The 114580-nt window shown below is 57.8% G+C and carries 111 protein-coding genes, 2 tRNA genes and 5 pseudogenes (1 of these 118 cut by a window edge); 32 read left to right on the forward strand and 86 right to left on the reverse strand.

Going from position 1 to position 114580, the window contains the following annotated elements; all coding sequences use genetic code 11:
* Nucleotides 1-506: 506 nt before the first annotated feature.
* From AWT75_RS01025 to AWT75_RS01040, 5 genes are all read right to left on the reverse strand, one after another.
* The gene (locus tag AWT75_RS01025; protein WP_062786302.1) at nt 507-1517 is read right to left on the reverse strand and encodes an ornithine carbamoyltransferase; all 1011 of its coding nucleotides are present in this window, start codon (nt 1515-1517) and stop codon (nt 507-509) included.
* 80 nt (nt 1518-1597) lie between these two features.
* Nucleotides 1598-2827: an arginine deiminase gene (locus AWT75_RS01030; RefSeq protein ID WP_062786305.1), complete on the reverse strand. Its 1230-nt coding sequence runs from the start codon at nt 2825-2827 to the stop codon at nt 1598-1600.
* A 69-nt stretch (nt 2828-2896) separates the two neighbouring features.
* A complete protein-coding gene (gene arcD / locus AWT75_RS01035) occupies nt 2897-4336 on the reverse strand; it encodes an arginine-ornithine antiporter (protein ID WP_062786309.1) in 1440 nt (479 codons plus the stop codon).
* Nucleotides 4337-4714: 378 nt separating this feature from the next.
* Nucleotides 4715-4852, reverse strand: a complete 138-nt coding sequence (locus tag AWT75_RS20675) for a DUF3149 domain-containing protein (RefSeq protein ID WP_082086308.1) — start codon at nt 4850-4852, stop codon at nt 4715-4717.
* Between the two features lie 244 nt (nt 4853-5096).
* A complete protein-coding gene (locus AWT75_RS01040) occupies nt 5097-6131 on the reverse strand; it encodes a CDP-6-deoxy-delta-3,4-glucoseen reductase (RefSeq protein ID WP_062786312.1) in 1035 nt (344 codons plus the stop codon).
* 41 nt (nt 6132-6172) lie between these two features.
* Between AWT75_RS01040 and AWT75_RS01045 the strand changes: the two genes are divergently transcribed.
* Together AWT75_RS01045 and trmB are read left to right on the forward strand one after the other, a co-directional pair.
* Nucleotides 6173-7090: an SDR family oxidoreductase gene (locus AWT75_RS01045; RefSeq protein ID WP_062786316.1), complete on the forward strand. Its 918-nt coding sequence runs from the start codon at nt 6173-6175 to the stop codon at nt 7088-7090.
* A 36-nt stretch (nt 7091-7126) separates the two neighbouring features.
* Nucleotides 7127-7807: a tRNA (guanosine(46)-N7)-methyltransferase TrmB gene (trmB, locus tag AWT75_RS01050; protein ID WP_045845389.1), complete on the forward strand. Its 681-nt coding sequence runs from the start codon at nt 7127-7129 to the stop codon at nt 7805-7807.
* A gap of 127 nt (nt 7808-7934) precedes the next feature.
* Here the strand turns inward: trmB and AWT75_RS01055 are convergent, their stop codons facing one another.
* Entirely contained in the window at nt 7935-8429 is a 495-nt protein-coding gene (locus AWT75_RS01055; RefSeq protein ID WP_045845390.1) for a glutathione peroxidase, read from the reverse strand.
* Nucleotides 8430-8487: 58 nt separating this feature from the next.
* Here AWT75_RS01055 and AWT75_RS01060 point away from each other — a divergent pair, with 58 nt between their 5' ends.
* Nucleotides 8488-8967: a DUF1841 family protein gene (locus tag AWT75_RS01060; protein ID WP_062786320.1), complete on the forward strand. Its 480-nt coding sequence runs from the start codon at nt 8488-8490 to the stop codon at nt 8965-8967.
* Nucleotides 8968-9036: 69 nt separating this feature from the next.
* Here the strand turns inward: AWT75_RS01060 and AWT75_RS01065 are convergent, their stop codons facing one another.
* Nucleotides 9037-9990: a D-2-hydroxyacid dehydrogenase gene (locus tag AWT75_RS01065; RefSeq protein WP_062786323.1), complete on the reverse strand. Its 954-nt coding sequence runs from the start codon at nt 9988-9990 to the stop codon at nt 9037-9039.
* Nucleotides 9991-10000: 10 nt separating this feature from the next.
* Nucleotides 10001-10783, reverse strand: coding sequence for a DUF2189 domain-containing protein (locus AWT75_RS01070; RefSeq protein WP_045845393.1), 783 nt, complete (start codon nt 10781-10783; stop codon nt 10001-10003).
* A 158-nt stretch (nt 10784-10941) separates the two neighbouring features.
* Between AWT75_RS01070 and AWT75_RS01075 the strand changes: the two genes are divergently transcribed.
* Nucleotides 10942-11268, forward strand: a complete 327-nt coding sequence (locus AWT75_RS01075; protein ID WP_045845394.1) for an FKBP-type peptidyl-prolyl cis-trans isomerase — start codon at nt 10942-10944, stop codon at nt 11266-11268.
* A 60-nt stretch (nt 11269-11328) separates the two neighbouring features.
* On the opposite strand, the gene AWT75_RS01080 is transcribed toward AWT75_RS01075, so the two are convergent.
* The gene (locus AWT75_RS01080) at nt 11329-11958 is read right to left on the reverse strand and encodes a DedA family protein (RefSeq protein WP_045845395.1); all 630 of its coding nucleotides are present in this window, start codon (nt 11956-11958) and stop codon (nt 11329-11331) included.
* Nucleotides 11959-12074: 116 nt separating this feature from the next.
* Between AWT75_RS01080 and alr the strand changes: the two genes are divergently transcribed.
* Nucleotides 12075-13145 (forward strand): alanine racemase, encoded by a 1071-nt coding sequence (alr, locus tag AWT75_RS01085; RefSeq protein ID WP_062786326.1) that lies wholly within the window; start codon nt 12075-12077, stop codon nt 13143-13145.
* A gap of 69 nt (nt 13146-13214) precedes the next feature.
* Here the strand turns inward: alr and glmM are convergent.
* The 4 genes and pseudogenes from glmM to AWT75_RS01105 form a co-directional block, all read right to left on the reverse strand.
* Nucleotides 13215-14548, reverse strand: a pseudogene (glmM, locus tag AWT75_RS01090) (phosphoglucosamine mutase).
* A 147-nt stretch (nt 14549-14695) separates the two neighbouring features.
* Nucleotides 14696-15538: a dihydropteroate synthase gene (gene folP / locus AWT75_RS01095; RefSeq protein ID WP_045845431.1), complete on the reverse strand. Its 843-nt coding sequence runs from the start codon at nt 15536-15538 to the stop codon at nt 14696-14698.
* Nucleotides 15539-15606: 68 nt separating this feature from the next.
* Entirely contained in the window at nt 15607-17517 is a 1911-nt protein-coding gene (gene ftsH / locus AWT75_RS01100) for an ATP-dependent zinc metalloprotease FtsH (protein WP_062786330.1), read from the reverse strand.
* 80 nt (nt 17518-17597) lie between these two features.
* Nucleotides 17598-18215: an RlmE family RNA methyltransferase gene (locus tag AWT75_RS01105; protein WP_045845399.1), complete on the reverse strand. Its 618-nt coding sequence runs from the start codon at nt 18213-18215 to the stop codon at nt 17598-17600.
* A 136-nt stretch (nt 18216-18351) separates the two neighbouring features.
* Between AWT75_RS01105 and AWT75_RS01110 the strand changes: the two genes are divergently transcribed.
* Entirely contained in the window at nt 18352-18684 is a 333-nt protein-coding gene (locus tag AWT75_RS01110) for a YhbY family RNA-binding protein (protein WP_045845400.1), read from the forward strand.
* Nucleotides 18685-18780: 96 nt separating this feature from the next.
* On the opposite strand, the gene AWT75_RS01115 is transcribed toward AWT75_RS01110, so the two are convergent.
* From AWT75_RS01115 to AWT75_RS01150, 8 genes and pseudogenes are all read right to left on the reverse strand, one after another.
* Nucleotides 18781-19209 (reverse strand): DUF4149 domain-containing protein, encoded by a 429-nt coding sequence (locus AWT75_RS01115; protein ID WP_045845401.1) that lies wholly within the window; start codon nt 19207-19209, stop codon nt 18781-18783.
* 58 nt (nt 19210-19267) lie between these two features.
* Nucleotides 19268-19744: a transcription elongation factor GreA gene (greA, locus tag AWT75_RS01120; RefSeq protein WP_045845402.1), complete on the reverse strand. Its 477-nt coding sequence runs from the start codon at nt 19742-19744 to the stop codon at nt 19268-19270.
* 167 nt (nt 19745-19911) lie between these two features.
* Nucleotides 19912-23121 carry a carbamoyl-phosphate synthase large subunit gene (gene carB, locus AWT75_RS01125; RefSeq protein ID WP_045845403.1) on the reverse strand — a complete coding sequence of 1070 codons (3210 nt, stop codon included), beginning with the start codon at nt 23119-23121 and terminating at the stop codon, nt 19912-19914.
* Between the two features lie 26 nt (nt 23122-23147).
* Nucleotides 23148-23804 (reverse strand): leucine efflux protein LeuE, encoded by a 657-nt coding sequence (gene leuE, locus AWT75_RS01130; RefSeq protein ID WP_062786336.1) that lies wholly within the window; start codon nt 23802-23804, stop codon nt 23148-23150.
* Nucleotides 23805-23826: 22 nt separating this feature from the next.
* Nucleotides 23827-24956: pseudogene (gene carA / locus AWT75_RS01135) on the reverse strand (glutamine-hydrolyzing carbamoyl-phosphate synthase small subunit).
* 244 nt (nt 24957-25200) lie between these two features.
* Nucleotides 25201-26981 (reverse strand): annotated as a pseudogene (locus tag AWT75_RS01140) (acyl-CoA dehydrogenase).
* A gap of 215 nt (nt 26982-27196) precedes the next feature.
* The gene (locus AWT75_RS01145) at nt 27197-28132 is read right to left on the reverse strand and encodes an electron transfer flavoprotein subunit alpha/FixB family protein (RefSeq protein ID WP_062786339.1); all 936 of its coding nucleotides are present in this window, start codon (nt 28130-28132) and stop codon (nt 27197-27199) included.
* A gap of 3 nt (nt 28133-28135) precedes the next feature.
* A complete protein-coding gene (locus AWT75_RS01150; protein WP_045845408.1) occupies nt 28136-28885 on the reverse strand; it encodes an electron transfer flavoprotein subunit beta/FixA family protein in 750 nt (249 codons plus the stop codon).
* Between the two features lie 240 nt (nt 28886-29125).
* Here AWT75_RS01150 and AWT75_RS01155 point away from each other — a divergent pair, with 240 nt between their 5' ends.
* Complete coding sequence (locus tag AWT75_RS01155; protein WP_062786343.1) at nt 29126-29545, forward strand: MaoC family dehydratase; 420 nt, start codon at nt 29126-29128, stop codon at nt 29543-29545.
* Nucleotides 29546-29547: 2 nt separating this feature from the next.
* Nucleotides 29548-30012: a GNAT family N-acetyltransferase gene (locus AWT75_RS01160; RefSeq protein ID WP_052693773.1), complete on the forward strand. Its 465-nt coding sequence runs from the start codon at nt 29548-29550 to the stop codon at nt 30010-30012.
* A gap of 56 nt (nt 30013-30068) precedes the next feature.
* On the opposite strand, the gene queG is transcribed toward AWT75_RS01160, so the two are convergent.
* A complete protein-coding gene (gene queG, locus AWT75_RS01165; RefSeq protein WP_062786346.1) occupies nt 30069-31160 on the reverse strand; it encodes a tRNA epoxyqueuosine(34) reductase QueG in 1092 nt (363 codons plus the stop codon).
* Between the two features lie 6 nt (nt 31161-31166).
* On the opposite strand from queG, the pseudogene tsaE reads away from it, so the two are divergent.
* Both tsaE and AWT75_RS01170 read left to right on the forward strand, forming a co-directional pair.
* A pseudogene (tsaE, locus tag AWT75_RS20680) lies at nt 31167-31651 on the forward strand (tRNA (adenosine(37)-N6)-threonylcarbamoyltransferase complex ATPase subunit type 1 TsaE).
* Nucleotides 31612-32853: an N-acetylmuramoyl-L-alanine amidase gene (locus AWT75_RS01170; protein WP_045845411.1), complete on the forward strand. Its 1242-nt coding sequence runs from the start codon at nt 31612-31614 to the stop codon at nt 32851-32853. The pseudogene tsaE and the gene AWT75_RS01170 overlap by 40 nt, the downstream one beginning before the upstream one ends.
* Before the next feature lie 53 nt (nt 32854-32906).
* Here the strand turns inward: AWT75_RS01170 and yacG are convergent, their stop codons facing one another.
* The 8 genes from yacG to AWT75_RS21160 form a co-directional block, all read right to left on the reverse strand.
* Nucleotides 32907-33104: a DNA gyrase inhibitor YacG gene (yacG, locus tag AWT75_RS01175; RefSeq protein WP_045845412.1), complete on the reverse strand. Its 198-nt coding sequence runs from the start codon at nt 33102-33104 to the stop codon at nt 32907-32909.
* Between the two features lie 5 nt (nt 33105-33109).
* On the reverse strand, nt 33110-33868 hold the full coding sequence (gene zapD / locus AWT75_RS01180; protein ID WP_045845413.1) for a cell division protein ZapD: 759 nt from the start codon (nt 33866-33868) through the stop codon (nt 33110-33112).
* A gap of 39 nt (nt 33869-33907) precedes the next feature.
* Nucleotides 33908-34597 (reverse strand): dephospho-CoA kinase, encoded by a 690-nt coding sequence (gene coaE, locus AWT75_RS01185; protein WP_338021282.1) that lies wholly within the window; start codon nt 34595-34597, stop codon nt 33908-33910.
* On the reverse strand, nt 34509-35378 hold the full coding sequence (locus AWT75_RS01190; protein ID WP_062786352.1) for a prepilin peptidase: 870 nt from the start codon (nt 35376-35378) through the stop codon (nt 34509-34511). Before AWT75_RS01190 ends, coaE begins: the two co-directional genes overlap by 89 nt.
* Before the next feature lie 2 nt (nt 35379-35380).
* A complete protein-coding gene (locus tag AWT75_RS01195) occupies nt 35381-36601 on the reverse strand; it encodes a type II secretion system F family protein (protein ID WP_045845416.1) in 1221 nt (406 codons plus the stop codon).
* Between the two features lie 20 nt (nt 36602-36621).
* On the reverse strand, nt 36622-38334 hold the full coding sequence (gene pilB / locus AWT75_RS01200) for a type IV-A pilus assembly ATPase PilB (protein WP_045845417.1): 1713 nt from the start codon (nt 38332-38334) through the stop codon (nt 36622-36624).
* A gap of 184 nt (nt 38335-38518) precedes the next feature.
* Nucleotides 38519-39607 (reverse strand): porin, encoded by a 1089-nt coding sequence (locus tag AWT75_RS01205; RefSeq protein WP_062786356.1) that lies wholly within the window; start codon nt 39605-39607, stop codon nt 38519-38521.
* 36 nt (nt 39608-39643) lie between these two features.
* Nucleotides 39644-39937 (reverse strand): hypothetical protein, encoded by a 294-nt coding sequence (locus AWT75_RS21160; RefSeq protein WP_153013203.1) that lies wholly within the window; start codon nt 39935-39937, stop codon nt 39644-39646.
* A 9-nt stretch (nt 39938-39946) separates the two neighbouring features.
* Between AWT75_RS21160 and AWT75_RS01210 the strand changes: the two genes are divergently transcribed.
* Entirely contained in the window at nt 39947-41344 is a 1398-nt protein-coding gene (locus AWT75_RS01210) for a cryptochrome/photolyase family protein (RefSeq protein ID WP_062786360.1), read from the forward strand.
* 56 nt (nt 41345-41400) lie between these two features.
* Here the strand turns inward: AWT75_RS01210 and AWT75_RS01215 are convergent, their stop codons facing one another.
* Both AWT75_RS01215 and AWT75_RS01220 read right to left on the reverse strand, forming a co-directional pair.
* Entirely contained in the window at nt 41401-41736 is a 336-nt protein-coding gene (locus AWT75_RS01215; protein WP_045845420.1) for a ComEA family DNA-binding protein, read from the reverse strand.
* Between the two features lie 37 nt (nt 41737-41773).
* Nucleotides 41774-42595 (reverse strand): cytochrome C assembly family protein, encoded by an 822-nt coding sequence (locus AWT75_RS01220; protein ID WP_062786365.1) that lies wholly within the window; start codon nt 42593-42595, stop codon nt 41774-41776.
* A 108-nt stretch (nt 42596-42703) separates the two neighbouring features.
* Here AWT75_RS01220 and ffh point away from each other — a divergent pair, with 108 nt between their 5' ends.
* The 3 genes from ffh to purB all read left to right on the forward strand — a co-directional run bounded on the left by ffh (nt 42704) and on the right by purB (nt 46447).
* Entirely contained in the window at nt 42704-44059 is a 1356-nt protein-coding gene (ffh, locus tag AWT75_RS01225; RefSeq protein ID WP_045845422.1) for a signal recognition particle protein, read from the forward strand.
* A 47-nt stretch (nt 44060-44106) separates the two neighbouring features.
* Nucleotides 44107-45009, forward strand: a complete 903-nt coding sequence (locus AWT75_RS01230; RefSeq protein WP_062786369.1) for an ATP-grasp domain-containing protein — start codon at nt 44107-44109, stop codon at nt 45007-45009.
* Between the two features lie 67 nt (nt 45010-45076).
* Nucleotides 45077-46447, forward strand: coding sequence for an adenylosuccinate lyase (gene purB, locus AWT75_RS01235; protein ID WP_062786374.1), 1371 nt, complete (start codon nt 45077-45079; stop codon nt 46445-46447).
* Between the two features lie 222 nt (nt 46448-46669).
* Here purB and AWT75_RS01240 read toward each other — a convergent pair.
* From AWT75_RS01240 to AWT75_RS01260, 5 genes are all read right to left on the reverse strand, one after another.
* Nucleotides 46670-46746: transfer RNA gene (locus AWT75_RS01240), tRNA-Met, on the reverse strand.
* A 99-nt stretch (nt 46747-46845) separates the two neighbouring features.
* Complete coding sequence (locus AWT75_RS01245) at nt 46846-47463, reverse strand: thiol:disulfide interchange protein DsbA/DsbL (protein ID WP_062786379.1); 618 nt, start codon at nt 47461-47463, stop codon at nt 46846-46848.
* 27 nt (nt 47464-47490) lie between these two features.
* A complete protein-coding gene (locus tag AWT75_RS01250) occupies nt 47491-48261 on the reverse strand; it encodes an SPOR domain-containing protein (RefSeq protein WP_062786382.1) in 771 nt (256 codons plus the stop codon).
* A 72-nt stretch (nt 48262-48333) separates the two neighbouring features.
* Entirely contained in the window at nt 48334-49833 is a 1500-nt protein-coding gene (locus AWT75_RS01255; RefSeq protein ID WP_062786385.1) for a YifB family Mg chelatase-like AAA ATPase, read from the reverse strand.
* Nucleotides 49834-49838: 5 nt separating this feature from the next.
* On the reverse strand, nt 49839-50126 hold the full coding sequence (locus tag AWT75_RS01260; RefSeq protein ID WP_062786388.1) for an accessory factor UbiK family protein: 288 nt from the start codon (nt 50124-50126) through the stop codon (nt 49839-49841).
* 271 nt (nt 50127-50397) lie between these two features.
* On the opposite strand from AWT75_RS01260, the gene glnK reads away from it, so the two are divergent.
* Together glnK and AWT75_RS01270 are read left to right on the forward strand one after the other, a co-directional pair.
* Nucleotides 50398-50736, forward strand: a complete 339-nt coding sequence (gene glnK / locus AWT75_RS01265; RefSeq protein WP_045845429.1) for a P-II family nitrogen regulator — start codon at nt 50398-50400, stop codon at nt 50734-50736.
* A gap of 30 nt (nt 50737-50766) precedes the next feature.
* Complete coding sequence (locus AWT75_RS01270) at nt 50767-52077, forward strand: ammonium transporter (RefSeq protein ID WP_045845430.1); 1311 nt, start codon at nt 50767-50769, stop codon at nt 52075-52077.
* Nucleotides 52078-52217: 140 nt separating this feature from the next.
* Here the strand turns inward: AWT75_RS01270 and metK are convergent, their stop codons facing one another.
* Entirely contained in the window at nt 52218-53387 is a 1170-nt protein-coding gene (gene metK / locus AWT75_RS01275; RefSeq protein WP_062786391.1) for a methionine adenosyltransferase, read from the reverse strand.
* A 77-nt stretch (nt 53388-53464) separates the two neighbouring features.
* On the opposite strand from metK, the gene AWT75_RS01280 reads away from it, so the two are divergent.
* The gene (locus AWT75_RS01280) at nt 53465-54358 is read left to right on the forward strand and encodes a lysophospholipid acyltransferase family protein (RefSeq protein WP_062786394.1); all 894 of its coding nucleotides are present in this window, start codon (nt 53465-53467) and stop codon (nt 54356-54358) included.
* Nucleotides 54355-55221: a lipid A biosynthesis lauroyl acyltransferase gene (locus tag AWT75_RS01285; RefSeq protein ID WP_062786398.1), complete on the forward strand. Its 867-nt coding sequence runs from the start codon at nt 54355-54357 to the stop codon at nt 55219-55221. The genes AWT75_RS01280 and AWT75_RS01285 overlap by 4 nt, the downstream gene beginning before the upstream one ends.
* 257 nt (nt 55222-55478) lie before the next feature.
* Here AWT75_RS01285 and AWT75_RS01290 read toward each other — a convergent pair whose 3' ends face one another.
* From AWT75_RS01290 to tpiA, 18 genes are all read right to left on the reverse strand, one after another.
* A complete protein-coding gene (locus AWT75_RS01290; protein ID WP_045847638.1) occupies nt 55479-55775 on the reverse strand; it encodes a DUF2818 family protein in 297 nt (98 codons plus the stop codon).
* Between the two features lie 15 nt (nt 55776-55790).
* Complete coding sequence (nuoN, locus tag AWT75_RS01295) at nt 55791-57245, reverse strand: NADH-quinone oxidoreductase subunit NuoN (protein ID WP_062786401.1); 1455 nt, start codon at nt 57243-57245, stop codon at nt 55791-55793.
* Between the two features lie 23 nt (nt 57246-57268).
* Nucleotides 57269-58765, reverse strand: a complete 1497-nt coding sequence (locus AWT75_RS01300) for an NADH-quinone oxidoreductase subunit M (protein WP_045847640.1) — start codon at nt 58763-58765, stop codon at nt 57269-57271.
* Nucleotides 58766-58808: 43 nt separating this feature from the next.
* Complete coding sequence (nuoL, locus tag AWT75_RS01305; protein WP_062786405.1) at nt 58809-60839, reverse strand: NADH-quinone oxidoreductase subunit L; 2031 nt, start codon at nt 60837-60839, stop codon at nt 58809-58811.
* A gap of 35 nt (nt 60840-60874) precedes the next feature.
* A complete protein-coding gene (nuoK, locus tag AWT75_RS01310) occupies nt 60875-61180 on the reverse strand; it encodes an NADH-quinone oxidoreductase subunit NuoK (RefSeq protein WP_045847642.1) in 306 nt (101 codons plus the stop codon).
* Between the two features lie 26 nt (nt 61181-61206).
* Complete coding sequence (locus AWT75_RS01315) at nt 61207-61851, reverse strand: NADH-quinone oxidoreductase subunit J (protein ID WP_062786408.1); 645 nt, start codon at nt 61849-61851, stop codon at nt 61207-61209.
* Nucleotides 61852-61860: 9 nt separating this feature from the next.
* Nucleotides 61861-62340 (reverse strand): NADH-quinone oxidoreductase subunit NuoI, encoded by a 480-nt coding sequence (gene nuoI / locus AWT75_RS01320; RefSeq protein WP_197077215.1) that lies wholly within the window; start codon nt 62338-62340, stop codon nt 61861-61863.
* Between the two features lie 26 nt (nt 62341-62366).
* The gene (gene nuoH, locus AWT75_RS01325; protein ID WP_045847645.1) at nt 62367-63413 is read right to left on the reverse strand and encodes an NADH-quinone oxidoreductase subunit NuoH; all 1047 of its coding nucleotides are present in this window, start codon (nt 63411-63413) and stop codon (nt 62367-62369) included.
* Nucleotides 63414-63416: 3 nt separating this feature from the next.
* Entirely contained in the window at nt 63417-65771 is a 2355-nt protein-coding gene (nuoG, locus tag AWT75_RS01330; protein ID WP_062786411.1) for an NADH-quinone oxidoreductase subunit NuoG, read from the reverse strand.
* A gap of 3 nt (nt 65772-65774) precedes the next feature.
* Entirely contained in the window at nt 65775-67070 is a 1296-nt protein-coding gene (gene nuoF / locus AWT75_RS01335) for an NADH-quinone oxidoreductase subunit NuoF (RefSeq protein WP_045847647.1), read from the reverse strand.
* Entirely contained in the window at nt 67070-67570 is a 501-nt protein-coding gene (gene nuoE / locus AWT75_RS01340; RefSeq protein WP_045847648.1) for an NADH-quinone oxidoreductase subunit NuoE, read from the reverse strand. Before nuoE ends, nuoF begins: the two co-directional genes overlap by 1 nt.
* A complete protein-coding gene (locus tag AWT75_RS01345) occupies nt 67570-68823 on the reverse strand; it encodes an NADH-quinone oxidoreductase subunit D (protein WP_045847649.1) in 1254 nt (417 codons plus the stop codon). The genes nuoE and AWT75_RS01345 overlap by 1 nt, the downstream gene beginning before the upstream one ends.
* Nucleotides 68816-69412: an NADH-quinone oxidoreductase subunit C gene (locus tag AWT75_RS01350; protein WP_062786415.1), complete on the reverse strand. Its 597-nt coding sequence runs from the start codon at nt 69410-69412 to the stop codon at nt 68816-68818. The genes AWT75_RS01345 and AWT75_RS01350 overlap by 8 nt, the downstream gene beginning before the upstream one ends.
* 11 nt (nt 69413-69423) lie before the next feature.
* Complete coding sequence (locus AWT75_RS01355; RefSeq protein ID WP_045847651.1) at nt 69424-69900, reverse strand: NuoB/complex I 20 kDa subunit family protein; 477 nt, start codon at nt 69898-69900, stop codon at nt 69424-69426.
* Nucleotides 69891-70247, reverse strand: a complete 357-nt coding sequence (locus AWT75_RS01360; RefSeq protein WP_045847652.1) for an NADH-quinone oxidoreductase subunit A — start codon at nt 70245-70247, stop codon at nt 69891-69893. Before AWT75_RS01360 ends, AWT75_RS01355 begins: the two co-directional genes overlap by 10 nt.
* Before the next feature lie 91 nt (nt 70248-70338).
* A tRNA-Leu gene (locus AWT75_RS01365) sits at nt 70339-70424 on the reverse strand.
* 109 nt (nt 70425-70533) lie between these two features.
* Entirely contained in the window at nt 70534-70791 is a 258-nt protein-coding gene (gene secG / locus AWT75_RS01370) for a preprotein translocase subunit SecG (RefSeq protein WP_153013204.1), read from the reverse strand.
* 1 nt (nt 70792) lies between these two features.
* Complete coding sequence (tpiA, locus tag AWT75_RS01375) at nt 70793-71539, reverse strand: triose-phosphate isomerase (protein ID WP_082695896.1); 747 nt, start codon at nt 71537-71539, stop codon at nt 70793-70795.
* Nucleotides 71540-71702: 163 nt separating this feature from the next.
* Between tpiA and pstS the strand changes: the two genes are divergently transcribed.
* The 6 genes from pstS to AWT75_RS22500 all read left to right on the forward strand — a co-directional run bounded on the left by pstS (nt 71703) and on the right by AWT75_RS22500 (nt 77242).
* The gene (gene pstS / locus AWT75_RS01380; protein ID WP_045847654.1) at nt 71703-72743 is read left to right on the forward strand and encodes a phosphate ABC transporter substrate-binding protein PstS; all 1041 of its coding nucleotides are present in this window, start codon (nt 71703-71705) and stop codon (nt 72741-72743) included.
* 117 nt (nt 72744-72860) lie between these two features.
* Nucleotides 72861-73823 carry a phosphate ABC transporter permease subunit PstC gene (gene pstC / locus AWT75_RS01385; RefSeq protein WP_045847655.1) on the forward strand — a complete coding sequence of 321 codons (963 nt, stop codon included), beginning with the start codon at nt 72861-72863 and terminating at the stop codon, nt 73821-73823.
* A 15-nt stretch (nt 73824-73838) separates the two neighbouring features.
* A complete protein-coding gene (gene pstA, locus AWT75_RS01390; RefSeq protein ID WP_062786418.1) occupies nt 73839-74750 on the forward strand; it encodes a phosphate ABC transporter permease PstA in 912 nt (303 codons plus the stop codon).
* A gap of 12 nt (nt 74751-74762) precedes the next feature.
* Complete coding sequence (gene pstB / locus AWT75_RS01395) at nt 74763-75527, forward strand: phosphate ABC transporter ATP-binding protein PstB (protein WP_045847657.1); 765 nt, start codon at nt 74763-74765, stop codon at nt 75525-75527.
* 255 nt (nt 75528-75782) lie between these two features.
* Nucleotides 75783-76697, forward strand: coding sequence for an inorganic phosphate transporter (locus tag AWT75_RS22495; RefSeq protein WP_239689415.1), 915 nt, complete (start codon nt 75783-75785; stop codon nt 76695-76697).
* A complete protein-coding gene (locus AWT75_RS22500; protein WP_239689416.1) occupies nt 76676-77242 on the forward strand; it encodes an inorganic phosphate transporter in 567 nt (188 codons plus the stop codon). Before AWT75_RS22495 ends, AWT75_RS22500 begins: the two co-directional genes overlap by 22 nt.
* Before the next feature lie 257 nt (nt 77243-77499).
* Here the strand turns inward: AWT75_RS22500 and recG are convergent, their stop codons facing one another.
* The 15 genes and pseudogenes from recG to AWT75_RS23750 form a co-directional block, all read right to left on the reverse strand.
* On the reverse strand, nt 77500-79548 hold the full coding sequence (recG, locus tag AWT75_RS01405) for an ATP-dependent DNA helicase RecG (RefSeq protein ID WP_062786422.1): 2049 nt from the start codon (nt 79546-79548) through the stop codon (nt 77500-77502).
* 78 nt (nt 79549-79626) lie between these two features.
* A complete protein-coding gene (locus AWT75_RS01410) occupies nt 79627-80061 on the reverse strand; it encodes a DUF2147 domain-containing protein (protein WP_045847659.1) in 435 nt (144 codons plus the stop codon).
* Between the two features lie 99 nt (nt 80062-80160).
* Nucleotides 80161-80997, reverse strand: a complete 837-nt coding sequence (locus tag AWT75_RS01415) for a PhzF family phenazine biosynthesis protein (protein ID WP_062786425.1) — start codon at nt 80995-80997, stop codon at nt 80161-80163.
* Nucleotides 80998-81009: 12 nt separating this feature from the next.
* Nucleotides 81010-81420 (reverse strand): DUF4124 domain-containing protein, encoded by a 411-nt coding sequence (locus AWT75_RS01420; protein ID WP_062786429.1) that lies wholly within the window; start codon nt 81418-81420, stop codon nt 81010-81012.
* A 138-nt stretch (nt 81421-81558) separates the two neighbouring features.
* Nucleotides 81559-81942, reverse strand: coding sequence for a RidA family protein (locus AWT75_RS21965; RefSeq protein WP_045847662.1), 384 nt, complete (start codon nt 81940-81942; stop codon nt 81559-81561).
* Nucleotides 81943-83184, reverse strand: a complete 1242-nt coding sequence (hemW, locus tag AWT75_RS01430; protein ID WP_062786433.1) for a radical SAM family heme chaperone HemW — start codon at nt 83182-83184, stop codon at nt 81943-81945.
* A complete protein-coding gene (rdgB, locus tag AWT75_RS01435; RefSeq protein WP_062786441.1) occupies nt 83181-83774 on the reverse strand; it encodes an RdgB/HAM1 family non-canonical purine NTP pyrophosphatase in 594 nt (197 codons plus the stop codon). Before rdgB ends, hemW begins: the two co-directional genes overlap by 4 nt.
* 82 nt (nt 83775-83856) lie before the next feature.
* Entirely contained in the window at nt 83857-84861 is a 1005-nt protein-coding gene (gene dusA / locus AWT75_RS01440; protein ID WP_062786444.1) for a tRNA dihydrouridine(20/20a) synthase DusA, read from the reverse strand.
* A gap of 216 nt (nt 84862-85077) precedes the next feature.
* Nucleotides 85078-85962, reverse strand: coding sequence for a heme o synthase (gene cyoE / locus AWT75_RS01445; protein ID WP_062786447.1), 885 nt, complete (start codon nt 85960-85962; stop codon nt 85078-85080).
* 11 nt (nt 85963-85973) lie between these two features.
* The gene (cyoD, locus tag AWT75_RS01450; protein ID WP_045847667.1) at nt 85974-86297 is read right to left on the reverse strand and encodes a cytochrome o ubiquinol oxidase subunit IV; all 324 of its coding nucleotides are present in this window, start codon (nt 86295-86297) and stop codon (nt 85974-85976) included.
* Nucleotides 86297-86908 (reverse strand): cytochrome o ubiquinol oxidase subunit III, encoded by a 612-nt coding sequence (gene cyoC, locus AWT75_RS01455; RefSeq protein ID WP_045847668.1) that lies wholly within the window; start codon nt 86906-86908, stop codon nt 86297-86299. Before cyoC ends, cyoD begins: the two co-directional genes overlap by 1 nt.
* A gap of 14 nt (nt 86909-86922) precedes the next feature.
* Entirely contained in the window at nt 86923-88965 is a 2043-nt protein-coding gene (gene cyoB / locus AWT75_RS01460; RefSeq protein ID WP_045847669.1) for a cytochrome o ubiquinol oxidase subunit I, read from the reverse strand.
* Nucleotides 88966-88971: 6 nt separating this feature from the next.
* Nucleotides 88972-89856 (reverse strand): ubiquinol oxidase subunit II, encoded by an 885-nt coding sequence (cyoA, locus tag AWT75_RS01465; RefSeq protein WP_231588899.1) that lies wholly within the window; start codon nt 89854-89856, stop codon nt 88972-88974.
* A gap of 706 nt (nt 89857-90562) precedes the next feature.
* Nucleotides 90563-91204: a methyl-accepting chemotaxis protein gene (locus AWT75_RS23745; protein WP_420835413.1), complete on the reverse strand. Its 642-nt coding sequence runs from the start codon at nt 91202-91204 to the stop codon at nt 90563-90565.
* A gap of 171 nt (nt 91205-91375) precedes the next feature.
* A pseudogene (locus tag AWT75_RS23750) lies at nt 91376-92548 on the reverse strand (FIST signal transduction protein); the annotation flags it as partial.
* A gap of 216 nt (nt 92549-92764) precedes the next feature.
* Between AWT75_RS23750 and rstA the strand changes: the two are divergent.
* From rstA to AWT75_RS01490, 4 genes are all read left to right on the forward strand, one after another.
* Complete coding sequence (gene rstA, locus AWT75_RS01475; RefSeq protein ID WP_045847672.1) at nt 92765-93481, forward strand: two-component system response regulator RstA; 717 nt, start codon at nt 92765-92767, stop codon at nt 93479-93481.
* Nucleotides 93482-93484: 3 nt separating this feature from the next.
* The gene (gene rstB / locus AWT75_RS01480) at nt 93485-94756 is read left to right on the forward strand and encodes a two-component system sensor histidine kinase RstB (protein WP_062786453.1); all 1272 of its coding nucleotides are present in this window, start codon (nt 93485-93487) and stop codon (nt 94754-94756) included.
* Between the two features lie 138 nt (nt 94757-94894).
* Complete coding sequence (locus AWT75_RS22005) at nt 94895-95089, forward strand: hypothetical protein (RefSeq protein WP_062786456.1); 195 nt, start codon at nt 94895-94897, stop codon at nt 95087-95089.
* A 351-nt stretch (nt 95090-95440) separates the two neighbouring features.
* Nucleotides 95441-96250: a trypsin-like serine peptidase gene (locus AWT75_RS01490; RefSeq protein ID WP_062786460.1), complete on the forward strand. Its 810-nt coding sequence runs from the start codon at nt 95441-95443 to the stop codon at nt 96248-96250.
* Between the two features lie 51 nt (nt 96251-96301).
* On the opposite strand, the gene rph is transcribed toward AWT75_RS01490, so the two are convergent.
* From rph to AWT75_RS01505, 3 genes are all read right to left on the reverse strand, one after another.
* On the reverse strand, nt 96302-97018 hold the full coding sequence (gene rph, locus AWT75_RS01495) for a ribonuclease PH (RefSeq protein WP_045846821.1): 717 nt from the start codon (nt 97016-97018) through the stop codon (nt 96302-96304).
* 77 nt (nt 97019-97095) lie between these two features.
* Nucleotides 97096-97968: a PP2C family protein-serine/threonine phosphatase gene (locus AWT75_RS01500; RefSeq protein ID WP_045846820.1), complete on the reverse strand. Its 873-nt coding sequence runs from the start codon at nt 97966-97968 to the stop codon at nt 97096-97098.
* Between the two features lie 10 nt (nt 97969-97978).
* On the reverse strand, nt 97979-98947 hold the full coding sequence (locus AWT75_RS01505) for a serine/threonine-protein kinase (protein WP_062786463.1): 969 nt from the start codon (nt 98945-98947) through the stop codon (nt 97979-97981).
* A 101-nt stretch (nt 98948-99048) separates the two neighbouring features.
* Here AWT75_RS01505 and AWT75_RS01510 point away from each other — a divergent pair, with 101 nt between their 5' ends.
* From AWT75_RS01510 to AWT75_RS01520, 3 genes are all read left to right on the forward strand, one after another.
* On the forward strand, nt 99049-99915 hold the full coding sequence (locus AWT75_RS01510) for a YicC/YloC family endoribonuclease (RefSeq protein WP_062786467.1): 867 nt from the start codon (nt 99049-99051) through the stop codon (nt 99913-99915).
* A gap of 168 nt (nt 99916-100083) precedes the next feature.
* On the forward strand, nt 100084-100716 hold the full coding sequence (locus tag AWT75_RS01515; protein ID WP_153013205.1) for a hypothetical protein: 633 nt from the start codon (nt 100084-100086) through the stop codon (nt 100714-100716).
* Nucleotides 100717-100843: 127 nt separating this feature from the next.
* Nucleotides 100844-101377, forward strand: coding sequence for a hypothetical protein (locus AWT75_RS01520; RefSeq protein ID WP_062786477.1), 534 nt, complete (start codon nt 100844-100846; stop codon nt 101375-101377).
* On the opposite strand, the gene AWT75_RS01525 is transcribed toward AWT75_RS01520, so the two are convergent.
* Nucleotides 101361-101600 (reverse strand): hypothetical protein, encoded by a 240-nt coding sequence (locus tag AWT75_RS01525; RefSeq protein ID WP_045846816.1) that lies wholly within the window; start codon nt 101598-101600, stop codon nt 101361-101363. The two genes, AWT75_RS01520 and AWT75_RS01525, sit on opposite strands and share 17 nt — an antisense overlap.
* A 264-nt stretch (nt 101601-101864) precedes the next feature.
* On the opposite strand from AWT75_RS01525, the gene AWT75_RS01530 reads away from it, so the two are divergent.
* Nucleotides 101865-102158 carry a DUF1272 domain-containing protein gene (locus AWT75_RS01530; RefSeq protein WP_062786481.1) on the forward strand — a complete coding sequence of 98 codons (294 nt, stop codon included), beginning with the start codon at nt 101865-101867 and terminating at the stop codon, nt 102156-102158.
* 43 nt (nt 102159-102201) lie between these two features.
* Here the strand turns inward: AWT75_RS01530 and AWT75_RS01535 are convergent, their stop codons facing one another.
* The 11 genes from AWT75_RS01535 to rffA form a co-directional block, all read right to left on the reverse strand.
* A complete protein-coding gene (locus AWT75_RS01535) occupies nt 102202-103068 on the reverse strand; it encodes an NAD(P)-dependent oxidoreductase (RefSeq protein ID WP_062786485.1) in 867 nt (288 codons plus the stop codon).
* 123 nt (nt 103069-103191) lie between these two features.
* A complete protein-coding gene (locus tag AWT75_RS01540; protein ID WP_045846814.1) occupies nt 103192-103524 on the reverse strand; it encodes an EscU/YscU/HrcU family type III secretion system export apparatus switch protein in 333 nt (110 codons plus the stop codon).
* On the reverse strand, nt 103502-104557 hold the full coding sequence (gene fliK, locus AWT75_RS01545) for a flagellar hook-length control protein FliK (RefSeq protein ID WP_045846813.1): 1056 nt from the start codon (nt 104555-104557) through the stop codon (nt 103502-103504). The genes AWT75_RS01540 and fliK overlap by 23 nt, the downstream gene beginning before the upstream one ends.
* Nucleotides 104554-104910 carry a DUF2802 domain-containing protein gene (locus tag AWT75_RS01550; RefSeq protein ID WP_062786489.1) on the reverse strand — a complete coding sequence of 119 codons (357 nt, stop codon included), beginning with the start codon at nt 104908-104910 and terminating at the stop codon, nt 104554-104556. Before AWT75_RS01550 ends, fliK begins: the two co-directional genes overlap by 4 nt.
* 67 nt (nt 104911-104977) lie before the next feature.
* Complete coding sequence (locus AWT75_RS01555) at nt 104978-105292, reverse strand: hypothetical protein (protein WP_131355929.1); 315 nt, start codon at nt 105290-105292, stop codon at nt 104978-104980.
* Between the two features lie 20 nt (nt 105293-105312).
* A complete protein-coding gene (gene fliS / locus AWT75_RS01560; RefSeq protein ID WP_062786496.1) occupies nt 105313-105741 on the reverse strand; it encodes a flagellar export chaperone FliS in 429 nt (142 codons plus the stop codon).
* Nucleotides 105742-105765: 24 nt separating this feature from the next.
* On the reverse strand, nt 105766-107124 hold the full coding sequence (gene fliD, locus AWT75_RS01565; RefSeq protein ID WP_062786499.1) for a flagellar filament capping protein FliD: 1359 nt from the start codon (nt 107122-107124) through the stop codon (nt 105766-105768).
* Nucleotides 107125-107161: 37 nt separating this feature from the next.
* Nucleotides 107162-107587 (reverse strand): flagellar protein FlaG, encoded by a 426-nt coding sequence (locus AWT75_RS01570; protein ID WP_062786502.1) that lies wholly within the window; start codon nt 107585-107587, stop codon nt 107162-107164.
* Nucleotides 107588-107665: 78 nt separating this feature from the next.
* A complete protein-coding gene (locus tag AWT75_RS01575; protein ID WP_062786505.1) occupies nt 107666-108508 on the reverse strand; it encodes a flagellin N-terminal helical domain-containing protein in 843 nt (280 codons plus the stop codon).
* 90 nt (nt 108509-108598) lie between these two features.
* On the reverse strand, nt 108599-113479 hold the full coding sequence (locus tag AWT75_RS01580) for a glycosyltransferase (RefSeq protein ID WP_062786508.1): 4881 nt from the start codon (nt 113477-113479) through the stop codon (nt 108599-108601).
* Nucleotides 113480-113511: 32 nt separating this feature from the next.
* Nucleotides 113512-114580, reverse strand: the 3' portion of a protein-coding gene (gene rffA / locus AWT75_RS01585) for a dTDP-4-amino-4,6-dideoxygalactose transaminase (RefSeq protein WP_062786512.1). Its footprint extends 80 nt past the window's final position; the window shows 1069 of its 1149 coding nt (coding positions 81-1149); the start codon falls outside the window, past its right edge; the stop codon is at nt 113512-113514.

Here is a 114580-nt window from a genome sequence, read left to right on the forward strand (position 1 = left end):
GGGTGACGGCGGCCAGTTGTTCGGCGGCCACCTTGACGTTGGCGCGTTGATTGTCAGCGGTCATGGCTTCGCCACGACGTTGCAGGGCATTGCCGCCCAGGGCTACGACGACTCGCATGATGTTTCCTTTTCTGCCCCGCCCCGCTGTGTTTGGGGTGGCGGCGTTGACGGCTTGCTTGGGCAGTCCATCTGGTTTCTGATGTGGTGGCCGGACTTCCCGTGGGAAGGCGGGGCCGGGATGGGGGTGAGATCCGGCTGAGTGAGGGGGGGCCGGATCTCGGGCCACTCCACGGCTTCAGGGGTGTGCCGTCGCGGAGGGTAAAACGGTGTTGCTGTCAGACTTCAACTTCAGGTGATTCAGCTGCTTGCACGGCGTTTTGCCTTACACGCTGGCGAGGCAGCAAAGCCAGCGCAGCGCCTGCTGCCAGGCGCGCCGCCGCAGACAGTACAAGTCGTACGGCAAGGCGGCGCAACAACGCAGCAGGGCTTTGCCACGTTGTCCAGTCTTAATCGCCCAGCGTGGCCACCAGAATTGCCTTGATGGTGTGCATGCGGTTCTCGGCTTGTTCGAAGGCAATGCAGGCTTCGCTTTCGAACACGTCTTCGGTCACTTCAATGCCATTGGCCAGGTCCGGGTACTGGGCGGCAATTTCCTTGCCCACCTTGGTTTCGCTGTTGTGGTAGGCCGGCAGGCAGTGCATGAACTTGACTTGCGGGTTCTGGGCGGCAGCCATCAGCGCAGCATTCACCTGGTAGGGCTTGAGCAGGCGGATGCGTTCGGCCCACACTTCAGCCGGTTCGCCCATCGATACCCACACGTCGGTGTGGATGAAGTCAGTACCCTTGACGGCTTCGGCAGCGTCTTCGGTCAGGGTGATGCGGGCGCCGGTCTTGGTGGCGATTGCACGGCATTCGGCGACCAGTTCGTCGCTCGGCCACAGGTGTTTCGGGGCGCCGATGCGCACGTCCATGCCCAGCTTGGCACCGATCACCAGCAGGGAGTTGCCCATATTGTTGCGGGCGTCGCCCAGGTAGGTGTAGCTGATTTGCGAGATCGGCTTGTCGCTGTTTTCCCACATGGTCAGCACGTCGGCCAGCATCTGGGTGGGATGCCATTCGTCGGTCAGGCCGTTGTACACCGGGACGCCGGCAAACTTGGCCAGTTCGTTCTCCACCATGTCCTGGTCGAAACCACGGTATTCGATGGCGTCATACATGCGACCCAGTACGCGGGCGGTATCTTTCATCGATTCCTTGATGCCGATCTGCGAGCCGGACGGTCCGAGGTAGGTGACGTTGGCGCCTTGGTCGTAGCAGGCCACTTCAAACGCACAGCGGGTGCGGGTGGAGGTTTTTTCGAAGATCAGGGCGATGTTCTTGCCCTTCAGGTGTTGCTGTTCGGTGCCGGTGTACTTGGCGCGTTTCAGGTCGCGGGCCAGGTCGAGCATGTAGCGGATTTCGCGCGGGGTGAAGTCCAGCATGCGGAGGAAGTTGCGGTTGCGCAGATTGAAAGCCATGGTAACACTCCTTGTTCCGGTGCCGGGTGGCGGGCTTGGCCGTCGCCACCGGGCGAGATTGATGCACTGTTCGAAAGGGTTTAGATCTTCACTTCGTCACGGATGATCGGGCAGGTCATGCAGTGACCACCGCCACGGCCACGGCCCAGTTCGGAGGCCGGAATCTCGATCACTTCCACCCCGTGCTGACGCATCAGCTTGTTGGTGTAGGTGTTGCGGTCGTAGGCCACCACCACGCGGCGGTCCAGCGCCACCACGTTGTTGCCGTCATCCCATTGTTCGCGTTCGCGCTGGTAGGCATCGCCGGCGGTCTGGATGATGTGCACTTCCTTCAGGCCGAGGGCCTGCCGCACCACTTCGGTAAACGGCACGCCGTCGTGGCGTTCGAAGCGGACTTCGCCTTCCTTGTCACCGGCGTAGATGCTGGTGCAGACGATTTCGTTGACCACGTCCGGGAACACCGACAGCAGGTCGATATCGAGGAAGCTGAATACGGTGTCCAGGTGCATGGCGGCACGCGACTTGGGCATCTGGCAGGCAATCACGCGGGTGGCGCCGCCTTCCTTGCCCAGCACATTGCGGGCTACTTGCACCACGGCTTGCGGGCTGGTGCGTTCGCCCATGCCGATGAGCACCACGCCGTTGCCGATCGGCATCACGTCGCCGCCTTCCAGCGTGGCCGGGCCGTGGTTCTTGTCACAGTCGCCCCACCATACCTTCACCTTGCCGGCGAAGTACGGGTGGTGCTGGTAGATGGCTTGCAGGATCAGGGTTTCCTGACGGCGGGCCGGCCAGTACATCGGGTTCAGCGTCACGCCTTCGTAGATCCAGCAGGACGGGTCGCGCTGGAACAGGCTGTTCGGAATCGGCGGAATGACGAATTCGGACTGGTCCAGATAGCCGCCGAACAGGCCTTTGGGGTCGAACGGCAGTTCGAACTTGGCGATGCCGCCGATCAGGTGTTCGGCCAGTTGGGTGGACGGCATTTCGTCCAGCCAGCTGCGCAGGTCGGTCAGCATGCCGATACCGACGTTGTCAGCCTTGACCTTACGGTCCAGCAGCCAGCTGCGGGCGCTGTCGTCCAGTACCTGGGCCAGTGCGTCGTGGGCTTCGATCACATGGATGCCGCGGGCGCGCATCTGTTCAACCATGTAGGCGTGGTCTTTCTGGGCGCGTTCTACCCAGATCACGTCATCAAACAGCAGGTCGTGGCAGTTGTCGGGGGTGAGGCGTTTGTGGGCCAGGCCCGGACGGCACACCATCACGCTGCGCAGCTTGCCGCATTCGGAATGAACACCAAATTTTGTCATGATCAAACTCCTGCAATTCGGGTAAGGGGTGGGGGAGCGCTTCACGCGCTCCTCCGTATTGTTTTCAGGTCAGAGGGTGAGCTGGCCGGTAATCAGTTCGTAGGCGGCGATGGCGCCCAGAACCACGATGATGGCGGCCAGTACGGCTTCGGCACCCTTGAACGGCTTCTCGCCATGTTCTTTCTTGGCCCACAGGTAGAACAGCAGGCCCGGGGCGTACAGCACCATCGACAGGAACAGATACTTCACACCAGCGGCGTAGATCAGCCATACACCGTACACACTGGCGATACCGGCAATACCCAGGTCACGGCCCTTGCCTTCACCAGCCTGGTAGCCTTCACCACGCCGGGCCACCATGAAGGAATACACGGCACACAGCAGGTAAGGAATCAGGATCATCGAGGTAGCCAGCGACAGCAGTGCCAGGTAACCGGCCGAGCTGAACAGGGTGATGATCAGGAACAGCTGGATCAGACCGTTGGTCAGCCACAGCGAAGCTGCCGGGGAACCGTTGGCATTGGTGGTGCCGAAGATGCGCGGCATCACACCGTCTTTGCCTGCCAGGTAAGGTGCTTCAGCAGCCAGCAGCGTCCAGGCCAGCAGTGCACCACCGACAGAAATCACCAGACCTGCATTCATGATGTTGGCACCCCAGGGGCCAATGGCCTTTTCCAGCACGTAAGCAGTGGACGGGTTCTTCAGCGCAGCCAGTTCGGGCTGGGTCATCACGCCCAGTGCCAGTACCGATACCGCCACCAGCAGGGCAATGGTCAGCAGGAAGCCCACCACGGTAGCCTTGCCCACATCGCTCATTTTTTCGGCACGACCCGAGAACATCGACGCACCTTCAATACCGATGAACACCCACACGGTCACCAGCATGGTGCTCTTCACCTGATCGACGATGGAGCCCAGCTTCGGATTACCCCAGAAGTCCAGATTGAAGGTATCGATCTTGAAGGCAAACACCACCAGTACGATGAACAGCGCCAGCGGTACCAGCTTGGCAATGGTGGTGATGGTGTTGATGAATGCCGCACCATGCACGCCACGCAATACCAGGAAATGCAGGCCCCACAGCAAGACAGAGGCACAGATGATGGCGGTTGGCGTGTTGCCGTCGCCAAAAGCGTGGAACCAGAAACCCAGTGCCGAGAACATCACGACAAAGTAGGACACATTGCCGATCCAGGCCGAAATCCAGTAACCCCAGGCCGAGTTGAAGCCCATGTAGTCACCGAAACCAGCGCGGGCATAACCATATACACCGCCTTCTACTTCCGGTTTGCGGTTGGCCAGCATCTGGAAGGCAAATGCCAGCGTCAACATGCCGAGGAAGGTGATGGCCCAACCAATGATGATGGCGCCGGCACCGGCACCTGCCGCCATGTTTTGCGGTAGCGAGAAGATGCCGCCGCCAATCATGGAACCCACTACCAGTGCGGTAAGTGCACCCAGTTTCAGTTTGGGTGCTCCGCCACCTTGCACTTCTGTATCAGTGGACATTTTCGTTCTCCGTGAAATACATTAACCTGAAAACTATCTGTATATTATTAATTTCTAATTCAATGATGCAATGATAGTCATCGAAGCGCTCCGATTCCAGAAAGCAGCTACATATGTTTGATCAGGATCAAATGAAAAAAAGGAACAAAAAAGGGCGACAGAAGAAAGATGGCTGGGTTATAGGCAGAGCGGCCTGTCTATCCAAATTGGATTTATCTATATGCATTTGTTCTTTATTGGTAATTTTCAATAAATTATTTTTCAATAAAGACTGATAGACAAACGGCAGGCAAAAAAAATGGATACGGCCCACCACCGTATCCACCAACACACACATCAAGAGGAAATCTGGACACACACCAACTGGTGCTAAACCTGTCAGTCGTTCGGTCCTGCGTTCTTCACCTTACGACTGATCACAAAAATCACACCACATACCACCACAGTAGCAAAGACAATGGTTGCCAAACCCAGAACACCGACATCGTCGGAAAGAAGTTGACCTAGCAGTTCCATCTCCCACTCCTCATAGCTGGCGTTTGCCGCCTTGATTGATTAGTCGATGGTCATAATAACCCTACAAAAAATGTGGATGTTGACGCAAGTCAACAATCTGTCCGCGTCCTGCGGACAACTGGAAAGTCGCACAAAAACAAAATGATGCCGGACATACTCCGCAGAGCGGCCATTTCGCTGGCAAATACAAAAATGAAAAAGCCCCTGCATGGCAGGGGCTTTCTGATGGCAGAGAACCGGCAGATCAAGGCTGCTTGTTACCACCCATGTCCTTGGACAGGAAGAAGGCGTCAGAGAAGAATTCGTCTTCCGGCAGCTTGCGTTCGGCAATGAAGCTGCGATGGGCAGACTCCACCATGACCGGAGCACCACAGGCATACACCTGGTGGCCGGACAGGTCGGCAAAGTCATCCAGCACCGCCTGATGTACAAAGCCGGTACGGCCTTGCCATTCGTCTTCCGGCAGCGCCTCAGACAACACCGGAATCACGGTGATGTTGGCATGCGCGGCCTGCCAGCTGGCAGCCAGTTCGGCCATGTAGAGGTCTGCCTTGGTGCGTGCGCCCCAATACAGCACCATCTGACGCTGGATACCGTGATGGATGGCGTGTTCGATGATGCCCTTGACCGGCGCAAAGCCGGTACCGCTGGCCACGAAAATGATGGGCTTGTCCGAATCCTCACGCAGGAAGAAAGAACCCATCGGGCCCTTGAAGCGCATGATTTCGCGCTCTTTCATCTGGGTGAAGACATAATCGGAGAAACTGCCACCGGGCTGATGACGGATATGCAGCTCCAGGAAGGCATCATCATGCGGCGCATTCGCAATGGAGAAACTGCGTTTCTTGCCATCCTTCATCAGGATGTCGATGTACTGACCGGCACGGAATTGCAGGCGTTCGGAAACCGGCAATTTCAGTTTGAGCACGGCAACGTCGTGCATTTTCACCATGCTTTCCACGCGGCACGGCAGGGTCTTGATCTGGATGTCACCAGCACCGGCCACTTCACGGGCTTCAATGGTGATATCGCCTTGCGGGTGGGCACAGCAGAACAGGGTCATGCCCTGGATGCGTTCGCTTTCCGGCAGGGCTTTTTCCTGATAGCCATCCTGGCTAACTTCACCCTCCACGACCTTGCCCTTGCAGGCGCCACAGGCACCGTCACGGCAGCCATAAGGCAAACCGACATTCTGGCGCAAAGCCGCTTCCAGAATGGTTTCATGCGCTTCAACACTGAACGTATGCCCGCTCGGGAGCACTTTGACCTGGGAAGTCATTGGGTACCTTTATTATTCCAAATCTCGGTAAGATGCAGCCTATGCGTACTTTATTGATTGCAGGCATGGGTGATGTCGCCCGACGGGCCCTGCCCCGACTCGTGCAGCACTGGAAAGTGCTGGTTCTGGCACATCACGCGCAAGCGGCAGAAACGGCGCGCGCTGGCGGTGCCATTCCGGTCATGGCCAATCTGGACGATGCCGCCAGCCTGGAGCGGCTGGCCGGTCTGGCCGATGATCTGTGGATAACCGCACCACCACCAAGCCACGGAATGCGCGACAGCCGCACGCGCAAGTTGTTGTACGCACTGGCAAAAGCCGACAGGATACCACAGCGTATTAGCTATATCAGCACTACTGGCGTGTATGGAAATAGCGCCGGTAACTGGCTGGATGAATGTTCGCCCCCCATGCCGCAAACCGAGCGCGCCTGGCGCCGGCTGGATGCAGAAAATACCCTGCGTGCCTTTGCCCGCCGCCATGGCAGCCAGCTGACCATTCTGCGCGCACCCGGCATTTATGCGCTGGAGCGCCTGCCGCTGACCCGTCTTGTGCAAAACACGCCCTTGATCCGGCCAGAAGAAGACAGCTTCAGTAATCATATCCACGCCGACGACCTGGCCAGCCTGTGTATTGCCAGCCTGCAGCAAAACCGTGGCGGCATCCGGGTGTACAACGCCTGCGACCAGGAACCACTCACCATCACCGACTGGTATGCCATGCTGGCTGATGCACTGTCCATGCCACTACCGCCACGGCTATCCCGCGCAGAAGTACAAGCGGCCGTCAGCCCGGGTTTATGGTCTTACATGGCGGAATCCCGCCGCTTTCGCCACCAGCGCCTGGCAGAACTGGGCGTGACGCTGCGCTACCCCACGGCACGCGAATTTGTCGCACAACTGGCGGCAAATCCGGCCTGGCAGAGCGTGGCACTCGCTAAGGCCGGCAAGATTCGGTAACATGCGCGTCTTCTTGCAATTATCTGTTTGAATCACATGGAAAATCCGGCATTCGGGCGCGCCATCAGAAGCTTTGTGCTGCGTCAGGGACATCTGTCTGCAGGTCAGCAACGCGCAATGGACGAGGGCATGCCCAAATGGGGCATTGCATATCAGCCAACCGTCATCGACCTGGAGCAGGCTTTTGGCCGCCAGGCACCCAAGGTGCTGGAAATCGGCTTTGGCATGGGTGGTGCAACTGCTGAAATTGCAGCGGCCAATCCTGCTATCGACTATCTGGGCGTGGAAGTGCACTCCCCGGGCGTGGGCAATCTGTGCAAGCTGATTGCCGAGAAAGAGCTGAGCAATCTGCGCATCATCCGTCACGATGCGGTGGAAGTGCTGGATAACATGCTGGCCGATGGCAGTCTGGACGGCGTGCATATTTTCTTCCCCGACCCCTGGCACAAGAAACGCCACAACAAGCGTCGCCTGATCCAGGCCCCGCTGGTGGAAAAACTGGTGAAGAAGCTGAAGCCGGGCGGCTATCTGCACGCCGCTACCGACTGGGAAGACTACGCCATCCAGATCATGGAAGTGTTCAGCGCCAACAGCGATCTGGCCAATAGCGCCGATGGCTATGCGCCGCGCCCGGACTACCGTCCGCTGACCAAGTTTGAGGCCCGTGGCATCAAGCTGGGTCACGGCGTGTGGGACATCATCTTCCGCCGCAAGTAAGCTCCGCGAACCAAACCCCCGCTCCAGCGTTGCGCCGTCTTGCCGTACGCCATGTACTGTCTGCGGCGGCGCGCCTTGGCCCGGGTTCTCTACGCGGTTTTGTTGGCGGTTCCAAGCCAGACCGGTTTCAGTCGGCAGTGACACGCCGGCTCAGCAAGACTTCGATATCCGGCAGCAGTTCATGTGGAGCCACTGCCGGTTCGAAGCGTTTTACCACCCTGCCCTTCCCATCCAGCAGAAACTTGGTGAAATTCCACTTCACCGGGTGAGGATGTGCGCTATCCGCCTGGGTCAGCCAGCGCCACAAGGGGTGTGCCTGCGGGCCGTTAACCTCCACCTTGGCCGACAGCGGCAGCGTCAGTTGAAAGCGGCTGGCACAGAAACTGGCGATCTGGGCATCCGTGCCCGGTTCTTGCCCGCCAAACTGGTTGCAGGGAAAGGCCAGCACCCGCAAGCCTTGGCCAGAGAGGCTGTCATGCAATTCCTGCAGGCCCGCATATTGCCGGGTATAGCCACACTCGCTGGCCGTGTTCACCAGCAATACCACCTGGCCCTGCAGGGTGCTCAGCGCCATGGAACTGCCATCGGGCAGGGGCATGGAAAAATCGTAAAGCGTGGTCATGGTGGGCTCCCTTCCGTATAATCGGGGCTTATCCGAGAAACCTACTCAGGTATTGCGCATGTTGTTCTCACCCAGCCGCCAGGATGCGCGCGGCTTCTTTTTTGAAACCTGGAAAAAACACCAGACCAGCAGCGTGCTGACCGATCTGGAAAAGATCGTGCTTTCCATTCTTATAGACCACCCCGAGTACCACTCCATCCTGAATCATCCGGAAAAGTACCTGGAACAGGAATGGACGCCTGAAATGGGCGAGACCAACCCGTTCCTGCACATGGGCCTGCATGTGGCTATCGAGGAACAGCGCTCCATCGACCAGCCCTTCGGTATCCGTTCGCTCTACGCCCAGCTGGCCTTGCGCCACGGCAACGAGCATCGTGCCCAGCACGAGATGATGGAATGCCTGGGCGAGATGATCTGGCATGCGCAGCGCTATGGCGGCGGCCCGGACGTGAACCGCTACATTTCCTGTGTGCGCGGCAAGCTGGGCATGGGCGAAGAGGAAACGCCGCGCATCAATCCGAACGATATTCCGGACTGAGCATATTCAGGTGCTTAACAAAAAAGCAGGCTCGCAAGCCTGCTTTTTTCATGTGCGCTGCCATTGCGTTCACACCAGGCGATTGGCTTCCTGACCGCTGACAAAGGCCGTGACATTGTCCACCAGTTGTTGTGCCAGGCGCTGCATGGCCTGCTGGCTGGCCCAACCGACATGCGGCGTGACGATCAGGTGCGGCAAGCGAGCCTTCAGCAGCGGATTGCCGGCCGACGGCGGTTCGGTGCTCAGCACGTCAAAACCGGCACCGCCCAGCTGGCCGAACTTGAGTGCAGCCACCAGCGCTTCTTCATCCACCAGTCCGCCACGCGCGGTGTTGATCAGGATGGCACCCGGCTTCATGGCCATCAATTCCGGCTGGGCAATCATGTTGCGGGTTTCTTCGTTCAGCGGGCAATGCAAGGACAGCACATCCGAACTGGCAAGCAGCTGATCAAAGCTGACATAGCCATCGCGCACGGTGGTAACGCCCTTGCGCTCACCAAACTGTACATGCATGCCAAAGGCGCGAGCACGTTCGGCCAGCGCCTGACCAATGCCGCCCGCACCCAGAATACCCAGCGTGGCACCCTTGAGGTCGCGAATGGGCGCACCAAAATGGCAGAACTGCTTGGCCTGCTCCCAGACACCGGCAGCGACATCGCGCTGGTAGGCCGGCAGATTCTTCATCAGGGCCAGCATCAGGGTAAACGCATGCTCGGCCACGGTTTCGTCGCCGTAATGGCGGATGTTGGCCACCGCAATGCCCTGCTCACGGCAAGTGGCGATATCGATATGGTTGTAGCCGGTGGCCGCCACCGCCAGCATCTTCACCCCCGGCAACTGCAGCAGGGTTTCACGGCTGAACGGCACCTTGTTGGTGATCACAATGTCGGCATTACCCACATGCTGGACAATCTGCTCCACCGTGGTGGCGGAAATTTCGCGATAGGCATGGGCAAAAGGAAAAGCGGGAACCGGGACAGGCAGGCTGTCCCGGTCGAGGAATACGATGGAAGGTTGGCTCATCAGTCTGGCGTCAGCTTTCGTAGGAAATCATGGCGCGGTAAGCATGCCAGCTGGCCAGCCCCAGTACGGGCATGATGACGATCAGGCCAATGAAATAGGTAGCAAAGCCCACCGCAGTAAGAGCCACAATCATAACGGCCCATACCGCCATCGTCAGCAGATTCTTGTACACCGCCTGCACGCTGTTGATCATGGCGGTCACCGTGTCCACATCCTTGTCCAGCATCATCGGGATGGCCACCACGCTGAGCGAGAACACCGCCACCGCAAACAGGAAGCCGACACCAAAATAGGCCAGCAGGAATGTCATGTTTTCCGGCAACAGGGCATTGCTCAGCAAGCTGTCCAGTGATGGCAGGGCTGCAGTATCAAAAAACAGCGCAAACATGAGCAGTGAAACGCGGAACCAGCCAAACACCATCAAGGCCAGCAAGGCGGCGTACAAGGTAAAGCCGGGCAGATTGACTCGCCAGGCAACCATGCTGTGCCACAAATTGACCCGCTGCGTGGCAAATGTGTTTTCATGCTGGCGCGCCAGATCATACAGACCGATGGCAAGAAACGGCCCGGCCAGCAGGAACAGCGTGGACAAGGTAAGTACGAACTGTGGCGCACTATCGAAATAGGCAATCAACAGATAGCCCATCAAGACAAAAACGGCACCATAAAACATCGCATCGGCCGGTGCGCGGCGCAGGTCTTTCACGCCTTGCTGCAGCCAGACCATGGTTTGGGAAACTTCAACATGATGAACAACCGGGTGTTCCCGGGACGAGCCGTGGGTGATGTCCATGACGAATCCCCTTCTGGTGGTGGGTGGGTAAACCAGACAGTTAATTCTTTATAAGCTACTGATTGCAAAATACAAATTGCAAATCAATGCTGTCAGACCACAGCGCACGGCAACTGGTACAATACGGGCCTGCTTGAACCAGATACAAGGAACACAAGATGAGCGAATTGATCATTGAAGACCTGACCGTGGGCGAAGGTGCCGAAGCTGTCTCCGGCCAGGAGGTGACTGTGCATTACACCGGCTGGCTGACCAATGGCAGCAAGTTCGACTCCAGCAAGGACCGCTTCCAGCCCTTCAGCTTTCCGCTGGGTGCCGGCCATGTGATCAAGGGCTGGGATCAGGGCGTCGTTGGCATGAAGGTAGGTGGCAAGCGCAAGCTGACCATTCCGGCAGAACTCGGTTATGGCGCACGTGGCGCCGGTGGCGTGATTCCGCCCAACGCCACCCTGGTATTTGAAGTGGAACTGCTGCAGGTGGGCTGATCCGTCTTCTGTGCATGAAAAAGCCACCGTCGCGGTGGCTTTTTCATTTGGCAGTCCGGCTCATTTTTTCAGGCCGGAATCCTCACAGCATTTCTTGCGCTTGCACAGGTAGAGAATCGCCAGACCAGCCAGTAATACTCCGACCACGGAAAGAATACCCATCTGGCCACGATGCACCATATGCATCAGCCATTCGCGCTGTGTGGCACCGTAATGGCCCAGGTAAACCCACACCGGCACGGAAATCAGCGCGGCAAATCCATCCATCAGCAAGAAACGCCAATAGGGCACGCGCCGTGTCATGCCAGCGGTAATGAAGATGGGAGAACGCAAGCCGGGCAGGAAACGGGCAACGAACAGCACCCAGGTACCGTATTTTTCAAACTTTTCCTGCACAGCTTCAAAGCGTTCGGGCGTCAGGATGCGGGCGATGGGACGGAAACGCTGCACCTTGTGGCCATAGAAACGCCCCGCAGCAAACATGATGCCGTCACCAGCCAGAACCCCGGCCATCCCCACCATAAACATGATATCGACATCAGCATAGCCAAGGCCGGAAATGATGCCGCCAGCCACCAGCGTGATGTCTTCCGGAATCGGAACACCGAAACCACACACCAGCAATACGGTAAAGACAGCCACATAACCGTAACCAGTAAAGAAATCGAGAAGTATCTGCAGTATGTCCATAGTGCTCCGCCGACCGGCACAGTCTTGTCCTGTCACAAGATTTGGCCACGGGCTGATTGTCCGAGTGCATGATCGGGCGCTTATAATAGCACACCTCGACCTTATCCTTTCTTGACATGACACGCCCCATACGGGTGGAAATCAATCATTCCGCCCTGCGCCATAACTATCTGCATTCCCGTCAACAAGCTGCAGGCCGTGCTGCACTGGCCGTCATCAAGGCTGATGCCTATGGTCACGGAGCACTTGGCTGCGCCCTTGCCCTGGCTGACATTGCCGACGGATTTGCCCTACTCAATATCGAAGATGCCATCGCCCTGCGCAAGGCAGGCATCCAGCAGCCGATTACCCTGCTGGAAGGACCATTCGACCGGACCGAAGTGGAGGCCATGGCAGAATACCGCATTGCCGGTGCCATTCACTCCTCTCACCAGATTGCCTGGTTACAGGAAGGTTCCCTGCCACAGCCGGTGGAAGTATGGCTCAAGATCAACAGCGGTATGAACCGGCTGGGTTTCCGCCCGGAACAGGCCAGCCACGTGATGCAGCAACTGCATGCATTGCCGCAAGTGAAGCTGAGCACCATCATGACGCATTTCTCCACTGCCGATGACGATCGTGGCGTAGCAACGCAGTGGCAGCGCTTTGCTCCCGTGGCCACTGCCAGTGGCCTGGCCATCAGCGCGGCCAATTCCGCGGCTGTCTTCCGCCATCCGCACACCCATGGCGCCATCGTCCGCCCCGGCATCACCCTGTATGGCTGCTCGCCCTTTGCCGACTGTCATGGCGCAGCGCTGGGCCTGCAAACCACCATGACGCTGAGCGCGGACATCATTGCCATCCAGCAACTGCAAGCAGGCGAGGGCGTGGGATACGGCATTCAGTTTCAGGCCGACCGACCGATGCGGATAGGCATTGTCGCCTGTGGCTATGCCGACGGTTACCCGCGCATTGCCGCCAATGGCACTCCGGTGATGGTGGCAGGCCAGCGCAGCGGCACTGTGGGACGGGTTTCCATGGATATGCTGGTGGTGGACCTGACGCACATTCCTGCTGCCACCATCGGTAGCCGGGTGGAGCTGTGGGGGCCAAACATCGCCATCGAAGCAGTGGCTGCGGCTGCCGGCACCATTGGCTATGAGCTGATGTGCGCCATTGCCCCGCGCGTGCCGCGCCTGTCCAGCTGAACCAATCGCTCACCACAATAAAAAAAGCCGCTGCATCGGGCAGCGGCTTTTTCTTGTGCCAGGACTGAATCAGGCCACGCGCTCTATGGTGGCGGCAATTTCTTTGGCCCATTTTTCCGACAAGCTGCGGTCATTGGCTTCTACCATCACCCGCACCACCGGCTCGGTACCGGAAGGACGCAATACCACGCGGCCAATCCCGGTCAAGGCGGCTTCTGCGGCTGCCAGCGCCTCGGCAGAGGCCGCTTTCCAGTCGCAGCCATTGTGACGCACATTGATCATGGTCTGCGGGAACGGCGTCCAGTCACTGCAGGCCTCTTCCAGGCTGATGCCCAGTTCGGCCAGGCTGGCCAGCACCTGCAAGCTGGAGATGATGCCATCGCCGGTGGTGTGCTTGTCCAGGCACAGGATGTGTCCCGATGCTTCGCCGCCCACCTGCCAGCCATTGGCATGCAGCATTTCCAGCACATAGCGGTCACCCACCTTGCGCGGCCAAAGGCCACGCCCAGCTTGTTGAGCGCCAGTTCCATGGCCATATTGGTCATGACCGTGCCCACCACACCGCCCTTTAGCTCGCCACGGGCGGCACGTGCCTTGGCAATCACATAAATAAGCTGGTCGCCGTCGTACACCTTGCCATGCTTGTCCACCATGATCAGGCGGTCACCGTCGCCATCCAGCGAAATGCCATAGTCAGCATGGTGCTCAAGAACGGCTACCTGCAAGGTCTTGGGATAAGTCGCGCCCACCTTGTCGTTGATGTTGTAGCCATCAGGTTCACCACCGATCACCACCAGCTCGGCACCCAGTTCATGGAACACCTTGGGCGCGATGTGATAGGTGGCACCATTTGCACAATCCACCACCAGCTTCAAGTGCTTCAGGTTTCGCTCGCCCGGGAAGGTACTCTTGCAGAATTCGATGTAACGCTCTGCTGCACCAGAAATACGGCGGGCACGCCCCAGCTCGGCCGAGCTGTTGGTCGTCATCGGCTGTTCCAGCATGGCCTCGATTTCCAGCTCCAGTGCGTCATCCAGCTTTTTGCCGCCTTCGGCAAAAAACTTGATGCCATTATCCTGATAGGGGTTGTGCGATGCCGAAATCACCACGCCGGCCTCCAGCCGCAGCGCGCGGGTGAGGTAGGCAATGCCCGGAGTGGGCAGTGGGCCGGTCAGCAGCACATTGACGCCAGCCGCAGTAAAACCGGCCTGCAAGGCTGCTTCCAGCATGTAACCGGAAATACGGGTGTCCTTGCCAACCAGCACCGTCGGACGGTGCTCCTTGTCGTGGTCCACCAGCACTCGCCCAGCCGCATGGCCTAGCTTGAGGACAAAATCAGGGGTGATGGGAAATTGCCCTACTTCACCACGTACACCATCCGTACCAAAATATTTACGACTCATTTCTTCATCCTAGTCACGTTGCTGTAGCACCTGGCCAGCAACGGGTAGCTACGGTAATAACCTTGGCGCCAGCCCTGTATTGTACCTGCCCGCCCTGTTGGCTCGGCAAGTCCTTTTATGCAAACGAGGTAAGGCACCCCTTGCGGATCAAGCGGTATACGGTTGCAACGCCGCCCAGACTTCCAGTGCCTGCCGGCTGGCTTTGACATCGTGCACCCGCACGATTTTGGCACCACCTTGCAAGGACAACAGCGCCACGGCGACGCTGGCACCAAGCCGTTCTGATGGAATGGCCTCGCCGGTGATGGCACCCAGCATGGACTTGCGCGACAGACCTACCAGCAACGGCATACCGCTGATGGACTCGATACGCTGCAGCCCTGCCAGCAGTTGCAGGTTATGTTCCAGGGTCTTGCCGAAACCGAAGCCTGGATCAATCAGCAAACGCTCCGCAGCAATACCCGCATCAAGGCACAACTGCACGCGACGTTGCAGATATTGGCCGACCTCCTCCACCACATCCTCATACGCAGGGGCCTGCTGCATGGTGTCCGGGTTGCCTTGCTTGTGCATCAGGCACAGTGCCACCTGTGATGCAGCCACGGCCTCCACTGCACCCTGATCTTCCAGTGCGGAGACGTCATTGATAAGGTCCACAGCCCCCAGTTGCAAGGCCGCCTGCATGACCGCGGTACGACGGGTATCGAGCGACAGCGGAGCGCCGATATCCTTGAGTTTTTCCAGTACCGGCAACACCCTGTCCATTTCTTCTTGCACACTGACTTCCGGCGCACCGGGACGGGTAGATTCGCCACCTATATCCAGAATGGCCGCGCCATCTGCCAGCATGGCTTGCGCGCGCTGCAATGCAGTGTCCAGCGTATTGTAGCGGCCACCATCAGAGAAGGAATCGGGGGTGACATTGAGGATGCCCATGATCATGGGCCGGGATAGATCGAGCTTATAGCGCCCGCATTGAAGCAATTGCATCGAATGTTCAGCCAGATAAATGCAAAACAGGGTGACAGCCTGCGCTATCACCCTGTGGAAACCGGTTATCAGAGTTCCTGAGCCGGGGTGGATGTCGGTTCTACCGGAGCGGCTTCAATGGCCTTTTCCTCCGGCTTGGCCGGGAAACCACTACCCGGTTTGGGCGGACGCGGCGGTTTGCCATCCATGATGTCGTTGATCTGCTCTGCGTCGATGGTTTCCCATTCCAGCAGGGCCGCGGTCATGGCTTCCACCTTGTCGCGGTTTTCTTCCAGCAGACGACGTGCCAGAGCATATTGCTCGTCGATGATACGGCGAATTTCACTGTCCACCTGCTGCATGGTGGCTTCGGACATGTTCTTGTGGGTGGTGACAGAGCGACCGAGGAATACCTCGCCTTCATTGTCGCCATACACCATCGGACCCAGCTTGTCGGACATGCCGTAGCGCGTCACCATGTCACGTGCCATCTGGGTGGCACGCTCGAAGTCGTTGGAAGCCCCGGTGGTCATCTGGTTCATGAACAGCTCTTCGGCGATACGGCCGCCAAACAGGATGGCCAGACGATCCAGCAGATAGCCACGATCATAAGCAAAGCGGTCTTGCTCCGGCAGTTGCATGGTCACACCCAGCGCACGACCGCGCGGGATGATGGTGACCTTGTGCACCGGGTCGGACTTGGGCAGCAGCTTGGCCACTACGGCATGGCCGGATTCGTGGTAAGCAGTGTTGCGCTTTTCTTCCTCGGTCATCACCATGCTGCGGCGCTCGGCACCCATCATGATCTTGTCCTTGGCCGACTCGAAGTCCAGCATGTCCACCAGACGCTTGCTGCGACGGGCAGCAAACAGCGCGGCTTCATTCACCAGGTTGGCCAGATCTGCACCGGAGAAACCCGGTGTGCCACGGGCGATGATGGAGGCTTCCACATCAGCAGCAATCGGCACCTTGCGCATGTGAACGGACAGAATCTGTTCACGGCCACGGATATCCGGCAGCGGTACCACCACCTGACGGTCGAAACGACCAGGACGCTGCAAGGCAGGGTCCAGCACGTCCGGACGGTTGGTCGCGGCGATCACGATAACAGTCTGGTTGGTTTCAAAACCATCCATTTCAACCAGCAGCTGGTTCAGCGTCTGTTCGCGTTCGTCGTTACCACCTCCCAGACCTGCGCCACGCTGGCGACCTACCGCATCGATTTCGTCGATGAAGATGATGCAAGGCGAGTTCTTCTTGGCCTGCTCGAACATGTCGCGGACACGGGCAGCACCCACGCCGACAAACATTTCGACAAAGTCAGAACCGGAAATGCTGAAGAACGGTACCTTGGCCTCACCGGCAATGGCCTTGGCCAGCAGGGTTTTACCGGTACCCGGCGAGCCGCACAGCAGGATGCCGCGCGGAATGCGGCCACCCAGGCTCTGGTAACGGGAGGGGTCGCGCAGGTAGTCGACAATTTCCTTCACCTCTTCCTTGGCTTCGTCGCAGCCGGCGACATCCGCAAAGGTCACGGTGTTGGTGTCCTGGTCCAGCATGCGCGCCTTGCTCTTGCCGAAAGAGAAGGCACCACCCTTGCCGCCACCCTGCATCTGGCGCATGAAGAATACCCACACGCCGATGAGCAGCAGCATCGGGAACCAGCTGATGAAGATGCTCATCAGCATGGACGGTTCCTCTTCCGGCTTGGCCGAGAAGCGGACGTTGTTCTTGATCAGGTCTTCAACCAGTTGCGGATCGTAGGGCGCATAGGTGGCAAATGCCGAACCATCGGTACGCTTGCCTTTCAGCCACTGGCCACGCAGCGGATGGCCCTCGATGCTCAGGGATTGCACCTTGCCGGATTCGACATCGCTGATGAATTGCGAGTATTCGATCTGGTTCTGGGCATCCTGACGTTTGTTGAACTGATTGAATACAGTCATCAGTACCAGACCGATGATGACCCAGATGGCGATGTTTTTGCCGATATTGTTCACGAGTAGCGGACTCCTCTGTGCCCTGACTTTACGGTTGCGTATTGCATTGGAATGAATTGTAAACCCCGAGGGGGCATATGTCAGCGTCGGCCCTTGCCCAGCAGGTAAATTTCGCTGGAGCGGTCACGCGAAGCCTTGGGTTTGCGGGTAACTACCTCGTCAAACAGGTCTCGCATGGACTGCAGGTAGGGCTGGAAATCGCTGCCCTGGAACACTTTGACGAGAAAACAGCCGCCAGGTTTCAGATGATCACGTGCAAATTCGAGCGCCAGCTCACACAGCAAAAAGCTTCTGGCCTGATCCATGGCACTCATACCTGAGATATTGGGTGCCATGTCGGAAATTACAAGGTCCAGCGCGCGGCCGTCCAGCAGATCGACAAACTGGGCCAGCACTTCGTCTTCGCGGAAGTCGCCCTGGATGAAGTCGACATCGGCAATCGGGTTCATCGGCAGGATATCCAGCGCAAACACCTTGCCCTGCGGCCCGACGATGCGGGCAGCCACCTGCGACCAGCTGCCCGGAGCGCTACCCAGGTCAGCCAGTACCGTGCCCGGGCGGATCAGTTTGTCTTTCTCGTTGATTTCCAGCAGCTTGTACGCTGCCCGTGCCCGGTAGCCATCTTTCTTGGCCATCTGTACATACTGGTCGTTAACATGTTCGCGCAGCCAGGTATTGCTGCTGGTACTTCTTGCCATGAGTCGTTTCCTGCCGTTTCACTCAGCACAGCCATGCTGGCTATCCTGTTGTTTTTCAGTCTGTTTGTGACCAGAGTTTGGGCTATGGGCCAAACTCTAGTAGAATCCCGTTTTGCTTTGAAACCAAGCCTGTCCAATGAAAATCGAACTGCAACCATTCCAGCGCCAGCACCTCAAGGGCCTGGCTCAGACTCTCAACCCGGTCGTGATGATCGGCAACAACGGCCTGAGCGAGTCCGTACTGCGCGAAATCGCCATGAGCCTGGATGCCCATGAACTGATCAAGATCCGCGTTCAGGGTGATGACCGCGCGGCACGCATTGCGCTCTACGAGCAAATTTGCGACGAGCTGGGTGCAGCGCCGGTGCAGCATATCGGCAAATTGCTGGTGCTGTGGCGCCCCAGCGACAAGCAGCGCATTGTTCTGCCCAAGAACAAGAAAGCGCTGAAGATTGCTTCCCAATCCTGATACTGCCCTTGGGCGGTATAGCAAAAGCGGTGGCTTGCCACCGCTTTTATTTTGCCTGCACCTTATTGTGGACAGGCCACCTGCGGCATCACAAGGTCAGTCCCGTCGCAGGATGTAGGCCAGCCCCATCAGGCTCTGTACCAGATAGATCAGGCTGGAAATGGCATGCCAAGTAGCGAAACCGCCGCCAAACAGGCCTTCTGCCGCGTGGTTCATCTGCAGTTTGAGTGCCGCAATGATGGGCGTCACGGCAAAATGGTTGATCACGGTACACAGCAGCATGCCGACAATCAGCCAGAAGCTGGCTTCCTTCATGCCCCGCACGCCATTGCGCCATACCGCATCCACCAGCAGGAATACCCCACACACCAGACCCACCCAGGCGATGGCGGCAAACAGTTTGCCGGCAACCATGCCGGCCGTCACGGTATCCAGTGAGCGGAACAATACCGGGGCCACAATGATGCCGATCACCCAAAGTCCACCGATCCAGAAGGTTCTGGCTATCGCTCGCAATCCGTCCATGCGTGCTCCCTGACTCCACAGCAAAAACGCGCGAAAGCGCGCGTTTGGTTTGTCTGCTTTAGATGTATTTGACGTCCAGCACTTCGTATTCGCGAATGCCGCCCGGGGCCACCACTTCGGCCACGTCGCCGCTTTCCTTGCCGATCAGCGCACGGGCAATCGGCGAATTGACCGACACCTTGCACAACTTGATGTCGGCTTCATCATCGCCCACGATCTGGTAGGTCACCTGGTCTTCGGTTTCCAGATCCATCAGCTCGACGGTGGCACCAAACACCACGCGGCCATCAGCGTCCAGCTCGGCCGGGTTGATGATCATGGCGTTGGAAATCTTGCCTTCCAGTTCGGCAATACGGCCTTCAACGAAGCCTTGGCGCTCTTTGGCAGCATCGTATTCTGCATTTTCGGACAGATCGCCATGCGACCGTGCCTCGGCAATCGCTTCGATCACCGCCGGGCGCTCCACGCTCTTCAGGCGTTGCAGTTCTTCTTTGAGAAGTTCGGCGCCACGCAGCGTCAACGGGACTTTGTTCATTCGGGTGCTCTCCTGAGGCGGTACCCCCGCCGTCATCAAAAACACAAGCCGCCGTACGAGACGGCGGCTTGGCTGTTGCAGTTCAATGTCTGGATTGTAACGGCAAATCGTCCGCGGTTCAAAGCTTCAACGCACAACTTGCCGTCACATTCCGACAGTACACCACATCAAGGCTTGATGGAGGCGTGCAGTTCCTGAACGCTGTAGACATCAAACTCTTCCACATGGGCCATGCCCACGCACACTGCCTTGGCACCGGCCAGGGTGGTGTACTGCGGAATGCGCGCCTGCAGGGCGCTGCGGCGGATAGAATGGCTGTCCTGAATGGCCTGACGCTTTTCGTCCACGGTGTTGACCAGCACGTCGATTTCGCCGTTCTTGATCATGTCGACGATGTGCGGACGGCCTTCGTTCACCTTGTTGACCACCTGCACCACGATGCCTGCTTCGGCCAGGGTCTTGGCAGTGCCGCGCGTTGCGCAGACGCCAAAGCCCAGACGTTGCAGCTCGCGTGCCACGTCAACCGCGCCGTTCTTGTCGGACTGACGTACCGACAGGAACACCTTGCCGGTGCGCGGCAGCTTGTCGCCAGCGGCCAGCTGGCTCTTGACGAAGGCTTCGGCAAAGCTCTTGCCCACACCCATCACTTCGCCGGTGGACTTCATTTCCGGTCCCAGGATGGTATCCACGCCCGGGAACTTGATGAAGGGGAATACGGCTTCCTTCACGGCGTAGTACGGCGGGATCACTTCCTTGGTGAAGCCCTGCTCGGCCAGGCTGATACCGGCCATGGCACGGGCGGCAATCTTGGCCAGCGGAGCGCCGGTTACCTTGGACACAAACGGTACGGTACGCGAGGCACGCGGATTCACTTCCAGCACGAAGATGGTGTCGCCCTGGATGGCGAACTGCACGTTCATCAGGCCGACCACGTTCAGCGCACGCGCCATGGCTTCGGTCTGGCGACGGATTTCGTCCTGTACGGCCGGGAACAGGCTGTACGGCGGCAGCGAGCAAGCGGAGTCACCGGAGTGCACACCAGCCTGTTCGATATGCTGCATGATGCCGCCGATGACCACGTCCTTGCCGTCGGAGATGCAATCCACGTCCACTTCGATGGCGTCGTTCAGGAAGCGGTCCAGCAGCACCGGGCTGTCGTTGGACACCTTCACCGCTTCGCGCATGTAGCGTTCCAGATCAGCCGGTTCGTGCACGATTTCCATCGCGCGGCCGCCCAGTACGTAGGACGGACGCACTACCAGCGGATAGCCGATCTCCTCGGCCAGCTTCATCGCGTCGGCCGGAGTGCGGGCGGTGCGGTTCGGCGGCTGTTTCAGGCCCAGTTCGTTCAGCAGCTTCTGGAAACGTTCGCGGTCTTCGGCAGCGTCGATCATGTCCGGCGAGGTGCCGATGATGGACACGCCATTGGCTTCCAGCGCACGCGCCAGTTTCAGCGGGGTCTGGCCGCCGTACTGCACGATCACGCCGAACGGTTTTTCGATGCGGCAGATTTCCAGCACGTCTTCCAGCGTCAGCGGTTCGAAGTACAGACGGTCGGACGTGTCGTAGTCGGTCGATACGGTTTCCGGGTTGCAGTTGACCATGATGGTCTCGAAGCCGGATTCGCGCAGCGCCAGCGCTGCATGCACGCAGCAGTAGTCGAATTCGATACCCTGACCGATACGGTTGGGGCCGCCACCCAGTACCATGACCTTCTTGCGGTCGGTGGGCTTGGCTTCGCACTCTTCTTCGTAGCTGGAGTACATGTAGGCGGTGGAGGTGGCGAACTCGGCCGCGCAGGTATCCACACGCTTGTACACCGGATGCAGGCCCAGCGCCCAGCGCTTGGCACGCACGGCAGCCTGGTCGGTATTCAGCAGCTCGCCCAGGCGACGGTCGGAGAAGCCCTTGCGCTTCAGGCGACGCAGTTCGTCAAAGCCCAGTTCTTCCACCTTGCGGCCGGCCAGGGCTTTTTCTTCGCCCACGATGTCTTCGATCTGGGCCAGGAACCACGGGTCGATCTTGCTCAGCGCAAACACGTCGTCACGGCTCATGCCCACGCGGAAGGCATCGGCCACGTACAGGATACGTTCCGGTCCCGGGGTGCTGACTTCGTGACGGATGGTTTCTTCGTTGGTGGTGACCGGGTTGAAGCCGGACAGGCCGGTTTCCAGGCCACGCAGCGCCTTGTGCATGGATTCCTGCAGGGTGCGGCCCATGGCCATCACTTCGCCCACCGACTTCATCTGGGTGGTCAGGCGGTTATCGGCCTGCGGGAATTTTTCGAAGGCGAAACGCGGAATCTTGGTAACCACGTAGTCGATGGACGGTTCGAACGAAGCCGGGGTGGCACCACCGGTGATGTCGTTCTTCAGTTCGTCCAGGGTGTAACCCACGGCCAGCTTGGCGGCGACCTTGGCAATCGGGAAACCGGTGGCCTTGGAGGCCAGTGCCGAGGAACGCGATACACGCGGGTTCATCTCGATCACAATCATTTCGCCGTTCACCGGATTGGTGGCGAACTGCACGTTGGAACCGCCGGTGTCCACGCCGATTTCACGGAGTACCGCGATCGATGCATTACGCATGATCTGGTATTCCTTGTCGGTGAGGGTCTGTGCCGGGGCCACGGTGATGGAGTCACCGGTGTGCACGCCCATCGGGTCGAAGTTCTCGATGGAGCAGATGATGATGCAGTTGTCTTTCTTGTCGCGCACCACTTCCATTTCGTACTCTTTCCAGCCGAGTACGGACTGCTCGATCAGCAGTTCATGGGTGGGAGACGCTTCAAAACCGCGCTCGCAGATCGCCAGGAATTCTTCCTTGTTGTAGGCGATACCGCCACCGGAGCCGCCCATGGTGAAGGACGGACGGATCAGCGTGGGGAAGCCCACCTTGGATTGCGCTTCCAGCGACTCTTCCATGGTGTGGCAGACGAAGGACAGCGGGCAGGACAGGCCGATCTTGGCCATGGCTTCCTTGAAGCGGCCACGGTCTTCCGCCTTGTCGATGGCGTCTTCGGTGGCACCGATCAGCTCGACGTTGTACTTTTCCAGCACGCCGTGCTTGGCCAGGTCCAGTGCACAGTTCAGTGCGGTCTGGCCGCCCATGGTGGGCAGAATGGCGTCCGGGCGTTCCTTGGCGATGATTTTTTCCAGAACAGGCCAGGTAATGGGTTCGATGTAGGTGACATCGGCCATGTTCGGGTCGGTCATGATGGTGGCCGGATTGGAGTTCACCAGGATGACTTTGTAACCTTCTTCACGCAGGGCCTTGCAGGCCTGTGCGCCGGAGTAGTCAAACTCGCAGGCCTGGCCAATCACAATGGGGCCAGCGCCGATGATGAGAATACTCTTGAGGTCGGTACGTTTCGGCATGTTATCGCTCAGTCAATTTCAATTGTTCAGTTCAGGCTGGCTGCCGCCAGTTTGGCCCCGAAGCCCAGAAACAGCGCGCCCACTCCGCCAGACATGACAGAGGACAGTTTGCGGCGGCGGCGGAAGGCTTCGGCCAGTCTTGCTCCGGACACGATGATGGTGGCCAGATACAGGGCACTGCACAACTGCAGCAGCGTGCCCAGCGCAAGAAAGGTCAGCACCGGGTGCGGATAGGCCGGGTCGACGAATTGCACGAAGAAAGACACGAAGAACAAGATGGCCTTGGGGTTCATCAGGCTGATGACCAGCGCCTTGACGAAGGGACGGCTGGCGTCCACTTCGCGGCGCGCTTCCGGCGCAGCAGCGTCCCCGCGGGAAGCATTGCGCCAGGCACGCCAGGCGCCACGCAGCATCTGCAGCCCTAGCCAGGTCAGGTAAGCACCGCCGGCGTACTTGACCATGGCAAACAGGGCCGGATTGGCCTTGAGCACCCCTGCCGCCCCTGTGGCGGCCAGCGTCATCAGGATGGCATCACCGGTAAATACCCCGCAGGCACCCACAAAGCCGCGACGGATGCCGCGCTGTGCCGCCACCGACAGCACATACATGGAGTTGGGGCCTGGCAGCAGCACGATGATGATGGTGCCGATCAGGTAGGTGGTGATATCGGTAATGCCCAGCATGCTTGTTCTCCGTATGCTCCGTTTACTTCGCCTGGCTCATCGCCGTGATGAAGCGGTCAAACAGATAGGCCACGTCTTCCGGGCCTGGGCTCGCTTCCGGGTGACCCTGGAAGGAGAAGGCCGGACGGTCGGTCAGCGCAATGCCCTGTACGGTCTGGTCGAACAGGCTGCGATGGGTCACGCGCACATTGGCCGGCAGGGTGGATTCGTCCACCTGGAAGCCATGGTTCTGACTGGTGATCATCACGCGGCCGCTGTCCAGATCCTGCACCGGGTGGTTGGCACCGTGGTGGCCGAACTTCATCTTGCTGGTCTTGGCACCAGTGGCCAGACCCAGCAGCTGGTGACCCAGACAGATGCCGAATACCGGCAGACGGGTTTCCAGGATTTCGCGGATGGCAGCGATGGCGTAGTCACAAGGCTCCGGATCGCCAGGGCCGTTGGAGAGGAACACGCCATCCGGATTCAGCGCCAGCACGTCCTTGGCCGGCGTCTGCGCCGGTACCACGGTCAGCTTGCAGCCACGTTCGGCCAGCATGCGCAGGATGTTGTGCTTCACGCCGAAGTCGTAAGCCACCACATGGAACGGGGTTTCGGCCTGCTCGCTGTAGCCGCTGCCCAGTTTCCATTCGCCCAGCTTCCACTGGTAGGACTCGGTGCAGCTGACTACCTTGGCCAGATCCTGACCGGCCATGGAACCGAAACCGCGTGCCAGTTCCAGTGCGCGGGCTTCGTCCAGATCGGCACCGGCCATGATGCAGCCGGCCTGTGCGCCTTTTTCACGCAGGATGCGGGTCAGGCGGCGGGTGTCGATATCGGCAATAGCCACGACATTGTTCTTGGCCAGGTAGTCGGACAGCGAATCTTCGCGCGGAAGTTGCTGTGCAGCAGCGGCAGATCACGAATGATCAGACCGGATGCGAAAACGGCGCGGGATTCGGTATCTTCCGAATTCGCGCCGACATTACCGATGTGGGGATAAGTCAGGGTGACGATTTGTTTGGTGTAGGAGGGATCGGTGAGGATTTCCTGATACCCGGTCATGGCGGTATTGAATACCACTTCGCCGACCGTATGGCCGGTGGCTCCGATGGCACTGCCCTTGAAGAGGGTACCGTCAGCCAAGACGAGGATCGCTGGTACGGTTGACACTGACTAGCTCCTGTTGCGTTTCGCTTGTATGTTTTTGCGGATTTTTATGTGAATAACGGGACACGACGTTTTGCGCCTGTCCCGTTTGGTTAAACCTTACCATCATACCGCTTTCGGCCAGTTGAAACAAGTCACAAGCACCTGTTTTTGCATCACTTCCTGATTTGTCCTGCCTTGTTTCCAATACTTTTACATAAAGAAACAGCCACCCGCAGGTGGCTGTTCAGCACCATAAAACGCAAGATCAGAACAGGGTATCGTCCAGCTCCAGCACACTGTCAGCCCCATCCACAATGGCTGCAGCCAGGCCGCCAACCTGCGGCAGCAGGTGCTCGGCAAAGAAGCGGGCGGTGGTGATCTTGGCCTTGAGGAAATCCTCGTCCACACCATCTTCACCCAGCTTTTCGCGTGCGATCAGCGCGGCGCGGCCCAGCTGCCAGCCACCCAGCACAATGCCCATCAGCTTGAGGAAAGGTACCGAACCGGCGGCCGCCAGCTTCGGCTGCGTGCCAAAGCTGCCCAGGATGAAAGCAACGCAGCGCTCAGCCTCGGCAGCAGCCTGCTGCAGATTGCGCGCCATGCTGGCATAGCCGGCAGCCGCCAGCTTGTCGGCAGTCGCTCGCGCCTCTTCCAGCAGCGCACGGGCCGTCGCGCCGCCTTCGCTGAAGGTCTTGCGGCCAATCAGGTCCAGCGCCTGGATGCCGGTGGTGCCTTCGTAAATGGCGGTGATGCGGGCATCGCGGTAGTACTGGGCCACACCGGTTTCTTCGATGAAGCCCATGCCGCCATGTACTTGCACCGCGAGGCTGGTCAGCTCGTTGGCCTGCTCGGTATTCCAGCCCTTGACGATGGGAATGAGGAAGTTCACCAGCGCCTGATTGCGTGCAGCTTCGCTGGCCACCGGGTGGCGCGAGGCGCGGTCCAGCGCGGCGGCAGTGTAGAAGGCCAAGGCACGTTGCGCTTCGATCTGGCTGCGCATGGTCATCAGCATGCGACGGATATCCGGGTGCTTGATGATGGCCACACCAGCCGGGTCGGGCGAACCGATGGCGCGGCTTTGCACGCGGTCACGCGCATACTCGACCGCCTTCTGGTAAGCGCGCTCGGATACCGACATGCCTTCCACCCCCACCCCGAGACGGGCGTGGTTCATCATGGTGAACATATAGCCCAGACCCTTGTTGGCCTCGCCCACCAGATAGCCGACCGCACCACCGTTATCGCCAAAGCTCATCACCGCTGTCGGGCTGCCATGAATACCCAGCTTGTGTTCCAGCGAGACGCAACGCACGTCGTTACGCGCACCCAGGCTGCCATCGGCATTGACCAGGAACTTGGGCACGATGAACAGGGAAATGCCCTTCACCCCGGCCGCGCATCCGGCAGGCGGGCCAGCACCAGATGGACGATGTTGTCGGCCATGTCGTGCTCACCCCAGGTGATGAAAATCTTCTGGCCGGTCACCAGATAGCTGCCATCCGCCTGCGGTACGGCACGCGAGCGCACCTGGGCCAGGTCGGAACCGGCCTGCGGCTCGGTCAGGTTCATGGTGCCGGTCCATTCGCCACTGGACATGCGCGGCAGGTAAACCGCCTTCAATTCTTCCGAGGCATGGTGGTGAATCGCCTCCACCGCACCCAGCGTCAGCAGCGGTGCCAGCGAAAAGGCCAGATTGGATGAGCACCACATTTCTTCGGCAGCAATCGCCACCAGCGCCGGCATGCCCTGCCCGCCAAAATCAGCCGGAGCACGCAGACCCACCCAACCGGATTCGACATATTGCTGCCAGGCTTCCTTGAAGCCAGGCGCGGCGGTCACTTCGCCGTCCTTCAGCGTGGCACCCTTGTCGCCCTGCTTGTTGATGGGTGCCAGCACGCCTTCGGCAAACTTGGCGGCCTCTTCCAGAATGGCATCCACCAGCTCGACCGAGCAGTCTTCATAACCCGGCAGGCTGCACACCGAGGTCAGTTCGGCCAATTCATTCAGTACAAAACGGATTTCCTTGACTGGCGCGTTATAGATCATGAATCTCTCCTCATTCTTGCTGCACAACAATCGTCGTAGATATGAAAAAACCGGCACGCCGTCTACCTGATGCATGAGCGCACCTTCCCGTTAGCGGGTAACGGGAAAGCTGGCTCCTCCACGAAGCAGACCGGTCGTTGCCGGTTGTTTTTTGTTTTGATCCGGCGGCTATCTTGCCTGCTCGGATGGGGAGGGTCGCCCCTCCCCGCACACCATTACTTGGACAGCTCGGCCAGCAGTTCCGGCACCACGGTGAACAGGTCACCCACGATGCCGTAATCGGCCACCTGGAAGATCGGCGCTTCTTCGTCCTTGTTGATCGCCACGATCACCTTGGAGTCCTTCATGCCGGCCAGATGCTGGATGGCACCGGAAATGCCCACGGCGAAGTACAGTTGCGGCGCAACCACCTTGCCGGTCTGGCCAACCTGGTAGTCGTTCGGTGCATAGCCGGCATCAACGGCAGCGCGGGAAGCACCCACGGCAGCACCCAGCTTGTCAGCCAGCGGTTCGATCACGGACTTGAACTGCTCTTCCGAACCCAGCGCACGACCACCGGATACGATGATCTTGGCAGCGCCCAGTTCCGGACGGTCAGACTTGGTCAGTTCCTGGCCGACAAAGCTCGACAGTTGCGGATCAGCAGCCACGGCAACACTTTCCACGGCAGCGGAACCACCCTGAGCGGCAGCAGCGTCGAAAGCGGTGGTACGCACGGTGATTACCTTGATGGCATCAGCCGATTGCACGGTAGCCAGCACGTTGCCGGCATACACCGGACGTACGAAGGTGTCAGCGGATTCGATAGCGGTGATTTCGGAAATCTGTGCCACATCCAGCAAGGCAGCCACGCGCGGCAGCAGGTTCTTGCCAAAGGAGCTGGCCGGAGCCAGTACATGGCTGTAGCCCTTGGCCACTTCCACCACCAGGGCGGACAGCGACTCTGCCAGACCATGGGCGTACTGGGCGGCATCAGCCAGCAGTACCTTGGCCACACCAGCCACGCTCTTGGCCGCATCGGCAGCAGCAGCGGCGTTGTGGCCGGCCACCAGTACATGCACTTCGCCCAGCTTGGCTGCGGCGGTTACGGTATTCAGGGTGCCTGCTTTCAGGCTCTGGTTGTCGTGTTCAGCGATAACGAGAATGGCCATGGCTTACAGCACCTTTGCGTCGTTTTTCAGTTTGGCTACCAGCTCGGCAGCGTTGGCTACCTTGATGCCGGCAGAGCGCTTGGCCGGTTCGGCCACTTTCAGCGTTTTCAGGCGCGGCGTGACGTCCACACCCAGGTCGGCCGGGCTGGTCTTGTCCAGCGGCTTCTTCTTGGCGGCCATGATGTTGGGCAGCTTGATGAAGCGCGGCTCGTTCAGGCGCAGGTCGGCGGTAACCACGGCCGGCAGACGCAGCTTGACGGTTTCCAGGCCACCGTCGATTTCGCGGATCACGTCCACGGTTTCGGCAGCAACATCCACCTTGGAGGCGAAGGTGCCTTGTGCCCAGCCCAGCAAGGCAGCAGCCATCTGGCCGGTCTGGTTGGCATCATCGTCAATGGCTTGCTTGCCGACGATCAGCAGCTGCGGCTGCTCCTTGTCAGCAACCGCTTTCAGCAGCTTGGCCACGGCCAGGGGTTGCAGTTCGGTTTCGGTTTCCACCAGGATGGCGCGGTCGGCACCCATGGCCAGGGCGGTGCGCAGGGTTTCCTCGCACTGCTTGACACCCATGGACACGACCACGATTTCGCTGGCCTTGCCGGCTTCTTTCAGACGGACGGCTTCTTCTACCGCGATTTCGTCAAAGGGGTTCATCGACATCTTGACGTTGGCGATATCCACATCAGAACCGTCGGCCTTTACGCGAACCTTCACGTTGTAATCGACAACGCGTTTAACAGCGACTAGAACTTTCATATTCCTCCAGCGAATAGCTCTCTGGGTTAATCGAACTGGGAAGGGACTTGCTACCGTGGTGTTTCCCGATTATGCCCTAACGCTTTTTCAAACGAGCGTTTGGTTGATTATTTGTGTGTGACACGTAGCAAAAAAACAACTGATTGCAGATACTACGTCATTTCCGCTTAATTTGCATTTCGTCTGCCGCATGGCACAATGCAGTGCAACAATTTCAACGTCATAGCCGGAGAATCATGCATGACTGTCTACTTTGAAGATATCAAGGTTGGCGACTCTGCCGAGTACGCCAAAACCATCACCGAAGCCGATATCCTGATGTTTGCTGCGGTCTCCGGTGATGACAACCCGGTGCACATCAACCAGGAATATGCCGAAACCACACCGTTCCGGACCCGCATTGCCCACGGCATGCTGACCGCCAGCCTGATTTCCACCGTGGTGGGCACCAAGCTGCCCGGCAACGGCACCATCTACCTGTCGCAATCCACACGCTTCAAGGCACCGGTGCGTATTGGTCAGACTGTCACCGCCCGCGCCACCGTGGTGGAAATTTTCCCGGACAAAAAGCGTGTGAAGCTGGCCACCCAATGCCTGGTGCAAGGCAAGGTGGTGCTGGATGGTGAGTCGCTGGTGATTGCACCAAGCCGAGCCGAATAAAGATGAAAACAGCTTTGCAGGTAGTGGCCCTGACCGATGAGCAGGGCCATGTCATTGCACCGGAGCTGCTGGCCAGCTGTAGCCAGCTGCATCATCAGCTGCGTCCCATGCTGCCCGTGGACGGTGCTGCCTATGCAGCAAAAATGCAACGGGTGTGCAGCTACGGTGCCCGTATGGTTGCAGCGGTGGACAGCGAGGGCCGCCCTTTGGGCCTGGCCCTGTTCCGGGTATATGAAAATACCTACGAGGACCTGCGGCTTTATATTGACGACCTGGTCAGTGACGAAGCACATCGCTCACGCGGCATCGGCAGCCTGTTGCTGGACTGGTGTGCAACAGAAGCCCGTCGGCTGGGATGTGGCTATCAGGTGCTGGATTCCGGCACCTGGCGCACCGAAGCCCACCGCCTGTACTTCCGCCAGGGCTTCAGCATTTCCTCGTTTCACTTCACCAAGCCATTGAAGTAAACATTGGAGGAATCCGGGTCGCGGCCATGCCACAAGGGAGCACAAGCTCCCTTTTCTTATTTGGCTTGTGGTTGGCGCTGATGCTGGCAAGCCAGAGCCCAGCGCACCGGTTCGGCCACCAGCTCATCCGGGTAATCCTGCCGCTGCTGCAAAGCAGCCACGATGTCCGGATCATACGGCGCATTACCCAACCCCACGGCCAGATTGGAGAGCCATTTGGCATAGCCGATACGGTATATCGGGCTGCCGGCCAGTTTTTCCTTGAACATGGCCTCACTCCAGCCAAATAACTCCAGCAGACTGACTTGATCCAGTCCGTGCCGCACGGCAAAGTCTGGCTCGCGCGTATGCACGGCAAAGCGGTTCCACGGACAGGTCAGCTGACAATCGTCACAGCCATAGACACGGTTGCCAATCATGGGGCGAAACTCAAGCGGAATGGCCGTCTTCAGCTCGATGGTGAGATAAGAGATGCAGCGGCGCGCATCCACTTTGTAAGGTGCAGTGATGGCCTGCGTCGGACAGACATCGATACAACGGGTGCAACGGCCGCAGTGTTCTGGCTCGGACACATCGGCAGGCAGAGGAAGGTCAGTAAACAACTCGCCCAGAAAATACAGCGAGCCTTGCTCGCGGTTCAACAGCAAGCTGTGCTTGCCGCGCCAGCCAAGGCCGGACTGCGCGGCCAGCGCCACCTCGGCCACCGGCGCACTATCGGTAAACACGCGGTAGCCAAACGGGCCGATATGCTCGGCCACTTTGTCTGCCAGTTTCTGCAAACGTGCCCGCAGCACCTTGTGATAATCCCGCCCCAGGGCATAGCGCGACAGATAGGCAAGTCGGCCATCTCCCAGCACGTCTTCGCTGGCCAGCGCCTCCGCCGGCCAGTAAGGCAGGCGCACGCTGACAATGGACAGGGTGCCGGGTACCAGGTCCGCCGGTTTGACCCGCAGGCTGCCATGCCGGGCCATGTAATCCATCTGGCCATGGCATCCCTCATCCAGCCAGGCCTGCAGTTGCGCCTCGGCCTGCGCTGGCAGCTGGGCCTTGCTGATTCGTGCCGCGGCAAAGCCCAAATCTTGCGCCCAGGCTTTGATTTGCCCGGCCAATTCGGGATAATCCAGTTTTTGATAGGATTTCTCAGTCATATGGTCATGGATGATACCAGCGTTCGCAGTGGCAACCTGCCCGATGAGTCAGCAACCCTTGCGCTTGGCGCCAGCATGGCCGCAGCACTGCAGGCAGGTGTAGTCATTTTCCTGCAAGGCGACCTTGGTGCAGGAAAACCACATTTACCCGTGGCCTGCTGGCTGGCCTGGCCTATCATGGCAAGGTAAAGAGCCCCACCTACACGCTGGTGGAAAGCTACCCGTTTGCCGACTTCACCATCCATCATTTCGACCTGTATCGTTTTGCTGACCCGGAAGAATGGGATGACGCAGGTTTCCGTGATTACTTCGGCAAGGATAGCGTTTGTCTGGTCGAGTGGCCGGACAAGGCCGGTGCTTTGCTTCCGCCTGCCGATCTGACACTGGAACTTGAAGTCAGCAACACAGGTCGCACGTATCGTTTAACTGCAAGAACAGAAACCGGACAGTCATGCCTGACTCGACTTTCGACCCCATCCGCCGCCGCCTGATTGGTGCGGCTGCCGCCACTTTCCTGCTTAGCGTCAGCAAGCTGGGCTTTGCCAGCAACAGCCAGGTGGTTGCCATCCGTATCTGGCCGGCATCCAGCTACACCCGCATCACGCTGGAAGCCAGCGATGCCATCAAGTTCAAACAGTTCACCATCAGCAATCCCGACCGGCTGGTGATTGATCTGGAAGGTGTGCAGCTCAACAGCGTGCTGAAAGACATCAGCAGCCAGATTGCCGATGCCGACCCGTATATCAAGACAGCCCGCGCCGGGCAATTCAGTCCGGATACCGTCCGGCTGGTGCTGGAACTCAAAACCGATGTCAAACCGCAGGCGTTCACCCTCAATCCGGTGGCCGAGTACAAACACCGTCTGGTGATCGACCTCTACCCCTCCAGTGGCGCACAAGATGACCCGCTGATGGCCTTGCTCGACGATTACAACAAGGGCAAGCTCACCGAGCCGCCGCCACAGGTAAAGCCGAAGAAGAACGACAGCAACCGCCCCATCGTGGTGATGCTGGACCCGGGCCATGGCGGTGAAGACCCAGGTGCCATCGGCATGAATGGCACCCGCGAAAAAGACATCGTCTTGCGCATCGGCAAGCAGCTGAAGCGCATGATTGATGCCGAGCGCAACATGAAGGCATTCATGACCCGCGAGGAAGACATTTTCATTCCGCTTGGCGTGCGCGTGGCCAAGGCGCGCAAGCTGAATGCCGACCTGTTCATTTCCATCCATGCCGATGCCGCGCCCAACCGTAGCGCCCGCGGCTCTTCGGTTTTCGCCTTGTCCGAAAAAGGCGCTTCCAGTGCCTTCGCCAAAACCATGGCCCAGTCGGAAAACAGCTCGGACCTGATTGGCGGGGTGAAGATTGCCAGCAAGGACAAGTTCCTGGCGCATACCTTGCTCGACCTCACCCAGACCGCCACCATCAATGACAGCCTGAAACTGGGCAAGATCATGCTGGGCAAGGTAGGCGGCCTGAACAAGCTGCACAGCTCCCAGGTAGAACAAGCCGGCTTTGCCGTTCTCAAGGCTCCGGACATTCCGTCCATCCTGGTGGAAACCGCCTTCATCAGTAATCCGGAAGAAGAGCAACGCCTGCTGGACAGCGACTTCCAGCAACAGATGGCCGGCTCCATCCTCAGTGGCGTAAAAACCTACTTCACCCAGGGTGCCGCGCTGGCAGCGCGAGCCTGAGGCAGGAACAAGACGCAAAAAGCCCGCGTGAGCGGGCTTTTTTCTTGAATGGATCAGCGGTAGCGCGCAGGATCAATCTCGCTATCCGGGCTTTCCTCCACCGCAGGCACACGGTATGTCTCGTTGGCCCACTCACCCAGATCAATCATTTTGCAGCGCTCGCTGCAAAAGGGACGATACTGACTGGCTGGCTCCCAGCGCACGGCGGCGCCGCAAGTGGGACAGGACACAATACGAACAGCTTGGGACATAAGGCTTAGAACTTGCAGTTGGTCAAAGTGAATTCAACATCCGACTCGGTCTGGCGCGGACGGCTCTCACCGGTGACTGCACTGACAAAACGGACATTGATGGCATATTTGTTGGCCGAGAGCTCCGGCAGCACGTTCAAGGCCGGATCGTAGGCAATACGAATCATCTGCACCACCTTGCCACCGGACATCTGCTGGAAGGCGCCATTGCGCGCAACATAATGATGCGTCTTGCCACTATCACGCAGCAGATGCAGCAGGATGCGCGCAGCCTCGGCCGTCGGCATCAGCGGTGCCGCCCAGCGCCGCATGTCACGACGTCGCTCTTCAGCCGGCTTCTGCTGCCACAAATAGTAGGACGGCAGATCAAACTGGCAAGTCCCGCCGGGGATACCTGCACGCTGTTTGATCGCCATCAGCCATTCGTTTTCGCGCAGATGCTGGCCGAACTTTCCGGTAATGCCATGCAGCTTTCCGGCAGCCAGCTCGATTTCATCCAGCACCTTGTCCAGGCTGTCTTCCGCCACATTCGGATTTTCTCGCAGCGCTTCGAGCACCTGCTTCTGACGTTCAAGCTCCTGCAGCAAGTCGGCTTTCAGGTCAGCACGGGATGCAGTCTCCAGCAATTCGAACAACACCAGCAATGCCGCATGGTGGTCCATTGCATGGTCTTTGCCCAGAAAATAGGCCAGCCGATCATACAACTGCTCCAGACGCAGCAATGTGCGGGTTCGCTCGGTGACAGGAAACTCGAAACTGATCACAAGACGTCTGCCCTTCTTGGTGGCTTGGAAAATGCCTTGTCACGCGCCGTGGGCAAGGTCTGCAAGATAATACTGGTGTTTGGCCTCGACTTGAAGCTGTAATGCTGCAAGTGTGCCGCCATTATCAATGACATCATCGGCCAGTGCCAGTCTTTGGGCGCGGCTCATTTGCGCTGCCATGATGGCGCGCACCGCTTCAGCAGTCAAACCACTGCGTGCCTGCACACGCTGTAGCTGTAAATCCTCATCACAGTCCACCAGCAGAGTACGCTGCACCAGCGCCCGATATTGCGGACTCTCAAACAGCAAAGGTACAACCAGCACTGCATATGGTGCTGTTGAATTTGCCAGCTGCTGCAGGCTCTGCTCCATGATCAGCGGGTGCAAAATGCCCTCGAGACGTTGCCTGCTCGCCGGATCGGCAAACACCAATTCACGCATGCACTTTCTATCCATGGCACCGTTGCCATCCAGCACACGCTCGCCAAATGCAGCCACAATCGGCGCAATCGCCCTGCCACCTGCGGCTGTGAGCTGATGGGCAATCACATCGGTATCCACCACATCCGCACCCAACAGGGCAAAATGATCGGCCGCTGCACTCTTGCCGGAGCCAATCCCGCCAGTCAGGCCCACCACCTTAATGGACATAGCTACCCAGATACCAGCTGACGATTTGCTTGCCCCATAGCAGTGCAATCCACCCGGCAGCAGCCAGATATGGACCAAACGGCAATGCCTGGCCTCGGCCAATACGCGACAGCAACATCAGGACAATACCAACCACAGCCCCTACCAGGGAGGAAAGCAAAATGATCAGTGGCAACATGCTCCATCCCAGCCAGGCACCGAAAGCTGCCAGCAACTTGAAGTCGCCATAGCCCATGCCTTCCTTGCCGGTACATAGCTTGAAAAGCCAGTACACCAACCATAAGCTCATGTAGCCTGCAACTGCCCCGATAACCGCATCCTCAAGCGGAACGGCTCCGGTGTACAGATTGAATAACAAGCCAGCCCACACCAAGGGCAGGGTCAGATCATCAGGTAACAGCTGGGTATCCGCATCAATGAAGGTGAGTACGACCAGCACTGCCGTCAACAGCAAGTAACCCAACATGGGCAGGCCCCAGCCAAAGCGCCATGCAACGGCAGCAAACAACAGGCCGGTGAGCAATTCGACAGCCGGATAGCGCCAGCTGATGCTGATGCCACAGTGCGCGCAGCGGCCACGCAGCAAGACATAACTGAGCAAGGGGATGTTCTGCCAGGCCTTCACATCCTGCTTGCAGCCAGGACAATGCGATGCAGGTACCAGCAGATTGTATCGCTCAGCATCCTGGACATCCCGACCGAGATATCGGTCACATTCCCGCTGCCAGCCACGCTCCATCATGACCGGCAAACGGTGAATGACCACATTCAGGAAACTACCCACCAACAAGCCAAGCAACAACGCCATCACCACCAGCAAGCCAGCATTTGCTGACAGCAGACTTCCGATTTCCACCATGCTTAACCCACCACCTGGCCCATTTTGAAAATCGGCATATACATTGCAATAACCAGGCCGCCAATCAGTACACCCAGAATCACCATGATGGCGGGTTCCAACAAGCTGGAAAGCGAAGCAACAGCGTTATCCACTTCTTCTTCATAAAAGTCTGCAATCTTGTCCAGCATCTGGTCGAGTGAACCCGACTCCTCACCAATGGAGGTCATCTGCAGCACCATATTGGGAAACAGCCCGGTACGCTGCATGGAATAGCTCAGGCTGGAACCGGCACTGACATCGTTTTGAATCAGTTTTGTCGCCTCGCTATATACCTGATTACCCGATGCGCCACCGACAGAATCCAGTGCTTCGACCAGCGGGACACCCGCAGCGAACAAGGTAGACAAAGTACGCGACCAACGTGCGATGGTGGCCTTGCGAATGATGTCACCGATGACCGGGAGCTTCAGCAAGATGCGATCAAACTGCTCCTGCAACTTGGGCGTGCGCTTGAATGCGTAGAAAAACGCAAAGATTGCACCAAAAATGCTGCCGAATATCAACCACCACCAATGAACAAAAAAGTCCGACAACCAGATGACAATCAGGGTTGGTGCAGGCAAATCCGCACCAAAGCTGGAGAACAGATCCTTGAATGCCGGAATCACGTAAATCATGATCACGGCGGTAATGATGAAGGCCGTCGCCACAATGGCGGTGGGGTAGATCATGGCGGACTTGATCTTGCCCTTGATCGCCATCACCTTTTCTTTGTAGGTAGCCAGCTTGTCCAGCAAGGAGTCCAGTACACCACCGGTCTCACCGGCTGCAATCAAATTGCAGAACAGCTTGTCGAAATACAGTGGACGCTTGCGGAATGCCTCTGCCAGAGACAGGCCAGTCTCCACATCAGCGCGTACTTCAAGCAGCATTTTGGTAACTGCCGGATTGCCATGCCCTTTGGCGGCAATATCAAATGCCTGCAGCAAGGGCACACCCGCCCGCATCATGGTGGAAAGCTGACGGGTGAACAGCGTAATGTCTTTTTCGGTAATCTTGCGGCCAAAACCACCGCGACGGCGCTTGACCTTGACGACATTAATACCCTGCCGACGCAACTGGGTCTTGGCGACAGCCTCAGTTTCGGCACGTAATTCCCCGCGCACTACCTTTCCTGCACGATCCTTGCCTTCCCATTCCCAGATAAAACCCGGGTTTACCTTTTTCGCCACGGTTGCCATGGTTTATATCTTTCTTATACCTAATCGTTGGTCACAGCCTCGATCTCGGCCAGCGAGGTCAGCCCACGCTTCACCTTCAGCAAACCGGCATGACGCAAATCAATCATGCCCTCTTGCAAGGCAAGGTCACTGATATCAATGGCAGTACCATTCTGCATGATCAGACGGGTCATGGCATCACTGATGGGCATGACTTCATAAATACCAGTACGTCCTTTATAGCCCGAGCCACGGCATTCGTCGCAGCCAACCGGACCGTATGGTTTCCAACTGCCATCCAGTTCCTCCGGGCGGAAACCCGCTCGCAGCAATGCCGGTTCAGGAATTTCTATTGGTGCCTTGCAGTGGTTGCACAAGCGTCTGGCCAGACGCTGGGCCATGATCAACAGTACCGAACTGGCGACGTTGAATGGTGCTACACCCATGTTTAGCAAACGCGTCAAGGTGGCAGGCGCATTATTGGTATGCAAGGTGGAAAACACCATGTGACCGGTTTGTGCAGCCTTGATGGAAATGTCTGCCGTTTCGAAATCCCGGATTTCACCCACCATGATGACATCAGGATCCTGCCGCAGAAACGCTTTCAAGGCAGACGAGAAGGTGAGACCAGCCTTCTCGTTTACATTGACCTGGTTAATGCCAGGCAAATTGATTTCAACCGGATCCTCCGCCGTCGAAATATTGATATCCGGCTTGTTCAGGATATTAAGGCAAGTATAAAGCGAAACCGTTTTACCACTACCGGTAGGCCCGGTCACCAGCACCATCCCGTATGGACGCGCAATGGCTTCGAGCAGCATTTTCTTCTGCTCTGGTTCAAAACCCAGCTGTTCGATATCCAGCGATGCGGCAGAAGCATCCAGAATACGCATCACGATCTTCTCGCCAAACAGGGTTGGCAAGGTACTGACACGAAAATCAATTGAATGTGTCTTGGACAACACCAGCTTCAAACGACCATCCTGCGGTACGCGCTTCTCGGAAATATCCAAACGCGATATCACCTTGATGCGGGATGCGATTTTTTCTTTCAACAGCAAAGGAGGCTGCGCAATCTCTTTCAGTTGGCCATCCACGCGATAGCGAATGCGGTAAAACTTTTCGTAAGGCTCGAAATGGACGTCGGATGCCCCGCCGTTAATGGCATCCAGCAGAACCTTGTGTATGAACTTGACGACAGGGGCGTCATCGACATCAGGCTGATTGGTTTCGCTATGCGGGGTCGGCTCATCCGGATCAACAAATTCCAGATCACCGAATTCCTCGTTCTCCAGGGCCTTGATCGCAGCAGTTGCATCTTCGGTGTACTTCCCAATCACTTTGGAAAGTTTGTCATCTTCAACCACGACCACTTCAACCGTCAGACCGGTCTTGAAAGTAATGGCGTGGAAGGCGGATGTCTGGGTCGGATCAGACGTACCAATAAACAGCTTGTTACCACGCTTGAACAAGGGAACCAGGCGACGACTGCCAATCAATTCGTCATCAACCAGCCCCTTGGGCAGCTGAACAGGATCGATGGCACCCATGTCCAGCAAAGGATAACCAAATACCCCCGACGCAAAAGTGGCAACCTCCACTGCGGACATCTTCTTGCTGGCAATTAGTTGCTCGACAAAACTGATGCCAGATGCCTGCGCCTGACGCTGGATAGCCTCTGCATCCTGTAACAGCAATGCATTGTTCTGCACCAGCGCTCTTCCCAGACCAGATATCCCAGCAGAAGCTTCCATAACTCCCCTTTGCGACTAGACGCTACCAATCAAGCCATATGGCATGCTGGCATTATATGCGCTGCACGGACAAAGTGGCAGGCCCCATGGCTAGGCTCGCTCACTATCTCGCTTCTACAGCAGAATAATGCAAAAAGGACTGCCGAAGCAGTCCTTTTCTTAAGTTTAACTCTCTGAACAAGAATTAGAACTTGTGCTGAACACCAACAGCAACGGTGTGCTCGTTAGAGTACTTGTTATCGCTGGTATCACGATAGGAGTTCTGAACGAAGCCGTAGGAAGCGTAAGCAGTGGTACGCTTGCTCAGGGCATAGTCAGCACCCAGAACGTACTGGTTCAGGTGACCCTTGATGTCAGAACCGCCCTCAACCGAAGCGCCCCATACACGACCGTAGGAGAATTTCGGAGTGATTGCACCAAAGGTGTAACCCAGGGTCAGGCCAGCTTCTTTATGGGTAACAGCCGCAGAACCAACAGTGGTGGCACCAGCGAAGTTATTAGCAACAACGTCAGAAGACGCACCCAGCTTGGAATGGCCATAGTAAGCAGCAGCCAGGATGTTGTTGGCATTATAGCCACCTTCCAAACGCCAGTAGTTAGATGCCTTGTCAGTTGCAATAGCATTGGCAGTGCGAACGTAGCCAAAAGTACCGAAGTAGCCAGAATTGGTATAAGTTGCACCAACACTCCACTCGTTCTTCTTGTTGTTTACGTTGGTCTCATCAACACCATACTGAACGGCACCGCTCAGGCCCGCAACGAACTCGGGGATATCATAACGAATCGAGTTGGCGTAACGAGTGTCCAGCTGGTTGATCGAGCTGTAAGACTGACCGTTAACACCCTGATTGCCATAAATCCATGCATCCGGAGCACCAGCGTCGGAGTTCAGGAACGAGCTCAGTTTACCCAAACGAACTTTACCGAAAGCACCTTGCAAACCAACAAAGGAGTCACGGGATGCAAAAGTATTGCTACCACCGTTACCAGAAGTATTACCAGAAGTGCCGTCAATGTTCAGGCTCTGTTCAACTTGCCAGATAGCCTTCAGACCGTTACCCAGATCTTCGTTGCCCTTGAAACCGATCAGAGAACCGGTGTCATCGATGCGGGTAATGGACTTCAGCTTGCCGGTGTTGCTGGCAGAGGAGTTCGCAGCATAGGTCTTGCTGCTTTCCATGTCGGCTTCGATGGTGCCGTAAATGGTTACATCAGCCATTGCGTGAGCTACCGGCAGAGCGGCCAGAGCCAGGGCGATCAGCTTCTTGTTCATCGCTAATTCCTTTCGAAGTCAGTTAATGTAGTCCTGTTAGATTGCCTTGCCAGCGCAAGCACCCGGACATTTTTTCACCGCCGATTGATCGGCTGGTTGCTGGCTGAAATATAAAACGCCCGTTGCAAAAATACAAAACATCGCAGCGAAACCATGGTGACAGCCAGAAACACCCAACCCACAACAAAACAACAAGTCTTTGTTTTTATTGATATTTACTGAAAATTGTCGCTTCAAATCGGTAAAACCAAAAAAACAACAACCCCAGCAAAGTGTTGCAAAAATGCTAATAATGGATTGTTTTTTGCATGCCCACCAACCACCTGACAACGCCCTATCATGTCCAATACCAACATATTCTGGTTCCGCCGCGACCTGAGGCTGGATGACAATGCAGCGCTGTACCATGCACTGAAAGCTGGCAAACCCGTCCGCTGCCTGTTTGTTTTCGACCATGAAATTCTGGATGAACTTGCTGCCGATGACCGACGGATCGACTTCATCTGGCAGTCAGTTGCCGAGCTACGACAGGAGCTGAATCGCATAGGCAGCGATTTGCATGTGACACAAGGGCGAGCCAGTGATCTTGTTCCGGAACTGGCGCAACAGTGGCAGGCAGATTCTGTATTTGCCAACCGTGACTACGAACCTGCAGCACGCGTACGTGATCAGCACGTCGCTGAGCAGTTAGCACAACAGGGGCGTCAACTGCAGTTGTTCAAGGATCAGGTCATCTTTGAAACAGATGAGATTCTCACCACCACGGGACGCCCCTACACGGTATTCACACCTTATAAGAATGCATGGCTGAAAAAACTGGATAGCTTTTACATGCAGGCCTATCCGACTCAGCAGTATCTGCAGTACCTGGACCGATGGAGCTCCGCCCCGACACCATCGCTGGAACAACTGGGGTTTAAGTCCGGCCTTGCCAGTTTGAAAGGTGGCAGTCATGCGGCAGAGCAGCTGTTTGCCGACTTTTGTCAGCGCATCACTCACTACAAGATATGGCGTGACTATCCGGCAACCAAAGGGGTGTCCTATCTTTCCACCCACTTGCGCTTCGGTACTATTTCCCTGAGAAAGCTGGTTCAGTTTGCCTGCCTGCAAGGCGGCGAAGGGGCGGACTGCTGGCTGGGCGAGTTGATCTGGCGTGATTTCTATCAGCAGCTGATTTGGCACTTTCCCATTGCTGCCGGACACAGTTTCAAGGAAGAGTATCGTCAGCTTGCATTTGAGAATCGTGAAGAGTGGCTGATTGCATGGCAGGAGGGACGTACAGGCTATCCGATCGTAGATGCGGCAATGCGTCAACTGAACCAGAGCGGCTACATGCATAACCGCTTACGCATGATTACAGCCAGTTTTCTGGTCAAGGATTTGCTGATTGACTGGCGCAAGGGGGAAGCGTACTTCGCCGCCAAGCTACTCGACTTCGACCTGGCAGCCAACAATGGTGGCTGGCAGTGGGCAGCGTCGACAGGCTGCGATGCACAGCCCTATTTCAGGATATTCAATCCGGTCACCCAGTCCGCCAAGTTTGATCCTGATGGCAAGTTCATCCGTCGCTATGTACCCGAACTGGCCCAGTTCAACGACAAGGACATTCATGCTCCATGGCTGGCAAAAAATCCGCCCATGGGCTTTCAACTGGGCAGAGACTACCCTAAGCCACTGGTTGACCATGCGGAACAGCGACAGAAGGCCTTGATGCTGTTTGGCAAAAACAAGGAATGACAATAGCAAAAGCGCCCATGTGGGCGCTTTGCTTTTACAACGACAGCTTCAGCAGCTCACTTTTTCGCCGGCGCAGCCTTGGCTGCTGGTGCAGCCGCCTTGGCAGGGGTTGCGGCCGCAGGAGCGGGAACAGTACTAGTCCCGGTGACACTGATGTCCTTCTTCAACTTTTCCAGTGTCTTGTCGCCGATACCGCTTACCTTCTTCAGGTCATCTACCGTCTTGAATGCACCATTCTTGGTGCGGTAATCGATAATGGCTTTGGCCTTGACCGGGCCGATGCCATTGAGAGACTCAAGCTGCTGCTGGTTAGCCGTATTAATGTTGATAGCGGCCAGCGCAGAGGCGCAGATAAAAAACATACCAACAATCAGCGCAAACAGTTTTTTCATGAAACGAGGCTCCTTACATTGATTGAAAACATTCCAGTCAATAACGATGCAACAGTAATTCCAGTACTACTTTGCTACCGATGTAAGCAAGCAACAAGGTCCCGAAGCCAGCCAGTGTCCAGCGTATCGCAATCTTCCCGCGCCATCCCTTGAAGTGTCGCCCCAAGAGCAAAGCAGCGAACAATAACCAGGAGATGACGGAAAAGACTGTCTTATGGCTCAGGGCAACTGCTTTGCCAAACACCTCTTCAGAAAAAACGATGCCGGTCAGCAGGGATACCGTCAGCAGCAGGAAGCCGATGCCGATGACCTGAAACATCATTTTTTCCAACGAGAGCAAAGGCGGAAGCTGTCGTACCAGCGATAACCAACGCTTGTCGTGCAGGGCTTTCTCGAGGAACAACATCAATACGGCCAGCAACGCTGCAATGGCAAACAGACTGTAAGCCACAATCGATACCAAAACATGCAGGGCGAAAGCCGGATTGCCAAGGTCATGGATGATGTGCTCACCCGGAAATACCAGTGAGAACACCAGTGTGAACACGGCCAATGGCATCATGAACAACTGCAGGCCCTCTACCCGGTAGAAAAAGCCGCATGTCCAGTAAATCACCAGCATCATCCAGACCACAACCGACAGGGCACGCCCCACTCCCAAGGAAAACATCACGCCTTCCGACAAAGGAGACACTACCGCATAGGCATGCACTAACAGCAGGAAACCCAGCGCGGTATGCTCCAGTTTCGGGTTACGCGGCAAACTGGCAACACCCTTCCAGTTACCGATGAAATGCCATGAGAGCCCGGCATAGGCCAGACTCAGCAGAATAGTCAGGGAAAAAAGAAACGCGGTCATGGTGTTAGCGCCATCATTTGCGGGCGTCAACCCGGCAGCTCGTGGTAAAATCGTAAGTTTGAAAGTCTACACCAACCTGTCCCTTGTTGGCAGACAGAAGGACTCAGCATGTTAGACAACCTGACCAACCGCCTGTCCGGCGTCATCAAGAACCTGCGCGGCAATGCCCGCCTGACCGAAACCAACATCCAGGATGCACTGCGGGAAGTCCGCATGGCATTGTTGGAGGCCGACGTCGCACTTCCTGTTGTGAAGGCATTCATTTCCCAGATCAAGGAACGTGCTCTGGGCCAGGAAGTCATGGGCAGCCTGACACCGGGGCAAGCCCTGGTCGGCGTGGTCAACGAAGAACTTGTCAAATTGATGGGGGAGAAAAACGACGCCCTCAATCTGGCAGCTGTTCCACCAGCCATTGTACTGATGGCTGGCCTGCAGGGTGCAGGTAAAACCACAACCGTTGGCAAGCTGGCCAAATTACTGAAAGAAACCCAGAAAAAGAAAGTTCTGGTGGTTTCCGCTGACGTTTATCGTCCAGCTGCGATCGAGCAGCTGAAATTGCTGGCAGAACAGGTAGGTGTCGAGTGGTTCCCCTCCGACGGCAATCAAAAGCCGGTGGATATCGCACGTGCCGCTGTTGATCATGCAAAGCGCCACTTTTTTGATGTACTGATGGTGGATACTGCCGGTCGCCTGGCCATTGACGAAGCGATGATGGCCGAGATCAAGGCGGTGCACGCCGCCATCAATCCGGTCGAAACGCTGTTTGTGGTGGATGCCATGCAAGGCCAGGATGCAGTCAATACTGCGCAGGCCTTTAATGAAGCCCTGCCGCTGACCGGCGTTATCCTGACCAAGATGGATGGTGACTCGCGCGGTGGTGCGGCGCTGTCCGTACGCCACATCACGGGCAAACCGATCAAGTTTATTGGTGTTGGCGAAAAGGTAAGCGGGCTTGAAGCCTTCCACCCGGATCGTATCGCCAGCCGTATTCTGGGCATGGGTGATGTGCTGTCCCTGATCGAAGAAGTCCAGAAGGGCATCGATCAGGATGAAGCTGCTGCCATGGCCAAGAAGCTCAAGTCTGGCAAGGGCTTTGACCTGGAAGACTTCAAGGCACAGATGCAGCAGATGAAGAAAATGGGCGGCATGTCCAATCTGCTGGAGAAAATGCCTGGTCAGCTTGGTCAGATGGCCAAGGGCATTCAGGGTGCAGAAGCAGAAAAGTCGATGCGTCGCATTGAGGGCATCATCAATGCCATGACCATGGAAGAACGTCGCAAGCCCGAGTTGATCAAGGCCAGCCGCAAACGCCGCATTGCCGCAGGCTCCGGGGTGACGGTGCAAGAGGTCAACCGCCTGCTGAACCAGTTTGAGCAGACCCAGAAAATGATGAAGCAGTTTTCAGCCAAAGGCGGGCTGATGAAAATGATGCGCGGCATGAAAGGCATGATGCCGGGGATGTAAGCAAAACGGGTGCTCTGCACCCGTTTTGCTTGATGTGAAGGGAAATCATGTTGTTTGATGTAGTGGTACTCACCAAGCACAGTCTGCTGGAACTGGATACCGATGACTGGTACTGCAAACAGGTCCATCACGAAGATGGTTTGGTGCTGGATGCCCTGACAAAGCAGGGTTTGCGTGTCGCACGCAAAGCGTGGGATGACCCGGATTTTGACTGGCAGCAAACGCGAAGCCTGCTGTTTCGGACCACCTGGGACTACTTTGACCGCTATGCAGAATTCCGTCCCTGGCTAAACAAGGTGGCCAAGCAGACCACCCTGTTTAATAGTGCAGCACTCATCGACTGGAATATCGACAAGCATTACCTGCGCTTCATTGCAGAAAAAGGCATCAATGTCGTGAAGACCCACTACATTGAAAAGGGTGATAAGCGCACCCTGGCACAATGCCTGGCGGAGAGTGGCTGGTCAGACGCCATTCTCAAGCCGGTTGTGTCAGGATCGGCACGGCATACTTACCGTCTTGCGCCTACGAATACACTGGCACTGGAATGCACTTTTGCTGAACTGGTTCAACAGGAGGCACTGCTGTTACAGCCTTTCCAGCATGCCATCCTGACCGAAGGCGAGATATCGCTGATGGTGATTGATGGTCAGTTCAGCCATGCCATCCGCAAGGTGCCAAAAACTGGCGACTTCCGGGTACAGGATGATCATGGCGGTAGTGTCCATCCGCACATGGCCAGCCTTGAAGAGCAGCGATTTGCCGAACAGGCGGTTGCCTGCGTTCCGTTTGATGTGCTTTATGCGCGTGTGGATATCGTGCGCGACAATGCCGGTCAGCTAGCCATCATGGAAGTCGAAATGATAGAACCGGAGCTTTTTTTCCGCTATCGGCCTGAAGCTGCCGATAGCTTGGCTAGCGGATTAGCACGCCGCCTGGCCGCGCTGTAAAAATAGATTTGTTTTGTACTGAAACCTGCCAGCATATCTGGCACACCACGTTTGGAAATACCTCGTCATGAATCTGAACCCGCTGATCGCCCTGAGTCCTCTGGATGGCCGTTACGCCGCCCAGGTTGAAGGCTTGCGCAACCTGTTCTCCGAATATGGCCTGATGAAATTCCGTATCAAGGTTGAACTGGAATGGCTGAAAATGCTGGCCGCCGAGCCGGGCATCGAGGAAGTGAAACCTTTCTCCGAAGCGACTATCCGCGAAATCGATGACGTCATTGCCAACTTCACCGTGCAGCATGGTGAAGAGGTGAAGGCAATTGAAGCCCGCACAAACCATGACGTCAAGGCAATCGAATACTGGCTGAAAGAACGCCTCTCCGGCAACGCAGAAGTCATGGCGGCCAGCGAGTTCATTCACTTCGCCTGCACTTCCGAAGACATCAACAACCTGTCGCATGCCCTGATGCTGAAGACCGCACGCAATACCGTGGTCTTGCCTGCGCTGGACGAAGTGATTCACAAGCTGCAACAACTGGCGCACGAACTGGCTGACCTGCCCATGATGTGCCGTACCCATGGCCAACCCGCCACTCCGTCCACCATGGGCAAGGAACTGGCCAACACCGTTTACCGCCTGAAGCGCCAACGTGAACAACTGGTGTCGCAGGAAATCCTGGGCAAGATCAACGGTGCCGTTGGCAACTACAATGCGCATCTGGTTGCCTACCCGCAAATCGACTGGGAAAGCCTGTGTGGCCGCTTCGTGTCCGGACTGGGCCTCACCTTCAATCCCTACACCATCCAGATCGAGCCGCATGACTACATGGCCGAGCTGTATCAGGTGGTAGGCCGCATCAATACCATCCTGATCGACCTGAACCGCGACATCTGGGGCTACATCTCGCTGGGCTACTTCAAGCAAAAAGTGAAGAAGGACGAAGTAGGCAGCTCGACCATGCCGCACAAGGTCAACCCGATCGACTTCGAAAACTCCGAAGGCAATCTGGGCATGGCCAATGCCATTCTGCAACACCTGGCAGAAAAGTTGCCGGTTTCCCGCTGGCAGCGTGACCTGACCGACTCCACCGTACTGCGCAATATGGGCGTTGGCTTCGGCTATACCATGCTGGGTTTCAAAGCCTGCCTCAAGGGCCTGAACAAGCTGGAAATCAATCCGGTAGCCATTACTGAAGAACTGGGTCGCAGCTGGGAATTGCTGGCTGAACCGATCCAGACCGTAATGCGCCGCTACGGTGTACCCAACCCTTACGAGCAATTGAAAGAGCTGACCCGCGGCAAGGATGGCATTACCCGCGAAACGCTGTCCGCCTTCATCAAGGGGCTGGAGATTCCGGAAGCTGAAAAGGCACGCCTGCTGGAGCTGACTCCGATTGCCTACGTTGGCAAGGCGGCAGAACTGGCAAAACGCATCTGATCATCCCTGACCAGCCAAGCAAACCGCCTTCGATAAAGGCGGTTTTTTATTGCATATCGCCTTAGGCATGAATCAGAAAAAGAAATGGGCCCTCTTCCAAAGAAGACGGCCCGAAAATATGACTCGAGGGAATACGTTCCTGAACAGCAAACTGAACGTAATGGTGTGCTTGCGCACATACAAGAAAAGACCACTCTTGAGAGTGGTCTTTTCTTGAAAACTTGGTTGCGGGGGCAGGATTCGAACCTACGACCTTCGGGTTATGAGCCCGACGAGCTACCAGACTGCTCCACCCCGCGTCAGAGAAATGAATAGTACCTGTTATTTCTCGAAGCGTCAAGCTTTCGTCCGAAAAAAGCAAACGCCTGCGAATGCAGGCGTTGCCATCAGGACATGCATTACTTGATATTGCTTTCTGCCTTGGCTTTGGCAATGACGTCATTAAGCACTTCGATCAGACGCTCCGGAGCAGCCGGTGACAGCGCATACTTGCCATTCACGACAATGGTAGGCGTTCCTTCGATGTTGTAGGCGCGAGTGATCTGGCTGGCGCGTGCAACCTGACTGTTGATACCGAAGGAGTTATAGGTTTGCATGAACTTGGCCAGGTTCACACCAGGCTGTTTCTTCAGCCAGTCATTCAGCACCGAAGGATCGGCCAGGTTGATTTTCTGCTGCATGACGGCGTCGAACACCGGCGCATTCAGCTTCTCCATGTATCCCGTGACATTCAGCGTGGCAAACAGGCGGGCAAAACCCTCCATCGGCTTTTGCCAAACAATCTGCTCGCGACGGAAATCAACATAGGCCGGCTTTTTCTTTTCCCAGGCGGTGATCAGCGGGTCCAGATGAAAACAATGGATGCAGGTGTAGGAGAAAAACTCGATCACCTCAACCTTTTTGGGATTAGCCACCGGCTGCTGCTTGGCCATCAGCACATAATCCTTGCCCAGCTCGGAAGCAGCATTGGCAAAACCACTGACCAGCAGCAAGGTCATCAACAACCATTTTTTCATTTTTTGTCCTCTAGACGTTTATTTGAATCACTCTGCCTTGACGACGGCAGCATTGATACCATCCTGCTTCAACTGGGCACGCAGGCGATCGATATCTTCAGGCTTGCTCAATGGGCCGATACGGACACGATGGACCATGCCCTTGTCAGGAATCGAAACAGACTGGATTTTGGCCTCAACACCCAGCAAGGCAAGCTTGGCCTTGAGGTTGTCAGCTTCATTTTCATTCTGAAAGGAACCCAGTTGCAGGAAGACCTTTTTGGCTGGTGCAGCAGCAGAAGGTTCCCGGTCTTTACCTGCGGCCTTGCCATCGGCAGGGACTGCATCCACCTGACCGGGCAGGATTTTGTAGAAGTCAAAACGCTGTTCATCCTTGGCCGTAGTGGCCGGAGACGTAGCCGGTTTATTCTTGGCACTTGCCGCAGGAGCCGTATTTGTTGCCGCAGGCTGCTCTGCGGGCATCGGTGGCGGTGCCGGCTGTTCGACTTTCACTGGAGCCGACGCAGCAGGTGCTGGCTGATTGGCTTGTACATCGGCAATCTTGGTACCCGGTTCCAGAAGTTCTGTCGATGGTGCCGAGCTTGCAGCAGAACCGCCCTTGCGATCCAGCTTCTCCAGATTGGAAAATGGCGTTGCAGAACGATTCAGATACATGGCGAGGCCCACTGCAACAGCAACGCCCACGATCAGGCCGATGACTATGCCCGCTACCAGCCCCCCGCCTCCACTCTTGCGGCCAGGACGTCCTCGCCCAGAGGTGCTGGAACGAGAGGAATTCTTCACATCACGATTTGCCATGTACTACTACCATTTCCATACAATCAATCGGTACATTATCTATTAAAACCAGACGAAAATATATTTACCGCATCACACACCAAAACCACTCCTTCTTAATTGAATGGCTTGCAGCATATGATGCCGTTCCAGTTTCACGCTTCCTTGCAGATCCGCCACCGTACGTCCGATGCGTAATATCCGGTGATAACTTCTGGCCGACAGCCCCAACTTTTCTAAAGCACCTGCCAGCAAAGCAAGTGCTGCCGGGTCTGCGGCAGCATATTGTTCCAGCGCCAGGCCGGAAAGACGGGCATTACTGCATCCCTGGCGCTGCAACTGCACGTCACGTGCCTGCTGAACACGCAAACGCACCAACTCGCTAGCCTCTCCGGCCACCGCACTGGTGAGTTCATCCGCACCCAAAGCCGGAACCGGTACATGCATATCTATACGGTCCAGCAACGGGCCCGATAATTTGCCAACATAGCGGGCAATTTGTTCCGGTGTACATTGACAGCGCCCGGAAGGCTGCCCCTGATACCCGCAAGGACAGGGATTCATGGCAGCAACCAGTTGAAAGTCGGCGGGAAAAATGGCTTGCCGGCTGGCGCGCGAAATATGGATTACTTTGGACTCCAAAGGTTCACGCAATACTTCCAATACCTTGCGATCGAATTCTGGCAACTCATCCAGAAACAACACGCCATGATGTGCCAGACTGATTTCTCCCGGCCGCGGGTCTGAACCGCCGCCAACCAGGGCAACGGCTGATGCCGTGTGGTGCGGAGCCCTGAATGGTCGTTGGCGCCATTGCTCCAGTAAAAAGCCTCGCGTGCCAAGTGACTGAACCGAGGCGGCCTCCAGCGCTTCTTCCTCATTCATCGTTGGCAGAATGCCCGGCAAACGCGACGCCAGCATGGACTTCCCCGTACCCGGTGGTCCTACAAGCAACAGGCTGTGTCCACCTGCAGCGGCAATCTCCAGGGCATAACGTGCTGCGGCCTGGCCTTTGACATCGGCCAAGTCCGGATAAACGGGCCGTGTGTCATTCTGGTTGACGACGATGGGTGAACAGGGCTGGGTACCATTCAGGTGTGCACAAACTTGCAGCAAGCTATCCACGGCATAAACCTGATCTGCCAGCACCAACGCAGCTTCCTGAGCACAGTCTCGCGGCAACATGAAGGCACGGCCTGCACGACGGGTTTGGCATGCCATGGCCAGGGCACCGCGCACTGCACGCAGCTGGCCACTCAGTGCCAGTTCGCCGGCAAATTCATAGTCTGCAAGATGTGGGCATTGTATCTGGCCGGCGGCAACCAGAATGCCAATGGCAATGGGAAGGTCGAAACGGCCTGAGTCCTTGGGCAGATCAGCCGGAGCCAGATTGACCGTGATGCGACGCGCGGGGAATTCAAAGCCGGAATTGAGAATGGCGGCCCGGACACGGTCCCGGCTTTCCTTCACTTCGGTGTCGGGCAAGCCGACGATGGTGAACTGCGGAAGTCCATTGGCCAGATGGACTTCAACGGCAACTTCCGGGGCATGTAGCCCGGCCAGGGCACGGCTCGCTACTACGGCCAGAGCCATCGTGCTCAGGAATGACCCAACTCAGCCTGGGCTTCGGTCCTGGCCTGGGCTTCCTCAGGGAAAACCTGGGCTTCAAGCTTGGCCAGGCGGGCTTCCAGTGCAGTCAGTTTTTCACGGGTACGCACCAGTACTTCCTGCTGCACATCGAATTCTTCGCGGGTCACCAGATCCATGCGGGAGAAAGTGGATGCCATCATGGCCTTGATGTTCTTCTCGATATCCTTGGCCGGACTGGCTGCGATGGTATCGCTGATCTTGCTGCTGATTTCTTCAAAAATCTTCTGACTCAACATCTTGGTGCTCCTTTGCAGGTAATCGATAGTCCGCTTCGAGTGTAGCAAAATCCATTCGGCGCTGCAGCGCAGCGAGCAACGCACCAATTGAGTGCAGAGGATCAATAATAGATGCTCCGCCTTGGTGCTGACAGCCATTAATGCTCAGCAATTACAGATTTAATCGCGGAAAACACTTAGGTAACAGCAAGATAATAAGCTGGCACGGTTTATGCAGTAGTGTTCCTCAGTAACGCAAGCAACTAACCGGGTCCACCGAAAAGGAGTGAACATGAAACTGGTCACCGCCGTGATCAAGCCCTTCAAGCTTGATGAAGTACGTGAAGCGCTATCCGCCATTGGCGTGCAAGGCATTACCGTCACGGAAGTCAAAGGATTTGGCCGTCAGAAAGGTCATACCGAGCTGTATCGTGGCGCTGAATATGTCGTGGACTTCCTGCCCAAGGTCAAACTGGAAATTGCCATTGATGACAGTCTGCTGGACCAGGTTGTCGAGGCCATCGAAAAATCGGCACGTACCGGCAAGATTGGTGATGGCAAGATTTTTGTCTTCGATCTTGAACAAATCGTGCGGATCCGGACCGGGGAAACCGGCACCGACGCGGTTTAAGTCACGCTATAGCCATACAGGGGAAATCACATGAAGAAGAAACTTGCTGCCTTGGGTACCGGCCTGTTGTCACTGGCCCTGCCCGTTCTGGCTGATGCACCGGCAGGTCCGGCCATGGCTGACTTCAAGGTCATCAACTCCGGCGACACAGCCTGGATGCTGACCTCCACCGCACTGGTGCTGTTCATGACCATTCCGGGCCTGGCCCTGTTCTACGGCGGCATGGTCCGCAAAAAGAACGTGCTGGCCACCCTGATGCAAAGCTTTGCCATCACCGCGCTGGTGACCGTACTGTGGGCCGTCGTTGGCTACAGCCTGGCCTTTACCGTCGGTAACCCCTACCTGGGTGACCTGAGCCGTGTCTTCCTGGATGGCATGGACTACATTGCCGACACCAAGAAAGTGGCGGTTCACCCGGCTGCCGGCACCATCCCGGAATCGGTGTTCATGATGTTCCAGATGACCTTTGCCATCATCACCCCGGCACTGATCACCGGCGCATTTGCTGAACGGATGAAATTCTCTGCCCTGCTGATCTTTACCGCACTGTGGTCCTTGCTGGTTTATGTGCCGGTTGCCCACTGGGTATGGGGTCCGGGCGGCTGGATGAGTGGCCAGGGCGTGCTGGACTTTGCTGGTGGCACCGTAGTTCACATCAACGCTGGTATTGCCGGCCTGATCTGTGCCCTGGTAATGGGCAAGCGTGTCGGTTTTGGCAAGGAAGCCATGCCGCCGCACAACCTGATCCTGACCCTGATTGGCGCTTCCATGCTGTGGGTAGGCTGGTTCGGCTTCAATGCCGGCTCTGCAGTAGCTGCTGATGGTCGTGCCGGCATGGCCATGGTGACCACCCAGGTTGCCACCGGTCTGGCTGCACTGGCCTGGACGTTTGCTGAATGGATTCACAAGAAAAAGCCGTCGGTACTGGGCATTGCTTCCGGTGCGGTAGCTGGTCTGGTTGCCATCACCCCGGCAGCTGGTTTCGTGGATGTAAAGGGTGCCCTGATTATCGGTGCAGTGGCTGGCGTGGTTTGCTTCTGGGGTGCAACTGGCCTGAAGCACATGCTGGGCTACGATGACTCGCTGGATGCCTTCGGTGTACACGGTGTTGGCGGTATCGTTGGCGCGTTGCTGACCGGTGTGTTTGCGGTGAAGAGCATTGGTGGTTCCGAAGGTAGCCTAGCTACCCAGGCAATCGGTGTGGGTGTGACCGTGGTGTACTGCGCCATCATCACCTTCATCCTGCTGAAAATCATTGATGTGGTTGTTGGCCTGCGTGTGGCTGAAGACGAAGAACGCGAAGGTCTGGATGTGGTTCTGCACGGCGAGCGTGTGGAATAAGCAGCCAACACCATCGACAAGTTGTGGTAAGGGACTTCGGGGCGCTTCGGCGCCCTTTTTTTCTGCCAACGTTAAACTGACAAGAAAAAAGCACCGAATGAATCGGTGCTTTTTTGATCTTGCAACAACAGCTAACTGGTTTACAGACCAGCGTCAGCGCGCAGCGCTTCCACCTTGTCGGTGCGTTCCCAGGTGAATTCCGGCTCTTCGCGGCCAAAGTGGCCGTAAGCGGCGGTCTTGCCATAGATCGGGCGCAGCAGGTCCAGCATCTGGATGATGCCTTTCGGGCGCAGGTCGAAGTGCTTCTTCACCAGTTCCACGATCTTTTCGTTCGGGATCTTGTTGGTGCCGAAGGTATCCACTGCAATCGAGGTCGGCTCGGCCACGCCGATGGCGTAGGAAACCTGGATCTGGCACTGACGGGCAAGGCCGGCAGCCACGATGTTCTTGGCCACGTAACGACCGGCATAAGCGGCCGAGCGGTCTACCTTGGACGGGTCCTTGCCGGAGAAGGCGCCACCACCGTGCGGGGCTGCACCACCATAGGTGTCGACGATGATCTTGCGACCGGTCAGGCCGCAGTCGCCCATCGGGCCGCCAATCACGAAGCGGCCGGTCGGGTTCACCAGATACTTGGTTTCGGCAGTCAGCATTTCCGGCGGCAGGACCGGCTTGATGATGTCTTCGATGACGGCTTCGGTCAGCGTCTTGTGATCGATTTCCGGGCTGTGCTGGGTGGACAGCACCACGGTGTCGATGCGCTTGGGCAGGCCGGTTTCACCATCGTACACGCAGGTGATCTGGCTCTTGGCGTCCGGGCGCAGCCACGGCAGGCGGCCGTCCTTGCGCAGTTCGGCCTGGCGCTGTACCAGACGGTGGGCGTAGTAGATGGGGAAAGGCATCAGCGTGGGGGTTTCGTCGCAGGCATAGCCGAACATCAGGCCCTGGTCGCCAGCGCCCTGGTTCAGGTCCAGGCCTTCGCCTTCATTCACGCCCTGGGCGATGTCTTGCGATTGCTTGTCGTAGCAGGCCATGACGGCGCAGCCGTGGTAGTCGAAACCCAGCTCGGAGTTGTCGTAGCCGATGCGCTTGATGGTCTCGCGTGCGATCTTGATGTAGTCGACATTGGCCGAGGTGGTGATTTCACCAGCCAGTACCACCAGGCCGGTGTTGACCAGGGTTTCGGCTGCTACGCGAGCGTATTTGTCTTCGCGCAGGATGGCATCGAGGATGGCATCGGAGATTTGGTCGGCTACTTTGTCCGGATGGCCTTCCGATACCGATTCCGACGTAAACAGATATTCGCTCATTTGTTTGTTGATTCCCGAATAAAGCAAAACAGTGTGATGATAAAATAGGCCGCTTTACGATCACCACAGACTAAACCATGTCCAAGCTGGTCCAACTCGTGTTGTCCTTGCTGGCGCGTTTGCCGCTGTCGTGGCTGCAATGTCTCGGCGCCATTCTGGGGCGGCTTACTTACCTTTCATCCCCCCGCTATGCAGAGCGGATGAGAAGTAATCTGGCGTCGAGTAAAATCTGTGAAAATTATCAGGTTTTACAAGGACTAGTCAAACAATCCGCACTGGAAACCGGTAAAGGTGCACTGGAATTGTCAATAGCCTGGTGCCGGGAGCCGGAAGACATCGCCGCACTGGTAAAAGCCTGTCATGGCTGGGAGCATGTTGAGCGTGCCTTGCAAGCCGGCCATGGCATTGTTTTTGTCACCCCGCACCTTGGCAGTTATGACATTGCCGGCCGTTACATCAGCTCGCGCCTGCCCTTTCCGTTGACTGCCATGTACCGGCCGCCAAAACTGACCTGGCTGGAACCGGTAATGCAGGCAGGACGTGCCCGTGGCAAGGGCAAGACCGCGCCGGCAACCGGTGCCGGTGTGCGCATTCTGATGAAGGCTTTGAAATCGGGCGAAGCCACCATCATTCTGCCCGATCAGGTTCCCGGCAACGGGGAAGGTGTATGGGCACCTTTTTTTGGCAAACCGGCTTACACCATGAGCCTGGTGCCACGCCTGGCACAGGTGAGCGGGGTGGAAGTGCTGTTTTTTGTTGGCGAACGACTGCCACGCGGCGAGGGCTTCGTGGTGCATATCGAAGCCATGTCCCAACCATTCAGTGGTGACAAGGATGCCGATTGTGCGCTGCTCAACCGGACCGTTGAGGACATGATCCGCCGCTTCCCCAGCCAGTACCTGTGGAGCTACAACCGTTACAAATGTCCGGCGGGCGTGACTCCGCCGGACCATCAGCAAGGAAACCCATGAAGATTGTTTTTGCCCTGTTATGGCTGATTCGCCTGCTGCCCATGTGGGCGATTGGTTTGCTGGCGGATGGAATTGGCTTGGTGGCTTATCACCTGGCGGCAGACCGTCGCAAGGTGGGCCTCACCAACCTGCGCATTTGCTTCCCTGATATGAGTGAGGCTGAACGAAAACGCCTGATCAAATCCAACTTCGGCTACATGATCCGCCTGGCGCTGGAATACGGCGTCGCCTGGTGGAGCTCTGCCGATCGTATCCGCAAGCTGGTCACCATCAAGAATCTGCATATCGTGGAGGAGCTGCGCGCCAAGGGTGAGGATGTGATCCTGTTTTACCCGCACTTTGTCGGCTTCGAGATGTGTGTTTTCGCGCTGAACCAGGTACTGCCACTGGTGAGCGTTTACTCGCAGCAGAAGAACGACACGCTGGATGCCCAGATCTACGCTGGCCGTCAGCGCTACAACAATTGCTATATCGTGCCGCGTAATGAAGGCCTGCGTTCCATCATCAAGGCCATGCGCAAGGAGCACACGCCCTTCCTCTACCTGCCTGACCAGGACTTCGGCGCGCGCGACTCGGTGTTCGTGAAATTCTTCGAGAAGGACGCTGCGACGATTACCGGACTGTCACGCATCAGCAAACTGGCCAAGGCGCACGTGGTTCCCTTGATCGCGCGCCGTGTTGGCAATCGCTTCGAGCTGGAATTTTATCCGGCATGGGAAAACTACCCGACCGATGATGTAGTAGCTGATACACGGCGCATGAATGCCTTCCTGGAAGAGCGGATCCGCGAGATACCCGACCAGTACTTCTGGCTGCACAAACGCTTCAAAAGTCGGCCAGAAGGTGAACCGCGCATTTATTGAATGCCATGCCTGTAACAAGAAAACCCGGCCTCGTGCCGGGTTTTCTTGTCTGTAGCAATTGGAAAGCCCGCAGATAAGGATCAATCCTCTTTAACCTTCCAACCTGACGCGTCTGCCCTCCCCTGCTACCCTGCACTGCCATGCCCGGCGACTGCAAACCCAGTCGCTACCTACAAGCAATCCGTTGCTCCGAACAGGCAATGACAGGCCATGAAAAAACCCGGCCGGGGCCGGGTTTTCTTTGCAAGCTGAACTGCCTAGTGACTGCGCTTCTTCCAGAACATCTGGTAGACGAAACCGGGAAACGCAAACACCACAAACAAGGCAACCGTCGTCACATAGAACTGCCAGTGCTGCTGTTGGACCGGCATCTGCTTGGCCTCGAGAAAACGGGCAAACAGGCCGACCAGCAAAAACAGCACGGCCATTTCCAGTAAGCGCCAACCGAAATGCTTGTTGGCAACCGGCAGCACACCAGCCAGACGGGAGGTCAGGAACGGCAGGTTTGCCGCCAGGAAGGCGACGATCAGCAAGGTAGCAACACTGGCTTGCATGTGCAGGGCTTTCGCTTAGATGGCTGCCAGCGATTGCTTCATCGCTTGCATGCACAGCACGATCACACGTTCCGGCACTACGCCCAGTACCAGCAGCGCAATGGCATTCAACGACAGCACCAGCTTCATGTCGGCACGCATCACGATGGCGGAAGTATCCTGTGCTTCGTCGAAGTAGATGTTCTTCACTACACGCAGGTAGTAGAAGGCACCAATCAGCGACATCATCACGGACACCACGGCCAGCCAGTACAGATGGATGTCTGCAATGGCCTTGATCACGGCGAACTTGGCATAGAAGCCAGCCAGCGGCGGAACACCGGCCATGGAGAACATGGTCAGCAGCATCAGCAGTGCATACCAGCTGTTGCGGCTGTTCAGGCCCTTCAGGTCGTCCAGGGTTTCGCATTCGAAACCGGCACGGGACAGGCCCAGCAGGATACCGAAGCTGACCATGGACATCAGCACGTAGATCAGGGCGTAGAACAGGGCAGCGGCGTAGCCATCCGGGGTTCCAGCCAACAGGCCCAGCAGCAGGAAGCCCATATGGGAGATGGTGGAGTAAGCCAGCATGCGCTTGATGTTGGTTTGTGCAATGGCAGTGATGTTACCGATTGCCATCGACAGCACAGCCACCAGAGCCAGCATGGCCTGCCAGTCGGCGACCATGGCTTCCAGGCCTTGCACCAGGATGCGCAGTACAAAGACAAACGCAGCCAGCTTCGGCGCACCACCCACCATCAGGGTAACGGCTGTTGCCGAGCCTTGGTAAACGTCCGGTACCCACATGTGGAACGGAACGGCACCCAGCTTGAAGCACAAACCAGCCACGATGAACACCAGGCCAAATACCAGCAGCATGTCGTTGGCGGTATGCGCCTTGATTGCCTTGGCAACCAGCGCCAGATCCAGCGTGCCAGTGGCACCGTAAATCATGGAAATACCGTACAACAGCAAACCGGAAGCCAGTGCACCAAGCACGAAGTACTTCATGGCCGACTCGGTTGCCTTCACCGAGTCGCGTTGCAGCGCGATCAGCGAATACAGCGACAGCGACAGCAGTTCCAGACCCATGTACAGCGACACGAAGCTGGAAGCAGATACCATGAAGTTCATGCCCAGCAGAGCAAACAGTGCCAGGGAGAAGAACTCGCCGCGCAGCAGGCCGCGGTCAGCAATGTACTGACGGCTGTATACCAGCACGATGGCGGTACTGCCGTACATGGCCAGTTTTACCAGACTGGACAGTGCATCGCTGACAAACATGCCAGAGAAGGTATGTACCGGCACCACCGGGTAGGTTTGCACCTGCAACACGGCACAGACTGCCAACGTCAGCAAGGCGAGGCCGTAATGCATGCCGCGCTTTGCGTCCGAAATAAAGGCATCGAGCATGAGGATGACCAGAATTGCCCCGGACATGAACAGTTCGGGCAATGCAGGCATCAGGTTCAGATCAGCCCAATTCATTATGTTTTCCTTATGGCCTTAGCTTAGAGCTTGGTCTGCGCAACATGCGCAATCAGGTCATTTACCGACAGGTGCATCTTCTCGACGAAGCCTTGCGGATACAGACCCATGCCCAGCACCGCAATGGCCAGAACGACCAGCACCAGGAACTCGCGTTTGTTCACGTCAGCCATTTCTTCAACATGGTGATTGCTCACCTCGCCAAAGATCACCCGCTTGTACATCCACAGTGTGTAAGCAGCACCGAAGATCAGGGTGGTTGCGGCCAGCGCGGCGTACCAGAAGTTCACCTGTACCGCACCCATGATCACCATGAACTCACCGGCAAAACCGGAAGTCGCCGGCAGACCGGAGTTGGCCATGGCAAACAGCATCATGAAGGCAGCAAAGATCGGCATCTTGTTGGCAACACCACCGTAGTCGGCGATGTTGCGGCTGTGCACGCGGTCGTACATCACACCGATACAGAAGAACATGCCGGCGGAAACGAAACCGTGCGACACCATCTGTACCAGCGCGCCTTCAACCGCCCACTGGTTCAGATGCGAACCGGTGAACATGAACATGCCCAGGGTGACAAAACCCATGTGGGAAATGGAGGAGTAAGCCACCAGTTTCTTCATGTCGGTTTGCACCAGCGCCACCAGACCGATGTACACCACGGCCACCAGCGACAGGGCAACCATGATCCACGACAGTTCACGTGCGGCATCCGGCAGGATGGGCAGGGCAAACCGCAGGAAGCCGTAAGCACCAATCTTCAGGGTGATGGCTGCCAGCACCATGGAACCACCAGTCGGCGCTTCCACGTGGGCATCCGGCAACCAGGTGTGCACCGGCCACATCGGCACCTTCACGGCGAACGACAGGAAGAAGGCGATGAACAGCAGGATCTGTACGTGCAGCGGAATCTTGGCAATTGCCTGGAAGGCCTGGATGTCGAAAGTCTTGCCAGCCTGGAAGTACAGGTAGATCAAGGCAACCAGCATCAGCAGCGAACCGAGCAGGGTGTACAGGAAGAACTTGAAGGATGCATACACACGACGCGGACCACCCCAGACACCGATGATCAGGTACATCGGAATCAGCATGCCTTCAAAGAAGACATAGAACAGGATGGCATCCAGCGCGGCAAAGGCACCGTTGATCAGGCCGGACATGATCAGGAAAGCGGCCATGTACTGCGACTGGCGCTTCTTGATGACTTCCCAGCCAGCCAGCACCACCATCAGGGTGGTGAAGCTGTTGAGGATGACAAACAGCATGGAAATGCCGTCAACACCCAGATGGTACTGGATGCCGAAGGAGGCAATCCACGGCTTTACTTCCTCGAACTGCATGCCGCCGTTCAGGTTGTCAAAGCCGGTAAACAACGGCAGGGACAACAGAAAACCGATCAGGGCACCGGCTACGGCGACCCAGCGAGCCAAGGTGGCCCGTTGGTCTCCTCCCGTAGCCAGTACCAGCAACCCGGCCACGATCGGGGCCCAGATCACCAGACTTAACTGATTTGTGAACATAGTCAAAACCTAAGTAGTTATTCCAATTCCAGAGGTCTGGGCCTTAGCGCAGGATGATCTGCGAGAACCACAGCGTCATCAGAGCCAGCACGCCAATGATCATGGTCGTGGCATAACTGTAGATGAAGCCGGTCTGCAGCTTGCGTACCACTCTGGAGAAGGTTCCCACCAGCTTGGCTGCACCATTCACCACCAGGCCGTCGATCAGCAGCATGTCGCCCACCTTCCAGAAGAAGGTACCCAGAGCACGGGAGCCCTTGGCAAAGACTGCGAAATACAGTTCGTCCAGGTAGTACTTGTTTTCCAGAATCTGGTTCACGAAGCTGAACTTCTGCTTGATGGCAGCCGGAATCTGCGGCGCCTTCATGTAAAAGAACCAGGCAGTCACCACACCGGCCAGGGCCAGCAGGAAGGGCAGCGAAGTGAATGCGTGAACGCCCATGGCAACAGAGCCGTGGAATTCGTGAGCCAGTTCTTCCAGCGCCGGGTGTGCTTCACTGTTGATGGTGATCACGCCCTTGAAGAAGGAACCGTACAGCAGCGGCTCGATGGCGAAGAAGCCCACCAGCACCGACGGAATGGCCAGCAATACCAGCGGCAGGGTCACTACCCACGGCGACTCATGCGGCTTGTCGTTCGGACCCAGGCCATGATGGTGGTCGTGATCGTCATGACCATGATGATGGTCGTCCTTTTTCTCCATCCAGCGTTCCTTGCCATGGAAGACCAGGAAGTACATGCGGAAGGAGTAGAAGGCCGTCACGAATACACCGGCAATCACCGCGAAGTAGGCAAAACCGGCTGCCGGCAGATGCGACAGCTGTACCGCTTCGATGATGGAGTCCTTGGAGTAGAAGCCGGAGAAGAACGGAGTACCGATCAGCGCCAGCGAACCCAGCAGCGAAGTCAGCCAAGTAATCGGCATGTACTTGCGCAGGCCACCCATATTGCGCATGTCCTGGTCATGGTGCATGCCCATGATGACGGAACCGGCGCCAAGGAACAGCAAGGCCTTGAAGAATGCGTGGGTCATCACGTGGAACATGGCCACCGGGTAGGCGGAAACGCCCAGCGCAACGGTCATGTAACCCAGCTGCGACAGCGTGGAGTAAGCCACCACACGCTTGATGTCGTTCTGCACGATGCCAAGGAAGCCCATGAACAGGGCGGTGATGGAACCAGCCACCAGCACCACGTTCAGCGCAGTATCCGACATTTCAAACAGCGGGCTCATGCGCGATACCATGAAGATACCGGCAGTCACCATGGTCGCCGCGTGAATCAGCGCGGAGATCGGGGTCGGGCCTTCCATCGAATCCGGCAGCCACACGTGCAGCGGGAACTGTGCCGACTTACCCATCGCGCCGATGAACAGCAGGATGCAGGTGACGGTCAGCAGCGACCACTCACAACCCGGGATGATCTGGATGGTCTTGTGTGCCAGTGCCGGAGCCGCAGCGAATACATCGCTGTAGTTCAGCGAGCCACCGAAGTAGGCCAGTACCAGACCGATACCCAGCAGGAAACCGAAGTCACCCACGCGGTTAACCAGGAATGCCTTGAGGTTGGCATAAATGGCGGTCGGACGCTTGAACCAGAAGCCGATCAAGAGGTAGGACACCAGGCCCACTGCTTCCCAACCGAAGAACAGCTGGATGAAGTTGTTGCTCATCACCAGCATCAGCATCGAGAAGGTAAACAGCGAGATGTAGCTGAAGAAGCGCTGATAGCCCGGGTCTTCCTGCATGTAACCGATGGTGTAGACATGCACCATCAGCGACACGAAGGTCACCACGACCAGCATCATTGCTGTCAGCGAGTCCACCAGGAAGCCGACGGAGAACTCATAGCCCCCTACCGTCAGCCAGGTGTAGACCGGCGCATTGAAAACTTCAGCCTGCCCCGTGAGGAAGGCATAAAGTACCTTGAAGGACAGGGCTGCCGAGACTGCCACGCCGAGAATGGTCACGACGTGGGAAGCGCGGCGGCCGATTGCCCATCCAAACAAGCCTGCAATGATGGACCCCACCAGAGGTGAGAGCGCTATCAGCAGGTATAAGCTTTTCATATCCATGCTTGTGTGCTTTGTAGTTTGGTAACCGGTTTGCCTTAGCCCTTGAGGCTGCCCAGGTCTTCAACGTTGATGGTCCGCATATTGCGGAACAGCACCACCAGAATGGCCAAGCCAATGGCGGATTCTGCCGCTGCTACCGTCAGGATGAAGAACACGAAAATCTGGCCTGCTGTATCGGACAGGTAATGCGAGAAGGCAATGAAATTGAAATTCACTGCCAGCAGCATCAGTTCGATGGCCATCAACAGCACGATCAGGTTCTTCCGGTTCAGGAAAATCCCCAGCACGCTGATGGCAAACAGGATTGCGGCCAGCACCAGGAAGTGAGTTAGTGTCAGCACATTTCCTCCCTTATGTTGTTCGGCCGTCAGGCCTGTTGCTCACCGGACTCGGCAGTATCGGCCGCTTCCACATTTTTCTCGGCTTGCATCTTCACGATGCGTACACGGTCCTGACTGCGAACCTTGATCTGATCGCCGGCATCCACCACCTTGGTATCCTTGCGGCTACGCTGGGTCAGACCGATGGCAGCCACCATGGCCACCAGCAGCACAACCGCAGCCAGCTCGAACGGCAGCAGGTAGGTGGTGTACAGCTGACGACCCAGTACCTTCACATTGCTGGCATCGGCGGCCAGTGCGGCACCGGCTTTGTAATCAGCCAGGCCGGTATGCGGGTTGGTCAGGATCAGTACCATTTCGAAAGCCATGATGAGGCCGACAGTGGCCGCCACCGGGAAATTGCGCCAGAAACCCTCACGCAATTGCTCGATATTGATGTCCAGCATCATCACCACAAACAGGAACAGCACCATCACCGCGCCCACATAAACCAGTACCAGGGTAATGGCCAGGAACTCGGACTGCAGCAGCAGCCAGTGTCCGGAGCTGGTGAAGAAGGCCAGTACCAGATACAGCACGGCGTGTACCGGGTTCTTGGCAGTGACCACCCGAACCGCCGCAAACAGCAGAATGGCGGACAGGATGTAGAAAATAACCGTAGTCATGCTCATGAGGCCCCCTTAACGGTACTTGGCATCGGCTGCCTTGTTGGCAGCGATTTCGGCCTCATACTTGTCACCCACCGCCAACAGCATCGGCTTGGTGTAGTAGAGGTCGCCACGTTTTTCACCGTGGTATTCGAAGATGTGCGTTTCGACGATGGCGTCGACCGGGCATGCCTCTTCGCAGAAACCGCAGAAGATGCACTTGGTCAGGTCGATGTCGTAACGGGAAGTACGGCGGGTGCCGTCTTCACGCTGTTCCGACTCGATCGAGATCGCCATTGCCGGGCACACCGCCTCGCACAACTTACAGGCAATGCAACGCTCTTCACCGTTGGCGTAGCGACGCTGCGCATGCAGGCCGCGGAAGCGCGGGGAGATCGGCGTCTTCTCTTCCGGGAACTGGACGGTGATCTTGCGGGCAAAGAAATAACGCCCGGTCAGCATCAGGCCCTTGACCAGTTCCACCAGCAGGAAGGTTTTGAAAAAGTTGCGAATCGTATCCATGTTCTTTACCTATCCCCTCAGTTCCACAGCGACAGCGGGGTCATCATCCAGATACCCAGGACCAGGATCCACACCAGGGTAACCGGAATGAACACCTTCCAGCCCAGACGCATGATCTGGTCGTAGCGATAACGCGGGAATGTCGCGCGGAACCACAGGAAGCAGAACAGCACAAACGCCATCTTCGCAGCCAGCCAGAAGAAGCCACCAGCACCCAGCAGGCCCCAGCTTGCCGGGAAGGGCGATAGCCAGCCACCCAGGAACAGGATGGAAGTCAGGGCGGAAACCAGAATCATGTTGGCGTATTCGGCGAGGAAGAATACGGCGAATGCCATGCCGGAGTATTCCACGTGGAAACCGGCCACGATTTCGGATTCACCTTCGGCCACGTCAAACGGAGCACGGTTGGTTTCGGCCACACCGGAGATCAGGTAGACGATGAACAGCGGGAACAGCGGCAACCAGTTCCAGGAGAACAGCGAACCACCTGCCATGCCATGTGCCTGCTGCTTGACGATGTCAACCAGGTTCAGGCTGCTGGACACCATCAGAACGCCAACCAGTGCGAAGCCCATCGCCAGTTCGTAAGAAACGATCTGTGCGGCAGAGCGCATGGCACCAAGGAAGGAGTACTTGGAGTTACCAGCCCAGCCGGCCACGATGATGCCGTAAACACCAATCGAGGACAGCGCCAGGATGTACAGCAAGGACGCGTTGATGTTGGCCAGAACCAGCGTGTCGCTGAAGGGAACCACAGCCCAGGCCGCCAGTGCCGGGCCGATGGCCAGCACCGGAGCCAGCAGGAACAAGCCCTTGCTGGACTGCGTCGGCAGGATGATTTCCTTCATCAGCAGCTTCAGGCCGTCAGCCAGCGGCTGCAGCAGGCCCAGCGGACCAACCCGGTTAGGGCCGATACGGATCTGCATGTAGCCAATGACCTTGCGCTCGGCGTAGGTCAGATAAGCGACGGTAATCATCATCGGTGCCACGATGGCGATGATTTTCAGCAGGGTCCACACCGTGAGCCCCGCTTCATTACCGAGAATGCTTTGCAAGAACTCCATGTTTTACCCCTGTGAAAGCGCGATGGAATCGAACATGCCACCCAGACCAGCAGTCAGCGGGTGAGCTGTTGCCAGGCGCACCGTATCAGCCGGCAGACTGTCGTCGGCTTCAACCAGCACCTTCAGCTCGCCACTACCCTGACGCAACACGGCCTGGGAACCGGCCGCCACATTCAGGCTGGCCAGCACGCTGGAGTGCGCGGAGGCAACCGGCGCAGCTGCATCCGCAGTCTTCTGCAAGGACGGCGCACGGCGGCAGATGGCATCAGCCTGGTACAGCGGCACTTCGCCAATGCGCACCAGACCGGTGGTCACGGCTGCATTGATGGCCACATCGCCCAGTGCATTGCTGAGGGAGGATTCGATGGAACCCTTGGCCAGCAATTCGGCACGGACTTCTTCAGCACTGTTCTGCTCGAAGCCGGTCAGGCCCAGCATATTGCCCAGTACACGAAGCACCTTCCAGGCCGGACGGGTTTCGCCTAGCGGACGCACTACGCCGTTGAAGGACTGCAGCTTGCCTTCCATGTTGACGAAGGAACCGGCGGTCTCGGAGAACGGCGCGATCGGCAACAGCACGTCAGCGTAATCCAGCAGGCCTGCGCCCTTGTAGGCGGTCAGCGCAATCACGGTGGCGGCCTGTTTCATGGCGGCTACCGCAGCTTGCGGATTGTAGCTGTCGGACTCGACTTCGGTGTTGAGCAGGAAGTAAGCCTTGCGCGGCGCGGCAATCATTGCAGCAGCGTTCAGACCTGCAGTGGCCGCAGCACCAAAGGCGGCGCGGTGCGGCAAGGCACCAACCAGTTCAGCACCGGTGCTGTTGGCAGCTTCAGCCAGCAGGCCGAAACGTGCGCCGGTCAGCGCGGAGATTTCCTGTGCCAGCTTCAGCAGTTGGGCGAAGGCAGGATGGTGCTGCGCCACATTGCCCAGCACGATGGCAGCCGATTCGGCACCACTCAGGCTGGCGGCAATAGCTTGTGCCTCGGCACCAACAGTAACAGCAGCCAGATCAACGGCGGTTTGAGCAGACTTGAGCTCAACCACAGCCTTCAGCACCTGGGCCAGCGCGTTAACCAGCGCCAGCGGCGATACGATCAGCTTGGCATTGACTGCGGTCAGCAGCGCATCGTCAGTCACGTGGATGACGTTGAGCGCACTGCCCTTCTTCACCGCCTGACGCAGGCGGGAAGCCAGCAGCGGCTGTTCCTTGCGCTGCGTGCTGCCCACCACCAGGATGGACTTGGCCGTGGTCAGCTCGACAATGCTGGAACCCAGCCATTGCGCGCCTTGCTGGGCGGCATCGGCCGAGAAGTCGCTACGACGCAGACGGTAGTCGATGTTGTTCACACCAAAGCTGCGAGCCAGCTTTTGTGCCAGATACAGTTCTTCGGTAGTGGAGTGCGGACTGGTGAGGAAGCCGATGGCATCCTTGCCGTGATCGGCGGATACGCCGTTCAGGCCCTTGACCACGTAGGCCAGAGCGGTTTCCCAGTCGGTTTCGTGCCACTTGCCGTCAAACTTGATCATCGGCTTTTGCAGACGCTCGGCCGAATTCAGGCCCTCATACGAGAAGCGGTCGCGGTCGGCGATCCAGCATTCGTTGATGGCTTCATTTTCCAGCGGCAGTACACGCATTACTTCGTTGGATTTCACCTGAACGATCAGGTTGGAACCCAGACCATCGTGCGGGCTGACCGACTTGCGGCGGGACAGCTCCCAGGCACGGGTGGTGTAGCGGAAAGGCTTGGATGTCAGCGCGCCAACCGGGCAGAGGTCGATGACGTTACCGGAGATTTCCGAATTAACGGTCTTGCCCAGGTAGGGCATGATTTCCGAGAATTCGCTACGGTTAGCCATGCCGATTTCCTGGAAACCGCCGATTTCTTCGGTGAAGCGCACGCAGCGGGTGCAGTGGATGCAACGCGCCATTTCTTCAGCCGATACCAGCGGGCCCATGTCCTTGGCCACCACAGTGCGCTTTTCTTCCTGATAGCGCGAGGTGGAGTTGCCATAGCCCACGGCCAGATCCTGCAGCTGGCACTCGCCGCCCTGATCGCAGATCGGGCAATCCAGCGGGTGGTTGATCAGCAGGAATTCCATCACGCCGGCTTGTGCCTTCTTGGCCAGGTCGGAATGGGTATGCACCTTCATGCCGTCGGTCACCGGCGTAGCGCAGGCGGGCAGCGGCTTGGGTGCCTTTTCCACTTCAACCAGACACATGCGGCAGTTGGCAGCGATGGACAGTTTCTTGTGGTAGCAGAAGTGAGGGATGTGCGTACCCACGGAATGGGCGGCATCCATCACGGTACTGCCTTGCGGGACAGTCAGTTTTTTACCGTCGATTTCGATTTCAAGCATCGCTCAACACCATTTGTGGTCCACCAAGGGCTTCTTGTGTTCGATCAGATACTCGAACTCATTGCGGAAGTGCTTGGTGAAACTGCGAACCGGGAACACGGCAGCATCTGCCAGTGCACAGATGGTACGGCCGGCCATGTTATTGCCTACCGAATCCAGGAGCTCCAGATCACCCGGACGGCCTTCGCCGTTGGCGATGCGATGGATCACCTTGTACAGCCAGCCGGTGCCTTCGCGGCACGGCGTACACTGGCCGCAGGACTCTTCGTGATAGAAGTAGGCCAGACGCTCCAGCGCCTTCACCATGCACACATCTTCATTCATCACGATGACAGCCCCAGAACCCAGCATGGAGCCGGCCTTGGAGATGCTGTCGTAGTCCATCGTGCATTGCATCATGACATCGCCGGGCAATACCGGAGCGGACGAACCACCCGGAATCACTGCCTTCAGCTTCTTGCCATCACGCATGCCGCCTGCCATTTCCAGCAGTACCGAGAACGGGGTGCCCAGCGGAATCTCGTAATTGCCCGGACGATTCACGTGACCGGATACCGAGAACAGCTTGGTACCGCCATTGTTCGGCTTGCCCGCTTCCAGGAACTTCTGTGCACCATCACGAATGATGAAAGGCACGGAGGCGAAGGACTCGGTGTTGTTGATGGTGGTCGGCTTGCCGTACAGGCCGAAGCTGGCCGGGAACGGCGGCTTGAAGCGCGGCTGGCCTTTTTTGCCTTCCAGCGATTCGAGCAGCGCGGTTTCTTCACCGCAGATGTAGGCACCATAACCATGGTGGGCGAACAGATCGAAGCTGAAGTCGCTGCCGAGAATGTTCTTGCCCAGGAAACCAGCCTGACGGGCTTCATCCAGTGCTGCTTCGAACAGTTCGTACTCTTCGAAGATTTCACCGTGGATGTAGTTGTAGCCAGCCTTGGTACCCATGGCGTAGCCGGCGATGATCATGCCTTCGATCAGCGCATGCGGATTGAAACGCAGGATGTCGCGGTCCTTGAAAGTACCCGGTTCACCCTCGTCGGTGTTGCACACCACGTATTTGTCGCCCGGGAAAGAGCGCGGCATGAAGCTCCACTTCAGGCCGGTGGGGAAGCCCGCACCGCCACGGCCGCGCAGACCGGAATTTTTCACTTCGGCGATCACATCCTCTTGCGGCATCTTGGATTCGATGATGCGACGCAGGGCCTGGTAGCCGCCACGGGCCACGTAGGCCTCCAGCTTCCAGCAGTCCTGCGCAGAGGTGTCCACGCCGTCGAAAATCACACCATTGACGAAGATTGCCATCAGTTCAGCTCCGCCAGTTTCTTGTCGATTGCTTCGGGCGTCATGAAGCTGCACATCTTGTGGTTGTTCACCAGCAAGACCGGCGCATCGCCGCAGGCACCCATGCACTCCCCTTCCAGCAAGGTGTACTTGCCGTCAGCACTGGTTTCGCCAATGGCGATGCCAAGCTTCTTGGAGATGTACTCGGCAGCATTCACGCCACCGGACAGGGCACAGGGCAGGTTGGTACAAACGGTAATCTTGTACTTGCCCACCGGCTTCATGTCGTACATGTTGTAGAAGGTGGCGACTTCGTAAGCAGCTACCGGAGCGATATTCAGGTAGTTGGCAACGAATTCGATCACCTCGGTATTCAGGCAGCGCTCTTCCGGTGTCTTGCCGGTTTCCCGACGCTCCACCAGGGCAATGCGCAGCGCGCCCATAACCGCCGAACGAGCCTGGTCAGCCGGATACTTGGCGACTTCGCGGTCGATGGCGGCGAGTGATTGTGCGGATAGCATTAGCGGTCAATCTCCCCAAACACGATATCCTGGGTACCGATGATGGCCACCACGTCGGCAATCATGTGACCCGTTGCCATTTCATTCAGGGCTGCCAGATGGGCAAAACCCGGGGCACGGATTTTCAGTCGGTACGGTTTGTTGGCACCGTCGGATACCAGATAGATACCGAACTCACCCTTCGGATGTTCTACAGCCGCGTAGGCTTCACCTTCAGGCACATGCATGCCTTCGGTAAACAGCTTGAAGTGGTGAATCAGGTCTTCCATATTCGACTTCATGCCTTCGCGGGAAGGCGGAGCCACTTTATGGTTGTCGGTGATGACCGGGCCGGGATTGTCACGCAGCCATGCCACACATTGCTGGATGATGCGGTTGGACTGGCGCATTTCTTCCACGCGGACCAGGTAACGGTCGTAGCTGTCACCCTTCTTGCCCACCGGGATATCGAAGTCCAGACGGTCGTATACGTCGTAGGGCTGCTTCTTGCGCAGATCCCACTCGATGCCGGAACCACGCAGCATCGGGCCGGAGAAACCCAGGTTTTTGGCACGTTCCGGGCTGACCACGCCGATGTCTACGGTACGCTGCTTCCAGATACGGTTATCGGTCAGCAGGGTTTCGTATTCGTCTACGTAAGTCGGGAAACGCTTGGTGAAATCGTCGATGAAGTCCAGCATGGAACCCTTGCGGCCTTCGTTCAGGCGCGCCAGCTCCTTGGCGTTCTTGATCTTGGATACGGTGTACTGCGGCATGGAGTCCGGCAGATCACGGTATACGCCACCCGGGCGGAAGTAGGCGGCATGCATACGGGCACCGGACACGGCTTCGTAGCAGTCCATCAGGTCCTCACGCTCACGGAAAGCGTACAGGAACATGGTCATGGCGCCGATGTCGATGGCGTGAGCGCCAATCCACAGCAGGTGGTTCAGGATACGGGTGATTTCAGCAAACATCACACGGATGTATTGCGCACGCAGCGGCACTTCGATTTGCAGCAGCTTTTCGATGGCCAGGCAGTAGGCGTGCTCGTTGCACATCATGGATACGTAGTCGAGACGGTCCATATACGGCAAGGACTGGATGAAAGTCTTGCTTTCAGCCAGTTTCTCGGTACCGCGGTGCAGCAGGCCAATGTGCGGGTCGGCACGCTGGATCACTTCGCCGTCCAGCTCCAGCACCAGACGCAATACGCCGTGGGCTGCCGGGTGCTGAGGACCAAAGTTCAGCGTGTAGTTACGGATCTCAGCCACCGTAGTTCTCCTCACGAATGATGCGCGGAGTGATTTCGCGCGGTTCGATGGTGACCGGCTGGTAGATCACGCGCTGCTGGGTCGGGTCGTAACGCATTTCAACGTGACCGGACAGCGGGAAATCCTTGCGGAACGGATGGCCGACAAAGCCATAGTCGGTCAGGATGCGACGCAGGTCGGGATGACCTTCAAACACGATGCCGTACAGGTCGAACGCTTCACGTTCGAACCAGTTGGCCGCATTCCAGATGGGGTTGACCGAGGCGAGCAGCGGGAAGCTGTCATCTTCGGCAAACACGCGCAGACGGATACGGACATTGTGCTTGAGTGACAGCAGGTGATAGACGGCAGCAAAGCGCGGGCCATCCCACGGCTCGTCACGGTAGGCACTGTAGTCCATACCGCACAGGTCGATCAGTTGTTCGAAGGAAAGTTCGGCATGATCACGCAGCGTGGTGGCCACGTCGGTCAGATCTGCCGCCTTGCAGACGATGGTCAGTTCATCGAGGGCCAGCGTGCTTGAAACAAGCTTGTCGCCCAGCACACGCTCGACGACCGATCCCAGTGCTTCCATTTTCTTGGAGGCCATAAGTGCTTACCTTATCGGGCGATGGTAGAGGTGCGTTTGATCTTGTTCTGCAGCTGGATGATGCCATACAGCAGTGCTTCGGCAGTCGGCGGACAGCCCGGCACATAGACATCGACCGGCACAATGCGGTCACAGCCACGGACGACAGAATAGGAATAGTGGTAGTAACCACCACCGTTGGCACAGGAACCCATGGAGATGACCCAGCGGGGCTCTGCCATCTGGTCATACACCTTGCGCAGCGCCGGTGCCATCTTGTTGCACAACGTACCAGCCACGATCATCAGGTCAGACTGACGGGGACTGGGGCGGAAAACGATGCCGAAACGGTCCAGGTCATAACGTGCGGCACCGGCATGCATCATCTCCACCGCACAGCATGCCAGGCCAAAGGTCATGGGCCACAGCGAACCGGTTCGGGTGTAGTTGATGAGCTTGTCGGCTGTCGTGGTCACGAAGCCTTTTTCCAGAATACCTTCTACTCCCATTCCAGCGCTCCCTTTTTCCACATGTAGACGAAGCCCAGCGTCAACACCGCCAGGAACTCCACCATTACGCCAAAGCCATAGGCACCAAGTTCTTTCAGGACCACAGCCCAGGGAAACAGAAATGCAATTTCCAGATCGAACAGGATGAACAGAATGGCGATGAGGTAGTAGCGAACGTCAAACTTCATGCGTGCGTCTTCGAAGGCTTCGAATCCACACTCATAAGGAGAGAGTTTCTCAGGGTCGGGACGATTGGGTGCGAGGACCTTGCCAAGGACAATAGGACCTACGCCGACCAACAAACCGACGATGACAAACAACAGAATGGGAAAATAATTTTGCAGCATTTCCCGTACACCCCCAAAAAAAGGAGGAATTACCCTCCTTGGCTCCAAATAAAATAGGCCACCGGAATCCCGGTGGCCTATTTTTGAATGGTGGTGCCGACAGTGAGACTCGAACTCACACAGCCTACGGCCACTACCCCCTCAAGATAGCGTGTCTACCAATTTCACCATGTCGGCACTATATAACTTTACTGTCACTCCGGAATTTTTGATGTAGTACCCGAAGCTTTGCCAGTGGTTGCCCCGACCGGGATTTGCGGCGCAACTTGCTCAACCTTGCCACCCATCACACCCAGATCTGTTTTTCCGCCCCCGACAGATAAACAAGGGTGAGACTCGTGGAGAAGAATACAACCGCTGCAATTGCAGTGGTTCTACTCAAGAAATTCGCAGAACCAGACGCACCAAACAGACTACCGGAAGCGCCGCTACCGAAAGCTGCACCCATATCCGCACCCTTGCCATGCTGCATGAGGACAAGGACGATGATCGTCACTGCGGAAAGGAGGTTTATAACCCAAATAAGCGTCTTAATAAGTTCCATACTATATCAATTTTCCTGCGGCCTGGCAAATCATCCTGAATGATCCGGCGTCCAGAGATGCCCCACCAACAAGGGCTCCGTCGACATTTTCTGTCTTCAGAATTGACTCGGCATTCTCTGCCTTTACACTGCCGCCGTAGAGGACGCGAATATTAGCCGAGGGCTTGGCATTTTGCAAGCACCACGTTTTGATTGCGGTGTGAATCTCCGCAATCTGCTCCAGCGATGCCACCTTGCCGGTGCCGATCGCCCAGACGGGCTCATAAGCAATGACGTACTCGCCGTCGTTCACCTCGGACAGGATGGCCAGCTGGCTGAAAATCACCTCCAGGTACTGCCCGGACTCGCGCTCGTCCAGGGTTTCACCCACACACAGCACCGGCACCAGGCCCGCAGCCATGGCGTTGTTCATCTTGGAGAGCAAGGCCGGATTGGCCTCGCCAAAATACTGGCGGCGCTCGGAATGTCCAACCAGTGCATAGCGGCAGCCGACGTCACGGAGCATGTCGGCAGACACTTCCCCAGTAAAAGCACCGTCAGCGGCAAAGCTGCTGACATCCTGCGCCGACAATTGCAGAGACTGACCGGCAAGCTGCACGCCCAGTGCTGCCAGATAGACTGCAGGAGCAGCAACACCCACCCAGGGCTGATTGCAGACCGGATCGGCCAGCAAGGCCGCAACCAGGGATTGTGCGCTTTGCGCGCGGGTATTCATCTTCCAGTTGCCGATGATCAGCTTGCCTGCCATATCGCTTGTCTCCGTATTTGAGCTGCGGATTATATCCCCACTCGCGGTGGCGTCAAAACATCCCATACGGCTTTTCGACGACTTGTAATATTTCTGAAAACTTGGGGGGATAGGATGCGCCTCAACACTTAGCACGCCCTTACCCTAATACTCAGGAGCAAGCATGAAACAGTCTGTACGTCTGGTCGCTTCGCTGGCCTTGTCCGCCGGCTTTGTTGCTGGCGCAGCCATGGCAGCCGACATCACCGGCGCCGGCGCTACTTTCCCCTACCCCTTGTACGCTAAGTGGGCCACTTCCTACAAGGCAACCACCAGCAACAACATGAACTACCAGTCCATCGGCTCTGGTGGCGGCATCAAGCAAATCCAGTCCAAGACTGTTGATTTCGGTGCTTCCGACATGCCCTTGAAGGCTGAAGAGCTGGAAAAATCCGGCCTGACCCAGTTCCCGACCGTGATCGGTGGTGTTGTGCCGGTAATCAATGTACCTGGTATCGCCGCAGGTCAGGTAAAGTTTACCGGCCCGTTGCTGGCTGACATTTTCCTGGGCAAGGTTGCCAAGTGGAATGACCCGGCAATCGCCAGCCTGAACCCGGGCGTCAAGCTGCCGGATCAGAAAATCACCGTGGTACGTCGTTCCGACGGTTCCGGTACCAGCTTCATCTTCACCAACTACCTGTCCAAGGTTTCCAGCGAATGGTCCAGCAAGGTTGGTTCCAACACCGCCGTGAACTGGCCGACTGGTGTGGGTGGCAAGGGTAATGAAGGCGTAGCCAACTATGTAACCCGCATCAAGGGCGCCATCGGTTATGTTGAATATGCCTACGCCAAGCAAAACAAACTGACTTACGGTCAACTGAAGAATGAATCCGGCAACTTTGTTGCTCCGGACGAAAAGACCTTCAAGGCTGCCGCTGCGAATGCAGACTGGAAAAAGGCTCCTGGTTTCTACCTGATCCTTACCAATCAGCCGGGCAAGGATAGCTGGCCGATTTCCGGTGCCACTTTCATCCTGATGCACAAGAAGCAGGACAAGCCGGCACAGGGCACCGAAGTACTGAAGTTCTTCGACTGGGCTTACAAGAATGGCGACAAGACCGCACTGGATCTGGACTACATCCCGATGCCGGATAGCGTGAAGACCGTGATTCGTACCAGCTGGAAGCAGATTACCGACGCTAGCGGTAAGCCGGTCTTTAACTGATAACAATCTGGCTACAACGAATGAGCGTGCTTGTTGTGCACCTTTCAGAGAGTTGTAGCCGCAAGGCCGGGGCTTACCACCCCGGCTTTTTGTCTGAGACGCGACCGAGTATCCCTCATGGAAAAGTTCAGCAATAACCAGCAAATGCAGCGGCAACTGCTGCTAGACAATCTGTTCAGAATAGCCACGCGCTGCTTTGCCTTTCTGGTACTGGCCTTGCTGGTGGGCATTCTGATCTCCCTGATCATTGGTGCCATGCCCAGCCTGAGCAAGTTTGGCTGGGGTTTCCTGACCGATAGCGACTGGGATCCGGTAGCACAGAAATTCGGTGCACTGGTGCCGGTGTTCGGCACGCTGGCCACCTCTTTCATTGCCTTGCTGATTGGCGTGCCGGTCAGCTTCGGTATTGCGGTATTCCTGACCGAGCTGTGTCCGAATGTACTCAAGCGTCCGCTGGGTATTGCCGTCGAACTGCTGGCAGGCATTCCGTCCATCATTTACGGCATGTGGGGCCTGTTTGTGTTTGCCCCGATGTTTGCCGACCATATCCAGCCGATGCTGATTGACAACCTGGGTGACATTCCGTTGATCGGTCTGTTGTTCCAGGGTGCGCCGATGGGCATCGGTGTGTTTACTGCCGGCCTGATCCTGGCCGTGATGGTGATTCCGTTCATCGCATCCGTGATGCGTGATGTGTTTGAAGTGGTACCCACCATGCTCAAGGAATCTGCCTACGGCCTGGGCTCCACTACCTGGGAAGTCGTGCGTTACGTGGTTCTGCCCTACACCAAGACCGGTGTGGTCGGTGGCATCATGCTGGGCCTTGGCCGTGCACTGGGTGAAACCATGGCAGTGACCTTCGTCATCGGTAACTCTTCCCGTTTTGCCGTCGGCCTGTTCGAACCGGGTCAGTCGATTTCTTCCGCACTGGCCAATGAATTTGCCGAAGCCACCGGAGAATTCCACATGGCTTCGTTGATCGAGCTGGGCTTGATCCTGTTTTTCATCACCTTCGTCGTACTGGCCTGTGCCAAACTCCTGTTACTGCGCCTGCAGAAACAGGAAGGCAAGGCATCCTGACAAGGCGCCAACACCATGACCAACAGTACCATCAGCGAATCCGTGAAACTGCAGGGTCGCAGCGAAAGCAGCAGCACCATGAATACTTCGATCTATCGTCGCCGTCGCCTGGTGAATGCCTTCAACATGGGGGCCTCCACCCTTACCATGGCCTTTGGCCTGTTCTGGTTGCTGTGGATTCTGTTCACACTGCTGCAGCACGGCCTGTCCGGCCTGAGCCTGCAGGCATTCACGCAGAGCACGCCGCCACCAGGCAGCCAGGGGGGCCTCGCCAATGCCATTTACGGCAGCCTGATGATGACCTTGTTCGGCACCGTGATCGGCACACCGATCGGCATTCTGGCTGGCATCTATCTGGCGGAATTCGGTCAGCGTGGCTGGCTGGCACCCACCACCCGCTTCATCAACGACATCCTGCTGTCGGCACCGTCCATCGTGATCGGCCTGTTCGTGTATGAAGTTTATGTGGTCAGCGTTGGTCACTTCTCCGGCTGGGCTGGTGCCTTCGCGCTGGCCCTGCTGGTGATTCCGGTAGTAGTGCGTACCACCGAAAACATGCTGCGCCTGGTTCCCAACACCCTGCGTGAAGCTGCTGCAGCACTGGGCACGCCGCAATGGAAAATCACCCTGTATGTGACGCTGCGTTCGGCCAAGGCCGGGGTGCTGACCGGCATCTTGCTGGCGGTGGCACGGATTTCCGGTGAAACCGCACCGCTGCTGTTTACTGCCCTGAACAACCAGTTCTTCAACAACAACATGAACCAGCCGATGGCCAACCTGCCCATCGTGATTTTCCAGTTCGCCATGAGCCCGTACGAAGACTGGCACACCCTGGCCTGGACTGGTGCTTTGCTGATTACCCTGAGCGTGCTGACGCTTAATATCCTTGCCCGCTGGATGGGCAGCCAGAAAACCCAATCGCATTAAGGCATGACGACAATGGCTGATAACAACGTCAAGCTTCAGGTCAAGAATCTGAACTTCTTTTACGGTAATTTCCACGCATTGAAGAACATCAATCTGGAGATTGCACCGCGCATGGTCACGGCCTTCATCGGCCCTTCCGGCTGTGGCAAATCCACCCTGCTGCGCACCTTCAACCGCATGTACGAGCTGTATCCGGGCCTGCGTTCGGAAGGCGAAATCCTGCTGGACGGGCATAACATCCTGGGCCGCGATGTGGATATCAACCTCTTGCGCGCCAAGGTGGGCATGGTGTTCCAGAAGCCCACTCCGTTCCCGATGTCCATCTACGACAACATTACCTTCGGGGTGAAGTTGTACGAAAAACTGGCCAAGACCGAGATGGACGACCGCGTGGAATGGGCCTTGCGCAAGGCTGCGCTGTGGGATGAGGTGAAGGACAAGCTGAAGCAATCCGGCAACTCGCTGTCCGGTGGCCAGCAACAGCGTCTGTGCATTGCACGTGCCGTGGCATCCCGCCCGGAGGTATTGCTGCTGGATGAACCGACGTCGGCACTGGACCCGATTTCCACCGCCCACATCGAAGAACTCATTCATGAACTGAAAGAGGACTACACCATCGCCATCGTGACCCACAACATGCAGCAGGCGGCGCGGGTTTCCGATTTCACCGCCTACATGTATCTGGGTGAACTGGTGGAGTTTGGCGAAACCGACAACATCTTCACCGCGCCCAAACAAAAGGCCACCGAGGATTACATCACCGGCAAGTTCGGCTGATCCGCCATTCTCGGCCCCCGCAACTGGTTTATCCAGGGCGGGGGCTTTTGCATTCCGCCCCATTTTGCCCGCCATTATTCCAGATGATTTTGGCTTGGGACGCCTGAAAAAACCGGCGAAAACAGACACCTGTCAAGCAAGCTGTCAGTTGCGCAGCGGGAAAACGACAAGCCGGTTTTTTTTTGGTTCATTTACTTGACGCACGAAGGTCTGGACACAACAATCCCGGCTTTCCTTAACACGATTTTCATGATCATGCTGGACCTCTTTGCAGGGCTGGACACCCATGTGGCCATCACCCTGATCTTGTCGCTGGGCTTTGTCCTGGCCTTCGAGTTCATCAACGGTTTCCACGATACGGCCAACGCTGTTGCCACCGTCATTTACACTCAATCGATGAAGCCACGCCTGGCGGTATTTGCCTCCGGTGTTTTCAACTTTCTGGGTGTTCTGACCGGGGGGCTGGCGGTTGCCTATGCCATTGTTCATTTGCTGCCGGTTGATTTGCTGGTATCAGTCAATACCGCCCGTGGCATGGCCATGGTGTTTGCCTTGCTGACTGCTGCCATTGCCTGGAATCTGGGTACCTGGTATTTCGGTTTGCCAGCTTCCAGCTCGCACACCCTGATCGGCGCCATCCTCGGCGTTGGCCTGGCCAATTGCCTGATCAACGGCACCCCTCTGTCGCAGGGCGTGAACTGGGGCAAGGCCATCGATGTGGGTTTGTCGCTGTTGTGCTCGCCGCTGGTCGGTGCACTGCTGTCCGGTCTGCTGGTGATTGCCCTGCGCCGCTCCCGTCCGCAAAGCAATATGCACAAGACGCCCTTCCAGCGTCAGCAGGTGGAAGGCCGCAAGCATCCACCGTTCTGGATGCGCTTCATGCTGATCGTCAGCTCCATGGGTGTCAGCTTCTCGCACGGTTCCAATGACGGCCAGAAGGGTGTCGGCCTGATCATGCTGGTTCTCATTGGCATTGTCCCGGCCAAATACGTGCTGAATCTGGACAGTACTCCTTACCAGATCGAACGCACCCGTGACGCGGCCCTGCATTTGCAGCAGTTCTACAATCGTCACCAGACCGCGCTGGACGCCATGTTCAAGCCATCGGCGGCAGGCAGCAATGTGCATGACTGTCGCCGCGTGACACCTTGCGCACTGCCGACAACCTGATTACTGCATTGGGCGATGGCAGCACCTATCGCAACCTGCCGGATAGCAAGCGCTGGGATGTACGTACCGACCTGCTGTGTCTGGATGATGCAGCCAAGAAGGCCGGCTCGCTGCCTAACCTGAGTGCGGATGACAAGCAGCTGCTGAGTAATCTGCGCAAGGACCTGACCGTTACCACCGAATACGCGCCCACTTGGGTGATCATTGCCGTGGCGCTGGCGCTGGGCGGCGGCACTATGATTGGCTGGCGTCGCGTGGTGAAGACTGTCGGCGAAGGCATTGGCAAGAAGGACATGACCTACGCTCAGGGCATGTCGGCACAGCTGACTGCGGCGGTCTCCATTGGTCTGGCCAGTCAGTTTGGCCTGCCGGTTTCCACCACCCATGTTTTGTCCAGCGGCGTGGCGGGCACCATGGTGGCTGACAAGGCCGGCCTGCAATGGTCGACCGTGCGCTCCATCCTGCTGGCCTGGTTGTTTACCATGCCGGTTGCCATGCTGCTGTCGGGCAGCCTGTACTACCTGGCCAGCAACTGGCTCAAGTAAGCCCTGTTGCTTCGACATTGCCTGAAAAGCCGCCAGAGGGCGGCTTTTTCTATGATGGGCATCATGATCTGTAGAGTTTGATCATGATCAAACAGCAAACAAAACACCATTGATTCGTTATTTAATTATTTGCTAATATTAACTCGCTTCATCATGGTTTCTCCTTTGTTGTTTGCAGCAATCCCTTGACGCCTCATTCCAGTCGGAATGGGGCGCTTTTTTGGCTGATGGCAGGAAAAACAGCAAACCGGGGGACTTCAGGCCTTGAGGTATTGCTCGCGTCCGGACAGCCAGCGTTCCAGATGCGCCTCTGCCGCTTCCGGCCAGCGTTGCAGTACTTCTGGTGCCAGCTCACGGGCTGCTTCCAGCAGCTCGATATCTTCTTCCAGGTTGGCAAAACGCAACATCGGCACACCGCTTTGCCGTGCACCGAGAAACTCACCCGGCCCGCGTATCAGCAAATCCTGCCGGGCAATCTCGAAGCCATCCACATTCTCGTAAATCACTTTCAGGCGCGCCTTGGCCAGCTCTGACAGTGGATTCTCAAACAGCAGCATGCAGACACTGCGTGCGCTGCCGCGCCCAACCCGACCACGCAGCTGGTGCAACTGCGACAAGCCCATGCGCTCGGCGTGTTCAATCACCATCAGGCTGGCATTGGGCACATCCACGCCAACTTCAATGACGGTGGTAGCCACCAGTACATGCAGCTCCCGACTGGTAAAAGCAGCCATCACCGCTGCTTTTTCGTCCGGCTTCATGCGGCCATGCACCAGGCCAACTTTCCACTGTGCCAGCTGGGCGGCCAGCACCCGATGGGTATCCACCGCTGTTTGCAATTGCAAGGTTTCCGACTCTTCAATCAAGGGACATACCCAGTACACCTGCTGGCCTTCGCTGCAGGTCTTGTGGACATAGTCGATGACTTCTTCGCGCCGGCTGCTGTTGATCAGCTTGGTGACGATGGGGGTGCGGCCCGGTGGCAATTCATCAATGACGGACACATCCAGATCGGCATAGAAGCTCATGGCCAGAGTACGCGGTATCGGCGTGGCCGACATCATCAGCTGATGGGGCTCCTGCCCCTTTTGCTTGAGTGCCAGCCGCTGCCCGACACCAAAGCGGTGTTGCTCGTCTACAATGACCAGCCCCAGCCGGGAAAAGCTGACGCCATCCTGAAACAAGGCATGGGTGCCAACTGCCAGTTGGGCTTCGCCATTGGCCATCTGTAGCAGCGACTGCTCCTTCTGCTTTTTGCGCAGACTGCCGGATAACCAGCATACGGTCAGTCCCAGCGGCTCCAGCCAGCCGGACAGCTTGCGGTAATGCTGCTCTGCCAGGATTTCGGTGGGTGCCATCAGCGCCACCTGAAAACCGGCCTCAATGGCGGTCAGCGCCGCCAGAGCAGCCACCACCGTCTTGCCGCTGCCCACATCTCCCTGCAGCAAACGATGCATGGGGTGCGACTGCGCCAGGTCGGCATCGATTTCAGCCAGTACTTTTTGCTGTGCACGGGTCAGCGCAAAGGGCAGCGTGGCCAACATGGCTTGTCGCAGCTGGCCATTGCCCCGGATGGCGGCTGCCTGCCCTTGCCGGCGGGCGCGATAGGCCAGCCGCATGGAAAGCTGTTGTGCCATCAGTTCGTCGAATTTCAGCCGCTGCCATGCCGGCAGGCCTGGCTCGGACAGCTGGCTGGCACTGTATTCCGGCGGCGGAGAATGCAAGAGCTGCACGGCATCGGCGAAGCTTTGCAGGCCCAGCCGGGCCATCACCGGCTCTGGCAAGGTTTCCGGCAGCGGCAAGGCCTTGAGTTCCTGGCGGATGAGCTTGCGCAGCATGGGCTGGGTGACGCCATTGACCGTGGGATAGACCGGTGTCAGGCTTTCCGCCAGCGGGCTGCCTTCGACCACCTCGCGGGTTTTGGGATGCACCATCTCGTCGCCATGAAAGCCACGACGGATTTCGCCCATGGCGCGAATCAACACACCATCGGCAAATTGCTTGAGCTGGCTGGGATAAAAATGGATGAAGCGCAATACCAGCACGCCGCTGGCATCCTCCAGGCGTACCATCAACTGCTTGCGCGGGCGGAACTGCACTTCATGACTGATGACCCGTCCTTCCACCAGTACAGGCTGCCCATACGGAGCAGCGCCAATCGGATAGAGATGGGTTTCGTCTTCGTAACGCAATGGCAGGTGCAAGACCAGATCGAGGCGACGGCGCAGGCCGAGCTTGTCCAGCTTCTTGGCCAGAGCGGGGGCCACATTCAGTGGCTGGTTGGCGAGGTCGTTGGCGTGGGTCATCAACAGCGATTGTAACCAAAAAACAGGGCGGCGCACCGCCCTGGTACGCCGCCCTGCCCTGTCCTTGCCGCTGAATGCTTACTGGCGTTCCCACACCTGGGTGCGGCCCAGCAGCGAAACGCCCAGGAAGCCGCGTACTTCAAGCTTCTTGCCGCCGTCCACCAGTTTCATCTTGGCGCTGTATACCTTGCCATTGTGCGGGTCCAGAATCTTGCCGTTGGCCCAGGTATCGCCGTCCTTCTTCAGGCCCCACAGAATGGTCATGCCGTTGACCGGCTTGCCCTTGCGCTCGCCATCACACGCTTCGCACACCACATCCGGATTCTGGAACAACTTGACGATCTTGCCGGACAATTCGCCATTGGCACCTTCGGCGATCTGCACCACGGCCTTGGCCTGCTTGGTGTCGTCGTCGATGGTTTTCCAGCTGCCAATCGGGCTGTCAGCCCATGCGGCGTGGGACAGCGCCATGAATCCGACCGCCGCCACAGCGGCTTTCCACAATGTGCTCATGATGTTTTTCCTCGTGTTGTTTGTCTTATTGAAACGCTAGTTTGAAGCTTGGACTCTAGGATGCCAAGGGCTTGGTCAACCGTCAAGCATGGCTCCGGCTCACAAGACAAATTCGCCACGCGCCAAAGGAATGACGCAACCGCCGACATAAATACGACGCTGCTCATCCACCGTCAAGTGCAATACATTGGGGCGTTGCAGCACTGCCCCCTGCTCCACCCGCCATTGCACAGGATAGGTCTGATGCAGGCTGCACCAGCCACCCAGATTGGCGCAGGCCGAGCCGGTACCCGGGTCTTCCAGCACCACGCCGTCCTGTTCATAAAACAGGCGCACCGTGGCAAGGTTGTTGGACACGTGCCACAGATAGGCCACGCTGCGACCGGGATAGAGGCAGGCGTCCCGGACAAACAGTGCCGGGTCTGGCCGGGCGGCCAGAACGGCCTCTGCACTAGCTGCGCGGATCAGCAATTGCTCGCTGCCGGTATCCAGCCAGCTGGGGGCTGCGGCAATGGCCGCAGCTGGCAGGCGCAACATGGCGGCGGCAGCCTCGATGGTCAGCTCAGCAGCGCGCTCCCTGGCAGGATTGGCCTGCAAGATGAACTGCCCGTCCTGATGCCGGATCGGAATCACCCCTGCATTGGTTTCCAGCGCAAAGTTCTCGCCCAATTGCCGCTGGTGATACAGCACGGCTGCCGCACCGATGGTTGGGTGTCCGGCAAACGGCAGTTCGTGGGCTGGCGTAAAAATGCGCAAGCGCGCATCAGCCTCGGTGGAGGGAAAGACAAAAACCGTCTCGGACAAATTCATCTGCCGTGCCAGTGCCTGCATGGTTGCATCCGACAGCGCTTGCGCAGCGGTAAATACTGCCAGCGGATTACCGCCAAACGTGGTTTCGGCAAAGACATTGACGATTTCAAACGGTAAACCGGACATGCACCTCTCCCATCAGCTTGAACAACGGGCATCCTGCAAGTCTTGTTGCAGCTTGGCAAGCTGACGCTGGAAACGCTTTGTTTGCTTGGCAGAACGGCTGTGCGTCAGGTTTTGCCGCGCACGCTGTTCACGGGTCTGCAGGCTGGCACATGACTTGGCGGATCGCTGCCGGGATGGCGCGGGAGTCAGCGTACGCTTTGGCTTGCCACTCTCTTCCGCCACCAAGACCTGACGGCCATGAATCTGGTAATACTCCCGACTGACCAGACTGAAGCTGCCCGGCCGCATCAACTGCGCCTGATGCCCCGCAGGACAGGGGTGATCCTGATACAGGATCTGCCTTTGCGGGCCCAGGCACTTGAATACCTGGGCCGATACGGGCAATGCACACAACAGCAACGCCAGATAGCCATGACACCACATGAGTCATCTCCAGGAAGCAAAGCGGACTGGAGATGAAACGGGATTTCCCTTGCCGTGGCTGCCGGACCAACTGGCAGTTGCCTGAAATGCAAACAGGCGACCGTAGTCGCCTGCTGCAGTCACTGCACGGGCAAACAATCAGCCCAGGAACAGCACGGCTTCGGCTTCAACCTGCACACCCTTGGGCAGGCTGGCCACGCCAACGGCGGCACGCGCCGGGTAAGGCTGGCTGAAGTACTGGCCCATGATTTCGTTGAAAGTAGCGAAATTGGACAGGTCGGTCAGGTAGGCATTGAGCTTGACGATCTGGTCCAGGCTGCCGCCCGCGGCTTCGCACACGGCTTTCAGGTTCTTGAATACCTGATGGGTTTCGGCCGCGAAACCACCTTCCACCACGGTCATGGTGGCCGGGTCCAGCGGAATCTGGCCGGACAGGTAAACGGTGTTGCCAGCCTTTACGGCTTGGGAGTAAGCACCGATGGCGGCCGGAGCGTGTTCGGTATGGATGATTTCTTTGGTCATTTACTGGTCTCCATCCCTGAGAAACAGGGTTAACAGGTCATTGAGAAAACGTTGCCCCTGCAAAGTGGGGCGAATGGTGGTGGCATCCTGTTCCAGCAATCCTTGCTGGATGGCCTGCTGCAATTCATTCCGGATACAGGATACAGGCAAACCGGTACGCTCGGTGAACAGGCGCGTTTCAAAGCCGCCGGTCAGCCGCAACAGATTCATCATGAACTCGAACGGCAGTTCGTCGCGCGCCACCTTGCGGCTGCTTTGCACCGGCTGGCCGTTGGCCACTGCCTGGATATAGGCCGCAGGCTGCTTGTGGCGCATTTCCCGCACGATGCCCTCATGGCTGCTGATCTTGCCGTGCGCGCCGGCACCAATGCCCAGGTAGTCACCAAACTGCCAGTAATTGACGTTATGGCGGCTGCGCTTGCCGGGCCGGGCAAAGGCCGAGGTTTCGTAATGCTCGAAACCGGCAGCGGCCAGTCGCGCTTCGATGGCATCCTGCATGTCGGCTGACACTTCGTCATCCGGCAGGTTTTGCGGCGTGCGCACAGCGTACAGCGTGTTGGGCTCGATGGTGAGGTGATAAGCCGACAGATGAGTGATGCCATGCGACAAGGCGGTGTCGATATCCTGCAGTGCCTGTTCCAGCGTCTGACCGGGCAAGGCGTACATCAGGTCGAGGTTGACGTTGTCGAAGCAGGACAGCGCGATGTCGATGGCACGGCGCGCCTCGTCACCATCATGAATCCGTCCCAGCACTTGCAGATGCTGCGGATTAAAGCTCTGGATGCCGATGGACAGGCGGTTGATACCGGCCTCACGGTAGCCACGGAATTTTTCCGCTTCAAAGGTGCCGGGGTTGGCTTCCATGGTGATTTCCGCCTCCGGCGACAGCCGCAGCCGGGCGCGAATGCCCGCCAGCAGGGTGTCCATGGCCTGCGCCGAAAACAGGCTGGGCGTACCGCCACCCATGAAGATGGTGCTGACGCTACGGCCCCAGATGGCGGGCAGGCTGTATTCCAGATCGCGCAGCAGGGTTTCCACATAGGCCATTTCATCGAAACCACCACTGGCGACGCCAGCTTGCGGGTTCCACTGTACGGTCTGGCCGCTACCGCTTTTCAGCTCGTGCGAGTTGAAATCGCAATACGGGCATTTGCGCACGCACCAGGGGAAATGGATGTAGAGCGACAGCGGCGGCAGTTCACGCAGGCCGCCCTTCAGCCCGGACAGGTCAATCACGCTCATGCCAGCTCACGCAGTTTGCCCAGCATAGCCTGCATGGCCTTGCCGCGATGGCTGACACGGTTCTTGTCCTCGGCCGCCAGCTGGGCCACGGTGCAGCCGAATTCCGGCAGGTAAAAGTAGGGGTCGTAACCGAAGCCACCCTCGCCTGCTGCGGTATCCTGCACTTCGCCCAGCCACATGCCATCGGCCACCAGCGGTTGCGGGTCGTCGGCATGGCGTACCAGTACCAGCACGCAGTAATACCAGGCGCGGCGATTGTCCTTGCCTTGCAGCTTTTCGATCAGCTTGGCGTTATTGCGCTCGTCCGACTTGGGCTCGCCAGCATAGCGGGCCGACAACACACCGGGCTTGCCGCCCAGCGCTTCCACGCAGATGCCGGAATCGTCGGCCAGCGCCGGCAAACCGGTGACATGACTGGCATGACGGGCCTTTTCCAGCGCATTTTCCAGAAAGGTGTAATGCGGCTCCGGGCATTCCGGCACATTGAGTTGCCCTTGCGGGATGACGGTGACACCCAGCGGTGCCAGCAGGGCGGAAAATTCACGCAGCTTGCCAGCGTTATTGCTGGCGAGAACCAGTTTGTCGAACATGTGGATTCATCCTGTTGCGTACAGCGCAGAACAGCAGGGTAAGCGGCCAACCATGCCGCGTCCACCCTGCTGTCAGCACGGATTATTCGGTGTCGGACACGCGGGACGGCATGGCCGCCAATGCCTGCAACAGCAGGCCTTCGTCGGCACCATCCAACAGCTTGGCATCGGACAGCATGCGCCGCCACTGGCGTGCACCCGGCATACCCTGGAACAAACCCAGTATATGGCGGGCAATATTACGCAGCTTGTGGCCCTCGGCCAGACGGGCCCGGATATAGGGCAGCATGGCATCCACCACCTGCTGGCGGGTCACCGCGGTGCTGTCATCACCATAGAAAACAGCATCCCACCCGGCCATCAGCCAGGGGTTGTGATAAGCCTCGCGCCCCACCATCACCCCATCGACATGGCGCAGGTGTTCGGCGATTTCGGCATTGGTTTTTACCCCGCCATTGATCAGGATTTCCAGTTCCGGTCTTTCCTGCTTCAGGCGGTAGACATAGTCGTATTTGAGCGGCGGGATTTCGCGGTTTTCCTTGGGGCTGAGGCCCTTGAGGATGGCATTGCGCGCATGCACGATAAAGGTGTTGCAACCGGCGGCAGCCACCTGGTCGACAAAACCGGCCAGGTAGTCGTAATGCTCGATCTGGTCGATACCGATGCGGTGCTTGACGGTGACGTCGATGTCCACCACATCGCGCATGGCCTTGACGCAGTCGGCCACCAGTTGCGGCTCGGCCATCAGGCAGGCACCAAACGCCCCCTTCTGGACCCGCTCGGACGGGCAGCCGACGTTGAGGTTCACCTCGTCATAACCCCACTGCTGCGCCAACCGCGCGCACTGCGCCAGCTCGGACGGCTCAGAGCCACCCAGTTGCAGGGCCACCGGGTGTTCGGCTTCGTCAAAGCGCAAATGCCGCTCCACATCGCCATACAGCAGCGCACCAGTGGTGACCATTTCGGTATACAGCCAGGTGTGGCGGCTGATTTGCCGGGCAAAGTAACGGTAGTGGCGGTCGGTCCAGTCCAGCATCGGGGCGACAGACAGACGGCGTGAGGGCAAAACGGGCTTGGTGGCGTTCATCGTGGTCAGGGCTAGTGGGCCCGGCCTTGCAGGCCGGGGTGCATCAGAGGGCAGCGGCTGCTGACATGCTGCAAAAACAGAGACTTAACAGGGCGCACATTATCCGGCGCGCTCTGGTGCAGGGTCAAGCCTCGTCATGGTCAAAGCAGGCGGACAAAGAAAAACCTCCGCGGCAGGCGGGCTGCTGGCGGAGGTTTGATCTGACGTGAGCAGGACTCAGAGCATCCAGCCGATATGGGCCGGTACCTGGCCATCCACCGCCATCATCACCGACAGTGCAGTAACGGTGATGATGGAGAAGAAGAATACCTGACGCGCCCAGACGCGGTCGTCAGTGCTTTCCTTGTAACCGGACAGCGCCATCTTCAGCCACCACAGGCTGGTGGCACAGGCCACGGCCAGGTAGCCATAACCGGCGTAGCCGTAGAACACCAACAGCAAGGTGGCAACGGCAAAGGCCAGGATGTACAGCACAATCTGCTGCTTGGCCTCGGAAATGCCCTTCACCACCGGCAGCACCGGAATCCTGGCCGCTTCGTAGTCCTTGAAGCGGAAGATGGCGATGGCATAGGAGTGCGGCATCTGCCACAGGCAGAACATCAGCAGCAGGATGGCAGCACCGCTGTCAAAGCGGCCGCTGGCGGCACAGTAGCCCGCCACCGGCGGTACTGCGCCGGACAGGCTGCCCACCAGGGTGCCGTATACCGACTTGCGCTTCATGTACAGGCTGTACACGCCAACATAGATCACGAAGCCAAACGCAGCACAGGCCAGCGCCAGCATATTGGTCCAGATGGCCAGCGTGGCAAAGCCGGCAACACCCAGCACAAAACCATGTGCCAGCGCTGCCTTGGGGCTCATGTCGCCGGTCACCAGCACCCGTTTCTGGGTGCGGGCCATGCGTGCGTCGATATCGCGGTCGATGCAGTTGTTGATGGCGCAGCCGGAAGCCACCACCAGCGACAACCCGGCCACCGTGGCCAGCAGCAGGGTCCAGTCCAGACGACCCTGCGATGCCAGCAAGAAACCACCCACGGTGGAGATGAGGTTGCCGAAGATGATGCCCGGCTTGGTCACCTGCAAATAGCGCTTGAGTTTCATCACGTCCCGGCTCAGCGCAACATCAGTGCATCGGCGGTGGAGATGATCCACACCGACAGGCCAACCAGCATCACGATGATCATCGCGGTGAACAGGAAGGAGAAGCTGTTGAGCTTGCCTTCCTTGGTGAAGTTCAGATGCAGGAAGTACTTGAGGTGCACGATGATCTGCACCACGGCGAAGCCGAAGATGCCGATAACGGTGGCCTGCTTGGTGAAGCTGCCGCTCATCACCATCCAGAACGGAATGGCGGTGAGGATGACAGCCAGCACGAAACCGGTGAGGTAGCTTTTTACGCTGCCGTGGTCGGCGGCGTGTTCATGAGCCTGACTCATTACATGGCTCCTTTCAGGTACACGACGGTAAACACGCAGATCCACACGATGTCCAGGAAGTGCCAGAACAGGCTGAGGCAGCTCAGGCGGGTCATGGCGCGGCCGGTCAGGCCGGTCTTGGCCACTTCGAACATCATCACCGCCATCCACAGCAAGCCGGCGGTCACGTGCAGGCCGTGCAGGCCAACCAGGCCGAAGAAGGACGACAGGAAGGCGCTGACATTCGGGCCATGGCCTTCGGCGATCAGATTATGAAACTCGTTCACTTCCATGCCGATGAACACGGCACCGCAGGCAAAGGTAACGGCCAGCCAGCCCAGCACGGCCGACTTGTTGCCCTTGTAACCGGCAATCATGGCAAAACCGTAGGTGATGGAGGACAGCAGCAGGGCTGCGGTTTCACCCATCACATAAGGCAGCTCGAAGATTTCCTTGCCCGAAACACCGGTGGCGATATTGCGATACAGCACTGCATAAGCCGCAAAAGCCGTGGCGAACAGAATGCAGTCGGTCATCAGATAGAACCAGAAGCCCAGCACGGTTTGCGAACCGCTGTCGTGGTGCTCGTGGTCATCATGCGCGTCGTGCGCGTGTTCTACATAAGTACTCATCTTGGCTCAACCTGTTAAGCAGTAGTGGTGGGACGGCTGCCACGACGCGGCTTGTCAGCATCGCGTTCGCTGTAGTTGTCCACATCAATGCCCATTTGTTCAAAGTGGGCACGCTCGATTGCTTCCACTTCATCCGGCTGTACGTAGTAGTCCAGATTGTTGTCGTAGGCGCGGGCCAGCATGGCACCGATGATGCCCACCAGGCCGACAATCGCCAGCCACCAGATATGCCAGATCAAGGCAAAACCCAGCAGGGTGGTGAAGCCGCCGATGTACACGCCGGTGGCGGTGTTGCTCGGCATGTGGATCGGTGCGTACTTCTGCGGCACCTTGTAAGCCTCGCCCTTTTCCTTCATGTCGGTGAAGGCGTCGATATCATGCACATGCGGCACAACGGCAAAGTTGTAGAACGGCGGCGGGGAGGAAGTGGACCATTCCAGGGTATGGCCATTCCACGGGTCGCCGGTCACGTCGGCCAGTTTCTTGCGGTCGCGGATGCTCACCACGATCTGCAGCAGCTGGCAGCCGATACCGCAGGCAATCAGCACGGCACCCACGCAGGCAATGTACAGCCACGGGTCCCAAGCCGGATTATCAGTATGGTTCAGACGACGGGTCATGCCCAGGAAGCCCAGGATGTACAGCGGGATAAAGGCAAACATGAAGCCGCTCTGCCAGAACCAGAAGGCTGCCTTGCCCAGCTTTTCATTCAGCTTGAAGCCGAAGGCCTTGGGGAACCAGTAGGAGAAACCAGCCAGATAGCCGAATACCGCGCCACCGATGATGGTGTTGTGGAAGTGGGCAATCAGGAACAGGCTGTTGTGCAGCACGAAGTCGGCACCCGGAACGGCCATCAGCACGCCGGTCATGCCGCCGATGGAGAAGGTCACCATGAAGCCCATGGTCCACAGTACCGGCGGTGTAAAGCGGATACGACCCTGATACATGGTGAACAGCCAGTTGAACAGCTTCACGCCGGTCGGCACCGAAATCACCATGGTGGCGATACCGAAGAAGGCGTTCACATCCGCACCGGAACCCATGGTGAAGAAGTGGTGCAGCCACACCATGAAGCCCAGCACCGAAATCACGCCACTGGCGACGATCATGGAGGTATGGCCAAACAGGCGCTTGCCGGAGAAGGTGGAGATGACTTCGGAGAAGATACCGAAAGCCGGCAGCACCAGAATGTAAACTTCAGGATGGCCCCAGGCCCAGAACAGGTTCAGGTACATCATGGCGTTGCCACCGGCTTCCGCGGTAAAGAAGTGGAAGTCCAGGTAGCGGTCCAGGCTCAGCATGGCCAGGGCGCCGGTCAGGATGGGGAAGGAAGCCACGATCAGCACGTTGGCCCAGGTGCAGGTCCAGGTGAAGATCGGCATTTGCATCAGCTTCATGCCCGGTGCGCGCATCTTGATGATGGTGACCAGGAAGTTGATCGCCGTCAGCGTCGTCCCTATACCGGATATCTGTAGCGCCCAGGTGTAGTAATCCACCCCCACATCAGGACTGAACCCCAGCTCGGACAGCGGCGGATAGGCCACCCAGCCGGTACGGGCAAAGTTACCCACACCCAGCGACAGGTTGACCAGGATCACCGCCGACACCAGCAACCAGAAGCTCAGCGAGTTCAGGAAGGGGAAGGCCACGTCGCGTGCGCCGATTTGCAGCGGCACCACGATGTTCATCAGGCCGGTCATGAAAGGCATGGCCATGAAGATGATCATGATCACACCGTGCGCGGTGAAGATCTGGTCATAGTGTTCTGGCGGAAATACCCCCAGATGCCCGTCGGTGGCCAGCGCCAACTGGGTACGCATCATCAGTGCATCGGCAAAGCCGCGCAGCAGCATGATCATGGCGACGACGATGTACATCACGCCAATCTTCTTGTGGTCGACCGAAGTCAGCCACTCTTTCCACAAATAGCCCCATTTACCAAATTTGGTAATGAGCGCCAGCACCACCAGGCCCAGCAGGCCGGCGCCAGACAGCGCGGCCACAATGATGGGTTCCTTGTAGGGGATGGCATCCAGAGTCAGTTTGCCTAACAACATCGATTATTACTCCTTGACGGCCGGGGTTTCGCACAGACGCTTGGTCAGCGCGGCCAGCTTCAGTTCGTCGTCGGTGGCAGCCAGCGACTGGCGGCCTGCCATGTACTTGTGCAGCACGGCATCAAACAGACGCGGTTCCGGCATGTTGTAGAACGCCACCGGATTGTTCTCGCTCGGCTTGGCCAGCGCGAGATAGGCATCTGCATTCAAGGACTTGCCAGCAGCACGCACCTTCTGTACCCAGGCATCAAACTGCTCGGGCGTTTCGGTGGCAATGGCATTGAACTTCATGCCGGAGAAACCGGCGCCGCTGTAGTTGGACGACATGCCCTTGTAGGTACCGGCTTCATTGGCGATCAGATGCAGCTTGGTTTCCATGCCGGCCATGGCGTAAATCTGGCCACCCAGCTGCGGGATGAAGAAGGAGTTCATCGCGGCATCGGAAGTGATGCGGAAGTTAACCGGTACGTTCTTGGGGAAGGCCAGCTGGTTGACGGTGGCGATGTTCAGATCCGGGTAGATGAACAGCCACTTCCAGTTCATGGCAACCACCTGCACGTTGATCGGCTTCTTGTCCGAATCCAGCGGGCGGTACGGGTCCAGCTTGTGCGTGGTGTTCCAGGTCACCACGGCCAGACAGCTGACGATGATGATGGGAATGATCCAGACCACGGCCTCGATCTTGTTGGAGTGGGACCACTTGGGCGTGTAGATGGCGTCCTTGTTGCTGGCACGATACTTCCAGGCAAACAGGAAAGTCATCACGATGACCGGAATGACAACCAGCAACATCAGCACAGTGGCGGTGATGATCAGGGATTTCTCATCCGCTGCGACCTGCCCTTTCGGGTCAAGAATGCCACCCTGACAACCGGTGAGCAGTGCAGTCACGACTGGAGAAAGCCCCCACAACAGGCGGGTGGGTCTAGAGTTTCTCATCATACGACTTTACAGGTTAAAGATTCCTTGCTCGCCGCGGCGAGGGACGGCGTCATGTCAGCAGACGCCATCGTTCATGTCGGATGCGGGAGCCCCGCATCAGGAACAAGGCCGTCACATGCGACCTCGTTACCGTTGAATACCGTTTGACTACCATTCCACACGACACTGCAGCCGTGTCATGACCCGTCGCCGCACACGCGGCACACCACTCGAATGCCGGGAGTGGACCGGGTCGCCGGTGCCATCTGTCCTGGGTGGACCTGCTTGAAGAAAACGCGCGTCGTCACCATCTGCCACCTGCCTGATTTGCGGCATGGGCTGACAAGACTGCGACAATTTGTCACAGTGACGGGCGCGCTATTAAAAATCAGTTTTATTCACCTTAGCAAGCTGTCAGCGACTCTCCATTGGTATAAACACGCGCCAAAGTGGTGCATGTTTGATGTGTATCAATGCACAAATGTCAGATTTATTGCAGTAGCAGCAACGCTTTAAGCCATGTGCATTCGCGGTGCAGCGCAGCATTCCGACCGTTACATTTCGTTGCAAAAAAGTTCCGCTTGCGTAACGCCACAGCTACAGGCAATGAAAAACCGCCGCTTGCAAACGCAAGGCGGCGGCTGGTGATCGGGGATCTGGTTTGTCGTGCGTCAGCTCAGCGTTCCAGCTCCAGAATGGCTTCCATATCCTGGTCTACCTTGCGCATGCGCTCGTAAAGTTCGCCGGTACTGCCCACCATCTGGTCCAGCTGCTCCTGACTGCTGTTGGACGAAGTGGTCAACTTGCCCAGCAAGTTCACCACCTGCTGCATTTCGCCGGCAAAGCTGCTGACATGCTCGCTCATCAGCCGCATGTCCACGCCCACTTGCGCCACGCCGCTCATCACGTGTTCCACTGCGCCACCGGTTGCATCCAGATTGGACTGGGTGTTGTTGGCCAGCTTGCGCACCTCGTCCGCCACCACGGCAAAACCACGACCGGCTTCACCGGCACGGGCGGCTTCGATCGCCGCATTCAGGGCCAGCAGATTGGTCTGCTCGGCAATCTTCTTGATCATCAGCATCACATCGCCAATCTGGCGTGCATCTTTCTCCAGCTCGACAATGCGCAGGCTGACATTGGCTGAGGTCTTGTTGCCCTGCTCCACGCTGCCGGAGAAGCGCGAGATCTCGCTCTGGATGGCAATCAGGTGGGTCACCAGCTCGGCCGAGGCCTGGCGGAACATCGGCAGGCTTTCCATCAACTGGCTGGCAAAGCTCTTGTAGCCTTGCAATTCGTGAATCACCTGCGACTTCATCCGGTCGATACAGCGGGCGCGAGACACTTCACGGCTGGCAAAATAGTTCTTGAAGTTGGCGTAATGAACGGGAAAACGCTGGATGAAGTCATCCTGGAAGCCGTCGCGCGCCGGGTAGAAAAACACTGCGGTCTGGGTCTGGTTGATATTGACCCCCAGCAACTCGCCAAACGAAGAAAAACCGGCCACCGGGATATCGCCGTAGACATTACTGCCGGACAGCGCGTTGCTGTTGTTGAGCCGGCGCAGGATGCAGTCGTTGAGCAGGCCACCGATAGCAGGCGGCTTGCCCTGGGTAAAGCGGCTGAAATCGCTCTGGGTTCTTTCCACCAGCCCTTCCTGTTTGAGCAGGTGCAGCTCTTCGCCAAAGCTCAGGTCACAGGCGAAGTGCAAGACACCGTTCTGGGCATCCACACTCAGTACCGAGCGCACGAACATATCGTTCTTGATCTTGATGCCAAAGCTGTACTTGGCCAGTCTGTCACCCACTTCGCCCGGGCTGCAGGAGAAGTGACGCGCCAGCACTTCCACCACATTGGCCACCTTGCCGTCCCGGTCGAATACCGACTCTACGGTGCGCAGTTCGGCACTGGCTTTGGCAATGGTGAAAGCTGTACCGGTTTCCTGGAAGTTCTGCGACTTGAACACGCCGTAGCGATAGGCCGGAGACAGCTTGATGAACACCAGTACCGCATGACCATCGCGCACGCTCTGGCCGTCATGCAGGCGGGTCATGGAAAAATCCAGCGGACCACCAGCCGAACCACCGATGAACAGGTAGGGGAAGCGTTCCGATTCGTACACGGCTTCCATCAGATAGCTTTCACTGCTGGACAGGCCGTCCACCAGGGTCAGCACGAAGCCGTCCTGATAGCTCATGGAAAAGCCGGGCTGCACGCGAGACAAGTTGTCCATGATGCGGCGCACCCGCTCGTCACGCCCCATCTTGTTCTGGCCCGCCTTCAGGTCCTCACAGCCCAGGGGCACGCTGGCCACATGCACGGCAGACAGGATTTGCTTGTCAAACAGCTGGAACACCATGCTGTCCCAACCCGGATTGGCCGGAAGATACAGCGGGTCGTTTGCCTTGAGCGAACACAGTTCGCCCGCAGTGGTGGTCAGCACCACCTTGGCACCGGGAAAGGCGGCGGCGGCGCTACGCGCTACCTGGTCCAGATTGGCTGCCGGATTGATAAAGCCAAGTACCAGGGCGATGTCGTCCCGGCTGGCGGCACGCAGGTCGTTATCTACCGAAGAGGTGCGGCTGCGGATGACCTGGATGGGCGCAGAGCCCTGCTTGCCCGGCTCGCTTTGAATGGTGGGTTTATTGCGCTTGAAAAACATCCTGACACTCTCCCGTTGGCAATGTGAATCATTATTATTTTCATGCTTATGACATGGTTTGAAATGAATATTAGCAAGAAAAACCGTATATTCCAGCCGGTTATTAGGAATATTCTGATCTACCTCAGATTCAAGTCCTCGTGCTGCACGGTTGAGTCTGAGTCGGCCTCAGGCCATACTCCCCCCGTATTGTGTCAACCGGATGGATGAGCAGGCATGACCTACCGTATCGTATTTGTTGAAGATGACCCTGATCTGGCCGAATTGATCAGCGATTTTCTGGCCCGCCACGAAATGGACGTCGTGATAGAGCCGCGTGGTGATACGGCGCTGGCCACCATTGAAAGAGAAGCACCGGACATGGTGCTGCTGGACATCATGCTGCCGGGCAAGGATGGCTTGTCCATCTGCCGCGAGCTACGACCCAACTTTGACGGCCCCATCATCATGCTGACCTCGCTGGACAGCGACATGAACCAGATTCTGGGGCTGGAACTGGGCGCCAATGACTACATCCTGAAAACCACGCCGCCGTCGGTGCTGGTGGCCCGCTTGCGCTCACAGCTGCGCAATATGCGCCCGGCCCAGGCCGCCAGCGAGAGCGCACCGGTCAAGACCCAGCGCAAACTGGTATTCGGCCAGCTGTCCATCGACCCGGTCAGCCGGGATGTGGTGCTGGGCAAGGAAAAGGTGGCACTGTCCACCTCCGACTTCGACTTGCTGTGGTTGCTGGCCAATCATGCCGGCGAAACACTCAACCGCGACATCCTGCTCAAGGAAATGCGCGGTGTCAGCTATGACGGACTGGATCGCAGCATTGACGTGGCCATTTCCCGCCTGCGCAAAAAGCTGGGCGACAACCCCACCGAGCCTTTCCGCATCAAGACCGTGCGCAACCGGGGCTACCTGTTCTCCTTGTCCGGCTGGGAATAAAGCATGCGTCGTCTGTTCATCCAGTTTTACCTGCTGCTGGTCACTTGTTTCATGGTGGCGGTGGTGATGGTTGGCGCGGTTTACAAACAGGCGGTTGACGATGTGGGCGAGCGCTATCTGTCTGACTTGCTGCGCACCACCCTGTCGCTGATCGAAGCCGACCTGCACGGTGTGCCGGAAGATCGCTGGACCGAAACCCTGCAAAGCTCCAACCATGACTTCACCTTCAAGGTGACGGTGGAAAAGCAGAGCAACTACTTGCTGGATGAAGAGTCGGAAGAAGCTCTCAACAATGGCGAAATCGTCATGCTGGAGGACAAATACCTGTTCCTGCAGAAGATTGAGGACAGCAATTACTTGCTGGTAGCCGGCCCCTTGCGCTACCTGTTCTTCCTACATCAGCTCAAGTCGGTGGATTACGCCTTGCTGGCCTTACTGGGTTTGTCACTGGCCATTCCGGTGTTCTTGTGGATGCAGCCGCACTGGAAAGACCTGGTCACCCTGGAAAAAACTGCCGGCAAACTGGCTGGCGGCGATTTTTCCGCCCGGGTGCATTTGCCCAGCCGTTCCGGTGTACGCCAGGTCGGTGTGGCGTTCAACCATATGGCAGACAGCATTGCCGCCCTGCTGGCCAGCAAGAAGGCACTGACCAATGCGGTGGCGCACGAACTGCGCACCCCGCTGGCACGCTTGCGCTACCGGCTGGCCCTGCTGGAAGGCGATGAGGACTCCCCGGCCAAGAAAGCCATCGAAAAAGACCTGTCCGCCATTGACTCGCTGGTAGAGGAACTGCTGTTTCATGCCAAGCTGGACCGGCCGGAAGCACCGTTGCAGCTGACGCAGTTTGATGCCGTCAGCTGGGCACGCGAGCGCATTCATGAGCAAGCCACGCTGGCCCCGGAACTGAACTGGCTGGAACCGGCGGAAGAAACGCTGAACTTTCTGGCTGACCAGTATCTGGTCACCCGCGCGCTGGACAACTTCCTGTCCAATGCCCGCCGCTATGCCAACAGTACGATCCAGACCACGCTGCGCATGGAAGACCGCAACTGCATCATCATGGTGGACGATGACGGCCCGGGTATTCCGGAAGAAGACCGGGACCGGGTGTTTGACCCCTTCATCCGGCTGGATGAAAGCCGTGGCCGCAAGACGGGTGGTCACGGGCTGGGACTGGCCATTGTTGCCGGCATTGCGCGGCTGCACCATGGCGAGGTGAAAGTGGAAACCTCACCCTTGGGTGGCGCACGCTTCATCATTCGTTGGCCAACATGAGAATGTACATTTAGTTACATTGAGAAACATGGCGTGGGTAGACGTTGCCGTGCAGCACCGTTAGGATGCCCCCCTGAATAGGACTATCTGTCCGCCTTCAAACTTGATTTTCAAGATGAACTTAGGAGTTTTACAAAAATGAAAAAGCTGGCTCTGCTCGCTCTGACCGCCGCCTTTGGCCTGACCTCCACTGCTTCCTTCGCCGCTGATACCTCCGCTCCGGTAGCTATCCACAAGGCCAAGAAGGCTGAGAAGAAAGTAAAGAAAGACGCTTCCGCTCAGAAGGCTCAAGCCGCAGAAGCTTCCGCTCCGGCCAAGAAAGCCAAAAAGTAGCCAAGAAAGACGCTTCTGCTCAGAAAGCTCAAGCTGCTGAAGCTTCCGCTCCGGCCAAGAAAGCCAAGAAAGTAGCCAAGAAAGACGCTTCCGCTCAGAAAGCTCAAGCTGCTGACGCTTCCGCTCCGGCCAAGAAAGCTCACAAAAAGCACGCCAAAAAGCACGCTGCCAAGAAAGTAGACGCTTCCGCTCAGAAAGCCCAAGCTGCTGAAGCTTCCGCTCCGGCAAAAAAGGCTAAAAAAGCCGCTTCCGCTGCCAAGTAATTCGCACGGATACGACAGCTGACCCCGGTTGGCTGTGAGTCTTACCTTCGGGGCGCTTCGGCGCCCCGATTGCATTGGAACCCACCCTATGTTGCGCACTACCCTGCTTGCCCTGAGTCTTTGTTTGCTCCCCCTGGCTGCACAGGCCAAACCCACGGCCGAACAACTGGTGTTGTTTTTCGGCAAGGATGATCGCGTCAAGACCGACCCGGACAGCGGCGTGTGGCAGGCTGTCGGGCAACTGGAAACCAAGAGCCATCTGGTGTGCACTGCCACGCTGGTGGCAGAGGATGTGGTGGTGACCGCCGGGCATTGCTTCATCAACAAGCATGGGCGTTTCGACCCGGCCATCAGCTTTACGGTTGGCCTGGCCGGTAATGAATACAGCGAGCAAAGCGCCATCCGCGAAGTGCAAGTGGACAAGACTTTTCTGGCCGGATTGGAGCATCGTCCGGACGGTACCTATATTCCCAAGAAAATCGCCGGGCGCGATTTTGCCTTTGTCCGGCTCAGTCAGCCGCTGGGCCGCAGCCGCGGCGTGATTCCGGTATTTGCCGGCGACAGCCAGGCGCTGAAACAGCAGCTGCAAGGCATCCACAACACGGTTACCAACGGCGGTTATCCGCTGGATGACCTCACCCACCTGCTGGTTCACAATAATTGCCAGGCGACCGGCCTGCTGGCCGATGGCCGCCTGACCCACCGCTGCGACACGCTGGAAGGCAACAGCGGTTCGCCCATTCTGGCACGCATCAATGGTCGCATGACGCTGATCGGCATCCAGAGTTCGGCCCCGGTGGCAGCGCGCCGCCGCAAGGAAGACAATATGGCGCTGTCCAGCCCGGTGTTCTACCAGCAGCTGCAGCAGTTCATCCAGCAAGGCCGTACCCGGAAATGACAACAGGGGCCGCAGCCCCTGTCGAACATAGCGCCAGCGTCTGTTACTGGCTTACAGGTCGAGCGCCTGTCGTTGCAGGGCGATCAGTTCGCTGATGCCTTTTTTGGCCAGGCGCATCATGGCGGCCATTTCTTCCTCGCTGAACGGTTCCCCCTCAGCCGTGCCTTGCACTTCGACAAAGCGGCCATTGCCGGTCATCACCACATTCATGTCGGTTTCGCAGTCGGAATCTTCCAGATAATCCAGATCCAGCACCACTTCCCCCTGGTGGATGCCCACGGAAATGGCGGCCACGAAATCGCGCAGCGGGCTTTGTGTCAGCTTGCCCTGGGCGATCAGGCCGCTGATGGCATCATGCAGTGCGACAAAAGCACCGGTGATGCTGGCAGTACGGGTGCCACCATCCGCCTGAATCACGTCGCAGTCGATCTGGATCTGGCGTTCGCCGAGTTTTTCCATATCCACCACCGCACGCAGCGAACGGCCGATCAGACGCTGGATTTCCTGAGTACGGCCGCTTTGCTTGCCTGCTGCTGATTCGCGCCGCATGCGACTGCCGGTGGAGCGTGGCAGCATGCCGTATTCCGCCGTCACCCAGCCCTTGCCCTTGCCTTTCAGAAAACCCGGTACCGACTCTTCCACGCTGGCCGTGCAAATGACTTTGGTATCGCCGAATTCAACCAGTACCGAGCCCTCGGCATGCTTGGTGTAATGGCGGGTAAGACGAACGGTACGCAAGGCGTCGTTATTTCGTTGAGAAGGTCGCATCTTCGGTGTCCTGTATGAAACAAAAACAGGTGATCTCCTGCGACATCACCTGTCTGATGAAAATTCGGAAGGCGGTCTCAGTCTGGTTTGCTACCCAGGATTTCCTGATGCATCAGCTCCAGATTGGGGTCGAGAATCTGGCGGCCGGCATAACGCGGCGGCGTGACCAGTGTATCGAGCGTATCGGGCTTGCCCGCCAGTTCGGCGCCATCATCCAGCAAGGTTACTGCCACTGCGGACAAGTTATCGCCATTGCTGCCGGCGCGCCGCTCGGCCACATTCATCAGGGCCGGCATCACCTGGCCTACCGCCCGGCCGATAAACACCTTCTCCATCTCGCTATCGCTGATCTGCGACCACAGGCCGTCAGTACACAGCAGCACCGAACAACCGGGCTGCAGCAACTGCTTTTCACCAATGTCGATATCCGGATCGGTAGTGGCACCCAGGCAGTTGTAGATCTTGTTGCGCTCAGGATGGGTTCGCGCCCCCTCTTCGGTCAGCTTGCCCTGGTCGATCAGACGCTGGACCTGTGAGTGGTCGCGCGAGCGCAAGCGCATGCCCTGCTTGCCGTCCAGCAGGTAGAGCCGCGAGTCGCCCACATGGCACCAGTGCAACATGCCCTGCTGGATGATGGCGGCCACTACCGTGGTACTGGGAATTTCCGGCAGGCGGTGATCTGCCGCATAGTCCAGAATGGCCTGATGCGTGGAGCTGATGGCATTCACCAGAAAGCGGTTGGGATGGGACAGGCTGGGCGTTGCCTGCTGGTAAAACAGCTCGCTCATCAGGTCGATGGTGATTTGTGCGGCCACCTCGCCTTGCAAGTGTCCGCCCATGCCATCGGCCACCACCAGCATTACCGCCTCGCGCGAGTGGGCAATGACCTGGCGGTCCTGATTGTAGGAGCGGCCTCCGATGCGGCTTTCCTGATACAGGGATAATTTCATCGCATGCTCCTCAGGAAGAACGGCCGCCGGCCAGGCCCTTGATCCAGCCTACCAGCCGCCTGGCCGCCACGGCGGGCTCCGGCATCGGTTCGGGTTGGCTGTAACTGGTATCCAGCAAACTTTTTTGTATGGCCAATACGGTGGAAGGACGGGCATCCGGTGCCAGGTTGAGGCATTGGTCGGTCAATTCGAGCAACTCTTTGGAATAATAGTGGCGAAACAGCTTGCTGGCCGGTACCAGTTTGTCCGCTTGCAAGCGCTGCTGGGCTGCCTGCGGAGTGCTGCCACCCATGCAGACATACAGGCAGGCACCAACGGCGTAGATATCGGTCCACGGGCCAAGCGGCTGGTCTTTTTCATATTGTTCCGGCGCAGCAAAGCCGGGGGTGTACATGGAGGCGAAATGCTTGTCGCGCCGTGACAGGGTTTGCCGGGCTGCGCCGAAATCCAGCAGCAGCGGATAGCCGCTACGGCGCAGGTAGATATTGGCCGGCTTGATGTCCAGGTGCAGCAGGCGGTGCAAATGCACTTCGCGCAGGCCGGACAGCAAGGCAGCAAACCATTTGCGTATCCGGCGCTCTTCCAGGCGCCCGCCGGTCAGTTCCAGCTCGCGCCCCAGCGAGCGGCCATCGGCATATTCCATCACCATGTAAACGGTCTGGTTGGCACGGAAAAAATTGCTCACGTGCACCACGCTCTTGTGGCTGATTTCCGCCAGGATACGGCCTTCTTCAAAAAAGCATTTCAGGCCCAGATTGAAGGCGTCGCGGTCCAGTTCGTGCGGAACCGTCACCATGCCCTCTTCATCCCGCTGGGCCAGGTTGCGCGGCAGGTATTCCTTGATGGCGTATTTGCGGTCTGCATCGTCCAGCGCCAGGTAAACGACGCTGAAACCACCGACAGAGAGCTGGCGGACAATGGTGTACTCGGCCAGGCGATAACCTACCGGCAAGGCAGTCAGTTGGCTGGATTGAGTCATGACATGGCAGTTGCTATAGTATTCGTTGGCCCGGAATTGAGCATGCACAGCAATTCGGGCCCTGTTCTGAATTTTAATGACACCACAAGCGGGGGCCCACAATGATCCTAAGTATGACAGGCTTTGCATCCATCAGCAGAGACTTTCCCGGCGGTTTGCTCAGCCTGGAAGTCCGTGCAGTGAATCACCGGTATCTTGATGTCCAGATGCGCCTGCCCGAAGAATTGCGCATCATCGAGCCACAGCTGCGTGAGATGGTGGCATCACGCGTCAGCCGTGGCAAGCTGGAATGTCGTGTCGGTCTCAATCAGTTGGAGGCCGATAATCCGACACTGGAACTGAACAGCGACTTCCTGGCCAGCCTGCTGCAAGTGGCCGCCCAGGTTGAACAGCAAGCGCCTCAGGCCAAGGGCCTGTCTGTGGGTGAGCTGCTGCGCTGGCCAGGCATTCTCAAAACCAACACCCTGGCACCGGAAGTACTGCAGCAACTGTGCCTGCAAAGCCTGACCACCGCCCTGGAGGACTTCAATGCCTCCCGCGCGCGGGAAGGTGAAAAGCTCAAGCAGATCCTGCATGACCGCGTTGCCGCGATGGAGGGCATCATTGCCACCATCAAGCCCAAGCTGCCCCTGATTCTGGATGCCTACATGAACAAGCTGTCCAGCCGCCTGCAAGATGCGCTGGGCAATGTGGAAGATGACCGCATCAAGCAGGAATTCGCCCTGTTTGCCCAGAAGATTGACGTGGATGAAGAGCTGTCCCGCCTGACCACCCACCTGAGCGAAGTCAAGCGCATCCTCAAGGCGGGCGGCCAGACCGGCAAACGACTGGATTTCCTGATGCAGGAACTGAACCGTGAAGCCAACACGCTGGGTTCCAAGTCGGTTTCCACCGAAACCACCCAGGCATCTGTCGAGTTGAAGGTGCTGATTGAGCAGATGCGCGAGCAGATCCAGAACATCGAGTAAAGCAGCGTCTGCTGCCACGCGCTGGCAGTGAATCAAGCCAAGCCCCGCCAGCCGGGGCTTTTTTGCGCGTTTTTTCCGCCGCGGCAGCCTTACCTTTCTTTACCTGCCAGGCCGGCAACGCGTGCTGCCCCAGCCCTTAGAATGCGCACTGGCATAGAGGGAGGCATCATGCGGAAACAATGGTTGATGATGGCGGCAGCGCTCAGCATGACGGGCTGCAGCTATGGCGACATGCTGGACACCATTCCGGCAGACCGTCATCAGCCCTATGTTCCCAGCCTGTCACGGCAGGCCGTCCGCTTAGCGGTTTCCCCGGCAGAGCAGCACTTCCTGCAGGCCGAAGGCTGCCAGCAATGCCGGGCAGCCGACCAGTTCCATCGCTTCATCCATGACGACCCGGCGGTGCGCAAATCGCGTTTGCCGCGCAACCCCTTATTGGCCAGTGATGCCGGTGATGCAAAACGTCAGTGGGTGGATGAAGCCCGTACCGCTGTCTATTTCTCCCGGCATATCCGGCTGGCTGACGGGCAAAGCCTGTTCCAGCTGATCAGCCAATGCAGCAATGGGTGGGACAATCCGGCCACCGTCGCCACCTTCAGGCACCCGGCGGGAAAAGAAGCCGGGTTTGACATCGAATACCTGATACGCTTCAAGAAATACGGTCAGCCCATCGCCCTGGAAGTACGAGCGGCCTTCCTGCGTCAGGGGGCGCTGATCATTGCCAACAGCAGCTTTGCCGAAGCACTGCTCAATGCCCCGGACTTCATGCAGCAATACCAGTTACGCTGCTGGCAGGATTAGCCAGGCCCGGTGCACGGCCTGGTTTGCATTTATTTACTTCTTCGCGCCGGTCTGCGCGGCACGCCAGCGTCTGGGGCACGTTAAGATGCGGGCATCATTCATGCCTCGCTGGCGGACCCTGCCTGTAATGCTGCACTTCTCTTTTCCGACATCCATCTTTTCCCCCATCCGTCTGGCCAGACTAGCCTGCCTGCTGCTGTGCACGGCCTTGTTGCCCGCCTGCACCACGACCGACTATACGATGTTCGAATACCGCAATGGCAGCAAGATCATTGACGGCGAAGGCGGCAGCAAACGGACCGTGGACGGGGTGGAAATCTGGGATGCTGGCGATCCGCCGCACCGTTACCGCATCATGGGCATGATACGGGTGAGCGATTACGACATGGCCTATGTCAACACCACCATGCTGCATGCCCTTGCCCAGCAGGTCAGGCGCTCTGGAGGCTCGGCCGCCATTCTGCTCAACAGCCATGGCGGCATGCGCACCGCGATAGACAGCATGACCTGGCATGAACGTCTGGGCACACCGCAGGAAAATGGCTATCGCATTCTGCGGGCACTGGTGGTGCAATATCTGCCGGACCAGGCAGCCACGCCCTTGGCAGCATCCGCTCCGCTAACCAGTAAACCGGCCAAAGCACTCAAGGCGGTTCGCTAAGCTGCTTGACCAGCAAATCCGCCGCCACACTGTCAAACTGCGGGTCTTGCTGATGGGCACACAGTGCAGCGCCAACGGCAATCAGGCGTTCCAGCTCAGTCACCGTCAGCTTGCCGGCAATGGCCACCAGCGCCTGCGCCAGCATCAAGGGAATGGACGTCAGGCTGACCGGCTCGGCTGGCGGGTGCTGGCGCATCAGGTTGAGGATATCAATCGCATCCATGTCGCTCTCCTGCGGACCTGTCATCAGGTCATGAGCAGTTAGAGTGGCAGAGCGGAGCGCCGTTCCGGGCCCGCATGCACTGTGCATCAGCAAGCGTGTTCCTGTTTGGCCTGATGTCCGGTGGCCTGATGTGGCGGATCCTGGCATTACGCAAGCCTGCGGCCGTCAACATGGCGCGATCCGGCGGTGATGATGGCTGTATTTGCCCTGTGCAGCCGGGCTGAGGGCTGGCAAGCTGACCTCTATCATTCCCGGGAGCCAACCATGCTGGAACTACGTCCGAATTGCGAACATTGCGGCTGCGCGCTGCCCGCCGACTCGCCGCTGGCGCATATCTGCTCGTTTGAGTGCACCTTCTGTGCCGACTGCGTGGCACTGCTACAGCATGCCTGCCCCAACTGTGGCGGCAACTTTGTACCACGCCCGATACGCCCCGCCACCGATACACGACATGGCAATGACTTGCAGCATTACCCTGCTGCCACTACCAGACGCTATCGCCCGGTGGACGTGGCCGCCCATCAGCAGTGGCTGGCGCAACAGCAGCAGCCGGAATAAAAAAGCCCGCACGGTGGCGGGCTCGATATGTCATGGCAGGCAATCAGTTTTGCTGCCAGATCAGCCGGGCAATGGCTGAAGAATCCAGCTCGCCCTCGCCTTGCTCAACCAGCTGGCCGATCAGGCCGGCCACACGCTCGGCCTCGGGCAAACGGATGCCCAGTTGTTGCGCGGTATCCAGCACAATGCCCATGTCCTTCAGGTGCAAGTGCGCCTTGAAGCCCGGCACATAATTGTCATCAATCATGCGCTGACCGTGGATATCCAGCACACGGCTCTGGGCAAAGCCACCCAGCAGGGCTTCACGCACCGGTGCCGGGTCCACCCCGCAGGCCTTGGCCAGCTTCATCACTTCGGCCACTGCAGCCACTCCCACACCAACCGCAATCTGGTTGCATGCCTTGGCCACCTGACCGGCACCGGAGTCACCGATGTGGGTGATGGTCTTGCCCATGGCTTCCAGTACCGGGCGAACCTTGTCCAGCGCAGCAGCCTTGCCGCCCACCATGATGGTGAGGGTACCGTTGACCGCCCCCACCTGACCGCCGGACACCGGGCAATCCAGGAAGTCGACACCGTGCTCGGCCAGTTGCCGGGCGATATCGCGCGCACCGATCGGCGAGATGGTGCTCATGTCCACGCAAACCAGACCGGCAGCCGCGCCATGTACTGCGCCTTGTTCGCCCAGCAATACCTGCACTACATCCTTGGTGTCGGAAACATTGGTGATCAGTACATCAACCTGTGCGGCAAGCTGCGCCGGGCTGTCTGCCCAGGTGGCCCCGGCTTCCAGTGCGGCGTTTGCCTTTTGCTGCTGACGCGACCACACCGACACGGCATGACCGGCTTTCAGCAGATTCAAAACACAGGGCAATCCCATGATGCCCAGCCCGATATAACCGACTTTCATATCTACTCCAGCAGTGTGCAGGGGGAAAGCATAAGATTACCGCAAAGCCGGGGGGCATGGCAGCGCTTTTGACGACAGACAAGGGCTGCCAGCATGAGGGGAGGATTTCAGCAACAGGGATGGTCAGGACTTGCTTTTACGGCTAGCCAGCCAGGATTCAAACTCGAAGTCGGCACCGGTGGCCTTGTTTTCCAGGAAGTAAACAAAAGCCAGGATTTCTGCCACCGCGCGGTAAAGCTCTTCCGGAATGTGACGGTCCAGATCCACCTGCATCAGCAGGGAAACCAGCTCCGGGGAGTCGTGCACAAACACGCCGGCATCCTTGGCCCGGTCGATGATGCGCTCGGCCAGCTGGCCATAACCCTTGGCCACCACGGTCGGCGAGCGCTGACCTTCGCGGTAAGCCAGCGCAACCGCTGATTTGCGGCCTTCTTCAGTCTTGGGTGACTGTGCCATTTTTCACCACCAGGTTGGCCAGGGTCAGCCCGGCTGCCGCCATGCCGGTTTGCAATTGCTCGGCATGTTGCTGGATCAGCCCGCTGGCTTCGTCTTCCTCGGCCACAAAGGAAACCTGCACATTCTGCCCCACCAGGCGCACACGCGCCGCCACACCACCCAGGGCTGGCAGCTTGAGCGACAGGGAGGTACTCCACACCCCGACTTCATCCGCCCCCAGGCTGCCGGTACGTTCGTTGGTGTGTTCCTGTTGTATTTGCAGCTGCATGGGCTGACCAGGCCAGGCATACCCATTCAGTTGCAGTTGCTGGTTTTCCACGATGTCCAGCTGGCGTTGCACCAGATTGGCCAGTTCGGGCGCCACCGTGCGCGGGCTCAGGCTGCTGGCACTGGCGGTGTTACTGCGGCTGTCGTGGCTGGCCAGATCCTCATTGAGCTTGCTGAGCAAGCGCGATTGCGGTTCCTGCTGCACCTGGGACAGGTTATGCCTCCCGTCCAGCCATTCCTTGAGGTGCGATTCATAAAACAGGCCGCTCTGACTGACGTTGTTCTTGAGGGTTTGCGCTGTCTCGGCAGGTTGCTGTTTGGCAACGTCCAGACTCAGGTCTGTCGCCGGCAAACCAGGCTTGCTGGTTTGCAGCATGCCGGTGAGGTATTTGGATGCCGGGCTGAGCTGCACTTCAACCGAGCCGTCCTGTGCTGCCTCGCTTGTTTGCTCCTGCAAGGCAAAGCTGAGGGTCGGGGCCAGCGTGGCCACCTTGAGCGACAGGTTGTTGCCGCTTACCGTCATGCCCTGCGGCACGATCAGGTTGAACAGGCTGTTCTTGATCAGTACCGACAGCTGCTGGCCATTATCCTTGCTGTCCACCACCTGGGCACTGACCTGCTCGCCCAGCATCAGCGGGGGGAGCTTGGCAGGTACAACACTGGCATCCAGCAGTGCCCGTCCGCCCTCCAGCAGCAGGCGTACCGAAGAGACCGTTTGCGGCGCAAGGGTTCCTGTGGCAGCGGTGGTGGGCAGGGATGGAATCATGAGGTGGAATTGTTCCGGTAGAGGGAAATGATCAACTCGGCCTCACTGCGTGAAATGCCACACTGGCTGGCTACCTCGGAGGCCGGAATGCCTTGCTTGATCATCTCGATCGCCTGGTTGTAAGGGCTGAGGCTGGCAGGCTCGCTGCGCGTTTGCTGTTCCAGCCGCGCCATCAGGCGTGACAAATCGCGCTGCAAGGTGCTGATTTGCTGCTGCTGCTGATCCAGATACATGGCCGTCAGGCTATCGCGACGGTTTTCCAGCAACTGCAAGCGCCAATACAGATAGCCGCAGACTGTGCACAAACCCAGCAGCAAGACCACGACGATATAGAAAAAGAGCGAACCGGACATGATAGGACCCCTCACGCAGCACTTTTTCTAAGTGTATGGTGAAACCGGCCGTAACCCAAGCCGCTCATTACGATGTATAGGTCTTGAGCAATCGGCTGTTCTGACTGACTGTCTGCATTTCCTCACGCATCTGCGCAATCCATTCGCTGATGCGTTGCTGCACGACCTGACGCTGGGCAATGACCTGTTCCAGTTGCAGCTTTTCAGACTGGGCAAGCTGGGCCAGATCGCTGCGGGAAGACATGAAAGCAGCCAGTTCGGCTTCTTGCTGTTCGGCCAGACGAATCACCAGCTCGAAATCGCGTGCATCACAGGCTGCCAGCGCTTGTGACAGCGTTTGCAACATGGTGCCGATTTGCTCAGACCGGGTCTGCGTATGCATGTCCTGGGTTCCGTGTGGCATCAGTAGGCATTACTGGCCGCACCTGCGGACATGCCGGAACGGTTCAGCTCTTGCCAGGCCGGCAGGATGGTTTCCAGCAGCCGGCGGACTTCGGCCAGGATTTCCAGGTCATTCTTGAGGTTGGCAATGCTCAGACGCTGCTTCATGTAGATGTACAGGTCGTTCAGATTATTGGCGGCATCGCTGCCTTGCTGCAAATCCAGCGACTCGCGCAGGCCATCAATGATGTCGATGGTTTTGGAAACCAGGCGCGCCTTTTCATCATAACGCTGGGCTTCAATGGCATAACCCGCCTGGTTGATGGCCTTGATGGCACCTTCATAGAGCAACACCACCAGGCCCACCGGGCTGGCACCGTAAACGGCAGCTTTCAGGGCATCGTCTTCATATGCCTTGTTGAACTGCTTGAGCATTTTGGAGTTCAGCATGTTTATTTACCGTTCTAAGCTGTCCTAGGCCAGCAGATTGGCCAGATTGCTGGTCGATTGCTGCATTTTCGACAATACGGCGTTCAACGCTGTGTATTGCTGGGTATACATGGTCTGACGTGCCGTCAATTTGGCACTCAGATTGGTTTGCAAACTGGTTTCCGACGTGATCAGGCTGTTGATGGATGACTTGCTGGTTTCTATCACCCCTTTCGGGCCTAGCAGATCATTCACCGCAGCACTGAGCCGATCACCAAAACCGGTACTGCTGCTGTTACCGAACAGGTTGGCCACCGCAGTAGGATTGGCACTGAGCGCCTTGTTGAAGGCGGTCTGGTCCAGCTTGAGCGTGCCATCTTTCTGGATGGCAATGCCCGCCTGTGCCAAGTAGGCATAGGATGTGGTGGCATCCACACCAGCCACCGGGGTACTCAGGATGCTGGTGAGCTTTTGCTGAATGGCCAGCACCGAGGCATTGGCCTTCAGGCTGCCGGAACGTGCAGAGTCTACCGCAGATTTCACCTGATTGTAGGCGTCGACAAAACTTTGCAGCGAACTGGTGATGCCGCTGCTGTCCGAGGTCATGGTGATGGTGGACTGACCCAGTTTGGTGATGTCCACATTGGCCCCGGAGATGACATTGGTCAGGTGGTTGCTGCCCGAGGATACGCTGACCCCGTTGACGGTGAGCAAGGCATCCGATGCTGCTGCAGATTCGCTGGCCGCTGTGGTGCTTTGCGTCAGGCCAAGCAAGGTGGAGCCGGACGTGCTACCCGAATCGGTCCCACCGGCGCTGATGGTGAAGGCATTGTCACTGCCGGAATTGGTCGAAGCCAGTACCAGTTTGTACTGGCCATTGTTCTGCACCACCGAGGCACTGACACCGGCCCCGCTCTGGTTGATGCGGTCGGAAATGGATTGCAGGCTGACCGTATCGCTGGCACTTGGTGTCAGGTTGATCACCGTACTGTTGCCACCCACCGTTAGCGTCAGCGAGGTTGGTGCTCCACTCAAGGTGGCCTTGGGGTCGGTAATGGCACTGCCGCCAAACTGGTCGAACACCAGTTGGCGCGATTTAGCCAGCTGTGTCACGTTCAAGGCATAGCTGCCGGCCGTACCACCGGTTGTGGTGGTGACGGTGGCAATGCTGGTGTCAGTGGAGCCGGCCTTGAACTGCTGCAGGAAGGCACCGGTGGACATCTTGCTGGCCGAACTTTGCAAGGCGGACAAAGCGGAGCTGATCTGACCGATCGAACTCAGTTGGGTATTGTATTTGCTGGAGCGCTGCTGGCTGGCTTGCAAAGGCTGCTGCTCAATGGTCATCAGCTGGCTGACGATAGACTGGACATCCAGCGTGCCGACACTAGTCGTGATTGAAGCCATCTGGCATTACCTCCCTTGCATGCGAGCGCTGCCGGACTCAGGCCTTGTCCTTGAGCAGCAAGCCCTTGAAATCGTCAATCGCCTTGGCAATGCGGATTGCATCTTCAGACGGGATCTGCCTGATGACCTGATGCGTCTCCTGATCCACCACCTTGACGACCTGGATATTGGTTTCCTTGTCGACCGAGAACTCCAGCTGGCTGGAATACAGCTTGGCCACATCGTTCAGTTGCTTGACTGAATTCTGCAATTCCAGTGGATCCGGCTTTTTCTGCTGAGTTCCGTCATTGGTGGCATTTTGTGCCTGGCTCTGGCCTACGGCAACTACGCCACCCGGGGTATTGGGTGTGACCGAGCTGGCGGTGGCATCAGCCGTGTTGCCCTGAGTCAGCTGGTTTTGCTGACGCGCCGTCGGCGTAGCCGTCAGCGGAAGGACAGGGTTGTTCGTAGATGATATTTGCATGGCAACGACTCCCGGACAAACGGCCCCGGTCAGCATGCTGACCGAGGCCGGCTCTTCAGCTTAGGCTATTACTGTAGCTTACTGCAGCAGAGTCAGGGCGGACTGGGACAGGGAGTTAGCCTGTTTCAGGATGGAAGTACCGGCCTGTTGCAGAATCTGGTTCTTGGTCAGGTTGGCAGTTTCCGACGCGAAGTCCACGTCCACGATACGGCTGTTGGCTGCTGTCAGGTTGGTTACGTAGTTTTGCAGGTTGGCAACCACAGCATCAAAACGGTTTTGTACGGCACCGAAGGTGGAACGGATGTTCGATACGGTACCGATGTCAGCGTCCAGAGCCGACAGCTGGGCCTGGGCACCGGTCTGGCTCAACACGTTGATGGTCGCGCTGTTGGTCAGCGAAGAGTTGTACGAGGACAACTGGGTGGTCAGGTCAGATGCCGATACCGATACGGTGTTGTCGGTCGAACCGGACGAACCCACCTGGAAAGTCAGCGTGTTACCACCAGACAGCAGCGAGGTGCCGTTGAACTGGGTGGTTTGTACGATACGCGAAATTTCCTGGGTCAGCTGGTCAACTTCTTTTTGCAGCTGCGAACGGTTAGTGTCGCTAACCGAGCCGTTGGAGGACTGGGTGGCGATTTCACGGATACGTTGCAGGTTGTTGGCAATCTGGCCCAGCGCGCCTTCAGCCGTCTGGCCTACGGAAATACCGTCGTTGGCGTTACGGATGGCCTGGTTGTTACCGCGAATGGCGGAGGTCAGGGTCTGGGAAATGGCCAGACCGGCAGCATCATCCTTGGCACTGTTTACGCGCAGACCGGAGGACAGGCGTTGCAAGGACAAATTCAGCGAGGTGCTGGAGTTGCTCAGGTTGTTCTGCGCGGTGAGCGACGCAATATTGGTGTTGACGGTAAGTGCCATGATGATTCTCCTTAGAGCATTCGGGGGGGCGACTGTGTGGGCCTTGACTAGTTATCGACCCCCCGTAGGCAAACTTTAGTACCGGGATGATTATTTTTTTACAAGCTGCCCGGAAAGTGCCTGCTGCCAGTCATCCAGGTGATCCTCGATCCAGTAATGCCGGTCCACCCAGGCACGCAGGGCATCTCCTTCCCGATAGGCGCTATCCAGATCATGCACACGGCTGCGGATGGCCTCGACCCACGCCTCGGTGGTGTTGGGCACGCGGCACACCGGTGCGTCATTGGTACGATACGGATAGATATCGGTGCAGATGACCGGCCAGCGCATCACACCGTATTCCAGCAGGCGCAGATTGCTCTTGGATTCGTTGAACGGGTTGACTTCCAGCGGTGCAATGGCCAGGTCCAGATTCAGGCGGGCCATTTTTTCCGGGTATTCCTGGAAAGAGACACAAGGGTGTTCTTCCGCGATGTATGGCCGCATTTCCGGCAGGCACATGCCCATGAATACCCACTCGACTTCATCTGCCGTTTGCTTGACCACATCGATGATCAGCGACAGGTCGCCCTGATGCTGCTGGGCCCCCACCCAGCCTACCCGTGGCTTTTTCCCTTGCCCGCGCAATGAAGACACCTTGCCCCACATATGCCGTGCCAGACGGTTAGGCACCACGCGGATATCTGCAATCATGTCGCGGCAGGCGTCGGCCAGGGGCTCGGTAGACACCACCAGGGTGTCAAAATGCTTGAGCATGGCACGCAGACGCGGGCGGGCATCAGGCATGGTCTTGCGCCATACCCGGTTGAGAATGCTCTTCTCCGGCAGTGCGCCTACCAGGTCATCCAAACCGAATACCAGACGCAGGTCCGGCATGAATTCACGGTATTGCTTCACGGCATGCAAAATGCCATCGGTCAGCATGGTGTGAATCAGCAAGGCGTCCGGGTTGAAACGTGCCATCTCCACCACCGACAGCAGCGGCGCGGCACCTTTCTCGGGCGAGATCATGGCGACATCCAGCCGCCCGCCTTCTTGCAGGGCATGGAAGGGCAAGGAAACGCGGTACTCGCCGCTGCCACCCGGAATGGGCAGGCCCAGCACCTTGTAACGGCCAGCCTGGTGCGGCAGCCAGTTCACATCCCGTGTCGGCTCGAACGCCATGTCCTTGGTACGGAAAGTCAGGTGTCGGTTGTAGGCCGGGTCACGCGCCAGCTGTGGCAGCCAGCGCTTGAGCACCACGGCCAGTTCCTGCTGCTCGCGCACGGCGGCGGCCAGGGCAATCGCAGGCTCATAAGTGAGCTTGCCGATACTCTTGGCATGGTGGTGCACCATGGTGATATAGGGTGTGAACACGTTCAGCAAGCCCTGCTGTTGCAGCTTGAGGCAGAAGTCCACGTCGTTGAACAGCACGGTGAGCTGCTCGGCATCAAAGCCGCCGACTGCCTGATACTTCTCGCGCGAGACCATCAGGCAGGCAGCAGTGACGGCGGAGTAATTCTGCTCGGTCAGCAGGCGATTCATATAGCCCGGCGTGTCCAGTTCCGACTTTTCAAACACGTGGTCGGCCACCGACAGCACACCTCCGGGCAAGCCCAGCACAATACCGGCATGCTGGATGCTGCCGCTTTCCGGATACACCAGCCGGATGCCCACGGCACCCACTTCCGGACGCTGGGCAATGCCTATCATCCGCTCCAGCCATTCCGGCTGGATGATTTCGGTGTCGTTATTGAGCAGGACAATGTATTCACCACGCGCCTGTTCCACCCCCAGATTGCACTGGGCGGAGAAATTGAAGGGCTGCGGGTAATCGATGATGCGGACCTGCTCCGGGTAATCCTGCTGCAAGTCCTGGTAGAAGCGGAAGGTATCCGGGTCTTGCGAGCCATTGTCGACGATCAGCAATTCGAAATGACGATAGCCGGTGCGGGCAAACAGGCTTTCCACGCATGGCTGCAGGTATTCCATCTTGTCCCGGGTGGGGATGATGACAGAGACCAGTGGCGTGCCGCTGACCTGGTATTCCACATGCAGGGTGTTGTCGGCATAGCCGTTGACCACACTGGCAGCAATCCCCAGACGCTGCAGGTGATTTTCCAGCGCCACCTGGCGCGCAGCCTCGCGCTGATGCTGCACACCCAAGGGTTCGGCTGGCAGGTGCATCAGTACCTCGTCGATATGCTGCACCACGTTCAGGCCGAAGTTTTCGGCCAGACGCAGCAGGTGGTTCCAGCATTCGCAAGCCGGGTAGGGTTCGAAACCGCCCAGACTGGCCAGCCCCTGATAGGACAGCGCCACGGCGGCACCGACATAATCCTGCGCCCGCAGGTAATCCAGCGAGAAGTCCGGCTTCAGTTGCGGCAGTACGCGGCACTCAGGCTGGGTATAGCTGTCATGGTCGGTGTAAATGGCCAGCGCTTGCGGCTGGGCGTGGATGGTGTCACCCATGCGCAAGAACAGCTGTGGGGCAGGCATGGCGCCGGCCGGCAGCAGCATTACCCAGTCAGCCGGCACTTCGCCCAGCAAACCGTTGAGCGCCATGGTGAACAGCTGCGGGTCATCCAGCGTGTCCAGCTGCAGCCAGCCCAGGGTGTCGTTCTGGCTGAAAATGGGGTCCGGCATGTCCCAGTCGGCAATGACAATCAGCTTCCAGTTTTTGTACAGCTGCTGTTGCAGGGCATCGATGGTATTGGCCAGCAGCTCGGCTTCGCTGGCGCGGATGGTCATCAGCATCAGGAACTGCGGCCGCTGCTGCCACTGCATCAACATGCGCTCGGCCATCATTTCGGCGTCGATTTCACGCAGCTGATGCAATTTGTCCCAGTTTTGCCAGGCGCGATAAGTATTGGGCCACATCAGTTGCAGGCGCTGGCTTTCCACCACGCCATGCTGATCGGGATGATAGCCAGCCAGGGGTTCGAGCAAGGGCGTGGGCAACACTTCGCGCAGCAGGTCCACCCAGCGGTAGGCCTGGCTTTCCAGTGTGGCGTAGCGCAGCAGGTACTCTTGCGAGGCTTGTTGCAGCTTGCGCCGGTGCTCGGCGTCATCAATCAGCCGTGACAGCGCCGCATCCCAGCTGGCGGTATCGTTGCCAACCACTTCGGCCAGCCCCAGTGCCTTGGCCTCGCGATACGCCGGTACGTCGCTGAGCACGCAGGCGGCACCAACTGCGGTGTACTCCAGCCATTTGAGGTCCGACTTGGACTCGTTGAACACGGTGTCTTCCAGCGGTGCGATACCGATGTCGATTTCCAGCCGGTTCAGTTCCTTCATGTATTCAACATAAGTGACCGACTTGCCGACCACCTTGACGTTGGCCGCCCCCTCCAGGCCATGCAGGCTGCAACCCCAGAACACAAACTGCACCAGATGGGCGTATTTCTGCTGGATGTTGAGCAAGGCCTGGCCGATGACCTTCATGTCGTCGGCATGGGTGGATGTGCCGGCAAAACCGATGGTAATCGGTGCATCCGGCCCCTTGGGGCTGCGTTGCAGGCTGGCGTAACGGCTGACCGACAAGGCATTCGGAATGAGGTGGACATTCGGGTTCAGCTCACGCAGCCGTACTGCCAGCGGTTCGGTGCTGGCGCTGACTGCGGCAAACAGGTGCAGTTTGTCACGCCAGAAACGCAGCAGGCCGTAAGGGTCGAATTCGTAGAACTGGCGGTGCGAGGCCGGCATGCCGGGCAACCAGTCGTCCGCTTCGAAAATCATGGTTTTGCCGCTGGCAAAACACTTGTTGAGAAAATCGATGTTGCGTTCGCTCAGAATGCCGCGCTGGATGATGAAGACATCAGCCCATTGCACCATGGTGTCGATGTCAAATTCCTCCCGGCGGCAGGCATAGGCCGAGTTGCCCGGGAAGTAGGCGGTATCAATCCACGGTGACAGCAGCGTGAGGGCATCGTGCAGGCGCAGGCGCATGCAGGCACCATCCAGGAAGTCACCGGACAAGACCCCTACCCGCAAACGCTGCTTGGGCAAGGCCGGCGCTTCTGGCATGAGCGTGGGTGCGGGCAACTGGCGCTCGGTGCGTCCGGATTTGCCAATGGCCAACTGGACTGCAACATTGGCATAGGACTTGGCCTGCACCCGTCCCTGGGTGCTGGTGATGAAGTCTTGTAATTCGCGCAGGAAATCCTGATGGATGGCGTCGTAATGGGCACGCACCTTGTGTACGGTCGCCTTGGCATGGGCAATGGCTTCCGGGCTGTCGCCCCAGGCTACGCCGTCATCCCCCAGGTAGCTGTGCTGCGGCTTTTCCAGGGTCAGCGGGTTGGGCAGATAGACTACCGGGCAACCACAGAGCAATGCCTCGAAGCAACCGGTGGAGTGCTCGTAGGTGTAAAACAGCTCGGCCTGGCGATACAGCGCGGCCAATTCCCTGGCGCTGCGAATCTTGCCGCGGAAGGAAATTTCAGTAGCATCAGCCACCACGTCGCCAGGTACGCCGCCCTTTTCCAGAAAGCGATGCAGCCACACCAGCTTGCCATGGCGCTGGCCAACACCATCGGCGTTATATACCCGGGTATCAATCAGCGGTACTTGCAGCAAGGTAGCTGACCAGCCATCGGGCACGATGTCCCAGCCGTGGGTATACACCATGTCACTGGCCGCCCAGCCCAGCTTGTCCAGCGGCGTGTTAGACAGCCGGCCGGGATAATTCAGCAGGTAGCGCACCACATGACGGGCCTGCAGCGGGTTGCCACGGATGATTTCCGGATAGATGACCACCGGCTCACGTCCGGCCTCGCGATGTGACTGATAGATCTCTTGTGTCAGCACCTGTGTATTCAGTCCATGGCTGGCATCCTGGTGCATGACATAGGCGTCCTGCCCTGCTTCGTTCAGCCAGTGGCACAAATGGTAGAGCGCACGCACACCGCCGGAGGTTTCACGGTACGGTGGCGCATAGATGTAATAGGGTGCGTTGGCGTGTTGAACAGTTGCGGACAGGGTTTGAGACATACAGGCCTCGAAAGGAAATGGGTGTGAACGACTTACGCACGTGCGAGATAGAAATCCTGGATCGCCAGGCAGACTCGCCGGACTTGCTCCATGGTCATCTCGGAATACAGGGGCAGGCGCAGCAGCTGGCCAGCCATTGTGCTGGTTACCGATAATGCGCCGCTGGTACGGGCAAAGCGTTGCCCGGCCGGAGAGTCATGCAAGGGGACGTAGTGGAATACGGCGGCGATGTTTGCTTGCTGCAAATGCCGGATCAGCGCGGTACGCTCTTCCATGCTGCTGCACAACAGGTAAAAGATATGGCCGTTTTCCGGGCGATTGCCCGGTGACAGCGGCAGACGGAACAAACCACGGGCGGCCAGCGGCTCCAGCAGGCTCAGGTATTTGCCGTACAGCGCGCGGCGATGGGCATTGATGCGCTTGGCCTGCTCCAGCTGGGCATACAGGAAGGCCGCACTCAATTCGCTGGGCAAAAAGGAGGAACCGATGTCCACCCAGGTATACTTGTCTACTTCGCCACGGAAGAATGCCTTGCGGTTGGTACCCTTTTGCCAGATCACTTCTGCCCGGTCGATCAAGGCCGGATTATTGATCAGCAATGCCCCGCCCTCGCCACAAATGATGTTCTTGGTTTCATGAAAGCTCAGGCAGCCCAGATCCCCGATGGTCCCGAGCGAACGCCCTTCGGACTGGGCCAGAATGGCTTGTGCCGCATCTTCGATCAGCAACAGGCCATGGCGTTGGCAGATGTCCTTGAGGGCCTCCATGGCGCAAGGCTGGCCGGCGTAGTGCACGGCAACAACGGCCTTGGTACGCGGGGTAATGGCGGCCTCGACCAGGGTTTCATCCAGATTGAGCGTATCGGGCCGGATGTCGATGAATACCGGGATACCACCGCGCAGCACAAAAGCATTGGCAGTGGACACAAAGGTGAAGGACGGCATGATGACTTCATCACCCGGGCCGATATCGGCCAGGATGGCCGCCATCTCCAGCGCAGCAGTGCAGGAATGGGTCAGCAGGGCCTTGGGCGTGCCCAGATGCTCCTCCAGCCAATGCTGGCATTTGCGACTGTAAACACCGTCCCCGGCGATGGAACTG

Source organism: Aquitalea pelogenes (genome assembly GCF_001515305.1).
GTDB lineage: Bacteria > Pseudomonadota > Gammaproteobacteria > Burkholderiales > Chromobacteriaceae > Aquitalea > Aquitalea pelogenes.

Bases quoted from the DNA above. Each gene is read 5' to 3' on its own strand.
- AWT75_RS01025 (WP_062786302.1), bottom strand. From the start codon at position 1,517: ATGGCTTTCAATCTGCGCAACCGCAACTTCCTCCGCATGCTGGACTTC.
- AWT75_RS01030 (WP_062786305.1), bottom strand. From the start codon at position 2,827: ATGACAAAATTTGGTGTTCATTCCGAATGCGGCAAGCTGCGCAGCGTG.
- arcD (WP_062786309.1), bottom strand. From the start codon at position 4,336: ATGTCCACTGATACAGAAGTGCAAGGTGGCGGAGCACCCAAACTGAAA.
- AWT75_RS20675 (WP_082086308.1), bottom strand. From the start codon at position 4,852: ATGGAACTGCTAGGTCAACTTCTTTCCGACGATGTCGGTGTTCTGGGT.
- AWT75_RS01040 (WP_062786312.1), bottom strand. From the start codon at position 6,131: ATGACTTCCCAGGTCAAAGTGCTCCCGAGCGGGCATACGTTCAGTGTT.
- AWT75_RS01045 (WP_062786316.1), top strand. From the start codon at position 6,173: ATGCGTACTTTATTGATTGCAGGCATGGGTGATGTCGCCCGACGGGCC.
- trmB (WP_045845389.1), top strand. From the start codon at position 7,127: ATGGAAAATCCGGCATTCGGGCGCGCCATCAGAAGCTTTGTGCTGCGT.
- AWT75_RS01055 (WP_045845390.1), bottom strand. From the start codon at position 8,429: ATGACCACGCTTTACGATTTTTCCATGCCCCTGCCCGATGGCAGTTCC.
- AWT75_RS01060 (WP_062786320.1), top strand. From the start codon at position 8,488: ATGTTGTTCTCACCCAGCCGCCAGGATGCGCGCGGCTTCTTTTTTGAA.
- AWT75_RS01065 (WP_062786323.1), bottom strand. From the start codon at position 9,990: ATGAGCCAACCTTCCATCGTATTCCTCGACCGGGACAGCCTGCCTGTC.
- AWT75_RS01070 (WP_045845393.1), bottom strand. From the start codon at position 10,783: ATGGACATCACCCACGGCTCGTCCCGGGAACACCCGGTTGTTCATCAT.
- AWT75_RS01075 (WP_045845394.1), top strand. From the start codon at position 10,942: ATGAGCGAATTGATCATTGAAGACCTGACCGTGGGCGAAGGTGCCGAA.
- AWT75_RS01080 (WP_045845395.1), bottom strand. From the start codon at position 11,958: ATGGACATACTGCAGATACTTCTCGATTTCTTTACTGGTTACGGTTAT.
- alr (WP_062786326.1), top strand. From the start codon at position 12,075: ATGACACGCCCCATACGGGTGGAAATCAATCATTCCGCCCTGCGCCAT.
- folP (WP_045845431.1), bottom strand. From the start codon at position 15,538: ATGCAATTGCTTCAATGCGGGCGCTATAAGCTCGATCTATCCCGGCCC.
- AWT75_RS01105 (WP_045845399.1), bottom strand. From the start codon at position 18,215: ATGGCAAGAAGTACCAGCAGCAATACCTGGCTGCGCGAACATGTTAAC.
- AWT75_RS01110 (WP_045845400.1), top strand. From the start codon at position 18,352: ATGAAAATCGAACTGCAACCATTCCAGCGCCAGCACCTCAAGGGCCTG.
- AWT75_RS01115 (WP_045845401.1), bottom strand. From the start codon at position 19,209: ATGGACGGATTGCGAGCGATAGCCAGAACCTTCTGGATCGGTGGACTT.
- greA (WP_045845402.1), bottom strand. From the start codon at position 19,744: ATGAACAAAGTCCCGTTGACGCTGCGTGGCGCCGAACTTCTCAAAGAA.
- carB (WP_045845403.1), bottom strand. From the start codon at position 23,121: ATGCCGAAACGTACCGACCTCAAGAGTATTCTCATCATCGGCGCTGGC.
- leuE (WP_062786336.1), bottom strand. From the start codon at position 23,804: ATGCTGGGCATTACCGATATCACCACCTACCTGATCGGCACCATCATC.
- AWT75_RS01145 (WP_062786339.1), bottom strand. From the start codon at position 28,132: ATGGCCATTCTCGTTATCGCTGAACACGACAACCAGAGCCTGAAAGCA.
- AWT75_RS01150 (WP_045845408.1), bottom strand. From the start codon at position 28,885: ATGAAAGTTCTAGTCGCTGTTAAACGCGTTGTCGATTACAACGTGAAG.
- AWT75_RS01155 (WP_062786343.1), top strand. From the start codon at position 29,126: ATGACTGTCTACTTTGAAGATATCAAGGTTGGCGACTCTGCCGAGTAC.
- AWT75_RS01160 (WP_052693773.1), top strand. From the start codon at position 29,548: ATGAAAACAGCTTTGCAGGTAGTGGCCCTGACCGATGAGCAGGGCCAT.
- queG (WP_062786346.1), bottom strand. From the start codon at position 31,160: ATGACTGAGAAATCCTATCAAAAACTGGATTATCCCGAATTGGCCGGG.
- AWT75_RS01170 (WP_045845411.1), top strand. From the start codon at position 31,612: ATGCCTGACTCGACTTTCGACCCCATCCGCCGCCGCCTGATTGGTGCG.
- yacG (WP_045845412.1), bottom strand. From the start codon at position 33,104: ATGTCCCAAGCTGTTCGTATTGTGTCCTGTCCCACTTGCGGCGCCGCC.
- AWT75_RS01190 (WP_062786352.1), bottom strand. From the start codon at position 35,378: ATGGTGGAAATCGGAAGTCTGCTGTCAGCAAATGCTGGCTTGCTGGTG.
- AWT75_RS01195 (WP_045845416.1), bottom strand. From the start codon at position 36,601: ATGGCAACCGTGGCGAAAAAGGTAAACCCGGGTTTTATCTGGGAATGG.
- pilB (WP_045845417.1), bottom strand. From the start codon at position 38,334: ATGGAAGCTTCTGCTGGGATATCTGGTCTGGGAAGAGCGCTGGTGCAG.
- AWT75_RS01205 (WP_062786356.1), bottom strand. From the start codon at position 39,607: ATGAACAAGAAGCTGATCGCCCTGGCTCTGGCCGCTCTGCCGGTAGCT.
- AWT75_RS01210 (WP_062786360.1), top strand. From the start codon at position 39,947: ATGTCCAATACCAACATATTCTGGTTCCGCCGCGACCTGAGGCTGGAT.
- AWT75_RS01215 (WP_045845420.1), bottom strand. From the start codon at position 41,736: ATGAAAAAACTGTTTGCGCTGATTGTTGGTATGTTTTTTATCTGCGCC.
- AWT75_RS01220 (WP_062786365.1), bottom strand. From the start codon at position 42,595: ATGACCGCGTTTCTTTTTTCCCTGACTATTCTGCTGAGTCTGGCCTAT.
- ffh (WP_045845422.1), top strand. From the start codon at position 42,704: ATGTTAGACAACCTGACCAACCGCCTGTCCGGCGTCATCAAGAACCTG.
- AWT75_RS01230 (WP_062786369.1), top strand. From the start codon at position 44,107: ATGTTGTTTGATGTAGTGGTACTCACCAAGCACAGTCTGCTGGAACTG.
- purB (WP_062786374.1), top strand. From the start codon at position 45,077: ATGAATCTGAACCCGCTGATCGCCCTGAGTCCTCTGGATGGCCGTTAC.
- AWT75_RS01245 (WP_062786379.1), bottom strand. From the start codon at position 47,463: ATGAAAAAATGGTTGTTGATGACCTTGCTGCTGGTCAGTGGTTTTGCC.
- AWT75_RS01250 (WP_062786382.1), bottom strand. From the start codon at position 48,261: ATGGCAAATCGTGATGTGAAGAATTCCTCTCGTTCCAGCACCTCTGGG.
- AWT75_RS01255 (WP_062786385.1), bottom strand. From the start codon at position 49,833: ATGGCTCTGGCCGTAGTAGCGAGCCGTGCCCTGGCCGGGCTACATGCC.
- AWT75_RS01260 (WP_062786388.1), bottom strand. From the start codon at position 50,126: ATGTTGAGTCAGAAGATTTTTGAAGAAATCAGCAGCAAGATCAGCGAT.
- glnK (WP_045845429.1), top strand. From the start codon at position 50,398: ATGAAACTGGTCACCGCCGTGATCAAGCCCTTCAAGCTTGATGAAGTA.
- AWT75_RS01270 (WP_045845430.1), top strand. From the start codon at position 50,767: ATGAAGAAGAAACTTGCTGCCTTGGGTACCGGCCTGTTGTCACTGGCC.
- metK (WP_062786391.1), bottom strand. From the start codon at position 53,387: ATGAGCGAATATCTGTTTACGTCGGAATCGGTATCGGAAGGCCATCCG.
- AWT75_RS01280 (WP_062786394.1), top strand. From the start codon at position 53,465: ATGTCCAAGCTGGTCCAACTCGTGTTGTCCTTGCTGGCGCGTTTGCCG.
- AWT75_RS01285 (WP_062786398.1), top strand. From the start codon at position 54,355: ATGAAGATTGTTTTTGCCCTGTTATGGCTGATTCGCCTGCTGCCCATG.
- AWT75_RS01290 (WP_045847638.1), bottom strand. From the start codon at position 55,775: ATGCAAGCCAGTGTTGCTACCTTGCTGATCGTCGCCTTCCTGGCGGCA.
- nuoN (WP_062786401.1), bottom strand. From the start codon at position 57,245: ATGAATTGGGCTGATCTGAACCTGATGCCTGCATTGCCCGAACTGTTC.
- AWT75_RS01300 (WP_045847640.1), bottom strand. From the start codon at position 58,765: ATGTTCACAAATCAGTTAAGTCTGGTGATCTGGGCCCCGATCGTGGCC.
- nuoL (WP_062786405.1), bottom strand. From the start codon at position 60,839: ATGGATATGAAAAGCTTATACCTGCTGATAGCGCTCTCACCTCTGGTG.
- AWT75_RS01315 (WP_062786408.1), bottom strand. From the start codon at position 61,851: ATGAGCATGACTACGGTTATTTTCTACATCCTGTCCGCCATTCTGCTG.
- nuoH (WP_045847645.1), bottom strand. From the start codon at position 63,413: ATGGAGTTCTTGCAAAGCATTCTCGGTAATGAAGCGGGGCTCACGGTG.
- nuoG (WP_062786411.1), bottom strand. From the start codon at position 65,771: ATGCTTGAAATCGAAATCGACGGTAAAAAACTGACTGTCCCGCAAGGC.
- nuoF (WP_045847647.1), bottom strand. From the start codon at position 67,070: ATGGCAATCTTCGTCAATGGTGTGATTTTCGACGGCGTGGACACCTCT.
- nuoE (WP_045847648.1), bottom strand. From the start codon at position 67,570: ATGCTATCCGCACAATCACTCGCCGCCATCGACCGCGAAGTCGCCAAG.
- AWT75_RS01350 (WP_062786415.1), bottom strand. From the start codon at position 69,412: ATGGCCTCCAAGAAAATGGAAGCACTGGGATCGGTCGTCGAGCGTGTG.
- AWT75_RS01355 (WP_045847651.1), bottom strand. From the start codon at position 69,900: ATGGGAGTAGAAGGTATTCTGGAAAAAGGCTTCGTGACCACGACAGCC.
- AWT75_RS01360 (WP_045847652.1), bottom strand. From the start codon at position 70,247: ATGCTGCAAAATTATTTTCCCATTCTGTTGTTTGTCATCGTCGGTTTG.
- secG (WP_153013204.1), bottom strand. From the start codon at position 70,791: ATGGAACTTATTAAGACGCTTATTTGGGTTATAAACCTCCTTTCCGCA.
- tpiA (WP_082695896.1), bottom strand. From the start codon at position 71,539: ATGGCAGGCAAGCTGATCATCGGCAACTGGAAGATGAATACCCGCGCG.
- pstS (WP_045847654.1), top strand. From the start codon at position 71,703: ATGAAACAGTCTGTACGTCTGGTCGCTTCGCTGGCCTTGTCCGCCGGC.
- pstC (WP_045847655.1), top strand. From the start codon at position 72,861: ATGGAAAAGTTCAGCAATAACCAGCAAATGCAGCGGCAACTGCTGCTA.
- pstA (WP_062786418.1), top strand. From the start codon at position 73,839: ATGACCAACAGTACCATCAGCGAATCCGTGAAACTGCAGGGTCGCAGC.
- pstB (WP_045847657.1), top strand. From the start codon at position 74,763: ATGGCTGATAACAACGTCAAGCTTCAGGTCAAGAATCTGAACTTCTTT.
- AWT75_RS22495 (WP_239689415.1), top strand. From the start codon at position 75,783: ATGCTGGACCTCTTTGCAGGGCTGGACACCCATGTGGCCATCACCCTG.
- recG (WP_062786422.1), bottom strand. From the start codon at position 79,548: ATGACCCACGCCAACGACCTCGCCAACCAGCCACTGAATGTGGCCCCC.
- AWT75_RS01410 (WP_045847659.1), bottom strand. From the start codon at position 80,061: ATGAGCACATTGTGGAAAGCCGCTGTGGCGGCGGTCGGATTCATGGCG.
- AWT75_RS01415 (WP_062786425.1), bottom strand. From the start codon at position 80,997: ATGTCCGGTTTACCGTTTGAAATCGTCAATGTCTTTGCCGAAACCACG.
- AWT75_RS01420 (WP_062786429.1), bottom strand. From the start codon at position 81,420: ATGTGGTGTCATGGCTATCTGGCGTTGCTGTTGTGTGCATTGCCCGTA.
- AWT75_RS21965 (WP_045847662.1), bottom strand. From the start codon at position 81,942: ATGACCAAAGAAATCATCCATACCGAACACGCTCCGGCCGCCATCGGT.
- hemW (WP_062786433.1), bottom strand. From the start codon at position 83,184: ATGAGCGTGATTGACCTGTCCGGGCTGAAGGGCGGCCTGCGTGAACTG.
- rdgB (WP_062786441.1), bottom strand. From the start codon at position 83,774: ATGTTCGACAAACTGGTTCTCGCCAGCAATAACGCTGGCAAGCTGCGT.
- dusA (WP_062786444.1), bottom strand. From the start codon at position 84,861: ATGAACGCCACCAAGCCCGTTTTGCCCTCACGCCGTCTGTCTGTCGCC.
- cyoE (WP_062786447.1), bottom strand. From the start codon at position 85,962: ATGAAACTCAAGCGCTATTTGCAGGTGACCAAGCCGGGCATCATCTTC.
- cyoD (WP_045847667.1), bottom strand. From the start codon at position 86,297: ATGAGTCAGGCTCATGAACACGCCGCCGACCACGGCAGCGTAAAAAGC.
- cyoC (WP_045847668.1), bottom strand. From the start codon at position 86,908: ATGAGTACTTATGTAGAACACGCGCACGACGCGCATGATGACCACGAG.
- cyoB (WP_045847669.1), bottom strand. From the start codon at position 88,965: ATGTTGTTAGGCAAACTGACTCTGGATGCCATCCCCTACAAGGAACCC.
- AWT75_RS23745 (WP_420835413.1), bottom strand. From the start codon at position 91,204: ATGAAGTCGCAGGTGATTCACGAATTGCAAGGCTACAAGAGCTTTGCC.
- rstA (WP_045847672.1), top strand. From the start codon at position 92,765: ATGACCTACCGTATCGTATTTGTTGAAGATGACCCTGATCTGGCCGAA.
- rstB (WP_062786453.1), top strand. From the start codon at position 93,485: ATGCGTCGTCTGTTCATCCAGTTTTACCTGCTGCTGGTCACTTGTTTC.
- AWT75_RS22005 (WP_062786456.1), top strand. From the start codon at position 94,895: ATGAAAAAGCTGGCTCTGCTCGCTCTGACCGCCGCCTTTGGCCTGACC.
- AWT75_RS01490 (WP_062786460.1), top strand. From the start codon at position 95,441: ATGTTGCGCACTACCCTGCTTGCCCTGAGTCTTTGTTTGCTCCCCCTG.
- rph (WP_045846821.1), bottom strand. From the start codon at position 97,018: ATGCGACCTTCTCAACGAAATAACGACGCCTTGCGTACCGTTCGTCTT.
- AWT75_RS01500 (WP_045846820.1), bottom strand. From the start codon at position 97,968: ATGAAATTATCCCTGTATCAGGAAAGCCGCATCGGAGGCCGCTCCTAC.
- AWT75_RS01505 (WP_062786463.1), bottom strand. From the start codon at position 98,947: ATGACTCAATCCAGCCAACTGACTGCCTTGCCGGTAGGTTATCGCCTG.
- AWT75_RS01510 (WP_062786467.1), top strand. From the start codon at position 99,049: ATGATCCTAAGTATGACAGGCTTTGCATCCATCAGCAGAGACTTTCCC.
- AWT75_RS01515 (WP_153013205.1), top strand. From the start codon at position 100,084: ATGCGGAAACAATGGTTGATGATGGCGGCAGCGCTCAGCATGACGGGC.
- AWT75_RS01520 (WP_062786477.1), top strand. From the start codon at position 100,844: ATGCTGCACTTCTCTTTTCCGACATCCATCTTTTCCCCCATCCGTCTG.
- AWT75_RS01525 (WP_045846816.1), bottom strand. From the start codon at position 101,600: ATGGATGCGATTGATATCCTCAACCTGATGCGCCAGCACCCGCCAGCC.
- AWT75_RS01530 (WP_062786481.1), top strand. From the start codon at position 101,865: ATGCTGGAACTACGTCCGAATTGCGAACATTGCGGCTGCGCGCTGCCC.
- AWT75_RS01535 (WP_062786485.1), bottom strand. From the start codon at position 103,068: ATGAAAGTCGGTTATATCGGGCTGGGCATCATGGGATTGCCCTGTGTT.
- AWT75_RS01540 (WP_045846814.1), bottom strand. From the start codon at position 103,524: ATGGCACAGTCACCCAAGACTGAAGAAGGCCGCAAATCAGCGGTTGCG.
- fliK (WP_045846813.1), bottom strand. From the start codon at position 104,557: ATGATTCCATCCCTGCCCACCACCGCTGCCACAGGAACCCTTGCGCCG.
- AWT75_RS01550 (WP_062786489.1), bottom strand. From the start codon at position 104,910: ATGTCCGGTTCGCTCTTTTTCTATATCGTCGTGGTCTTGCTGCTGGGT.
- AWT75_RS01555 (WP_131355929.1), bottom strand. From the start codon at position 105,292: ATGCATACGCAGACCCGGTCTGAGCAAATCGGCACCATGTTGCAAACG.
- fliS (WP_062786496.1), bottom strand. From the start codon at position 105,741: ATGCTGAACTCCAAAATGCTCAAGCAGTTCAACAAGGCATATGAAGAC.
- fliD (WP_062786499.1), bottom strand. From the start codon at position 107,124: ATGGCTTCAATCACGACTAGTGTCGGCACGCTGGATGTCCAGTCTATC.
- AWT75_RS01570 (WP_062786502.1), bottom strand. From the start codon at position 107,587: ATGCAAATATCATCTACGAACAACCCTGTCCTTCCGCTGACGGCTACG.
- AWT75_RS01575 (WP_062786505.1), bottom strand. From the start codon at position 108,508: ATGGCACTTACCGTCAACACCAATATTGCGTCGCTCACCGCGCAGAAC.
- AWT75_RS01580 (WP_062786508.1), bottom strand. From the start codon at position 113,479: ATGTCTCAAACCCTGTCCGCAACTGTTCAACACGCCAACGCACCCTAT.